Genomic DNA, 115,343 nt, shown 5'->3' on the forward strand with positions numbered 1-115,343 from the left:
GCGATATGCGCTGCACGGGTCGATTCCTCCTCGTACTGATGTGCCGGGCTTTCTGCAATTAGGCCCGCGCGGTGTTGACGACCTGTTGACGACGGATAGGCATCGAGGGTTCGAACCGTGTCGCATATAAAACAAAAGGGCCCGGAACGCCCTCGCGACGTTCCGGGCCCTTTACGGACAGTCACTTCTTGTCGTCGTCGTCCTCGTCCTCGTCGTCCTGCGCCGCGTGCCGCTGCGCCTGCGCGGCCTGGGCCGCCTGCGCCGCCTGCTGGGCAGCCTGAGCGGCCTGCTGGTTCTGCGACGCCTGCTGCGCGGCCTGAGCGGTCTGCTGCTGGGCCTGGGCGGCGGCCTGCGCCTGCGCGGCCTGCACCGCGCGCTGCGCCTGGGCGGGGATCGCGGCCGGGGCGACCTCGCCCTCGTCCTCGTCGTCGTAGTCGGCCTCTTCCGCGATCTCGCCGACGACCTGCGGCTGGTCCACCCAGAGCGCGCGCAGCTGACCCTGCATGAACGAGGTCAGCCGCGACCGGTACTCCCGGTCGAACTGCTCCAGCGCCTCGATCTGGTCCTGCAGCGACTCCCGCTTCGCGCCGAGGCTGCCGACCACGTCGTCGAACCGGCGCTGTGCCTGCTGGCGGGTGTGCTCCGCGTTCTGCTCCGCGTGCTGCTCGATCGTCTTCGCCTGGGCGCGGGCGTCCGCGACGATCTTCTCGGCCACGCGGTGTGCCTCGTCGACGCGGTTCTGCGAGTCGCGGGTGAGGCGCTCGGCCGCGGCCCGCGCCTCCGCGACCGCCTTCTCGGCCTCGCGGCGCAGGTTCTCCGCGTGCCGCTCGGCCGCCTCGGCGATCTGTTGCGCCGCGGCGGCCGCCTCGGCGCGGATCTTCTCCGCCTGGGCCTGGGCACCCGTGATGTGGGCCTCGGCCGTGCGCTGGGCCATGGTCAGGACCTGGAGCGCCTGGCCGGGCATGGGGGGACCGCCGGCCGGGCCGCCGAGGGCCTGTGCCGCCAGGGCGGGCATGATCTCGGGGTGTTCCGAGGTCGTGCTGTCCGGCATTGCGTTGCCGTTGAACATCACCTTGACACGATCCTTCATCCGATTGTCAGCCACGATTTTCTCCGTACGTGCGGGCTCATACGCGCGGCTTCGTGCCGACGAGACGCCGGTGAGACGGGCTTTGAACCGCGGCATGTTACCAAGCCGCCGACATCGAATGCGAGGGTCGTTCCGGCGGTATTCCCGCCATGATCGTTCAACCCACGCCGGCCTGCGGAAACGCTCCGGCCGAATAGCGTCGCCGGGTCACGCGTACCGGTAGATCAAAACCCCTTTCGAAAGCGGATGTCCCCCTTCCGGCGTGGTCGCCTTCCGCCGCTCCCGCGGCCGCGGATCCGAGGCGGCTCACCATCCGCGAAAAACCGCCCCGGGGGCATCCCGCCGGAGGGATGGGAACGACGGGATTAGGGCGGACAGTCACAGTGGTGCGACGCTGCGTGGATGAGGCGGGTGGTCGCGGTGCTGGTCATGGTGGTGTCGCTGCTGGCAGTACCGGCGGCGGCGCAGGCGCGCTCGGTGGAGACGCTCCCGGGCACGGCGTGGTGGACGGATCCGGTCAGCGGGGAGCGGCTGGTCGCGGCGGACGCGTCCGTGGGGGAGCGCGATCTGCGGCGGCTGGCCGCGTCCGCGGACACCGTGCTGCGCGAGCCGGGCGTGCGGCGCCAGCGGCTCGCGGGCGGCGACCCGATCTTCCCGGCCGGCGGCTACCGCTGCACGATCGGGTTCAACGTGCGCAGCACCGCGCTGCCGTACCGGTACTACTTCATCACGTCCGGCCACTGCGTCGGCCCGGTCGGGTCCACGGTGAGCAGCGCCGGCACGGTGATCGGGACCGTGGTGCAGCGGCTGAACCCGCGCGATCTCGCGCTGGTGCAGTACACCCCGCCGGCCGGCGTCGTGGTACCGCCGCACCCGAGCGCGGTCAACCGCTACAACGGCACGCTGCAGCCGATCACCGGGTTCGCCACCGCGTTCGCCGGCCAGGCGGTGCAGCGGGCCGGCAGCACGACCGGCCTGCGCAGCGGCACGGTGACCGCGGTCAACGTCACGGTCAACTACGCCGAGGGCACGGTCTACGGCCTCACCCGGACGACCGTGTGCGCGGAGCCCGGTGACAGCGGCGGCCCGTTCTTCGCCGCCACCACCGGGCTCGGCACGTTCAGCGGCGGCTCCGGCAATTGCACGGCCGGCGGCGTCACGTACTTCGCGCCGATCCTGCCGTACCTGTCGGTGTGGCAGGTCGGCGCCTACTGACCGGTCTTCATCAGCCGCTTCGCTCGGTCGGCCACCGCGTCCGCGTCGTTCGCCAGGTCCGGGTGGTCGGCCGGCTGCGGCACGCACAGCCACAGCGCCTTCGGCAGCACCTCGACCTCGAGGCGGCGGCCGGGCGCGATCAGGTCGCCGTCCAGCTGCCGCTGCTCGGTGCGGCGCGACTCGATCGTGACCCGGGCGCCCCGGAACACCTCCAGCGCCGGCACCCGGTCGTGCCGCCGCGCGACCGCCCAGGCCATCGCGGCCCACTGGCGCAGCGTGCGTGGCGACAGCACGGCCACGTCCAGCTTCCCGTCCGCCGGGTCGGCCGCCTCCAGCAGCCGCACGCCGCCCTGGAGCCGGCCCACGTTCGCGATCAGCACGGTCTTCGCGCGCCGGTGGAGCGGCCGGCCGCCGTCGATCGTGACGGTGACCCGCATCGGCCGGTCCCGCAGGTGTTTGGCCGCGCCGATGATGTACGCCGGCCAGCCGATCCGCTTCTTCGTCGTCTCCGACGTGGAGTCCAGCATCTTCGCGTCGAAACCGAGCCCGGCCATCACCGCGAAGCAGGCGTCCTCGCAGCGGCCCACGTCCAGCCGCCGGAGCCCGCCCTCGATCGCGGTGCCGAGCCCGGCCGCCAGGTCGGTGGACAGGCCCAGGTTCGCCGCGAGCAGGTTGCCGGTGCCGGCCGGGAGGATCGCCAGCGCCACGTCGGTACCGGCCAGCGCGGTGATGCAGGCCATCACGGTGCCGTCGCCACCGGCCGCGAACACCACCTCGGCCCCCTCCTCGATCGCCTGCGTGGCCTGGCCGCGCCCTGGGTCCTCGGGCGTGGTCTCGTACCAGACCGGCGCCGGCCAGCCGGCCTTGGCCAGCGTCTCCGTCACGGTCTGCCGGAATCCGTCGAGGTCCGGCACCTTGGCCGGGTTGACCACGACCGCGCAGGCCGCGGGCACGTTGAGTTCGGTGGGCACGTGTTCCTCCAGCTCGGGGGCGCCGCTCAGATACCCCGTGGGCGACCCTCGCACACCCGGGTGTCTCCCGAAGCGTGAACGGGCATTGCCCAATCCCGAGTAGTCCTATAGGAATATCAGGGTGACCGCCGTTCTGGAGACCACGGCGCCGCCGTCCACCGGCGTGCCCGTGACCACGAAACCCGCCCGCCGCCGCCACGTCGCGCTGCGGGTCCTCGCCGTCGTCGTCCTGCTCGTGCTCTGGGAGCTGACCGCCCGGTTCATGCAGAACCCGACGTTCATCCCGTCGCCCGCCGCGGTCTGGCGCCAGCTGATCGTGACCTCGACCGACGGCTACAGCGGCCACCTGCTGACCGAGCACCTCGGCGTGAGCCTGCGCCGCATCCTGATCGGCTCGCTGATCGGCGTCGCCGCCGGTCTCGTGGCCGGCGTGGTGATGGGCACGGTGCCGTGGGTGCGGGTGGTGACCGAGCCGGTGGTCACGTTCGTCCGCGCACTGCCGCCGCTGGCGTACTTCAGCCTGTTCATCATCTGGTTCGGCATCGACGAGACGCCGAAGCTGTGGCTGCTGTCGATCGCGGCGCTGCCCCCGGTCGCGGTCGCCACCGCGGCGGCCGTGCACGCGGCGCCGACCGGGCTGGTCGAGGCCGCGCGGGCGCTCGGCGCGGGCCGCGGCGACGTGGTCCGCGACGTGGTGCTCCCGCATGCGCTCCCGGAGATCTTCACCGGCATCCGGCTCGCGGTCGGCATCGCGTACTCGTCCGTGGTCGCGGCCGAGACGATCAACGGCGTGCCCGGGATCGGCGGCATGGTGCGCGACGCGCAGCGTTACTCACAGACCGACGTGGTGGTGCTCGGGCTCTTCGCGATCGGGCTTTCCGGCCTGCTCATCGACGCGTTGCTGCGGCAGGCCGAGGACCGGCTGGTCCCCTGGCGCGGGCGCATCTGATCAAAAATCGACAACCAGCAGAGGGTACGGATGTGAGCAGCTTCAAACGTGTCGCGGCGACAGCGGTGGCGGTCCTGATGGCGACCGGCGCATGCGGTGACGGTGCCGCCAGCCAGGGCCGTGGTGGCGGCGGCGACGGCGCCGCGGACCGGACCATCCGGATCGCCTACCAGGCGTTCCCCTCCGGCGACCTGATCGTGAAGAACCAGGGGCTGTTGGAGAAGGCACTGCCCGGCTACGAGATCACCTGGACCAAGTTCGACTCCGGGGCCAGCATCAACACCGCGTTCGTGGCCGGCAGCGTGGACATCGCCGCGATCGGCTCCAGCCCGGTCGCGCGCGGGCTCTCCGCGCCGCTGAACATCCCGTACCAGGTGGCGTTCGTTCTCGACGTGGCCGGCGACAACGAGGCGCTCGTGGCGCGCAACGAGTCCGGCGTGACGGACGTCGCGGGCCTGCGCGGCAAGAAGGTGGCCACGTCGTTCGCGTCGACGTCGCACTACAGCCTGCTCGCCGCGCTGGACCGGGCCGGGCTGAAGGAGTCCGACCTGACCATCGTGGACCTGGAGCCGCAGGACATCCTGGCCGCGTGGACGCGCGGCGACCTGGACGCGGCGTACACCTGGCTGCCCACGCTGGACGCGCTGAAGAAGGACGGCACGGTGCTCATCTCCAGCCGGGAGCTGGCCACCGCCGGCAAGCCCACGCTGGACCTGGGCGTGGTGTCGACCGCGTTCATCGAGGCGCACCCGGACGCGGTCGACGCCTGGCGCAAGGCCGAGGCGCAGGCGCTGGACCTGATCGCCACCGACCCGGCCGCGGCCGCGACCGCGGTCGGCGCGGAACTCAACATCACGCCCGAGGACGCGCGCAACCAGCTCAGCCAGGGTGTCTTCCTCACGCCCGCGGACCTGGCCACGCCGGAGTGGCTCGGCACCGAGGGCGCGCCGGGCAGGATCGCGGACAACCTGGTCGCGGCCGCGCAGTTCCTCCACGACCAGCAGAAGATCGACTCGGTCCCCGACCTGGCGACCGTACAGAAGGCCGTCTACGTGAAGGGACTTCCCGGTGCCCTCTCCTGACGCGATCGCCGACATGTCGATGCAGTCGGCGCCACCGGCAATCAACCCATCAACCTGTCCACACGTCGTCCGTGACGCGGACGCCGCGCGGCGTGGCCGTCGTGGCTGACCCGGCCGGCAGCACGGCGAGCGCGCGGCCCGCCGCGGACCCGGCGCCCGCGGCCGTGGAGATCGACGAGGTCACGCACGTCTACGGGCACGGCGCGGCCGCGGTCACCGCGGTCGGGCCGGTCAGCCTGCGCGTGCCACCCGGGGAGTTCCTGGTGCTGGTCGGCGCGTCCGGGTGCGGCAAGAGCACGCTGCTGCGCCTCATCGCGGGCTTCGAGGAACCGAGCACCGGCACGGTCCGCGCGGCCGGTCAGCCGCCCCGGCCCGGGCGCGGCGCCGGGCTCGTCTTCCAGCAGCCGCGCCTGTTCCCGTGGCGCACCGTCGGCGGCAACGTCGACCTGGCGCTGCGCTACGCCGGCGTGCCGAAGGAGGAACGCGCCGTCCGCATACCGCGCCTGCTGGCCGACGTCGGCCTGCACGACGTGGAACGCCGCCGCGTCTGGCAGATCTCCGGCGGCCAGCAGCAGCGCGTCGCGATCGCCCGCGCGCTCGCCGTGGAGAACCCGCTCCTGCTGCTGGACGAGCCGTTCGCGGCGCTGGACGCGCTCACCCGCGAACGGCTCCAGGAGGACCTGCGCCGAGTCAGCGCGGCCACCGGCCGGACCAGCGTCTTCGTCACGCACAGCGTGGACGAGGCGGTGTTCCTCGGCAGCCGCGTCGTGGTGCTCACCGAACGCCCCGGCCGGATCGCCCTCGACCTGCCCATCCCGTTGCCGCGCGGCGACGTGAAGCCGGAGGACCTGCGCGCACTGCCGGAATACGCGGCCCTGCGCGCCGAGATCGGCCACGCGGTCCGCGCGGCCGCCTGACCCGGCGCAATCCGCGTCATCCGCCTGGCCCGGCCGGTTCGCGTCACCTGCTCGGCCCGGCACGCCACCGCCCGGCCGGCGGCGATCCGGGTCACCTGTTCGACCCGGCTGCGTCACCTATCCGGTCCGGCGCGGTCCGCGCCACCCGTTCGACCCGGCGCGTCGCGCGTCACCGCCCGACCGGCGGCGGTGCGTGCCGCTGCCGGAGGAAGCAGTCCCACGTCGTACCGTCGAGAGGAACCGGTCATGACAGCGACCACTGTGGAGCTTCGCCTCGACCCGCTCGGGCCGCGTTTCGGCGCGGACGTGCTCGGGCTCGATCTGGCCACGGCGAGCGACGAGGAGATCGTCGCGGTCCGGGCCGCGCTGGTCGAGCGGAAGGTGCTGTTCTTCCGCAACCAGGCATTGGACGTGGACGGGCAGGTGCGGCTCGGCAACCGGCTCGGCGAGCTGACCGCGTCGCATCCGGTGATCGGGCCGCTCAGCGAGCAGCACCAGGAGATCTACGCGATCGACAGCGCGGACAACGGATTCGCGGACGTCTGGCACACGGACGTCACGTTCGTGCGCCGGCCCCCGATGGGTTCGATCCTGCGCGCGGTCACGCTGCCGCCCAGCGGCGGCGACACCAGCTGGGCCGACTCGCAGCTCGCCTACGAGTCGCTGCACCCGGGCGTACAGCGGCTGGTGGACGGGCTGACCGCGGTGCACGACGGCAACCGCGAGTTCGGCTACTACCTGGCGCAGCGCCGCAACGGCCGCGGCAACGAGTGGGACGGCGAGATCGTCACCCGGCTCGACCCGGTCGAGCACCCGGTGGTGCGCGTGCACCCGGAGACCGGCCGCAAGGGCATCTTCGTCAACCCGGGCTTCACGTCGCACGTCGTGGGCGTGTCGGACGCGGAGTCGCGCGCGATCCTGGACCTGCTCTACGCGCACCTGACCAAGCCGGAGCACGTCGTCCGGCACCGCTGGCAGCCCGGCGACGTGGCGATGTGGGACAACCGCAGCACCTCGCACTACGCCAACCGCGACTACGGTGACACCCGCCGCGTCATGCACCGCATCACGCTCCGCGGCGACGTCCCGGACGGCCCCGCCGCGATCTGACCGCCGGAACCGCGAGCGTCGGCCGCCCGCGGGGAGGCGCCCGGCGAGGCGCCCGAGCGCCCTGGTCGGCCGGTCAGGGCGCTCCGGCGACGTCGCAGCGAGCGTGCCGGATCGGCGGTCCAATGCGTGATCGACCGGTCAGTGGCCGGCGGTCAGGAACGGCAGCACGGCGGCCTCGAACGCGGCCGGGGCGGTGCTGTGGACGCGGTGGCCGGCCGGGATCGTGACCAGCCGGCCGTCCGGCAGCGCCCGCACCAGCGCGTCCAGGCCACCGGCGGCGACGTGGCTGCGCGGTCCGCCGCCGATCACCAGTGTGGGTGCGGCGATCGACGGGAGCCGGGCCCACCAGCCCGGGTCCGGCTCGCGCAGCTGCCGGACCGCCTCGGTGAGCGCGCGCCGGTCGAAGCGGCCGCGGCGCACCACCAGGCCCAGCATCGGCAGGATCATCCGCCACGCGGGCAGGCTCTGCGCCCGCGACGTCGCCGACGGCACGGGCGGGTCCTCCAGCACCAGCCGCGTCACCCGCTCCGGCGCGGCCTGAGCGACCAGCGACGCGGTGTGCGCGCCGAGCGAGTGCCCGACCAGCGGCGCCCCGCCGAGACCCAGCGCGTCCATCGCGCCGAGCACGTCGTCGCGGAAACCGGTCAGCGGGTAGTCGCGGGTCCGGCTGCTGCCACCGTGCCCCCGTAGATCCAGCGCGATCGGGCGCAGCCCCGCCGCGGCCAGTGCCCGGGTGAACGCGTCCCAGCTCGCCGCGCCCCGGCTGCCGCCGCCGTGCAGCAGTACCACCGGCGGCGCACCCGCGGCGCCGGCCGTACGGTAGGCGATCGTCACGCCGCCGCCGGCGTCCACCGTGCCCCCGCCGATCATCATCCCCGCAGCGTACGGGCTCAGCGGCCGCGCGGGGCGACCAGGCCGCTCTCGTACGCGACCACCACGGCCTGGGCGCGGCTGGCCAGGCGGAGCTTGCCCATCAGGCGTTTCACGTGCGTCTTCACCGTGGCCTCGCTGAGCACCAGGCGTTCCGCGATCTGTGCGTTGGACAGGCCGTTCGCGACCAGCCGCAGCACCTCGGTCTCGCGCGCGGTCAGGCTGTCCAGGGCCGGTACGGTCGCGGCCGGGGTGCGGTGCCGGTCCGCGTACGCCTCGATCAGCCGCTGCGTGATCCGTGGTGCCATCAGCAGGTCACCGGCGACGATCGTGTGCACGGCCGCGATGATCCGCTGCGGTGGCGTGTCCTTCAGCAGGAAGCCGGACGCACCCGCGCTGAGCGCGGCGTACACGTACTCGTCCAGGTCGAACGTGGTCAGCGCGACCACGTGCGGCCGGTGCTCGCCGGCCAGGATCGCGCGGGTGGCCGCGATGCCGTCGACGTGCGGCATGCGGATGTCCATCAGCACCACGTCCGGCCGGACGTGTTCCGCGATCGCGATCGCCTCCGCGCCGTCGCACGCCTCACCGGCCACCTCGATCCCGGGCGCGGCGTTGAACAGCGCGATCAGGCCGGCGCGGATCAGCGCCTGGTCGTCGGCCACCACGAGCCGGACGGTCATGAAGAGGTCTCCTCGATCGGAAGTCGTAACCGGACCCGGAAACCGCCGCCGGTGTGCCGGCCCGCGGTGAGCACGCCGCCGTAGAGCGCGGCGCGTTCCCGCATGCCGCGGATGCCGTGCGAGTCCGGCGACGGCGGCGGGTCGTGCGTCTTCGTACCGTCGTCGGTGATCGTCACGGTGAGCGTCAGCTCGCCGTAGTCGACGTCGACCCGGGCGGTCGCGGGACCGGCGTGCTGCAGCACGTTGGTCAGCGACTCCTGCACCACCCGGTACGCGCACAGGTCCGGCCCGGCCGCGAGCGCCCGGACCCGGCCGGTGACGTGCACGTCCACCGCCAGCCCGGCCGAGCGGGTGCGCGCCACCAGGTCGTCCAGGTCGGCCAGGCCCGGCTGCGGCTGGAACGGCTCCGCGCCGTGGTGGATGCGCAGCACGTCCAGCAGCCGGCGCATCTCGGACAGCGCCTCGCGCCCGGCGTCGCCGACCGTGGAGAGCGCGGTGCGGGCGGTGGCCGGGTCGGAGTCCAGCACGTACTCCGCCACGCCGGCCTGCAGCGAGATCACCGACATGTGGTGGGTGACGATGTCGTGCATCTCCCGTGCGATCCGCACCCGCTCCTCGACCACCGCCTCCGCGGTCTTCGCGGCCGCCCGTTCCACCCGCAGCGCCCACCGCTGGGTGCCGTCGCCGACCGTCCAGGCGATCACCATCACCAGCGCGTACTGCAGCAACTCCGGGACGGTCAGCGGCACCGGGTACGTGTGGTAGGCCACCACCAGCGTGAGCAGCGTGGCCGCGAACGTCAGCGCGGCCGTCCACCGGGACCGCAGCGTCGCGACCGTGAACTGACCGATCACCAGGCCCAGCCCCGAGTTCGGCCACGCGCCGAAGCCGCACAGGCCGTAGAGCACGAGCGCGCCGACGATGACCATGGTCGCGCCGACCGGCGCCCACTGCCGCAGCGCGACCGGCGCCACCGACAGGAACGCCAGCGTCGACGCCAGCCAGTGCGGCGTGTCGTTACTGTAGGTGATGAGCGAGGTGATGGTGAGTCCGGTCAGCGCAGCCGCCAGCAGCACGTCGGTCAGCACCGGGTCGAACAGTCTCCGCACGTCACGACGCTATCGCGATCGGATCACCCGGCGCGTCTTCCGCGCGACGGACCGTCGTGTACCCCGAGAGGGGTATGTGCATTTGCCGCTCTCGGGTGACGACGCGTGCACCCAATCTTCGTAGGTTCGGGTGATGCGCGTGGCTATCTCGGACGGCCTCGATAACCTCTACCGCGAGCACGGCACGGCGCTGATGGTCACGCTCACCCGGGTGACCGGCGATGCCCATCTGGCCGCTGATCTGCTGCAGGAGACAGTGATCCGGGCCTGGCAGCATCCCGACGCCCGCAACGAGGCCGGCACATGGAACCGGGCCTGGCTGGTCACCGTGGCCCGCCGGATCGCGATCGACCACCTCCGTGCGGCCCGGATCCGGGTGGTCATGGTCGGCGACGAGCACCTGGAGACGCGAGCCGCCCGCGTCGAGGACGAGTCGCGGCGCACGCTCGACCGCATGGAGGTGCGGGCCGCGATCGCATCGCTCTCCGACAATTCCCGCAAGATCATCGTGGGTACGTACTTCGAGGGCCGCACCGTGGCGGAACTGGCCGGGACGCTCGGCATCCCGGAGGGCACGGTCAAGTCGCGCACGTTCTACGCGCTGAAGTCGCTGCGCGCGGCGCTGATCACGCGTGGTTACCTGACCGGCTGAGGCCTGTTTTGCGTCGTGACCACCGGGGCATGAAGGGTCATGGCACACCCTGATCCGTACCCGCCGATCGACCCTACCGAGCCCGTCCCGGACGACCCCGGCGAGCTGCTGCCCGACACCCCGGACACGCTGCCACCGCCCCCGATCGAGCCCACGCCGGACGACCCGGGCGGCGACCCCGGCGCCGTCCCGGAACCGGCCTGACCCGCCGATCGGTACCGCCCTGTCCCGCCGGTCACCCCATTCCGAACCGCCGGCCAGCCCCGATTGACCGCCCGGCCAGCCCTGGCTGACCGCCCGGCCAGCCCTGGCTGACCGCCCGGCCAGCCCTGGCTGACCGCCCGGTCGGCACTGACTGATTGCCCGGTCAGCGCTGGCTGATCGCCCGGTCGACCGCGGCTGATCGCTCGCTCAGGAAAGGCAGCACCGCGGCGGTGAACGCCGCCGGTGCGTCGCGGTGGATGTGGTGACCGGCCGGGATCCGCAGCACGCGCGCGTCCGGGATCAGCGACGCGGCCTCGTGCGCGAGCGCGGAATCCAGGTGACTGCCCGGCCCGCCGTCCAGGATCAGCGTCGGCGCGGTGATCCCCGGCAGCGCCGCCCACCAGCCCGGGTCCGGCGCGTTCAGCTGCGCCACCACGGTCTCCCGGGCCGCCCAGTCATAGGGCGGCTCGGCGTCCGGCCGCCGCAACGGCCCGAGCCGCAACGCCCCCGGCTTCGGCATCGGCGCCTCCTCCAGCACCAGCCGGGTCACCCGCTCCGGCCGGTGCGCGGCCGCCAGCAGCGCCACCGTCCCGCCACTGGAGTGCCCGACCAGCGCGGCCCGCGCCACCCCGGCCGCGTCCAGCAGCCCGAACACGTCGTCCCGCATCGCGATCAGGTCATAGACCCCCGGCCGGTCACTCTCCCCGAACCCGCGCACGTCCACCGCGAACACCCGGTGCCGCGCCGCGATCGCGGTGGCCACACCGTCCCACGTGGAACGGTCCGCACCACCGCCGTGCACCAGCACCACGACCGCCCCGTCCACCGGCCCGCTCACCGCACACGCCAGCCCCACACCCCCGACCCGGTACCTCACAGCCCCGCCTCCACCAGCCGCCGATCCATCTCGGACACCGGCATCCCCGGCGCCGCAGCCGCCGCCCGCACGACGCGAGCGTCCGGGTCGTCCAGCAGCCGCAGCAGCGCCGCCGTTGGCAGCCGCGGGTGATCGGCGACGCACCGGCGAACCATCGGATCCGGATCGGCCGCGAGCCGCGCGGCGATCTCCGCGGGCAGATCCGGGTCGCGTACTGCCAGCACGCGCATGCGCGCGTCCGCGTCCGCGGCGAACCGGCGGAGTGTCGCGGCCGGGAACGGGAAGTCGTCGGCCGGGCGCCAGCGGCTGTGTTTCCGCGGCCGGTAGTCGCGTTCCAGCCGTTCCGCGGTCGCCAGGTCGACCAGGTGCGGTGCGCGCCGTGCCGCGGCGAGACGCACGGTGTTGTCCCCGTCGTCCAGCAGGCGCCGCACCACGTCCGCCGGCAGTCCGGTCGCGCGGGCGGCGGAGCGGCGGAAGCACGGGTACGGCGAGGCCACGTGCGGCAGCGGATCCGCGGTCACCCACGGCAGGTGCAGGTGCTCCAGTTCCAGGACCGCCCGTTCGCGATCCAGTAGCCGGTCGATCTCCGCATCGTTCAGGCCGTTCGCGAGCAGGTCGCCGTGCTCCTCCTGAAGGGCGTCGTGGATACGCCGGCGTATCGGCCCGGGTGTGTCCGGCCGCGCGAAGACGGCCAGCGTCACCCGGGCGGACACGTCACCGGCGAGCCGGTCGCGGATCTCCGCGGGTAGTGCCGGGTGCATCGCCACCTCGCGCCGCACGGCGGGATCCGGGTCGGCGGCGAGCCGCGCGGCGAGGTCCGGGTCGGCCGCGAGCCGCGCGGCGAGGTCCAGGTCGGTGGTGAGCCGCGCGGCCGGGGGCGGCGTCAGTGCTGCGGGGTGGCTCGTGCCGGTCCGGGTGGCCGGGTCGGGCGGCGGCGCGGGTGCGAGGTCAGGTGAGGCGCCGGCGTGGGCCGAGCCGGCCGCCTCCCGTACCGCCGGGTCCGGGTCTTCACGCAGCAGGGCGCGCGTGCCCGGGGCGGCGTGGGTGGCCAGGGCGAGGCGGATGGTGGGATCGGGGTGCGCGGCGAGGCGGCGCTGGGCGGGCGGTGGCAGGTGGCGGTTGAGCGCGAGCGAGTGCAGCAGCCAGTAGCGGCCGGAGGCGAGAATCGCCTCGATCAGCGCGTCCGTGAGGTCGGCGCGCTTCGCGACGTGGCCGCGACCCGAGTGACGGGACAGCAGTCGGTGGATCATCGGCCCCGGGAGGGCGGGGTTCGTCTCGAGGCCGTCCAGCACCGCGTCCATACGCCGAGTGTAGGGGTGGAAAAAGCGGTTGCGGGGGTGGGCTCGCGGCGGTTAGGAAGGGGGCCGGACCACGGACCGGAAGGAGGCGCGATGTCTCGCATCGACGAACCGCTCGTGCCCTCCGGGCGCACGGGCACGCACTCGCATGAGGAGAGCCGTGACGCTCACGATTCGCCCGATCACCGGGCTTGACGAACTCGACCTGTTCAACGGCCTGCCCTACCGGCTGAACGACCAGATCGCGAAGGACCTTCGGAGGGCCGGCGGCACGCCCGCTGGCTGTGGGTTGCGCTGCGTGACGCTAGGCTGACTGCCCGCGTGGCGTTCTGGCCCCCGGCCCGGTGATCCGGAGCCGATGGTCATCGACGTCTTCGACGTCGACCGGTGCCGCGAGCACGGGTGCCGGGAACGCGAGGGCCGCAACGGCCACCGCGAGAACGGCCGGTGCCGCGGCCGGGCGGCGGGAGTGTCGGAAGGTGGTCACGGCGCGCAGGCTCCAATGTGGTGGGATGGCAGGACGGCGACGCCGGCCCAGGGGAGGGGCCGGCGTCGATCCGTGCGGGTGCCGGCCCGCTTGACCCGGGCCGGCGCCGTCAACGGCCTGGACCAGGCCAGCGTGAGCGTGAGCACCGCGGCGTAGGAGCCGGCCGCGCGCGACTCGGGCACGCCGAGGCTCAGCGCGGCACCGCAGGTGGAGCTGCCGAGACTGCTCCCCGCGTCGGCGCTGCACAGCGACCTGGCCGGGCGCCGGGACGCGGACGACCCGGGGGCCGGCGCGACCGTGCGGACGTTCGAGGTGGAGGCCGGCTGGGGCGGCGGCTGGCACCGGGCCGGCCGGCTCGCGTTCGCGGCCGTGCCGCCGGGGTAGGGCTGACCCGGCTGAGCTGGCGCGACCAGCACGGCAACAACGGCACCGTGGCGTTCGACGGGGACGGCGCCGGTTCCCTCGGCACGCACCAGACGGCCGGCGAGGGCGCGGTCGGCTACCGCCGAACGTGAGGTGCCGGCCACCAAGGCGTGACGTGTGCCGCTGGGAGGATCCGGCACGGTACGGGGGCGCGGCGCGGGCCGGCCGGCGCCTACCGTGACGGGGTGAGCAGCTGGTTCGAGGGGCCGCCGCGGCTGGTACCGCACCGGTGGCACGGGGACGCGACCATGACGGAGCCGGACCACGGCACCGAGCTGGCCTGGCCGGCCGAGGGTCCGCCGGATCCACGGGACGTGGTGGTGATGGGCCCGCGCACGCGCGCCCACTACTCCAGCGAGGTGCGATCGCGGGGTGGGTGCATGCGGCTCCGGGTCGCCTCCGGACGTGCGGCGGGCCTCCTCGGTCTCGGAGTGCAGGCGATCACGGACCGCGTCGTACCGTTGCAAGATTTTGATCTTGATTTTGCTGATCTGATGCGGAGGGCGGCCGGCGCGGGAACCGTGCGGTCACGCTGCCGCCCACGGTGACCGGCGGCGGCCTACGGGCGCGGTGCGACCCGCACCCATCCGCGGCCCCGTGCGCCGCGCGGGCGGGTCCCGGCGAGGCAGCGTTCGCACAGGTGTCGCACGTCGTCCGCGTCGGTGAGCACGTCCGAGGAGCGATAATCCCACGGTACGTGCGGGAAGCGGCGCAGGCCGGCCTTGGCCAGCGGCACGCCGCACAGTGTCTGATTGGTGCCGGGCAGCCAGGCGTGCGCGTCACCGGCCGGCTGCCGCACGCCGTCGTCGCCCGGCACCTGCCCGGAGGCGGCCACCGCATATCGAGCCATGACCGGCGGATACCCGGACTGCGCCCGGCTACGCGTGCCCGATCGGGGCTCCGGCCGCGCCGAACCGCCGGACCGGGTCGTGGCCGGACGCCGGGTCCGTGACGATCCCGGCGAGCGCGGCCGGCCCCGGCACCGGGAGCCGTGACGCGGCGCCCACCTTCTCGGGGCCCGCCGGGACGGCGCCGTTTCCTCGCCGCCTCGTCCGTGTCGCCGTGGTCAGGTCCGCGTCACCGATCTGACCGGCTCCGCCGCCCACGGAGACCGCGCCGCGGGCAGTGGAGTCCGCGGTCGCTGGGTGGCCGGCCGACGTGACCGGCGAACGGAGCCGCGAACGCGGGCCCGGTTCAGCGCGCCCGGGCCGGGACCGGTGACCGTAGCAGCCGGACGCCGGTCCACACGCTCCACACCAGATAGCTCGGCACCAGCACCGCGATCCCGAGGACGGCCAGGCTCTGCATCGACGGCGGCAGCCCGCCCCGGCTCAGGCCCACGCCGAAGCAGATCAGCATCAGCGTGAGCGCGCCACCGGCCATCAGGCCGGCGGCGCTGAGCCCGGCGGGCACGCGGCCGGCTCGCAGGTCGGCGACGGATGTGCCGATCAGCCACCCCGCAGGCCCCAGCGCGCACAGCACGGCCGCCACCACCAGTACACCGGCGAGCGGCCCACCCGCGCCGGCGAGCGCGACCAGGATGCCCGCCAGCACCGCGCCGAAGCCGCAGCCGGTCACGGTCAGTGCGGTGCGCAGTGGCCCGCGGCCACTCGCCGCCGCCCGGAGCGCCACGGCCGGCGCGATGCCGAGCGGGCCGAGCAGGAACAGCGCCTCCGCGCTGTCCTCGCCGATGATCGTGGCCAGCAGCGGCGCGCCGGCGACCAGCGCAGTCGTGACCAGCATCGCCGCACCGGCCAGTGCCGGCGCCAGGCGCGACGGCCGGCCGGTCAGCGAGCGCCGCAGCGCCGGCAGTTTGATCAGGACGTCGGCCGCGTACCACCACCGGCGGGCGCCGCGCACGTCGTGGAGCAGGCCGAGCGTCTCCTCGCGCCAGCGGTCGCGGTGCGCGGGCGGCAACAGCCGGGCACCGGCCCGGATCAGGGTGTCGATCATCGGGCGAGACCTCCGAGCGGCGGGTGCGGGAACGGGACGGCGGGGCGGCGGTGGGTGGCGCGGCGGCGCTCGGACTCGGCCAGGAGCGCGCGGGCCGGCTCGACGCTGGCCGGGGTGAGCCGGTAGTAGCGGCGGCGCGGCCGGCCCTCGGCGTGCTCGCCGTCCTCCCAGCGGCTTCCCACCCAGCCGGCGCCCTCGAGCCGGGCCAGGATGGGGTAGATGGTGCCGGGCGGCAGGCCGGTGGCGTCGACGATCTGCAGCCCGTAGAGCTCCGCCTCGGGGTCGGCGAGCAGCGTCTGCAGCACCAGCCGGGTCTGCAAGGTGGCGCGGAACGGTGGCATGTCTCGTACTCTACATAGGGTGTCAACCGCGGGACGGCGGCGACCTGCTCGTCAAGGTGGTCAACGCGCAGTCCTCGGACGCCGTCACCCGGATCGACCTGGGCGGCCTGCGGGTGCGTGACCGGGCGCAGATGACCGTGATCACCGGCGACCCGGGCGAGCAGAACACCCGGTCGGCCGAGCCGATCCAGCCGGTGACCACCACCGTCCGCGGGATCTCGTCCGACTTCACGAGGACGTTCCCGGCCAACTCCGTGACGTTCCTTCGTCTGAAGACCAAGTGAGGGCCCCGCAGATGACCAGCCGACGCAACCTGCTGCTGGGCGTGACCGGTGCCGGTGTGCTCACCGGTCTCGGCTCCGCCGCACCCGCGACCGCGCGGGACGACCGCACCGACGCGGAGATCTACGGCGTACCCACGGCTGATCCACTGATCTCCCAGCGGGCCGACCCGTTCATCACGCCGCGGATCAACGGCACGTACTACTTCACCGGCTCGGTCCCGGAGTACGACCGGCTGATCGTCCGCAAGTCGGCCACGCTCGCCGGGCTGGGCACGGCGGCCGAGTCCGTGGTCTGGCGGCGGCCCGCGACCGGCCCGATGGGCGGCCACATCTGGGCGCCGGAGCTGCACCGGATCGACGGGACGTGGTACATCTACTTCGCGGCCGGTGACGCCGACGACGTGTTCCGGATCCGCACGTACGTGCTGGAGTTCCCGCTCGCCGACCCGGCCGACCCGGCCGGCTGGACGCTGCGCGGACGGCTCGCCACCGAGTGGGACAGCTTCACACTGGACGCCACCACGTTCGCGCACCGCGGCCGCCGGTACCTGGTCTGGGCGCAGTCCGAGCCGGAGATCGCGGTCAACTCCAGCCTCTACATCGCGCCGATGGCGAACCCGTGGACGCTCGGCGGCAAGCCGACCCGGATCGCCACGCCCACCCGGGACTGGCAGATCCAGGGCTTCCGGGTCAACGAGGGGCCGGCCGTGCTGATCCGCAACGGCCGCGTCTTCGTCACGTTCTCCGCGTCCGCCACCGACGCGCGCTACGCGACGGGTCTGCTCACCGCGTCCGCGTCCGCCGATCTGACGCGGCACGCGTCCTGGACCAAGACCCCCGGCCCGGTCCTCACGACCGACGAGCAGACCCGGCGGTACGGGCCCGGGCACAACTCGTTCACCGTGGCCGAGGACGGCGTCACCGACGTACTGGTCTACCACGCCCGCGACTACCGGGACATCACCGGCGACCCGCTCTACGACCCGAACCGGCACACCCGCGTCCAGAAGCTCTACTGGCACCCGGACGGCACCCCGCTGTTCGGCATCCCGGTCGGCTCCGGCGGCCCGATCGTGCGGGTCTCCCCGGCGGGCATGCGGCGCGCGTTCATCCGCCACGACCCGGCGGCCGGCGCGGTCACGGTCCCGGACGGCCCGCGCGACCTGGAGCACACCCAGTTCCGCTTCCTGCCCGCCGCGGACGGCACCGAGACGATCCAGTGCGTCAGCCACCCCGGCCGGTACCTGCGGGTGGACGGCGGCACGGTCACCGCCGGCGAGCCCGCCCGGTTCCGCCGCCAACGGCGTGCCGGTGGCGGCATCACCCTCCAGCTCGCCACCGAACCGGACCTGTATCTGCGGCACGAGCGGGGCACGCTGGTCGCCGGTACCCGGCCCGGCGCGTTCACGCTGAGCTGAGCACACGGGCGCAGGGAGCGGTTACGGCCGGTCCCTGCGGCCGCGCACCGTAGCATCGGCGCGCGGCACTCGCATGTGGACGCCCATCGAATACTTGCCCTTGCGAAATAATCTGACGTACATCACTGTCCCGGTGATCGATATGTCAAGGTCACTTTCGCTCACACGCTGAGCGTCACGGGGACAAACGGGGATCCATCAACGCATCGTGCCTGGCCGGAGGTCTGTCCGGCGGGGTTGCTGCGCCGTGCCGTCCGTGCCGATCGGCTTCCACATTCACCCCTGGGAGTCTGGCAATGAGACCTGGAAGGACACGCATCTCGGTGGCGGCGGCGGTGCTGCTGACCGCGGGCATGCTGCCCGTGCACGCGGCCCCGGCGGCCGCACGCCCGATCGCGCAGCCGGCCGCGGAACCGGCGCCGCCGTCCGCGGCCGCACCGGACTGCACCGGCGCGGCACCGGACGAGGCGTCCGCGATGGCAGCGGCCCGCGCCTGCGGCACACCGATCGAGAACATGGCCGCCCGCACCGAGGACCGGGACGTGCGCGCGCTGCCCGGTGGCGGCTGGGAGGCGCGCCTCTACGCCGGACCGATGCGCATGCGCGGCGCGTCCGGCTCGCTGATCGACATCGATCTGACCATGCGGGCCAATCCGGACGGCTCGGTCGCGCCGGTCGCGCACCCGGCCGGGCTGCGGATCGCGGGCCCGGCCGGCAGCGGCACGCACGAGCTGTTCAGCGTCGCGGCCGGCGCCGGCCGGGCTGCGGTCGACTGGGCCGGCGTGCTGCCGGCGCCGGTGCTGGACGGCAACACCGCCACCTACCCCGAGGTGCGGCCCGGCGTGGACCTGGTCGTCGAGGCCAGCCGCACCGGCGCCCGGCAGTACCTGGTGGTCAAGAACAGGGCCGCCGCGAGCCAGGTGTCCACGGTGGAGCTACCGGTGCGGGGCGACGGCGTGACGGTCGCCCCGGACGGCGCGGGCGGGCTGGACTTCACGGACGCGAAGGGCACGCCGGTCGCGACGTCGGCCGCGCCGGAGATGTGGGACTCCTCGGTCGACCCGGCCACCGGTAGCGCGCGTAAGCGGGCCCGGATCCCGGTCACGCACGCGAAGGCGGGTGCGCGGGCGACCGAGGTGACGCTCAAGCCGGAGAAGGCGTTCTTCGACGACCCGGCCACCGTCTACCCGGTGATCGTCGACCCGTCGATCAACCCGTTGAAGGGCGGCTTCGACACGTACGTCCGCGGTGATCTGTCCTCGGACCGCAGCGGCGAGAACGACCTCCAGGTCGGCCGGCTGACCGGCGACAACGCGATCGGCCGCGCGTTCGTGCACTGGGGAACGTCCGCGCTGCGCGGCAAGCAGATCACGTCCGCGACCGTGTACTTCTGGAACTGGTACTCGACCACGTGCTCGGCGAAGTCGTGGGAGATCTGGTCGACCGGCGCGGCGAGCACCGCGACCCGGTGGGGCAATCAGCCGGCCTGGCAGACCAGGGAGGCGACGTCCACCGCCACCAAGGGCTACACCAGCTCCTGCGACGACGGCTGGACCACGATCTCCGGCACGTCGTTCTTCCAGCGGGCCGCGACCGCGAACCAGAGCACCGCGTACATGGGCATCCGGGCCACCAGCGAGACGGACACGCTGGCGTTCAAGCAGTTCCGGTCCGCGCAGGCCGAGGAGGCCGCCGAGGTCCCGTACGCGGTGGTGAACTACAACAGCTATCCGAACGCGCTGGCCGCGACCACGCTGCAGCCGGGCGACGCCACCGAGACCGGCACCACCACGCCGCAGATGAAGGGCGTGTTCAGCGACGCGGACGGCGGCACCGGGAGGGTCGACTTCGAGATCTACGACCGTACCGGTGCGACGTCGATCGTCTCCGGTTCCGGCGCCACGGTCGCGAACGGCGCCGAGTCGGCGTGGACCGTGCCCGGCGGCGAGCTGGACGCGAACACCACCTACCGGTGGCGCGCCCGCGGCCACGACGGCAGCCTCGGCGGGCCCTGGTCCGAGTGGCGGTTCATGACCACCTCGGACGGCTCACCCACCGGTGACCAGCGCCGCTTCTCGTTCCAGGACCACGACCTGGCCGACCGGCTGCAGCTGCGGGTCAACGTGGCCAACGGCAACCTGCTGCTGAAGAACACCGACCTGAAGATCCACGGCACCGGTACCGACCTGATCGTCGACCGGTACTACAACTCCCGCTCAACCGCCACGTCCACGCTCGGCAAGGGCTGGGTGCTCGGCACCGGTCAGGACGTCAAGCTCACGTTCTCCAAGACCGACCACGCCACCGCGGACGTCACGCTGCACGCGCCGACCGGCTTCACCGCGCGGTTCATCAATTCCGCGTCGAACTCCTGGCGCACACCGTCCAGCCTGGACGCGAAGCTGACCCGCAACACCGGCACCGGCGAGTTCCGGCTCAAGTTCGACAAGAGCGAGGGCAGTTTCTCCTTCGCGGACTCGACCGGCCGGCTGCTGCGCAGCGTGGACAAGAACGACAACACCATCACCTTCGGGTACGACACGGCCGGCAACGTCACCACGATGACCGACACCCAGGACCGGGTGGTCACGCTGGCGTACGCGAACGGCCGGCTCGTCACGGTCACCGACCCGTCCGGGCGGCGCACCTCCTACGGCTACGACTCGGCGCAGAACCTGCAGACCGTGACGGACGCGGCCGGTGGCATCACCCGGTTCGACTACACCGGCGACCGGCTCACGAGGATCACCACGCCGGGCGGGCGGGTCACCGACCTCGGGTACGAGCCGGAGACGTCCCGGATGCTCGACTTCTTCGAGCAGGCCAACCCGGGCGGCACGCCGGACAAGGCCCGCTACACGTTCACCTACTCGGCCGGCAAGACCGAGGTGCTGGACCCGAACGGCACCGGCACCACCACGCACACCTACGAGTCCCGCGACCGGGTCACGAAGGTCAAGGACGCGCTCGGGCACGAGCAGTCGAAGAAGTACAACGCGAACGACAACGTCGAGACGCAGACGGACGCGCTGACCAACGCCACCACGTTCGGCTGGGACCCGAACACCAACAACCTGACCACGGTCGGCATCGCGACCGGCGCGAAGTCCACGCTGTCCTACGACGACACCGCGCACCCGAACTCGGTCACCTCGTCGACGGACGCCCAGGGCAACACCATGGGCTACTCCTACGACTCGAAGGGCAACAAGACCGCCACGGAGAGCGCGCAGTACCCCGGCCGAAAAATCGACGAAAAAGAATACAACGACGACGGCACGGTGAAGTGGAGCGACGACGCGCAGGACGTACGCACGTCGTTCACCTACGACGCCAAGGGCAACCTCACCAAGGTCGACAACCCGGCGCCGCTCGGTGACATCACGGTCGTACCGGACGGGCTGTCCCGGATGGTCGAGCAGACCGACGGCAAGGGGCAGCGGACGCGTTACGAGTACGACAAGCTCGACCGGATCGACAAGGTGACCTACGCCAACAACGCGGTCGTGGACTACGTCTACGACAACGACGGCAACCTGGTCACGCTCACCGACCCGAGCGGCACGACCTGGTTCACCTACGACGGGTTCGGCCGGGTCGAGACCAAGACCACCGCCACCGGCGGCTTCTTCTACGAGTACGACCGGAACGGCAACCTGACCGGGTTCACCGACGACGGCGGGCGGGTCGGTTACACGTACGACAAGGCCAACCTGCTCTCCTCGATGCAGGAACCCGGCGCGTCCGGGCCGATCACGTTCACCTACGACGAGAACAACCGGCGCCGGTTCATGTACCTGCCGACCACGCCGCGCGTCACCGTGGAGATGAAGTACGACAAGTCCGGCCGGCAGACGTCGATCACCTCGACCGATGACAGCTCCGGCGCGAAGATCACGTCGTTCACCTACAGCTACGCGAAGTCCGGCGCGGACAGCGGGCTGCGGCAGTCGGTCACCGACCTCACCGGCACCACCGGCTACGCGTACGACAAGCTCAACCGGCTCACCTCGGCCACCGGCCCCGGGTGGACGCGCAGCTACGGCTACGACGAGAACTTCAACCGCACGTCGAAGACCGAGGACGGCAGCACCACGTCCTACGACTACAACGACGCGCAGCAGCTCACGTCCGGTGGCTCGACCACGTACACGCACGACGCCAACGGCAACCTGACCGGCAGCTCGTCCGGCTGGTCGCTGAGCTACAGCCCGGTCGGCAACCAGACCACCGCGGTCACCGCGCCGGGCAAGGCACAGCACGCACCGCTCACCTACGGCGGCCAGGACCAGACCGAACGCCGCCGCGCCGGCAGCGTCCTCTACGACACGTCCGCGCTCGGCGTCGCCTCGGCCACGTCCACGCTCCCGGCCGGCAGCTTCAACACGGCCACCGCGAACCCGGACGACATGGAGCCGGCACCCGGCACCACCCACCACTACACCCGCGACAACACCGGCAACCTGATCAGCCTGCGCGCCGGCAACACCCGCTACTACTACCTGGTCGACGGGCTCGGCTCGGTCTCCGCCCTGATCAACGGCAACGCGCAGAAGGTCAACTCGTACACCTACGACCCGTACGGCAAGCCGCTGACCGTGTCGCAGCAGATCGCGAACCCCTGGCGGTACGCGGGCGGCTTCCACGACGGCCCGACCGGCCTGACCAAGTTCGGCGCCCGCTACTACGACCCGGGCCTCGGCCGTTTCACCCAGCGTGACCCGAGCGGAAAGGACCTGCCCTACACGTACGTCGGCGGCAACCCGGCCAACTACACCGACCCGACCGGCAACGGCCTAGCGGACATCATCGGCGACATCGGCTGGTTCAAGGACCTCGGCGAACTCGGCGCGAACGTGGCCAAGGGCGACGGCAACGCGCTGGTCGCCCAGGCCGTCTCGATGTTCTTCGCACTCGCCACCGAGGTCGCCTGCAACATCGTCCTCGGCTTCGCCGCCCCGGTCACCGCCGGAGCCTCCATGGTGATCGGCCAGATCGGCTGCATCGCGCTCTCCACCCTGGTCGGCGACGCGATGGGCAACGCCGCCGAACAGAAGCTCGGCTGACCCTCGATCACGTTTGACCGCGCGGCGACCCGGGAACGGGTCGCCGCGCACCCCCTTCCGCGAAAGGACCCCCGCCGTGGCCTACTCGAAGAGCACGATGCGCCTGCTCGTCACGCTCGCCGTCATCCTCGACGTCATCCTGGTCGGTATCACCATCGCGTTCTTCGCCATGGGCAGCCCCGGCGCCCCCCAGATGGCCCTGGCCACCGCCCTCCTCATCCTCGTCCCCCTGATCATCGTCCCCCTGGCCCGCCGCCGCGGCCGCCTCTGACCCCACCCCACGGACGCGGGCCGACATGGCAAACGTCCCGGCGGCCGGCCGCGGCGCCCGTGCCGGCAACCCGTGCGGACGCACTCACCGTCGCCACGTCGGCGGCGGCCCACGCCACTGCCGAAACCGCCGCCGCGCTGCACCTGCGCGTCGAAACCGTCTCGCCGGATCCATACTGGAGCGATCAAGGCCGAAGAGCTCGCCGGGGTGCAGCGGACCCTGGCGGCGACGGCACCGGCCCGGGGCGACGAGGCGATCCAGCTCGGCCTGGTGGCAATCCGAGGCCGCCGACCACGCCGCCTGCCGCTCCGACTCGCTCGACATGACCCGAGGTCGTCGTCGTACGTGACGGCTGCGTCGGAGTCGCCGTTGCCGCACCGCGCGGCGAGCCGGCCGGCCGCTGTGCGGGTAGGCTGACGGTGACCTACCCGGCGCTCGGGGGAGTCCGCGCTGACGCGCGCTCGCCGAGGGGGTCGCCATGTCACGTACGGTCATCGGCCGGCCGATCTGGGACATGCTCGGTGCACGGATGCCACGCGGCGTCCTCGGGCTGAGCGACCCCGACCTGCACCTGATCGACGGCCGCTGGGTGATGTACATCGGCGGCTTCTCCAGCGGCTTCCGCAACCGGCTCTACCGTGCCCGGCTGCCGGCCGGCGGCGTGCCGGAGCGGGGTCGCTGGCTGCTCGACCGGCACCCGATCGTCGCCGGCCCGCCCGCGGGCGCGTGGGACGCCGGCGGCATGCACACCCCGAGTTACGTGCCACCCCACGGCGGCCGGGGTGCGCGCATCTACTACGCGGGCCGGTCGAACGCACGCCACTACGGCACGGGCAGCACGTACGCGATCGGCCTGCTGACCCGGGACCCGCGTGGACGCGGCATCCGGCGCCGGTGCTGCGCGGCTGGCCGGGGCGGGACAGCGTGCTCGAACCGCTGGCCGTCCCGGTCGACGGCGGCTATCGCATGTGGTTCCTCGCCACCCCGCACGAGGTCGGTCCCGGCGAGCAGCCCGACTTCGAACTGCACGTGACCGACAGTGCGGACGGCATCCGGTGGGACCCCGCGCGCCGCTTCGCCACCGCGGCGGAGGGCTACTTCGACAACGCGATCTACCGGACACCGTACGGGTGGGAGATGATGCTCGCGCGCGGCACCAACCTGCACGGCACCGTCCCGTACCCCGGCCAGGGCCTGTGGATCATGCGCGCCGCGACGCCGTCGCCGGACCGCGCGGCCTGGTCACCCCCGGAGCGCGTGCTCGACACCGCCGCGCCCGGCACGCCGTCGTGGCTGGGCCGCGGCGTCTGCGGTCCGTCGGTCGTGCCGCTGCCCGGCGGCCGGCGAATCGTGTTCCTCACCGGCACCCACGCCACCGCCTCCTGGCCGGCCGCCGCACGGCGCCGGTGGGTACACGCCCGGCGGCTCCCCGTCCCGGCACCGTACTTCCTGGCCACCGGCACCGTCACGGTGACGTGAACGGCCCGGCGCCGCATCATCGTCCGGCCCGCGGCGCCTCCGACTCACAGCCCGACCAGCAGCGTCGCCCGCTCGTCATGCGCGACGATGACCGTGACGCGTCATCCGCGCCGATCATCATCGCGTTCGCCGGCCGCCGTGTCCGTGGCCGGGAAGTTCTTCTTCGCCCAGGCACCGGTGGCCCGCGTACTGGTGAAGTTGACCCCGCCGCCGATCACACCGCCCACCAGGGGCGCGAGCTTGGTCAGGTTCACCACGCCCGTGGCGCCCGCCTTGGTGATCAGCCGGAAGCCGACCGCCTGATTGATCTGGATCAGAACGCGGCCGGGGACCTGCTTGACGGCGCTGAGCGCGGACTTCGTACCGATCTGGACACCCGCCTGCGACAGCGCCTCGGTCGCTGAAGAACCGATCAACGACATGAGTACGACGGACCGCACTTCCTCGGAGCGGATGTCGTACCCCCGCAGGTGCGCGATCGCGCCGGCGAGCCGCGCCTGAGTGAGCCGCTCATCCGCGATCTGCGCCGACCCCTTCCACGGGCCCATCTCGTCGACGCCGACGCTGGAGAGTTTGTCGGTGATCTCCATCGCCTTGCTGCCCAGGCGCTGCAACGATGACAAGTGTTCCGCATCCGGACCGCCGTCGGCCGATCCCTCGAACTCGTCGCTCACCCGGATGAGACTATGGGCCGCATCGGGTGCCCGGCGTCGGTGACAACGGTGCATCCCAGTCGCCGATCCGCCTGCACCGGATCCACCATCAATCCAGTACGCCGGGGACTCCGCTGTCAGCGGCGCCGCCGAGGGGCGTGTCCTCACGGGGACTTGAGGCGCCGGCGTTCGACGATGCTGGTCGCGGTGACCACGCTCAGCGGGGGTACGTCCTTGGCGACGACGGCGCCCGCGCCGACCACCGAGCCGCGGCCGATCGTCACGCCCGGGGTGACCGTGACCGCGGCACCGATCCACACGTCATCCTCGATCACGATGGGCGCGCGGGTGATGAAATCGTAGCGTTCGTCCAGTTCGACCGGGTGGCCGGCGGTGCTGAGCGTCACCCGGGGGCCGATCATGACCCGGTCACCGATCGTGATGCCACCGTAGTCGAGGAAGAAGCACCCCTGATTGATGAACACCCGCTCCCCGAACGCCGCCCCCAGCCCGTAGTCACAGTGGAACGGCGGCAGGATCGACAGCGACTCCGGCACCGCCCCGCCGAAGATCTGCGCGAGCACCTCCCGCCGTGCATCGACCGCGTCGAACGGCAGCGCGTTGAGCCGCGCCGACAGTTCCATGGCGACCCGCACCCGCTCCGCGAACGCCCGCGACTCCGCCGTCCGGTTCCGTACCCGTCGCTCATTCCGCACGGCCCGATGATGGCACTCAGGCGCGCATTGCCTGCGCCGCCGTGGAGGATGTCGTCGCGAGGCTGGGGCGGGCCGGTACGAAGAGCGTGGTCACGCCCAGCGCGTCGTTCATCGCGGCCAGATCGCGCTCGTGCTGCCAGTCGGCCGAGTTCCGGACGCCGCGGACGATCACCCCGATGTCCCGCCGCCGGCAGTAGTCCGCGGTCAGCCCGTCCCACGCGTGCACCGACACGTTCCCCCACTCCGCCGGCATCACCTCGCGGATCGCCGCCGCCCGGGCGACCGCCGTCCGCGCCGGCCGCTTGCCGCCGTTGACCGCGACCAGCACCGTGACGTGCGTGAACAGTCGCCGGGACCGTTCCACGACGTCGAGGTGACCCGCGGTGAACGGATCGAACGTGCCGGGATAGACCGCGCGGTGCGCCACCGCCCCAGCCTAGAGCCTGTATCGACGTGGGGGCCTCGCCGCAGCCCGGCATCCCACGTCGATACAGGCTCCAGCTGTGAACCCGTGCACTCCCTCTTGACCGGTGCGGGCCTCGCCGGGGCCATCACATCCCGGACCTGGGGGCGGCCGCGCGCGAGATCCGCCGGGTGCTGAAACCGGGCGCGCCGGTGCTGATCCGCTCCGCGTTCGCCGGCCGGTACGGGGGGATCCACCTGTTCCGCTGGTTCCCGGAGGCGATCGCGGTGTTCGACCGCTGTCCGGGCATCCCCGCCGTCGAGACGGCGTTCGCGACCGCCGGATTCACCACCACGGCCTGCGTACCGGTGCCGCAGGTCTCCGCCCGCTCGGTGGCCGAGGCCGCCGCCACGCTCCGGCGCGAGGCGCACACGCCACTGCAACTGATCACCGACGAGGCGTACGCGGCCGGCGTCGCCCGGCTGGCCGAGCCCGCGCGCACCGGGTCCGGACCGGTCGTCGACGTGTTCGATCTGCTGGTGCCGCGGTGAGCCGATCCAGTCGCGGTCCAGTCGGTGCTGGCACGGTGGGCCGCAGCGGTCACCGCCGGTGGGAAGGCGGCCGGCCGCGCCGAAGGAGGAGTTCCGTGAAACTGTCCACTCTGGCCGCGGCCGCCACGCTCGCCACCGTCGCACTCACCTCGATCCCGTCGCCGGCCGCCGCGTTCGGCCAGGAGACGTTCGGCTGCCGGGTGTCGCCGGGGCCGGTCGTCCCGTTCACCCCGGTGTGCACGAACCTGCACCTCTACCGGAACGTGCAGGTCGGCTTCCTCGTGGACAACCTCAGCGGAAGCTACACGTTCTCCTGGAACGTCACCGGCCCGTACTCCTCGGTGGTCAGTGGTTGCACCGCGACGTCGGCGAGCTGCGCGGTCGCGGTCAGCGCGGTCAGCGACATGGAGATCGTGGCCTGGGTGACGTACAGCCAGAACGGCCAGACCGCCTCGAAACGCGCGTCCGCCACGATCAACGCCGTGTGCGCGGAGTTCTGCTGACCTTCCCCGGAGGCGGCGGCGTCGCCAGGCCGCCGCCTCACCTACCGCTCCCGGCGGACCAGCAGGTAGCCGTGCCACGGCTCCACGTCCTCGGCCGGGACGCCGCCCTCGAACACCTCCGCGAACCCGGCGGCGGCGCACCGGTCCCGCCTCTCCGCGGCCGGCAGCCAGTACCGGTCGAAGTCCACGCCGAGCCTGGCGACGCGACTGCCCGGCAGGTTCCGGTGCCCGCTACCGTCCCCGTGCTCGAACGCGGCCACCAGATATCCGCCGGGCCGTACCACGCGCGCGAGTTCGGCGAACGCCCGCGGCCGCGACTCCGGCGCCAGGAAGAGCAGCGAGAACCAGCACACCACACCGGCCAGTGACTCCTCGGCCCCCGCGTCCATCCCGTACCTTCTCCGGCCGTTCAGCCGTACCAGCGAGCCGCGAGCGCGATCAGCGCGCGCAGCGTGTCCATGCGGTCGTCATCGTCGATCATGACCGCGACCGCCGTGCCCGACGCCGGCCACACGAACGAGAAAGAGCTGAAGCCCACGTTCTGCCCGGTGTGCCCGAAATACCCGTCACCGACCTCGGCGCCGACCCCGAACCCGCCCGGCACCTGCGGTGTCACCATCTGCGCCGCCAGCTCCACCGGCAGCAGCGCGGACTCACCGCGCACGGCCCGGTCGATCTCCAGCTCCAGCCGTACCAGATCCGCCGGTGTGCTCCACAGCCCCGCCGCCGCCAGCTCCGGCTGCGTGTGCCAGCCACCCGGCACCGGCACGCCACCGCGGTGCCCGGTCGCCGCGCCGCGATCCCAGTGATCGTACGGAAATCTCTGGCCATAGCCGCTGTCGGCCATGCCGGCCGGCTCCAGGACCAGCCGCGCCATCAGCGCGGCGAACGGCGTCCCGGTCACGTCCGCGAGAAGCTGCTCGACAACGGAGTAGTGACTCCCCGAATAGCGAAACGTCGCGCCCGGCACCAGCTCCCGCCGCACCGGCGGCGTGTTCGCCGGCGGCTCACCCCGCAGAACCTCCAGCAGCGACGGTACGGGTTCACCCGCCGCATACCCCGGATACCAGTTCTCGGTCAGCCCCGCCGTGTGCGCCAGCAGCTGCCGCACGGTCACCGTGCCACGCCCCGGCAGCCGCCAGGTCGTCAGATAGTCGCCGACGTCGGCATCGAGCTCGATGACCCCATCGGCAACCAGTCGCAGCGCACCTAACGCCGCGACGTGCTTACTGATCGAACACGCCGGAAACAGCAGCTCCGGCCCATCCGTCCAGACGACCCCGTCCCGCCGGCCCACCGCCACCGCGACACCGGCCGCCCGTCCACCACCCGCGGCCACACTTCGCCACTCCTCCGCGAACCCCACCCGCCGAGTATGCCGCGACCGCTCAAGGTCATCCCCTGGACTGAACCTGAAGAGCGGTCCGCGCCGAGTCTATGAAGGCGACATACCCGTCCCGGAGAGCCTGATAGGCGCGCTCATAATCCTGTCGCACCCCGTCGTCATCCGCATCGATCAGCAATCCCAGCCGCCTCTGCGTCTCCAATACCGCCAGCCGCACCTGCTCGGCTGCCACCGCGACGTCGGCGGGCCCGTCCAGCAGGACCTCGCGCGTCGCCCGCGTGACCGCACCGGCCGGACCGCCCATCCGCTCATGCATATCGCTCAGCCGCCGCCGCCGCACCTCACGATCTGGCGTCCCGTCCACGTCCGGGAACTGCCAGCACACCTCCATGAAGCCGTGCACACATGCCATGACCTCGCGATAGGCAGCCCGGCGGCGTTCCCGTTGCTGAGCGAGCGCGGCCGAGACACCGGCCGATCGTGTCTGGGCGAGCGCCGCACGTGAGGCGCCGAGCGCGCCGATGAGGCTCGCTCCCAGCGCGGTGACTCCGGTGATGGCACCGACCCACAACTCGTTCGCCATGCGCGCAGTATGGCAACGCACAGCAATTCAGAGGACGCCCTGGTGACGCGCGAGATGCCGGTCCAGGACCGACAGATAACCGTCGGCGTCATGACCGGCGAGCAGGCGGGCCAGGTCCTCGTGCTCGTCCAGCGCCTCGTCCGGCTTCAGGCCACCGACCGTGAAGACCTGGTGGAACAGCCGCAGCTGCCGATCGCGCAGCAAATCGTAGAAATGCGCCGCGATACGGTTGCCCGACAGCGTGATCACCGCCCCGTGAAAATCACAGTCCGCCACCACGTACGCGTTCAGATCGTCCGAATCGAGCGCCTCCCGCTGGTAGCCGAGCGGCGTGCGCAGCGCCGCCGCGATCCGCCCCGGATCGATGCGGTCCGCGACCACACGGGCGGCGGCGGTGCGTTCCAGCGCCGCCCGCATCTGCAGCACATCCCGCGCCTCACCCGGCGGAATCGCCGTCACCACCGCACCCTGCCGGCTGGAGAGGGTCAGCAGCCGCTCCGCCTCCAAACGAAGAAACGCCTCGTGAACAGGCGTGCGACTGAGTTCCAACTCAGCGCAGATCTGCCCCTCGCTGAGCCGCGCGCCACCGGCCAGCTCACCCCGGATGATGCGCTCCTTCATATACGCGTACGCGCGCTCGGCCGCCGTCATCCCGCCACCATATCGCGACTGATGACAATCAAAATCAAGATCATTCAACGGTACGGGAAGTGCCGCACGATCCGATCGAGGTAGCTCGCAGACCCGTTGTCACATTCAGGCCGTCGACGGCAACGTGCCAACCGCGGCCCGGCCCGCGATCCCACGGCCGGCCTTCGCGGCTCGACCCGGCGCGAACGTGGCGCCGATGACGGCACGTCAGCGGCTCGCGTTGCCCCGCTCGGCGGGAACGTGGCCGATGCCGCTCAAAGTAGTTGACTTTGGAGTGCACGCGACGAAGGCACACCGTCCCACCTGCGAGGACGGTCCCGTGCCCCTGGCATGCCAGGCAGGCGAAGGTGAACCGACCGCCCTGACTGCCGTGTCGCGATATTCCGGGCACCACGTGCCCCGGCTTGCTGACCTTGTGCACGCAGGAGTGGCCCGGATGCCGGCTCGTCCACCGGCCGGCCGGCTCGCCCGCCGGCCGGCCGGCTCGCCCGCCGGCCGGTCGGGCGAGGCGGCCGGGCCGTTCCCGCTTCACGGTGTCGCCGGCACCGCCGCAGGTCAGCGTCGCGCCACCCCCGAGCGTGGCGCGCAGCCCACCCACCCCGTCCGGCCGGGTGTAGCCGGCCGGACGGCGCTGTTGCACCTCGTCACCCCACGGCCGCGGCCCATCCGTGCACCGGCCTCGACCCCGAGCTGGACCAGCGGCGATCCGGCGCGGCCGGCCGCGGCCGGCACCGGCATCCACTCGCCCTTCTCCGACGCGTCGAGCGCGTCGAGCGCGCCCAGCCCGTCGAAGTGGAGTACGGCCACGCCCTCGTGCGGCTTCGTGACGGCGTGCGCGTGGCAGTGCCGGAAGGAGCATCCGACCTGAACCCGGGTTGAGGTCAAGGCCTGTCGAAGGCCGCGATCACGGCCGCGCGGGCGGCCTCGTCGTCGATGGTCGCGGTGCCGTCACCGTCCTGGTCGCCGTACGCGCCGAACTGTGCGTGGTTCATGCCCTCGACCTCGACGAACGTCGCGTCGGCCGGCAGCAGGCGGGCCGCGTCCCGGATGTCCTGCGGCGTGCTGAACCCGTCGCGGGAGCCGCCGACACTGAGCACCGGCAGTGTCGTACCGGAGATGTCGTCGTTGCAGTACGACCCGAGCAGCACCAGCCCGGCGACCCGGTCCGGCTCGTCCGCCGCGTACGTGCAGGCGCGCACACCGCCGAGCGAGTGCCCGCCGACCGTCCACCGGGTTACCTCCGGCGCGAGCGCGGTGAACTCGGCCAGCGTGCGCCGCTCCAGGATCGCGAAGCGCAGCGGCGGGCGTACGATCACCACGGTCGTACCGGCCGTGACCAGCGGCGCGAGCGTCCACGCGTACGCCTCCGCCTCGACCCGCGCGCCGGGCACGAACACCAGGCCGTCGCCGGTCGACGCCACGGCCGGCCGCATGATCAGCGCATCCCCGGTGTCCTCCACCCCGGACGCCACCTCGGCGAGCCGGGCCGGGTCCGCCCGCAGCGGCGTGCCCAGCCGCACCCCGGCCACCACCAGCAGGACCACGACCAGCGCCGCGATCGCGCCGAGCGTCCACCACAGCACGCGGCGGCGCCGCCGTACCGGTGGGGCCTGGTGTGCCTGTTCTTCCCCAGCGTTCATGATCAACCCAATCCTGCGACTCGCGGCCCGGCCGGGACGATCATGTCATTCGCGCACGTCCGCGGGCCCGGTCGCGATCGGCAGCCCGGCCTCGATCCAGGCCTCCACGCCGCCGGCGAGATCGGTGGCCCGGTGCAGACCGACCGCCCGCAGGCTCGCCGCGGCCAGGCTCGAGCTGTAGCCCTGCCGGCACACCACCACGACCGGCACGTCATACCCGGTCGCCTCCGGGATCCGGTTCTCCGACGCGGGGTCCAGCCGCCATTCCAGCACGGTCCGGTCGATGACGATCGCACCCGGTAGATCCCCCTGCCGGGCCCGCTGCCGGTCCGTCCGCGTGTCGATCAACAGCGCCTCGCCGGCGGAGACCGCGTCACGGACCTCCCGCGGCGTCAGCCGCCGCACGCCGCGCCGCGCCCGCGCCAGCAGCTCGTCCACCCCAACCGAGACCGTCGTCATGCCATGATCATGCCCGCCTGCCACGTTTCCGCACGCCGGAAAGCCTCCACGCGCCGGCAGGATGCCTGCCTCGCGTCACGGTGTGCCGCCGGGACCGAAGCCGGCGTGCCGGGATTGCCCCGGTGAGGAGCACTACCGTGTCCGGAATGGACTGCTACACCTGCCGGCACAACGAGGCATTCGGCACGCTGCCGCCGCGCGAGCTGATCGCCGCGGACCGGCACTGGCGGGTCGCCCACGCCTTCGACGCGGCGCTGCCCGGCTGGCTGATCCTCGTCCCGCTCCGGCACGCCGAGTCGATCGCCGACCTGACCGACGACGAAGCGGCCGCCCTCGGCACCTGGCAGGTCCGGCTCTCCCGCGCGCTGCACGCCGTCACCGGATGCACCAAGACCTACGTGGTGCAGTTCGCCGAGAAGGAGGGTTTCGCGCACGTCCACTTCCACGTGGTCCCGCGCATGCCCGACCTACCGGCGGATCACCGCGGCCCCCGCGTCTTCGCCTACCTCAACGCCCCCGGCGACCACCGCGTCACCGCACCGGCCCAGGACCTCCTCGCCGCGGCCCTGCGTGCCCACCTGACACCGGCCGATCCGGATCCGGCCACGCCGGGCTGACGCCAGGGACTACGGGACCGGCCGGGCGAGCTCGGCCTCGCCGCGGAGGATGCAGAACTCGTTGCCCTCCGGGTCGGCCAGCACCACCCACCCGGTGCCGTTCGCGTTCCGGCGGTCCGCGACCACGGTCGCGCCCAACCCGGTCAACCGGGCCAGCTCCTCGTCCCGCGTGCCCGTCACCGGCCGCAGGTCCAGGTGCAACCGGTTCTTCCCCCGCTTGCCGTCCGGCACCTCGATGAACAGCAACCGGTGCCCGCCGTCCGCGGAGAAGATCATGCACTCCTCGTGCCCCGGCTCGTTCGGATCGTCCGGGTCCTCGCGGTAGTCCAGGACCGCCTGCCACCACCGCGACAGCGCGTAGGCGTCGATGCAGTCCACCGTGGTGTGCGAGACGTAGGAGGTCATCGCCGCATGGTCGCAGACACCCGCCCCGGCGCGCGCGGAATATCGACCGCGCACGCCGGGGCGTCGAGAACGCGAGAACCGGTCAGAAGCGCGATCGGCGCCGCGACGACCGGCCCCCCGAAGTACCCATGGTGCGCCATGCGAGGAACGCGCCGCCGGCCACCACCAGTGCGATCAGTCCGAACACGAGGTTCTGGTTGGTCTGGATCGTCTGGGTCGCGGCGACCTCGTTGAGCGCCTGGTTGTTCGCCTTCGCCGTGGACGGCGACGCGGACGGGTTCGGCGCGGTGGGCAGCGCCTCGAAGTCGACCAGGTCGCTGGACTCGAGCAGCGTCAGGTGCGTGGCCACGAACTGGTTGGCCTGCTGGGCCAGCCGCCGTACCGTGTCGTTGCGGGTGCTGGCCCGGATCGTCGCGATCGCCGGGAAGATCGAGCCGTGGGCCGCGCGGAGCCGGTCGACGTAGATCTGGTCGAACTCCTCGCCCTCGGCCTCCTCCATCTCGTCGAGCCAGCCCTGCTGATTCTTGTTCGGCTTGTTCGGCAGCTTGATGTCGAGCTTCTCGGCGGCGTCCCGGGCGAGCTGGTCGAGCACCTTGTGCTGCTCCGCGATGTCCTTGCCGATCTCCTTGATCCGCGGATTGTCCGACTTCTCCTGCGCCATCTCGCCGGCCGGGATCTCCCACAGGCCGGCCAGCCGCACCTTGACCACCAGGTCGATGTCCGCGTCGGTGACCTCACCGCTGCCGGTGTCCGGTATCAGCTCGCCGGGCGGCACCGGGACGCCGGGTTCCGCGGCCTGGGCCACGGCCGACTGCATGATCACCAGGCCGGCCGACACGATCAACGAGCCGCATACACGCCGCCACCACAACACGGGTCCTCCTCAATGCCGAGACACCGACATACCGAACACAGCGAACACTTCGACCACACCGACACACCCTGGTGGCGATGAGTACGCACAGGATCCGCACAGGGATCAACGTCGCGAGAAAAAACAAGAGGCTTTAGGCCCTAAGGTCGGTACGTGCGGAGAATCGTGCAACGGACGCTCGGCGGACCCGAGGTGCTGGAGTGGGTGCCGGCGGACCGGCCGGAGCCGGGACCGGCCGAGATCCAGGTCGAGGTGCGGGCGGCCGGCGTCAACCCGGTCGACTGGAAGGTGCGGGCCGGCGGTGGCTACCTGGGCACGCCGCCGTTCACGGTGGGCTGGGAGGCGGCCGGTGTGGTGACCGCGCTCGGTCCCGGAGTCACCCGTTTCGTACCCGGTGATGAGGTTTTCGGGCTTTTTCGGTTCCCGCGGGAAGCGGCCGCGTACGCGGAGTACGTCACCGGCCCGGCCCGGCACTTCGCGCACCGGCCGAGAGCGATGACCATGGCAGAGTCGGCCGGTCTCGCGCTGGCCGGTCTGACCGCGTGGCAGGTGCTGGCCGACACCGCGCGGATCCGGGCGGGTCAACGCGTCCTGATCCCGGCCGCGGCCGGCGGGTTCGGTCACCTGGCCGTGCAGATCGCCAAGGCCCGCGGCGCCCACGTGATCGGCACCGCACGGGCGGACAAGCACGCGCTGGTGCGGGAGTTCGGCGCCGACGAGGTGATCGACTACCGGGACATCGACGTCGGCGACGCCGTGCGTGACGTCGACCTGGCCGTCGGTGTCGTCGCCGGTCAGGTGCCGTCGCTGGTCAGGACGCTGCGGCCGGGCGGCATGCTGCTCACGCTGAACGGCGCGGACACCGCCGCGTCGGTCGCCGCGGGCGGCCGTTTCCTGCTGGCCGAGCCGGACCGGGCCGGCCTCGAGGAGCTGGCCCGACTGGCCGGCGAGGGCCGCCTGCGGGTGCACGTCGACCGGGTGCTGCCGATGTCCGCGGCGGCCGAGGCGCACCGGGCCGGGGAGACCGGCCGTACCGTGGGAAAGATCGTCCTGGCGCCGTGAGGCGTCACGATTGGGGTCCGGGCGGGTCCGGCCAGTACAGTTCCCGGACGTGAGTGGAGCAGGTCTGGATCCGGAACGGCTGGCGGTGTGCCTGGAGGTCATCGCGGAGGCGGAGGCGCTGCCGCCGGAGCACCCGGACGCGGTGGCGGTGCGGCGGGCGACCGCCGGATTGTTCAAGACGGTAAAGCTGGCGCGGCGCAAGGAGCGGCGGGACGCGGTGCTGGCCGCGGACCGGGCGGTGACCGAGGCGACCGCGACCGGCGCGCCCGGCCGGATCGACGACGAGACCGCGGGGCTGCCGCTGCAGACCCGGACGCGGGGCCGCACCGCGGGCGTCCTGAAGCAGCCGCGCGGCTGCTACGTGTGCAAGCAGCGGTACACCGAGGTCGACTCGTGGTACCACCAGCTCTGCCCGACGTGCGCCGAGCTGAACCACAGCCGCCGGGACGCGCGCACCGACCTGACCGGCCGGAACGCGCTGCTCACCGGCGGACGCGCCAAGATCGGCATGTACATCGCGCTGCGCCTGCTGCGGGACGGCGCGCACACCACGATCACCACCCGCTTCCCGCACGACGCGGTGCGCCGCTTCGCCGCGATGCCGGACAGCGGTGACTGGCTGCACCGGCTGCGCGTGGTCGGCATCGACCTGCGGGACCCGGCCCAGGTGGTCGCGCTGGCCGATTCGGTCGCGGCCCGCGGCCCGCTGGACATTTTGATCAACAACGCGGCCCAGACGGTACGGCGTCCGCCCGGCAGCTACGCGGCGATCACGGCGGCGGAGTCCGAGGCGCTGCCCGCGGGCCCGCTGCCGGAGATCGAGTTCCTCGGCGGCCGGTCCGCGGCGGGTGAACTGACCGGCAGCGTGCCCACGGTGAGCGCGCACAACGTGACCGCGCTCGCGCTGACCGCCGGCTCCACGCTGATCGACGCGGGCGGCCTGGTGCCGGACACCGCGCCGACGAACAGCTGGAGCGACCGGGTGCACGAGGTGCCCGCGATGGAGCTGCTCGAGGTGCAGCTGTGCAACGTGACGGCGCCGTTCATCCTGGTCAGCCGCCTGCGGGCGGCGATGACCCAATCGAAACACCCGCGCCGGTACGTGGTGAACGTGTCCGCGATGGAAGGCGTCTTCACGCGCGGTTACAAGGGCGCCGGGCACCCGCACACGAACATGGCGAAAGCGTCGCTGAACATGCTGACCCGCACCAGCGCCGACGACCTGTTCACCGACGGCATCCTGATGACCAGCGTGGACACCGGCTGGATCACGGACGAGCGACCGCACCCGACCAAGATGCGGCTGCACGAGGAGGGTTTTCACGCGCCCCTGGACCTGGTCGACGGCGCGGCCCGGGTCTACGACCCGATCGTGCGTGGCGAGCAGGGCGAAGACGTGTACGGGTGTTTCCTGAAGGACTACGCTCCGGCTGCGTGGTAGCCGGGAGAATCGCGGATATTCTCATGTGTCCGGCTTGGCGCGGATAGTCGCCGGCGCGCGGGGTAGGCGTCCGTGTGCTCTCCGCCAATGCGGTGCGATGCGTGCGACGGTGTGTGTGGGACGGGAGGTGACCGCGATGGTGGAGACGCTGCAACCGGGTGATCACGTGTGCTGGACGATCGGCACCGACGACGAGCAGCTGCGCGTCACCGCGCGGTTCATCACGGACGGCCTCGCCCGTCGTCACCGGATCGTGTACTTCACGCACAGCCTGTTACCGCAGGCCGTGGCCGCCGGCCTGGACGCGCGCGGCGTGCCGGTCGCCGAGGCAGTCGCCGCCGGCCAGCTGCGGATCACCTCGTCGTCCGGCGGATACCTGGCGACCGGCCGGTTCGACGCGGCCGCGATGCCGGCCGCCTGGGCAGCCGAGCAGGCGGTGGCCCGGGCCGCGGGCTGGGCCGGGCTGCGCGCGATCGGCGACATGGCGTGGGCCGCGTCCCGCCTCCCCGGATCCGAGGACCTGGCCGGGTACGAGGCACGCGTCAACCGCGTCTTCGCCGAGGGATACGCGATGGCGCTCTGCCTGTACGACCGCCGCCTTTTCACGGCCGCGGAACTCGCGCCGATCACGGCGGCGCACCCGTGCACGAAGGGCCCCGGCACCCACGAGGCGGGGTGGGAGCCCGGCCTGCGCATGCGGTTCGCGGCCACGCCGCCCCGCCTGACGCTGCGCGGCGAGATCGACGCGTCGAACCGGCACGCGGTCGCCGCGATGCTGGACACGCTGGCCGACGAGGCCGCCGCGGCCGGCACCACGGCCGAGGTCGACGTGTCCGAGGCCGCGGTCTACGACGTCGCCACGATAACCCGGCTGGTCCGGGACGGGCGGCGCACGTACCGTCTGATCGGCGAGTCCCCGCAGCTGACCAAGCTGATCAGGCTGCTGGCCGTGCGACCCGCCTACGCGGGGGGACCGGCGTGACCACAACCGGCCTCTGCCACGAGGCACTCCTCTACGACAGCGACACCGCCTACTGCGACGCCGTGCTCCCGTTCCTCCGCGACGGCCTGGCCGACGGCGACGCGCTGGTCGCGGCCGTACCCGGCGACAACATGGCACTGCTGCGCGACGCGCTCGGCGCCGACGCCGCCGACGTCACGTTCATCGACCGCGACGAGTGGTACCGGCGCCCCGCCGTCACCATCGCCGGCTGGCGCGAGCAGCTCGCACACGCCCAGGCCCGCGGCCACGGCCGTGCCCGCATCGTCGGCGAGGTCGCATTCGGCCACGCCGACCGCCACGTCGCCTGGACCCGGTACGAGTCCGTGGTCAACGCGCTCTTCGCCGACGCACCCGCCTGGATCATCTGCCCCTACGACCTCCGCACCCTTCCCGGCCAGGTCGTCGCGGACGCACACCGCACCCACCCGGTGATCCGCGACCCGCACCGCCGCGACAGCTCCCGCTACCGCCCACCCGCCGCCCTCCTGCCCGAACTCCCCGAGCCCCTGCCGCCGGTCCCCGGCGCCCCACTCGCCGACCTGCCCCTGCACGACGTCACCGAACTCGGCGCCGTCCGCCGCACCGTCCGCGCGATCGCCTCCGGCTGGCCCGACGACCCCCTCGACGACCTCCTGCTGGTCACCACCGAAATCGCCGTCAACGGCCTTCGCCACGGCAGCGGCGACCGCCGCCTCCGCCTCTGGCGCACCGCCGACACCGTCATCTGCGAGGTCTCCGACGACGGCCCCGGCCCCCGCGACCCGCTGGTCGGCTACGGCCCTCCGCCCGACGGCAGCCCCGGCGGCCGCGGCCTCTGGCTCGTCCGCCAACTCTGCGACGCCATGGCCATCTCCACCACCACCGGCACCCGGGTCCGCATCTCCGTGACAGCTCCCTGACCACCCCGTCACGCCTCGCCTCCGCACAAGCCCACGTCGGTACGCCGGCGTGAGTCCTTGTCCCGGGTCAGTCGGCGAGCGCGTCCTCGGCGGCCATCTGCTGGCCGCCGAGCGTGAGACCGTCGAGGTCGAGGTTCAGGGCGATCCGTGCCGGGTCGGTCGAGCGGGGCAGCGAGACGATGTTCTTCTGCGGCAGCCGGCGAAGGACGACCTGTGCCGGCCGGCGAGTGCCGCGACATGTCGCGGCGCCGGACCCCGGTGGTCAAGAAACATCTCCGAGGGGTGGCGGGCCGGCGGCGGCCACGCCGGCCGCGACCTTCGTCTCGGTGTCGTGGTGGGTGGCGCCGTTAGCGACGCCATCCCGCAGCAGACCGAGCGAGCTGCGGGAGGCCGATGCCGTCCCGGACGTCCACGATCCAGAGGGCCCGGCGGCGATTGCAACGCAGTGATGCCGAACCCGCGGAGGCGAACTTCTCAGCCGATCACGGGGTGTCAAAAGACGCATTCGACCTGTGTCCCATGCCACCAGGCAGTCAGGGCGAGATCAGGCGACGTGGGCTGCGGTTTCCGGATCCTCCCAGCGGTGTGCGGCGGTGCCGGTCCGGGCGGGCGGCCCGGCGATGCGGGCGGCACCGAGCGCGATCCCGAGCTGAAACCGATTCTCGGCACCGAATCGGTCCATCAGGCCGCGCATCAGGTTGGTCACCGACCGGGCGCTGATCTGCAACGCGGTCGCGGCGGAGGCGTCCGTGTGCCCACGCGCCAACAGGCCGATCAGCGCCCGCTCCCGCTCGGTCAGCCGCGCTCCCGGTGCGTCGACCTGCCGCTGCGCCGCCGCCCAGACATGCGTCAACGTGCTGGCGTCCGTCGTCGCGCCGGCGCCGTCCGAGGTGGAGGTGCCAGCCGCGGCCCTCACGCCGGCTGCGGTTCCTGCGCCGGCCTGACCTGCGCTGGCGGGGGTGCCTGCGCTGGCGGGGGTGCCTGCGCTGGTTGGGGTGCCTGCTCTGGTTGCGGTGCCTGCTCCGGTGCCCGCGTTGGCTGCGGTGCCCGCGTTGGCTGCGGTGCCCGCGTTGGCTGCGGTGCCTGAGCCGGCCGCCGCGCCCGCCCGGGTCGCCGCCCCTGGTCCGGCGACGGTGCCCGCGTAGGCCGTGGTGCCCGCGGTGGCGCAGGCTCCGGCTTCGGCCGGTGTGCCGGCACCGGTCATCGCTACGGCGCCGGAGTCGACCGGTGCCGGAATTTCCGTTGCCGATGCCGGAGTTGCCGGTGCCGGTGATGCGGGCGGAAGGTGTGGCCGACGGCCCGGGCCGGGGCGGACCCGCTGGCCCCGCCGGTTCCGGCGGGCGTGCAACGTGGTGGTCACCTGGGCCGGTGAGGGCACCAGCCAGACAGCGGCGCGCGTCGGCGCGGTGCTCTGCGCCGTTGTGCTCCGCCCCGCGGTGCGGGCTACCCCGGCGGCCCGGAGCTCGGCCAGCCCTCGGTCGACGCGCCACACCGGGATGCCGAGTCCGCGCGCGAGCCCGCCGGCGGTGTGCGGCCCGAGCATGACGATGGTCCGGAATATCAGGTCGGCGTCGCTGGACAGCCCTCACCGCACCAGCGACGGAATGGTCGCCGGTGCGGGCAAGCCGTCGTTGTCCGCCGGTGCTCCAGTCATGTGTACCCCCGTGACCGGCCCGGTCGTCACCCCTGCCCGGTGACGATGAATGGAATGTGGATGTTCGGCGCGTGCGATGCCAAACATCGCCATTATCTCGCTCACCGTCGATGTCCGGCGTCCCGTGGAGGTAACGCCGGACATCGACGATCGGTTGTGGCCTTCTTCGATCAGGGCAGCAGCCGCACGTGGTAGGCGTGGTCCGTGCCCGGCCCGCCGGAGCACGTCCACTGGACGCCGACACCGCCGTCCGCCAGACTCGCGCCGCTGATCCCCACGCACTTGTCACTGTGCGCCGCACGCAGTCTCACCTGGACGTCTGCTCCCGCGCCACCCAGATACTCCAGGCGGAACTGCTGGTTGCCGGTGCCCAGGCAGTCCCAGATCTGCAGCAGCGATCCGTCACCGCGCCCGTAGCTGTCGACGTCCAGGCACCGCCCGCTGTTCTCGAACCGCACCTCGTAGTAGGGGCCACCGCCGGCCGGCACGAACGTCACCCGCTGGTTTCCGGCCGTGGCCGTGCACGTCCACTGATGGATCTTGGAACCGCTGGTGGTGCCGACGTTGGACACGTCCAGGCACTTGCCGCTGTGCGACGCGACCACCTGGTACCACCGCCCCGGTTCGGGCGTCACCGATCCGGTGACCGCGCCGATCGATCCGGTCCAGGCCGGTGTGCCGAGGTCCGGAGGGACCGCCGAGGTGCCGCCGGTACCGGAGATGAACAGGTGCACCTTGGCCGCGCCGGTCGCCTCGTAGAGCGCGGCCAGGTCGGCCCGTCCGTCGCCGTTGAGGTCGCCGGGCACCAGCTCCGCCTTGGGCGCGGCGAACGCGGTGCCGGCGGGTGCGCCGTCCCACCACACCGTGGGCGCTCCGACCCCGAGGAACGTGGCGGCCGCGGGGAAGATGAAGAACCGCGTCGCGGCGCCGTAGTCGTACATCTGGATGATGTCGGTGCGCCCGTCACCGGTGAAGTCGGCGGCGACCGGCGTGCCCCGGCCCCACTCCCAGTTGCCCGCGCCGCTGTCCCACACCTGGGTGGCGCTGGAGAACGCGGCGCCGGTGGAGGAGTGCATCCAGAGCCGGGTCAGGCCGTACGTGCTGTTGTCGTAGTTGTAGAAGAAGGCGACCTCGCCCTTGCCGTCGCCGTTGAAGTCGCCGCCGACCACCTTCATCCGGCCCGGCTCCGCATACCCCACCGGGTTGCGGTACCACTCCGCGGGCGCGGCGATCGAGACCGTGGTGCCGCTGCCGGTGTTCCGCAGCACGTTCAGGCTGAACTCGGCCGGGCCCAGCCGCAGCATCGTGACCAGGTCCAGCCGTCCGTCACCGTCCGCGTCCGTGGCCACCGGCTGGATGTTCGTCAGCTTCCACACGCTGCCGGGCGCGCTCTCCCACAGCGGGGTGCCGGCCGCGTCGTACCGATGCGAGTCGGACCGCAGCAGGAACAGCTTGAGCGTGTTGTTCGGGTCGTCGCGGAACAGCGCGATGTCGGCCAGCCCGTCGCCGGTGAAGTCACCGCGGACCTGCTTGATCCGGTACGCGTCGAACCCGCCGTTGATCCCGGTGTCCCAGCCCAGGTACGGCTGCGGGTACAGCCCACCGCCGGACTTGCTGAGCAGGCTCCACGCGGCGGTGCGCCCGTAGCCGAGGTCCAGTGTGGTGGATATGTCGGCGAGTCCGTCGCCGTTGACGTCGCCCGGCGTGTCCGCCGGTGTCGCGGTGCCGGCCTGGGCGCGCAGGTCCCAGGCGGTGCAGATGCACGGTGTGTCGTGGGTGGACGGATTGCCGGCCCGGTCCACCGCCTGGACGTACAGCGTGCGCGCGGTGGTCCAGAGCACCATCGGGATGGCGGCACGCCCGGCGCCGTCGGCGGCCACCCAGCCGGTCATCTTGTCCTGCTGGAAGCCGTACCGGTATCCGCTCAGGTCGGTGTCCACGGTGCCCTGCGGGCCGAAGCCGGGGGCGATCCGCAGCGTGCCGACCTGGCCCACCGGCAGGTTCGGCTCACCGTCCGGGAAGTCGTCCGACTCGATCTGGGGCGTGCCGGGGGTGACGGTGTCCACCGTGAAGTAGCAGGCCGTTGTCCAGGCGCTGGCAAGGTGGCCGTCGTCGGCGCGTGCGGCGTAGGAGAACACCCGCGCGGGCTGGTCGGTGGGGAGCTTGCCGGCCGGCACCGGCGGCCAGGCCACCACGCTGCCGGAGGTGACCGACGGCGTGTCCGACGAGTGCACGACCGTGGTGCCCTCACGGACCTCGAGCCGGCCGTACACGTTGTCGTTGTGCGGGTCGGAGATCCGGGTGGTGAACGTCGGCACGGCGGTGTTCAGCGGCGTCGGGTTCGCCTGGGTGCCACACCCGGTGGGCGGCACGGTGCTCGTCGACTCGGGCACGCGAGGCGGAGCGTTCCAATTCACGGCCAGGCGGGCACCGCCGGTGACGAACTTCTTCCACTGGTTGGCGTCGCCCTCGTTCGGAGCGCGCAGGCCGAGCGTCAGCTGCCCGCCCGCGTCGGCTGCGCCCTGCACCACGCCGGCCACGTTGCCCCACTCCATCAGCGCGTTGCCCTGCCCGCAGCTCGCGTTGGCCCGGCCGGTGGCCTGCGCCAGCCAGGTGTGCCAGGTGCCGCCGCCGGACGAGCTGTTCCACGTGATCGACTGGCTGCGGTTGATGTCCGCGGTCCGGTAGAGGTCGGTCGGCGTGAAACTGCACGACGCGGAGTGGTCCAGCTCGGCCTGGAACGTCGCGCCGGTGATCACCCGGCCCTGCCAGCCACCGAAGCCGAACAGGAAGAACGACCGGTAGGTGACGATCGGGCTCTCCCAGTTGGAGTAGCCGACCTTCGCGCCGTTGGTCCGGTCGTAGCTCCAGTACGACTGGCTCGGATAGGTCTTGTTGATGTGGGTCCAGTCGTTGGACCAGACGGTCTCCGCGGCCGGGTCGATGTAGATCGGCAGGCGGGCCAGCGGGTCCGTGAGGATGTCCCGGTCCGGGACGACGGTGAGCTCGCCGCCGGACAGCCGCGCGGACATTGGGGAGTGCCGCTGCGGCGCGGGCGACTCGCCGGACCGGGCCTGGTGCTGCCGTGCCGCGGGGCCGGGTGGTGCGGGCGTGTCCCACATCATCGGTGCGTCCGCGGTGAACAGCGCCGCGCCGTCGGCATCGCGGGCGATCAGCGCGCCGTCGCCGGTCAGCTCGGCCTCGACGCCGTCCGTGACCATGCCGAACCGCAGCTCGCGAAGCGCCGGCTGGGCCGCGGCCTCGCGCGTCTTGACCACCAGCACCTCACGATAGCCGGCGACGGTTGCGGTGACCTGCAGGTCCACGCCGGGCAGCACGTCGGGGTAGGTGGCGGTGTCGCCGGCCAGCCGGGGCACGGGCAGTGGAGCCGGCCAGGCGAGCCCGATCCGGCCGCCCTCGGCGGCGAGCGTGACGAGCGGCCCGTCGCCGCCGCCGGAGAGGCGCAGGTCGACGGGCACGGCGACCGGGGTGACGGCGCCGTCCGGCCGCATGTGCAGCGTGGTGTCGATCGGCACCCAGCCCCCGTCCTTACGGACCCGCTGCGGCGTCGCGAACAGCTCGGTGGTGAAGCTGCCGTCCGGGTTGGCGAACGTCTGCCCGGTCTCGGTGCGGGCGCCGAGCACCTCCACCCGGTCACCCGTGCGGCGCGCGGTGGCCGTCTCGTTGCTCGCCGCCGCACCGGTGCCGGCTGGGGCTCCGGTGTCACCGGCTGTGGCCGGTGCCGCGACCAGCACTCCGGCCAGGACGGCGACGACGGCCAGGGACGCCCGGACGGGGCGGCGTGGCCACGGCCGCCCGGGCGGCGGGCAATGGCGCGGGCTCCGGGCCCTGAGCGATGCGGACACGATCGACCTCCCCCGTTACGTGTCCAGATGAGGCGCGGAGCGTATGCGCTCGGCGTACACCGGGACAACGATCTGCGGAAGTCCGCACTCCCGCGCCGGAAATATCCGTCCTAATTGCACTGCCGGTCGTGCGGAAGTCCGCATTTCATTGCCTGCGTTCGATGCGGGCGCGAGCATGTGCCCCTACTCGTTCATCGCGGCACTGCTCGATCCCACGGGGGGACGTCATGAGAGTCAGGTGGACCGGCACCGCGGACCGACGGCGGCGATGGGCCGCGGCCGCGACACGACTGGCCGTCCTGCTGCCGGGCGTGCTCGTGGCGTCGCTGCTGTCCGTGCCCGCGCGCGCCGCGGCGGCGGCGCCCGCGGAGCAGCCGTGGCAGGTGACCGCCGAGCGGTCGACACCCGGCCGGGACGCCGCTTACCAGCCCGCCGCCGCGGACCCGGCCGACCGGGCCGCCGTGCGGGGCACCCGCGCGGTCACCTGGCCCGGCCCCGGCGCGGCCACGGTCACGCCGCCGACCACCACCGCACGCGCGACCGGCACCGACGGCCGGGCGCGCGCCGGCACGCTCCCGCTCTGGGTCGGTGCGCCCCGCGACGTCACCGCGAAGGCGGCGACGTCCGCCCCCAGCCGCGTCCGGGTGCAGTTGCTCGACACCCGGTCCACGCGCGACCGGCTGCTGCTGCGTGCGGCCCGTGCCGACGCCGCCACCGTCGCCGGCCGGGTCTCGATCACCGTGGACTACGCGGCGTTCCGGCATGCCTACGGCGGTGACTGGGCGTCCCGGCTCCGCGTGCTGCGGCTGCCCGAGTGCGCGCTGACCACGCCGGACCGGCCGGCCTGCACCGGCACGCCGCTGGCCACCAGCAACGACGTCGCCACCGGCACACTCACCGCGGACGTGGTGGTCCCGGCCGCGTCCACCACTTCCGCGGCCGGCACGCTGTTCGCGGTCACGGCCGGCCCGTCCGGCGGCGCCGGGTCGTTCGCGGCCACGTCGCTGTCCGAGTCGGCCACCTGGAGCGCCGGCGGCTCGACCGGCGACTTCTCGTGGAACTATCCGCTACGCGTGCCCCCGGCGCCCGGCGGGCTGGAGCCGGACCTGTCGCTGAGCTACTCCTCGGCCAGCGTCGACGGCCGGCACTCGGCCGTCAACACCCAGCCGGCCTGGACCGGCGAGGGCTTCGACCTGTGGCCCGGCTACATCGAGCGGCGCTACAAGCCGTGCGCCGACGACATGAGCGGCGGCGCCAACACCACGAAGACCGGCGACCAGTGCTGGGCCACCGACAACGCCACCATGTCGCTGAACGGCTCCGGCGGCGAGCTGATCCGCGACGACGCGACCGGCGTCTGGCGGCCGAAGGCGGACACCGGAGCCCGGGTGGAGAAGCTGACCGGCGCGGTCAACGGCGACAACGACGGCGAGTTCTGGAAGGTCACCACCACCGACGGCACGCAGTACTACTTCGGGCTGAACCGGTTGCCCGGCTGGACCGGCGGCAACCCGGAGACGAACTCCGGCTGGACCGTGCCGGTCTACGGCAACCACGCCGGTGAGCCCTGCCGCGGCAGCTCGTTCGACGCGTCCTTCTGTGACCAGGCCTGGCGGTGGAATCTCGACTACGTCGTCGACCGGCACGGCGACACCATGTCGTACTTCTACACGCCGGAGCGGAACAAGTACGCCCGCAACATCACCGCGACCAAGGTCAGCGGCTACGTGCGCGGCGGCGTGCTCGACCGCGTGGAGTACGGGCAGCGCGACGGCGCCGTCTTCACCACCCCGGCGGTCGGGAAGGTGCTGTTCACGTCCGCGGAGCGGTGCCTGCCCGGCACCGCCTGCACCAAGACCGAGAAGCAGCACTACCCGGACGTCCCCTACGACCAGGAGTGCACCGGCACCAGCTGCGCGGACAAGTGGAGCCCCACGTTCTGGACCAGCAAGCGACTCGCGAAGATCACCACGCAGGTGCGGTCCGGCGACGGCTACGCCGACGTCGACTCGTGGACGCTGCGGCACACCTACCCCGACCCCGGTGACGGCACCCGGGCCGGCCTCTGGCTGGACGGCATCACGCACACCGGTCACGTCGGCGGCCAGGCGAGCCTGCCCGAGGTCACGTTCAGCGGCGTGCAGAAACCCAACCGGGTCGACGGCATCGACGGCATCCCCGCGATGAACTGGTGGCGGATCTCCGGCATCCACTCCGAGACCGGCGGCGAGACCACGGTCAGCTACTCCGGGCCGGACTGCGCCGCACCCGGTGACCTGCCCGCGCCGGCCACCAACACCCGTCGCTGCTTGCCGGTCCGCTGGCAGCCCGAGGGCCTCACCGAACGCCTCGACTGGTTCCACAAGTACGTCGTCACCGAGGTCGCCGAACACGACCGCACCTCCGGTCTCCGGCCGGTCGTCACCCGCTACGAGTACGTCGGCGGCGCCGCCTGGCGGTACGCCGAGTCCGACGGCCTCACCCAGGAGAAATACAAGACGTGGGCCCAATTCAGGGGGTACGGCCGGGTGATCACCCGTGTCGGCCACCCCGACGACGGGCCGGTCACCAAGCAGGAGACGCTCTACCTGCGCGGCATGCACGGCGACCGGACCGCCACCGGCGGCACCAAGTCCGTGCAGGTCACCGCATCCGAGGGTGGCCCGATCGACGACCAGGAGCCGCTCGCCGGGTTCACCCGGGAGACCGTCTCCTACATCGGCGACACCGACCAGGTGCTGTCCCGCACGATCAACGACCCGTGGCTGTCCGCCCCGACCGCGACCGCCGTGCGGTCCTGGGCCACCACCCGGGCCTACGTGCAGGGCACCGCGGCGGTCCACGGCCAGGTCACGCTCGGCGACGGCAGCATCCGCAAGACCCGCGCCGACAACACGCTGACCACGGTCAACGGCCGTCCCGGCGTGCTCACCGCGGCCGACGACCTCGGCGACGTCGCCACCCCTGCCGACGACAAGTGCATCCGGTACGAGTTCGCCGACAACGCCGGGCGGCACCTGCTGGGCGTCACCACCCGGGTCGTCACGTACGCGAAGAGCTGCGCAGCGAACCCCGGCCCGGCCGACGCGATGACCGACACCCGCAATTACTACGACGGCAGCGACACGCTCGGAGCGGTCGACCGGGGCAACCTCACCCGCACCGAGAAGATGGTCGACGTCTCCGCCGGTGCGCCGGTCTACGAGACGACGAACCGGGCCGCCTACGACTCCCACGGCCGGGTGATCGAGTCGTTCGACGGCGACGGGACCCGCACGCTAACCGCCTACACGCCGGCCAGCGGCGGCCCGGTCACCCAGGTGGTGACCACCAACGCGCTCGGGCACACCGTCACGACCGAGACCGCGCCCGCGTGGGGCAGCAGCACCGCGACGATCGACGCGAACGGGCACCGCACCGACTCCGAGTTCGACCCGCTCGGCCGCGTCGTCAAGGTCTGGCAGCCCGGCCGTACCCGCGGCACCGACAGCCCCGACGTCGAGTTCGCGTACCTGATCCGCACCGACGGGCCCAACGTCATCACCACGAAGTCGCTCAAGCACGACGGCACCTACCTGACGTCGTACCAGCTGCTCGACGGCCAGGCCAGGGAACGGCAGACGCAGTCGCCCGCACCCGGCGGCGGCCGCGTCGTCACCGACACGATCTACAACTCGCGCGGCGAGGTGGTGGCCCGCAACGGCCCCTACTACAACGACGCGCCGCCCGGCTTCTCCGTGCTGATCCCGGACGTGGCGCAGCTGCCGATGCGCACCGAGGTGCTCTACGACGGCGCCGGCCGCCCCACCACCGAGATCGTCAAGGTGCAGGGCGTCGAGCAGTGGCGGAGCACGACCACGTACGGCGGCGACCGGGTGCACGTGCTCCCACCGGCCGGTGGCACACCTACCACCACGTTCACCGACGCCCGCGGCCAGACCACGGAGCTGCGGCAGTACCACGCCCGCCCGGCCAGCGGCGTCGTGCCGACCGGCAGCTACGACGCCACGACCTACACCTACACCCGCCGCGGCGAGCCGGACACGGTCACCGACCCGGCCGGCAACACCTGGCGGTACACGTACAACACGCGCGGCCAGAAGATCAAGGACGAGGACCCGGACCGCGGCATCACGCTGTACGACTACGACAACCAGATCGGCGAACTGCGCTCGGTCACCGACGCCCGCGGCAAGAAGGTCTACTACGAGTACGACCCGATCGGCCGCAGGACCGCGACCCGGGACGGTTCCGCCACCGGTCCGAAGCTCGCCGACTGGACCTACGACACCCTGGCCAAGGGCCACCTCACGTCGTCCACCCGCTACGTCGCCAGCGCGGCCTACACCCAGGCCGTCACCGGCTACGACGAGGCGTACCGCCCGCTCGGCACCCGCGTCACCATCCCGTCCACCGAGGGCACGCTGGCCGGCACCTACGAGTACAGCGCCACCTACCACGGTGACGGATCACCCGCGACCAGCACCGCACCCGCAGTCGGCGGCCTGCCCGCCGAGACCCTCACCTACGGCTACGACTCCGCGTTCAGCCTCCCGGACCGGCTCACCTCGAACCTGGGTAGCTACGTCACCGCGTCCACCTACACGCCGTACGGCGAACCGTGGCAGGTGACCACGTCCACCGACCCGTTCGGCGCCACCAACCGGGTCACCACCTCGTTCGAGTACCAGACCGGCACCCGCCGCCTCGGCCGCACCGTGGTCGAACGCGACGCCTCCCCGGCCCGCCTCTCCAACGCGCTCTACACCTGGGACCCGGCCGGAAACCTCACCAAGATCTCCGACCAGGCCACCGGCATCGCCACCGACACCCAGTGCTTCCGGTACGACATCCTGCGCCGCCTCACCGACGCCTGGACCCCGGCCTCCGGCAACTGCACGACCGCCCCGTCCGCGTCCGCGCTCGGCGGTCCGGCCCCCTACTACCAGTCCTGGACCCACGACAAGACCGGCAACCGCCTCACCCAGACCAGCCACGCCACCGCCGGCAACACCGTCGCCACCTCAACCTACCCCGCGGCCGGCACCGCCCAGCCGCACACGCTGCGCTCCGTCACCACCACCGGCCCCGGCGGCAGCCGCCAGGACCTGTACACCTACGACACCGCCGGCAACACCCTCACCCGCAACATCGCCGGCACCACCCAGAACCTCGAGTGGGACACCGAGGGCCGCCTCGCCACGGTCACCGAGGCCGGAAAGACGACCAGTTTCGTCTACGACGCCAACGGCGTCCGCCTGCTCCGCCGCGACGACACCGGCACCACGCTCTACCTCGGCCCCGACGAGCTGTTCATGGCCGCCGGTGGTGCCGCCGTCACCTGCACCCGTTACTACAGCCACCAGGGCCGTACGGTCGCCGTTCGCACCTCCGGCGGCGGCACCCACACCCTCTACTGGCTCGCCGCCGACCACCACGGCACCAATGCCATGGCGATCAAGGCAAGCGATCTCTCGATTCAGCGCCGCTACTCCACGCCGTACGGCGAGCAGCGCGGCACCGCCCCCGCCTCCTGGCCCGGCGAGAAGGGTTTCGTCGGCGGCACGAAGGACGCCGCCACCGGCCTGACCCATCTCGGCGCCCGCGAGTACGACCCGGTCACCGGCCGCTTCATCAGCGTCGATCCGATCATCGATCCGGCCGACCCCCAGCAGATGAACGGCTACTCCTACGCCAACAACGCGCCGACCTCGTCGAGCGACCCCGACGGCCTGCGCCCGATGACCGATGAGGAGTGGTACGGCCCACCCACCGTCTCCAGCTCGCCACCACCGCAGACGACCCCCGCCAAGTCCCAGCCGTCCCCGAAGCCCAAGAAGTGCGGCACCTTCGACCTGATCTGCAAGGGCAAGAAGACCGCCAAGGCCGTCGGCAACTTCGTCGCCGAACACAAGGCCACCATCATCACGGTCGCCGTCAGCGTCGCCGCCGGCATCGGCTGCGGCATCGTCACCGCCGGCGCCGCCGCAGTGGCCTGCGCCGTCGCCGTAGGCGCCGTCATCGGCGCCGCCGAATACCACTTCACCACCCCACCCGACAAACGCAGCGTGGGCGGCTACTTCGGCGCCGCCGCCATCGGCGCCGCCTCCGCCGTCGTCGGCGCCGGCATCGGCAAAGCCGTCGGCGCCGCCGTCAAGGCCGGTGCCAAAGCCGTCGGCCAGGGCGCCAAGACAGCAGCCCAGCAATCCGGAAAGGCCGCATCCACCGAAGCCAAAGCCGCAGCCAAGAGCGCCACAAATGAGGCTAAGAAACCGGTCAAGGCCGCCGGCCGCAAACCCAGTGACTGCAATAGTTTTGTGCCGGACGCTGGTGTGCTGATGGCGGACGGTTCGGCGAAATCGATCGAGGATGTCGAACTCGGAGACCTGGTGGTGGCCACCGATCCGGAAACCGGTGTGACGCAAGCCGAAGCGGTGGCTGCTCTCATTACGGGGGTCGGCGAGAAGCGACTGGTCAGAATCTCGGTCGATGTGGACGGCGGCGACGGAACTGAGGTCGCTGAGATCACCGCAACCGATGGCCATCCCTTCTGGCTTCCGGAGTTGAGCAGGTGGGTGACGGCCGGGAACCTTGAGCGAGGCCAGTGGCTGCGGACGGCTTCAGGTTCCTTCGTCCAGATCGTCTCGATTGAGCTGTGGACGGAGCGACGGTCCACCGTTCATAACCTCACGGTCGCTGACGTGCACACGTATTATGTGCTCGCCGGAAATAGCCCCGTGCTCGTACACAACTGCGGCGAGGTCCGGCAGGATATAATCGACGAGACCGTAGAGCACGGCGAGCGTTTCGTGAACCGCACCTCGAAGAAGTTCTCCGCTAGTTTTATAAGCCGCCATAAGATTACGATGAAGGATGCCATGGCCACCGGTCGTGCCTTCCTGGGAGATGGTGCTCGGGAAGTTGCGCCGGGAGTGTTTCGTAACGGCAGAAGGGGGTTCCGGATGGATCCCGCCTCAGTTCAGGGGAAAGGGCACTGGCCAAATATACCCCACGTGCACTTTGAGCTGTTTGACGATGTTGGTAAGCCAATCGCAAATAACCATGTACCGCTGATGAGTTGACTTTTATGGAGGAAATCCCGGTTGATCGGTACGGCCTCATAGAAGCTGGCGAGAATGAGGGCTTTTTTATCAGGGTTCAATCTGACGAAGAATCTACCGGGGGCTATCATGTAGTTCTTGTCGATAACCTTGCCAATCCTTCCGCTGGTGGTGACTATTGGGCGGCTGACTTGGATGACGTCGCCAAGCTGTTCCGGTTGTCAGAGTGGCGGATTGCATGGTTTCCGGTGAGGGGGGAACCTGACCGCTGATCGGTTGGCTTCGTGCCCCTTAGGGCTTCGGCATCGGGTCGGGCTGCCGAAACCCTCGTGGTGCGCGTTGCTTTTATCGCAGGCGCTCGTGCGTTGACTCGCGCGCTTTGACGTGCGGTGGTCGGGGCGGCAGGCTAGCCAGGTGATCACTGATGTGGACGTCGCCCTGGTGGGTGGTGGGGGAGCGGCCTCGCTGCTGTTGGCGGCGCTCGGGCGGGCCGGGGTGGACGGGCTGCGGGTGGCGATCGTCGATCCGGTGCACAAGCGGGGGCAGGATCGGACGTGGGCGTTCTGGGGGGAGCCGGGGACGTTTCTCGATCCGTTGCTCAGCGCGAGCTGGGATGAGGTCGACGTGGTCACACCGGCGCGGCGACGGGTCCTGAGGCTGGCGCCGTTGCGGTACGCGATGTTGCGGTCCGCGCCGCTGTACGAGCTGGCGGGTGATGCGGAGAAGCGCCTGGATGCGGTCCGGGTCACCGCGCCCGCGGGGGCGGTGGAGGACGACGGGGAGCGCGTCACGGTCACGAGCCCGGACGGTGTGCCGCTGGTACGGGCCGCGTGGGTGCTCGACTCGCGGCCGCGGAAGCCGGAGCGGCCGGGGCTGACCACGTGGCTGCAGCACTTCCGGGGGTGGTGGCTGGAGTCGGACAGGCCCACGTTCGAGCCGGGGCGGGCCGTGCTCATGGACTTTCGGACGCCGCAGCCGGAGCGGGGGATCTCGTTCGGCTATGTGCTGCCGGTCAGCGACCGGTTCGCGCTGATCGAGTACACCGAGTTCTCGCCGGCGACGCTGAGCGGTGCGGCCTACGACGCGGCGCTGCGTACGTACGCGGGGCTGCTCGGTCTGGACCTGGGCGCACTGCGGGTGCGGGAGGTCGAGGAAGGCGTGATCCCGATGACGGACGGGCCGTTCGTGCCCCGTCCGTCGCCGCGCGTGGTGCGGCTCGGGACGGCGGGCGGGGCGACGCGGCCGTCGACCGGGTACACCTTCTCGGCGATGGCGCGGCAGGCAGACGACATCGCGCGGGCGCTGGCGGACGGGCGTCCGCCGGTGCCCGCGCCGCCGTATCCGGCGCGGCATCTGTGGATGGATGCGGTGCAGTTGCGGGCGCTGGACCGAGGTCTGACCGATGGCGTGGCGTTCTTCGACCGGCTCTTCGACCGGAACCCGGCCGACCGTGTGCTCCGCTTCCTCGACGGCACCACGACCTGGCGGGAGGACCTGATGCTGATGGCCTCCAGCCCGACACTGCCGATGACCCGCGCGGCCTTCGAACACGCCATGCACCGCGTGCGCCGCTTCTGAAGCCCTGCGACAACCGTGATCAGCCGCCCCGCACTGCTGCCCCACCCGTCCCAGCCCGTCGAGCCGGGCCCGCCGGCGAGAACACAGCGTGCCGGTTCAGCGCCCCGCCGTGTTACGGATCAGCCGCAGCCGCATCTCCAGCTCGTCGGAGACCATCGAAGCCAGATGTTCCAGCGCCCGCAGCTGCCGCGCCGTGGCCGTACGCGGGCGGCTGTCGATCGCGTTGACCGTGCCGAGCCGGTAACCGTCGTGGGTGCGGATCGGGGCCGCGACGTAGAATCGCAGGCCGAGCTCTCCCCGGACCAGCGGATGTTCCAGCGTCCGCGGGTCCCGGGCCGCGTTCGTCACCACATACGTGTCGTCCTGCGCGATGACCGACGCGCACAGCCCCGGTTCGCGCCCCAGCGACCGGACCCCGGTCAGCCCCTGGCAGGCCGCGAGCCACACCCGGTCCTGTTCCACCAGTGACACCGTGGCGATCGGGGTGTCGAAGATCGCGCCGGCCAGGAACGCGATCCGGTCGTAGGCATCCTCCACCGGCTGGTCGACGAGCACATAACGGCGGACGGCATCGAGCCGGCGCATCTCGGCGGGATCAACGGCGGTGTCCAGGTATTCGTACGAGTTCACGGATCTCCCAACGCCCGAACGGACCGAACGTGAGAGGTCCGCGCGAGATTCACGCGTTCGGGAGACCACGGCTGCGCAGTCCCACAATCGACGGACAGCAACGCCTTGGTACGGCAGACGCGACTGGAGGCTCGACATGACCGGAAACGTGCGCGGCCATTGCGGCGGCTACTTTCCCTTGCTCGCCCAGGCCCGGGCCGACGCCGTCGAGCAGATCCTCGCTCCCCGGCTCTGTCGCCCCCGTTCCCGCCGAGGCGCTGGCCGCGTATGGCCGCCGCGGCACGCCGACCGCAGGTGCCGAACCGGCCTACGCGGCCGGCCGGGTGCACGACCCGCCCAACGCTTCCGGACAAGTCTTCGCCGCTGGTGATCACACAGAGCTGAGCGGCCTCGTTCGCTGTCGGCGCCCCGGTGTGATCACGGCCGGCACCGTCCACCGGGACGGTGAGCGGGTGTTCCGCGACGTCCGCGACGCCACCCGGGCCGTGGCGGTCGAACTCGACGACGACTACGCCCGCCTGGTCATCGAGGTCGCCGACCCGCCCGCGACCGCCGACCTGATCGAGCGCGGACGCCGTCGGCCGACGTCTCGGAGAGAAGACGCACGCCGAACGCGGGCCTAATCGTGCGCGCCGCGACCGACCAGGCCGTTCTGCCAGGCCCAGATCGCGATCTCGGTACGGTTGCGGAGCGCGAGCTTCGTCTGCAGGCTGGCCAGGTGCGTCTTCACCGTGGACAGTGAGATGCGCAGGTCACCGGCGATCTCGGCATTGGTCCGGCCGCGGGCGACCGCGAGGACGACGTCCAGCTCGCGGGCGGTGACCGGCAGGTCCGGCGGCCCGGCGATCCGGGCGGCGTCGCGGGTGAAGTGGCGCAGCAGGCGGACGGTGACCGAGGGGGAGACGACGGCCTCGCCGTTGACGGCGGCGCGGACGGCCTCGGGCAGCCAGCGCGCGCCGGCGTCCTTGAGCAGGAAACCGCAGGCACCGGCGAGCAGCGCGGCGTAGACGGACTCGTCCACGTCGTAGGTGGTCACCACGACCACCCGTAGCGGGTCGGCGACCTGCGGCCCGGCCAGCAGCTCGGTGGCGCGCACGCCGTCCAGCACGGGCATGCGGATGTCCATCAGCGTCACGTCCGGGCGCAGGAGACGGGCCAGCCGAACCGCGGACTCACCGTCGGCCGCCTCGCTGATCACCTCGATGTCCGGCTCCGCGTCGAGGATGAGCCGCAGTCCGGTGCGGACCAGGCTCTGGTCGTCGGCCACCAGGACCCGGATCGGCATCGGTCTCCCCATATCGGCCGAAAGTACTACGTGCGCGCAAGCATCGTAGACGGGCGATGAATCGGGTGCTGGGATCGAGCGGGTCAGATCCCTGCCACGAAAGGACTGCCTGTGCGCAGACCGACCGCCGGCGCGGCAATCGTCCTCACCACGGCGCTCGTGCTCACCGGGACCGGTGTCCCGGCGAACGCGGCCGGCCCGTTCGACGCCTTCGCCGATCAGGAGGTGACCTGGGGGGAGTGCGCGTTCGAGCAGCTGGAGGGCGTGGTTCCCGCGGAGTGCGCGCTGATCACGGTGCCCCGCGACTGGGCCGCGCCGGGCAACGGGCGCACGCTTCAGCTCTCGATCAGCCGGGTCGCCGCGAGCGGTGACAAGCTCGGCTCGATGCTGCTCAACCCCGGTGGTCCCGGCGGCCAGGGCACGTCGCTGCCCGGCGCGATCGCCGCGATCCAGCCACAGCTGCACGAACGGTACGCGCTGATCGGCATGGACCCGCGCGGCACCGGCCAGGAGGGCGGCTTCGACCCGGAGACCTGTGAGGTGCCGCTCGACCGGATCTCGCAGCGCACCGACCTGGACGCCCGGGACCGTTCCGCGGAGAGCATCACCGAGCACCAGAAGACGCCGCGCGCGATCGCCGAGGCCTGCCAGAGCGAGGCGCTCGCGCCGTTCATCACCACCTGGCAGACCGCGCACGACATGGAGCTGATCCGGCTCCTGCTCGGCGAGCCGAAGCTGGACTACCTCGGCTACTCGTACGGCACCTGGCTCGGCGCGAAGTACGCGTCGCTGTTCCCGGCCAGCACCGGCAAGATGGTGCTGGATTCCAGCGTCGACTTCCAGGGCCGGCTGCAGGCCGCGTTCGAGGCGTGGCCACCGATCAACCAGCGCCTGTTCGACGACACGTTCCTGCCCTGGGTGACCCGGCAGTTCCCGGCCGAGGTCGGCGCGACGCCCGAGGAGGCGGCCGCGAACTGGGAGCGCGGCCGGGCCTGGTTCGCCGCCAACGGCGTGAGCCCGGACGACTACGACGCCGCGTTCGTCGGCCTCGGTTCGCCGTTCGCCTGGGTCCTGGCCGCGGCCGTGCTGGTGATGGCGGTCGCCGGTGCCGACGGCGAGACCCCGGCGCTGACCGGCTCGGACCTCGCGCCGCAGCTGGACGCGGTGTCCCGGGAGCGGTTCGGCGTGCCGCTGAGCGCGCTCACCCCGGAGGCGGCCGCGAAGGCGCTCGCCGACGACCCGGCGGACTACGCGCTGGTGCCGACCACCCGGTTCGCGGTCGCCTGCAACGACCAGCCGACCCGCTCGGCCACCTGGTACAAGCGGCTCAGTGACCAGCAGGGTCCGCAGTTCCCGCTGTTCGGCTGGCAGTACGGCATCAGCGAGACGTGCGGCTTCTGGTCCGACGCCCCACGTCAGCGGCTGCCGCAGCTGCCCGCGCAGGTGACCGGCCGGATCCTGGTCGTGCAGAGCGAGTTCGACCCGCAGACCGGCTACGAGCAGGCCCGGTCCGCGGTCCGCGCCGCCCCCGGCGTCAGCATGATCTCGGTCGACGACGCGCCGTTCCACGGCCAGTACGCGCTCGACGGCAACCCGTGCGTGGACGGCATGGTCAACGTGTTCCTGCTGCACAACTCGCGCCCCGGCTCGGTCACCTGCCCCGGCATCCCGCTGCCGGGCGAGACCGAGGTCCACCCGGTGGCCGGCCCGGTCCGCACCCCGCCGGCGGCCCGCACCGCGACGACGGCCGAGGCGGCACCGCTGCCCGAGCTGCGCGCCGCGATCCAGGAAATGATCAGCGAGGCGAACACGCCGAACTGACTTCGACCGGCAGCGCGGGCTCCCGCAACCCGGGGACCCGCGCTGCCGCGCCCAAAACGCGCCCGGAAATCTGGCGGCCGGAAATCTGGCGGCCGGAAATCTGGCGGCCGGAAATCTGGCGGCCGGGACCCGGCGCCCGAGACCCGGCGCCCGAAACCGGCACCCGGAAGCCTTGCTCATGAAGCGCTTGCTCAGGAAGCGGCAGCCTTGCCGGGCCCGCTGCCGCCGCGGGTCTGGGACCGGGGCCGCCGCCGGCCGCCGCCGGCCGCCGCTGGGTGTGCGGATGGGCCGGCGCGGTCAGCACCTCCCGGTCGCGCCCTCCTCGACCACCCGCCCGCGGTGCAGTACCGCCACCCGGTGCGCGATCGACAGCGCGGCCTCCATGCCGATCATCGACGGCACCAGCATGGTGCCGAAGACCAGCACCCTGGGCAGCAGGTTCGGCAGCACGTGCCGCCACAGCAACCGGTGGGGCCGGGCACCGAGCGCGACCGCGGCGACCACGAACGTGCGCTGCCGCAGCGCGATCGTCTGCGCACGCACCACCCGGGCGATCGGCGGCCAGCCGAAGGAGCCGACCACCAGCACTACCAGAAGCAGCCGGGGGATCCCCGGCGGCGCCACCGCGCTGAGCGTGACAATGAAAATCAGAGCCGGAAAACCGAAGACCACATCCGTGGTACGGGAGGCGAGCGCGTCTCACCAGCCGCCGGCGAAGCCCGCCGTGGCGCCGAGCGCGACCCCGGCCAGCGTGGCGCCCACGCCGACCAGCAGCGTGGCGCCCACGCCGACCAGCAGCGTGGCGCCCACGCCGACCAGCAGCGAGGTGCGCGCGCCGGGCAGCACGATCGCGAACAGGTCCCGGCCGGTCATCGGCTCGACGCCGAACCAGTGCTCCGTGCCGATGCCGCCACCGGCACCGAGCGGCACGCCGCCGCCGAAGACCGCGTCCAGGTCGTAACGCATGGAAGCGGAAAGTGTGTGCACGGTCACGTCTCGCCGCCATCACATGATGATCTTCTCTGTTGCCGGGCGGATAACTCTGGATTAATGTGGCTCGACCCGCCGGGCGTGCGGGCCGGAACCTGGGGAGATGAAGCATGAAGTCGTTCGGGAACTCGCGCCGGGTCGCCACGCTGGCGACCGCCGCCGCGCTGGTCGTCGGCGGGCTCGCCGGCTGCGCCAAGGAGGACACCGGTGGCACCACCGAGGGCGGCGTCGCGCTGGTCAAGGCCGGTGCGCTGACCACCTGCACGCACCTGCCGTACGCGCCGTTCCAGGCCAAGGACGACACCGGCAAGGTCGTCGGCTTCGACGTCGCGCTGGTCGACCTGGTCGCGAAGAAGCTCGGCGTGACCCAGGAGATCGTCGACACGCCGTTCGAGGGCATCAAGTCCGGTTCCGACCTCAACGCCGGCAAGTGCGACATCGCGGCGGCCGGCATGACCATCACCGACGAGCGCAAGCAGGTGCTGGACTTCTCCGACCCGTACTTCGACGCCACCCAGGCGCTCGCCGTGCTCACCGGCACCACGGTCAAGACGCTGGACGAGCTGGCCGGCAAGCGGGTCGGCGTGCAGGGCGGCACCACCGGCGAGGACTACATCAAGACCCAGGTCGCGGAGAAGAGCCTGGACATCGAGGTCGTCTCGTACAAGGACCTGGCCGCGCAGCAGCAGGCGCTGGCCACCAAGCAGGTCGACGCGGCCGTCAACGACCTGCCGGTCTGGAACGAGTACATCAAGAACAACCCGGGCAAGGTCGAGGTCGCGGCCGGCTTCGACACCGGCGAGCAGTACGGCTTCGCGGTCAAGAAGGGCAACGCCGAGCTGCTCAAGGCCGTGAACGAGTCGCTGGCCGCGGCGCGCACCGACGGCACCTACGACCAGATCTACGCGACCTGGATCGGCGCCAAGCCGGCCGCCTGACCACCTTCATGAAGCTCACTCGACGCCGGCGGCAACGGCTCGTCCGTACCGCCGGCTATCTGGTTTTCGCGCTGGTCATCCTCGCCGTGGTGGCCGCCGCGGACTGGGCGACCCTGTCGGACGCGTTCTTCCGGCTCGACATCGCGCAGGGCATGTTCCCCGAGGCCATCACGGTCGCGCTGCGCAACACCATCCTCTACACACTGCTCGCATTCGCGTTCGGCCTGGTGCTGGGCCTGATCCTGGCGCTGATGCGGCTGTCGTCGATCCTGCCGTACCGCTGGTTCGCGACCGCCTACATCGAGCTGTTCCGTGGCCTGCCCGCGCTGCTGGTGCTGTTCATGGTCGGCTACGGCGTACCGCTGGCGTTCCCGGACCGGGAGATCCCGGGCGGCGTCTACGGCTCGGTCACGCTCGGCCTCGGCCTGACCGCGGCCGCGTACATGGCGGAGACGCTGCGCGCCGGCATCCAGGCCGTCCCGAAGGGGCAGCTCGAGGCCGCGCGCACGCTCGGCATGTCGCACGCCCGGGCGATGATCTCGATCATCCTGCCGCAGGCGTTCCGGATCGTCATCCCGCCGCTGACCAACGAGATCATCCTGCTGACCAAGGACACCTCGCTGGTGTACGTGCTCGGCGTGACCTCCACGACGATCGAGCTGACCAAGTTCGCCGGTGACGCGCTCAACACCCGCGTCAACCCGACGCCGCTGGTCGTGGCGGGCCTGCTCTACCTGCTGATCACGCTGCCGCTGTCGCAGCTGGTCCGCGGGCTGGAGCGGCGTGCCGCGAGGGAGAGGTGACGGCCATGTCCACGATCGACATCCTCGGCCTGCACAAGTCGTTCGGCAAGCTGCCCGTCCTGCAGGGCATCGACCTCGCGGTCGAGCCCGGCGAGGTCGTCTGCGTGATCGGCCCGTCCGGCTCCGGCAAGTCCACGCTGCTGCGCTGCGTGAACCTGCTGGAGACACCGACGTCCGGCACCATCCACGTCGGCGGGGTCGAGGTCACCGACCCGGACTGCGACATCGACGCGGTCCGGCGCCGGATCGGCATGGTGTTCCAGCAGTTCAACCTGTTCGGGCACCTGACCGTCCGGGAGAACGTGACGATCGCCCAGCGCCGCGTGCTGAAGCGCTCCCGCGCCGAGGCGAACCGGATCGCCACGCTCAACCTCGAGCGGGTCGGCCTGGCGGAGAAGGCCGGCGCCTACCCCGCCCAGCTCTCCGGCGGCCAGCAGCAGCGCGTGGCGATCGCCCGCGCACTGGCGATGGACCCGCAGCTGATGCTCTTCGACGAGCCCACCTCCGCGCTCGACCCGGAGCTCGTCGGCGAGGTCCTCGCGGTCATGCGCGGCCTGGCCGCCGAGGGCATGACCATGCTGGTGGTCACGCACGAGATGGCGTTCGCCCGCGAGGTCGCCTCCCGGGTGGTCTTCATGGACGGCGGCGTGGTCGTCGAGCAGGGCCCGCCCGCGGAGGTCTTCGGCAACCCCCGCGAGGAGCGCACGAAGACGTTCCTGCACCGCGTGCTGGAACCGACCCGGGTCAGCGAGACCGAGATCGGCGCCCACAAGCCGGTCTGACCCCGTCGATCCCTGGTGCGGCCCCTCCCGGCCGCACCGGGGCCTTCGGCCAGCCACCGAACAGGCCATCCGCGGCGCCCGCCCGATGATCGCCCGATCCGAGAAGCGGCCCCGGCGGCCGTCCACGAGCAGCCGCTGTCGCGGCGGGCTCCTCCGCCGTTCAGGTCGCGGTGAAGAGCACCGCCCGCCCGGCGTCGGCGGCGTGCCGGAAGAACTCCCGGACGTCGGCGAAGTTGTCCCACGTGTAGGCGAAGTCCGCGTCATCGAGAGCGCCCCGGTATCCCGCGTCATCGATCGCGTCGAACCGCCGGCGCAGCCAAGCCCGGTGCACCCCCAGCACGGCGACCATCGTATGAGGCGCTGGTCTTCATCAGCGGTATCTGGCCCATGGTTCGCGAGCGTCATATCCGTTCGGGCAGCCGTGACGCTGCGCGCCCGATGGCATCGGGCCCGGAGCGCCGGGGCCGTGACCCGGTCCGACCGCGCCGCCTGGATCCGAGCAGCCCGCCACTGTCCGCGGAGACGCTACCGGCCGTCGGCGCGACCGTCGGCAGCGTGGGCGGCTTGCTCCTCGTGCCGGCCGCGTCGTACTGGGTGGCCGACTACCCGGATGCCGAGGCCGAGCTGCTCTCCGCCTACCTCGGGTTCCGCCGCGCGGACGCGCCGCAGGTCTGCTCCGTCGACCGCCCGCGGCCCCTGGGCGGCCGCCGGTCAGACCTGAGGGCGATCGGCCGGGCCGCCCGCCGGGTGGCGTTCCGGACCTCCCGGTACCACGTCGGCCCGGCCCGCGACCTGGTCGCCGCCGGTGGTGAGGAGCTGATGTGGCGGTCCCGTTGCTGCTGACGGACGACGGGCGGGTGCTGGGCCGGACCGCACCGGCCGGCGCTGCACGACCGGCGGGACTCACCAGGGACCGGCTGCCCCGACACGCATGCGGTCAGCCGGAGCGCAGCGTCTCCGCCGGGGACGTGCCGTACTCGTCCCGGTACGCCGCCGCGAAGCGGCCGAGATGGGTGAAACCCCACCGCCGCGCGATCGCCCCCACCGTCGCGCCCTGGGCCGGATCCGCCGCCTGCAACTCGCGGTGCGCCCGTTCCAGCCTGATCCGCCGCAGATACGCCATCGGCGTGGTGTCCAGGTGCCGCCGGAACGCCGCCTGCAACCCGCGCGGCCCGGTCCGCGCCGCCGCCGCCACGTCGGCCAGCGTCGTCGCCTCCGCCGCGTGTTCCTCCAGGTAGGCGATCGCCCGCCGGACCGCCCCCGGTCCGGTCTCCCCGGGCCCGGGCAGGTAGCAGGCCGTCGTGGCCGTGCTCGGGAACGTTGCGACCGTCGCCGCCGCGGCCAGGTCGACGATGGCCGCGTGCGCCGGTGCGCTGGGCAGCGCCGTGTCCGGGTTGAGTGCCACCCGGTGCAGGTACGTGAGCGTCTCCCGCCAGTACCGGGCCAGCGGCGCGGAGATCGGCAGCATCGAGCGGAACGCGAAGTCGGCCGGTGCCGTCCCCCAGCGAGCCGCGGCCGCGTGGGCGACCGTGGTCAGCGGCAACCGCAGGATCCGTACGTCGAAGTCGACCAGGCGTCCCTGGAAGCGCTGGCCGGGCGGCACCAGCACCAGGTCGCCGGCGGTGACGTGGACCTGTTCGCCGCCGGAGCGGACCGTGAGGTCGCCGTGCAGGACGTACGTGGCGTGCACGTACCCGACCGGCGCGGTGGCGAGGTCGAGCGTGGTGGAGTAGCGCATGCGGTCGAGCCCGATGACGCCGCTGTCGACCGAGTGGACCTGGTAGCTGAAGTCGGTCAGCCCGGGCGGTACGCGCGCGGCGAAGTCGAAGTAGACGCGGCGCATCGCGGCGTGCGCCTCCTCCACGTTCGACGTGGCGTACGCGCTACGCCGCAGCGGCACCTCACCAGGGGCCAATCCGGGTACCTCCAGAGCCGAGGGGGGAATCTGAAGGTTCCAACGACCGAGGCGGTGTGGGGTGGTCCGGAACGCGCAATTTGCACGTTCCGGACCACCGAAACTCACTTGGTCGACGAGTACAGGGTGGCCACCTCGGCGGCCGAGAGTGCCCGATCGTAGACGCGCACCTGGTCGATCGCACCGCGCCAGAAGTCGACCGGCCCACCGTTGTACCGGGCCCGGCCGATGGTCAGCGGCCCGCTGGAGGCGTCGCCGTGGCAGGCGTTGATGCTGCCGGTCCGCTGCCCGTCGACGTAGAGCGTGATGGTGCCCTCGGCCACGTCCCGGACGCCGGTCAGGTGGTACCAGCGCCCGGTCTCCGGCACGTCCGGGGCCAGCGCGCGCCCGCCGGCGAACGAGAACGCGAACCGGTTGTCCGCGCTGGAGAACTGCAGGAAGAACGCGCTGCGGTGGGTACCGTCCTGGCCGACCGCGGTCGCCCAGCCGCCGAGGCTGTCCAGCCGGACCCAGGCGGACGCGGTGTAGCTGCCGGTGGTGTCCAGCACCGGCCCGGCCGTCTCCGCGTACTGCCCGGCGCCGTCGAGCTGCAGCGCCTGACCGGAGTGCCCGTCCGTCCACGCGGGGTCGCCGGCCGGCGAGCCGTCATGATCGCCGACCGCGTCGGTGACGTCGCCGTCGAGCGGCCAGTGGCCCACGCCGGCCGGCCCGGGCGTCCCGGGTGCGGGAGCGCCGGCCCCGCTGCCGTCCACCGACGCGATGATCCGCTCGTTGATCTCCGCGACCGCGGCGAAGTCCATCTTCTCGACCGCCCGGTCGTACGTGTAGAAGCCGTTGACCTCGTGTTCCACGTCGGTGATCTGGGTATAGACGGACCCGGAGAGACCGCACCGCTCCGCCGCGCGCAGCAGATCGGCCTGGTTCTCCACGTACCGCCGGGTGAGGGTTTCGCTGTCCGGCGTCATCTCGTAGGCGTGCCCGTCCGGGTACCACATGTGCCCGGGCACCTCGAGGCCGAAGCCGCCGTGCTCGCCGTCGGCGGCGACCCGGTTCGCGTCCGGCTGGGGGGCGGCCGGCCCGACGTAGTCGTGCCAGTCGATCATGTCGCCGCGCCCGGAGTCGCCCTTGGACGCGCAGCAGTTCACGCCGCTGTGCGCATTGACGATCCGGGTCGGGTCCTGCGCCTTGACCGCGTCCGCGATCCGGCCGGTGGCCGCACGGTCCCACTCGCCCCAGCCCTCGTTGAACGGCACCCAGGTGACGATCGAGGTCCACGACCTCTTCTCGTCGACGATCTCGTGCAGCTGGCGCTCGAACTCGGCCTGCGCCTCGACCGGAGGAGTACCACCGGTCCGCATCGACGGCATGTCCTGCCACACCATCAGGCCGAGCCGGTCAGCCCAGTAGTACCAGCGGTCCGGCTCGACCTTGATGTGCTTGCGGATCGTGTTGAAGCCGAGCCGCTTGGTCTGTGCGATGTCGAACCGGAGCGCCTCGTCGGTCGGCGCGGTGTAGATGCCGTCCGGCCAGTAGCCCTGGTCGAGCGTGGACAGGTTGAACAGGATCTTCCCGTTCAGCGTCTGATACAGCTTCCCGTCCGCGCCGACGGTCTTGCCGACCTCGCGCATCCCGAAATACGAACCCACGTCGTCGATCACGGTACGGCCGCGGAGCACCCGCACGGACAGGTCGTACAGGAACGGTGAGTCAGGAGACCAGAGCTTCGCCTTCGGCACGGGGACGCGCAGTTCACCGCCGGCGGCCCCGCTCGCGCGCCCGACCACCCGGTTGCCCTGCCTCGCAACCGCCTCGACGGTCAGCCCGGCCGGTGCCGTGATCCGCGGGGTCAGCCTCAGCACGCCGGCGCCGACGTCCGGGGTCATCAGCAGCTGGTCCACGGCGCCGCGCCGCACCGGCTCCATCCACACGCTCTGCCAGATGCCGGACGCGCCGACGTAGAAGATGCCCGCGTCCGGCGTGTTGCGCTGCTTGCCGACCGGCTGCCAGGTCGCGTCCGTGAGGTCCTCGACGCCGACGATGATCTCCTGCGGGCCGCGCCCGGTGAGCGCGTCCGTGACGTCCGCGCTGAACGCGTCGTACCCGCCGCGGTGCGTGGCGACCGGGACGCCGTTGACCCAGACGGTCGCGTCGTAGTCCACCGCGCCGAAGTGCAGCCGCAGCCGCTGGTCGCCGCCGACCCGCCAGCCGGCCGGCACGGTGAACGTGCGCCGGTAGAACATCCGGTCCTCGGAGCGCTGGATGCCGGAGAGCGCGGACTCGATCGGGTACGGCACGAGCACCCGCTCGGCCAGCGTGGTCCCGGTCGGCGGTGCCTGCCCGGCGGTGGCGGCGGCGAACTCCCACACGCCGTTCAGGCTCTGCCAGCGGGCGCGGGTGAGCTGCGGCCGCGGGTATTCCGGGAGCGCGTGGTGCGGGCCGACGTCGTCCGTCCACGGTGTCGCGATCGGCGGGGTGCCCGGCTGCCACCGGGCGGGTGGGGGAGCGGCGACCGCGGGTGAGCCGGTGACCGCGACCAGGGCGGCGACCAGCGCGGTGAATGCCTTCATCCGTACGCTTTCCCTTCTCACGGGGGGCGTCGTGCGATCCGGCGTGCAACAGGCCGGAAACACTCAGAAACAATCAAGCATGACGATGGATCGTGTGGCAACAGGTGTCGGTCCATTTCGTAATTGTTGTTTTGTGTGCGGACCGCGATGGTGCGGAAATCCCGCGTCCACGACGCCCCGCCGCCGGTGCACATGACCACGGCATCCCGGGCGTCGCCGCGGGGGACCGGCGGCCGCCGGTCGTGGTGAGTGCGGACGCACGGCGCCGCACCGCTGGGGCCGCGCCGCCGGCGGGAGCGGTGCCGGTGGCGGGAGCGGTGCCGGTGGCGGGAGCGGTGCCGGTGGCGGGAGTGGCGCCACGACCGGGCGCCGCCCCGCCGCCGTAGGCTCTCAGGCGCCGGTGACCAGGCGCCGGCTGCCCAGTGTCACCCGGTCCGCGATCTCCTCCACCGGCACCGACGACCGGCGGAAGAAGCCCTGGGTGTAGAGCGCGGCGTAACCCTGGGCGAGCGCGATCTGCTCCTCGATCAGGTGCAGCGAGTCCTGCATCGGCCGGTCGCCGGTCGCGGTGACCAGCTCGATCCAGCCGCTCATCAGCGCCCTCGTGGCGGCCGTGCGCGCCGGGTCGTCCACGCCGGACACCTCGGTCGAGAAGATCATCAGAAATCCCGCGCCGGTACGGACGGTGAAGCGCAGATACGCCGCACCCGCCGCCGCGAATCGGCTCACCGGGTCCGTCCCGGCCGCGTCCGCCGCCGCCGCGACCTCGGCCGCCAGATCCCGCGCCGCCGTGGCCGCGACCGCGGAGAGCAGATGCTCCCGGTCCGGGAAGTGCCGGTACGGCGCGGCCGTGCTCACCCCGAGCCGCCGCGCGACCCGGGCCACCGAGAACGCGCCCGGCCCGCCCTCGGCCAGTTCCTCAAGGCTCGCCCGCACCAGCGCGGCCCGCAGGTCACCGTGGTGATAGCCGCGCGCCATGCCTCGTACCCCCACTTGCCCTTGGTGTTAAGGGTCTCTTACATTAGCAGTGTAAGAGGTCTCTTACATTGAGCGGGAGGCACGCAGCGTGACGATCCGGCTGGGTTACCAGATCCCGAGTTTCAGCTATCCCGGCGTGGCGCCCGGCGGCATCTTCGGCACGGTCGCGCGGCAGGCCCGCGACGCCGAGGCCGCCGGGTTCGACACCGTGCTGGTGATGGACCACATGTATCAGCTGCCGGCGATCGCACCGGTCGAGGAGCCGATGCTGGAGGCGTACGCGACGCTGGCCGCCCTGGCCCGCGAGACGCGCACCGTGCAGCTGTCCACGCTGGTCACCGGCAACACGTACCGTAATCCCGCCCTGCTCGCGAAGACCGTCACGACGCTCGACGTGATCTCCGGTGGGCGTGCGGTGCTCGGCCTCGGCGCCGGCTGGTTCGCGCGCGAGCACGAGGACTACGGCTTCGCGTTCGGCACCTGGACCGACCGGTTCGCCCGGCTGGACGAGGCACTGCAGATAATCGGCCCGATGCTGCGCGGCGAGCGGCCCACGGTGGACGGCGCGTGGTACCGCACCCGGGACGCGATCAACAACCCGCGGCTGCGCCCGACCGTACCGATCATGCTGGGAGGCAGCGGCGAGCAGCGGACGTTCCGGCTCTCCGCCCGCTACGCCGACCACCACAACATCAACTGCTACCGCCCGGACCTGTCGCACAAACTGTCCGTCCTCCGCCGGCGCTGCGCGGAGATCGGCCGCGACCCGGACACGCTCACGACCAGCTTCCTCACCCGCGCCGTGGTCACCGAGACCGCCGCGGAGGCGAGCCGGATCATGGCGGAGCTGCCGGAGACGTGGGCGCCGATCACGATCGCCGGTACGCCGGACCACCTCGCGTCCGTGCTGCACGACGAGGTGCTGGCACACGGCGTCGACGGCGTGATCATCAGCCTGATCCGGAACGGGCACGAACCGGGCGTTGTGACCTCCGCGGGCGAGGCGTTGCGCCCGTTGATCTCCAGGACGTAACGCCGTTCCGCATTTCCCCAGGTGAGAGCGCGTTAGGGTGACTTCGCCGACGATCGTCGGCATGAGATCGAGGAGGCTCTCATGAACCGTCGCGTGCTGATGGCGGGCGTCGCCACCGCACCCGTCATCGCCGGACTGGCCGCCGCGGGGGCGGCCGGTGCGGCACCGAAAGCGAACGAGAGGGCGACCGTCCGCTCCGGCGGCACCTTCAAGGTCGCCATTCCGGCCGGCCCGCTCTGGAACAACGACCAGGCACAACGAGTCGGCCCGTGGATCGCGGCCGCACACGGCGGCACGTTCACCGGCCAGTGGTGGACCGTGGTCGGCGGCGCGATGAGCGTGGTCGAGGTCGAACTGCCGGTCCACCGGGACGGCATCGACGAGTACACGATGGACGTACCGGCCGGCCCACTGTGGAACAACGACGACGCGCGCGCCAAGTGCCCGCACGTCTGCGCCAGCTACGGCGGCGAGTGGACCGGCAACTGGCGCACGGTCGTCTGGGGCAAACTCAGCGTCGCCGAGTGCCGCTTCCGCGTGTGATGACCTGCGGACCGGCCCGTCTCATCGCCGGAACGGGCCGGTCACGCAGTACGTGATGCCGCCGGACGCCGAGCCGGACGTGCCGCGCTGCGACGAGAAGTAGAGCCGGTCCCCGGCCGGGGTGAACGCGGGCCCGGTCAGCTCCGACGCGCTCTGGCCGCTCACCCGCAGGAACACCGAGATCTTGTCGTCCGGTGTGATCAGGCAGATGTCCATGCTGCCGCCGTCCTCGGCCACGAACAGGTCCCCGGACGGCGTACCGGTCACGTTGTCCACCCCGGTCAGCGGCGCCGTACCCGGGCTGACCAGGTTGTCGTCGTAGGCCAGTTCGTACGTGCCCGCGGCCGGGTTCACCTGCCACACCCGGTTGTCGCCCTTGGTGGTGAACCACACCGTGCCGTTCGCGTAGTGGCAGCCCTCGCCGCCGTTGAACGACTTCGCGCCGCTGACCTGACGGCGGGTCGGCGTCGGCGAGCCGTCCGGGTCCGGCACGGTCTGCCAGCTGAACGTGCCGGAGGTGGCCGAACCGGCCACGAGAACCTGGAGCGTGCCCGCGGACAGATCACCCCACACCGACGGTACGAATCGGTAGAACCGCCCGTCCGTCTCGTCCTCGGTCAGGTAGACGACCCGGCGGTCCGGGTCCGCGGCCGCGGCCTCGTGCTTGAACCGCCCCATCGCGGGCCGGACCACGGCCGTGCCACCCAGCGGGTACGTCTCCCAGACCCGGCCGAGCGACACCTCCTCGCAGGACAACCAGGTTTTCCACGGCGTCTTGCCGCCCGCGCAGTTCATGTTCGTCCCGGACAGGATCCGCGACGCGCCGGTCACCGTGCCGTTCGCGTCGAAGACGATCCGCGACGCGCCACCGCCCGCGGACGCGCTCACCTCCGAGTTCGACACGTAGATCCAGCCGCTGCCGTCCGGGATCACCGCCCCGCCGTCCGGTGCGTCGTGCCAGACGTAGGAGGTGCCCGGCACGGTCTGCCGCGACCGGGCGATCACCCGGCTGCTGAATCCGGCCGGCAACGCGATGCCGTTCGCGTCCGGCGCCTGCAACGGCCCGTACGGCCCGGCCGCGTTCTGCGCCGGCGCGGCATAGGCCGCCGGCCACGCGGTGAACGGCAGCGCCAGCCCACCCGCGCCCGCCACGGTCGCACGCAACAAAGATCGTCGATCCATGTCGAGGACCTTAGCGTTCCGTGGTTATCCAAAAGCAGAGCGTAGCGTGAACGCCATCCGGCGCCCCCGCGAACGGGCGACCCTTCCGGACGTGACAGCTCCCGAGGCGGCCTCGCCGTCACCCCGGAACCGGTCCGTCCGCAGTGACCGTGCCGGTCCGGTCTCGCCCGGCATCGCACGCGTGCCGACTCCGGCTGGGACGCCGGCTCCCGCTACGGCGGCGGCGCCGGCTCGGGTCCCGCCGTGGCTTGAAGGAGCCGAAGTCCTCGGCCGGCGCCGGAACCCGAACGTGAAGCGCGCAATTCCGCGATCCTCGTGCCGCCGATCGCGGAGCGCCCGTGCGCGGCGTCGCCGACCAGGATGATCCGGCCGGCCCGGCGGCGCCCGCGGGATCACCGGAAATCAGCCTGGCGGCGGAAACACCCATGGCTCGCCCCCGATCACGTCTCCCGCGGGGTGAGGCACCGGCGTCCCTCACCCCGGATACCGGTCAGTCCGGGAAACCCGGGATATCGGGCAGCCCGGGAATGTCCGGGATGGGCAGGCCCGGCCCGTCGTCGTCGTTCCCACCGCCGCCGTTGTTGCCACCGCCGCCGTTGGCCGGTGGGCGGGCCGGGGCGTTGCCGTTGCTGATGCGAAGCACGACCACGCCGCCCTCGACCGTGCTGTCGCCCGGCTCGGTGCGGGCCACACGGCCGGCCGCGCAGGTGGAGTCGACTCGCTCGGAGGAGACCTGGACCTGGAAGCCGCGCGCCTTCAGCCGGGTGATCGCATCATCCTCGGAATTGCAGGTCACGGACGGGATCGACACCAGCTTGCCGGTGATCATCTTTTCGCTGGGTGGGGTGAACTCCTTGGCCTCCTTGCCCTTCATCGCGTCGGCCAGCGTGTTGATCACGGCGGGGTTGACCGCCTCGGAGTGCGGGTCGCCCCAGGCGTCGCCGCCGCCCTGCATGGACGTGTTGTGGTTGTCCGGGTCGGCGACGATGCCGGCCACCGTGAGCTGCACCGTGCTGACCACGAACGCGGCCGTGCGGTAGCCGTCCGTGGTGCCGGACTTGCCGATCACCGGCTTGCCGATCCGGTCGCGCGCGCCCGGGTCGGTGCTGCCCGCGCACCGCGACGTCTCGGACCGGTCGCCGACCGGGCAGCGGGCCGCGTCCGCGACCGCGCGCGCCACGTCCTTGTCGATCGCCTGACCGCAGCGCGGGTCGCCGGCGGCCAGCTTCTGCTTGTCCTGCCAGATCTCCGCGACCGGGATCGGCTCGCAGTAGCGGCCGTCCGCGGCGATCGTCGCGTACGCGTTCGCCAGGTCCAGCGACGTGGTGTCGGACACGCCGAGCGTGAACGCGCCCCAGGTGGACGCGTTAGCCGCGTACCCGGCGTCCTTCTCGGTGCGGAACTTGATGCCGAGGCGTTTCGCGGCGTCGACCACCTTGTCCGCCCCGACCCGTTCCTCCAGCGGCACGAAGTACGTGTTCACCGACCGCCCGAACCCGGACCACATGTTGAACGTGCCGGTCAGCGACGAGGAGAAGTTCGCCGGGCAGTAGACCGGGCGGCCGCGGCACGGCCCGGTGTCGTTCGGCTCGACCGGGAAGTTCGAGACGTAGTACGACCGCGGCGACGCGATGTCGTACGTCAGCGGATAGCCCTTCTCCAGCGCCGCGACCAGCGTGAACAGCTTGAACGTCGACCCGCCCTGGAACCCGCCCACGTCCGGGCTGCCGGTGATGATCGGGTTCGTGGTGTTCGGGTACGTCCCGCGCACGCCGGACCGCCGCTTCGCCGGGTCGCTGTTCGGCTCGTTGCCCTTGTCGTCGTTCTTGTAGACCCGGTTGACCGCGAGCGCGCGCACGTGCCCGGTGCCGGGCTGCACGGCCGCGACCATCAGCGCGTTGCGGTTGCCGTCCGCCGCGTACTTACCCACGTTCGCCCGGGCCGACTTCTGGATGTTCGGGTCGAGCGAGGTCACGATGCGGTAGCCGCCGCTCTTGAGCCGCCGCTCCCGGTCGTACGGCGTGGCGCCGAACGTCTCCTGGTCCATCCACCAGCGGTAGAAGTAGTCGCAGAAGAAGCCCCAGTCGTTCTTGCCGGTGTTCACGCAGCCGCCCGGCGTGCGCTTGCCGTTGACCTTGATCTCGGTCTGCTTGGCCTTCTCGCCCTCCTCGGCCGTGATGAAGCCGAGCTCGACCATGCCGGGGATGACGTAGTTGTTGCGCCGGTCCAGCGCGAGCTTCCTGCCCTCCTCGGTGGTCGGGTCGTACGCGGAGGGCGCCTTGACCATGCCGGCCAGCAGCGCGGCCTCCTCGATCGTGAGGTCCTTGGGCTGCTTGGAGAAGTAGACCTGGCTGGCCGCCCAGACGCCGTACGACCCGGCGCCGAACGGTGCCATGTTCAGGTAGTTGGTGATGATGTCCTCTTTGGACATCTCCTCCTCGACCTGCATCGCGTACCGCACCTCGCGCGCCTTGCGGGCGGTGGTGTCCTCGGTCGCCGCGACCACGTCGGCCGGGTGGGTGGCCGAGTAGGAGATCGCCATCCGTACGTACTGCATGGTCAGCGTGGAGGCGCCCTGGGTGGCGGCCTCGCTGTTCTTGTTGTTCAGGAACGCGCGCAGGATGCCCTTGTAGTCGACGCCGTGGTGGGAGAAGAACGTGCGGTCCTCGGCGGCGACGATCGCGTCGCGCATGACCTGCGGCATCTCGCGGTACTCGATGTCCTTGCGGTTCTCGTCATAGATCATGGCGAGTTGCGTCTTGTTGTCCGACGCGTACAGATACGTGTTCTGTGGGGTGCGCTGCACCGTGATCTCGGTGGGCAGGCTGTCGAACGCCTCGATGCCGGACTTCGTGGCGAGGCCGGATATCGCTGCCACCGGGAAAGCGGCCGCGGCCACGACCACACCGGCCAGCAGGCCGCAGATGATCAGCGAGAATGCGCTGGTCAGCGGCGAGTGGTCCCGGTGACCGGCGCGGAACAGGCCGGTCAGCCGGGTCAGGGGCGGAGCCATCGGTCTCCTTCGACAGGCGGTAGTGACCGGAATTCTCCCTCCTCAGACGTGCTGCCGCCCACCCCGGTCGCCTGATGACGGGAAATTCCTCGATCCGGTTTGAACCGCCGGCCCCGGCCCGGCCGTTACTGACGGCGACATACCAGCGGAGCCAGACCGGGAGCCTCCATCGTGTACGAGCAGCCACCCACCGACCGTGACCTGCGCCGGGAACGCCTGGGTACCCGGATCGCGCTGATCAGCGCGACGCTGACGGTCGCGGCCGTGGTGGTGACCGGCGTGATCGTGGCCCGCGACGCGCCCGGCCTCATCGAGATCACCGACGGTGAGCCGGAGACCGGCCGGCTGGCCGTGCCCGGCGACGCGGTCGCGCAGGGCCTGGCCGCGCCGCCGTTCAGCTACACGTTCCACGGCTACACCGCCGGTGGGCTGAAGGTCTCCGAGCCGATGCTGGTCACGCCCGGCTACCAGGAGGCGTGGATCCGCCGGCCGTACGAGCTGATCGAGCTGACGGACGACGACGGCGAGGTGATCGACTCCCGGCCCGGCTACGACGCGCTGCTGACCGTCTACCGGCCCGGCGTCTACGACCCGGCGCGCTACCTGGATCAGGAGAAGATCACGGTGCGCGGCCGGGACGGCTTCTGGACCGAGAACGTGCCCTACCAGCGCGAGTTCGTCGACGAGCAGCCGCGCCCCGGTGTGGCCTGGCAGTACGCGGACGACGCGTGGGCGGTGATCTCCATGATCGCGGCCGAGCCGTACCCCCGGGGCGATCTTCTCGCGGTGGCGGAGGGCCTGACCATGACCGCGCCCTACCCGGCCACCACGCCGATCGACCTGGTCACCGTGCCGGACGGGTTCACGCTCACGTCCGGCGGCACGGTCGACGACTGGCCGCTCAGCGTGAGCGAGCAGATGGGCAGTATCCGGCTGACCGCACAGCGGCCGGAGTACCGCGGGCTCACCATGCCGGTCGACGTGCTGGAGAGCGGCGTACCCACGATCGCGGTCCGGCTGGTCGACGCGCGCTGGTCGCCGCACGCCGCCGCCACCACGCCCGGCTCGCCCGCGACCTGCGTGGACGGCAACACCTGCGTGAAGCTCACCGCGGACGGCCGGTGGCTGGTCGAGGGCCACGCGCCGCCCGTCGCCGAGGTCGGCCCGGAGCTGCTGGAGCGGGTCGTCGACGACACCGTGCTGGCGAACGTGCCGGACCACGGCAGCTGGTTCCCGCTCATCGGGGCCGCCGCACCGTAACCACGGGCCGCGGTTTCAAACATCAAAGTCTGCTGGGAGTACGACACAAGCCCGCTGAATGCTCCGGAACTGCTCACCTCGGACGCTTGTCATGCGCACGGTTCGTCCGGCGTGGACAGCAGCCGGCGCAGCTCGTCCAGATCCGCGACGAGCAGTACCGGGGCTATCCCCTCCAGGCGTTCGGCCAGGCGCAGGCGATCGGCAGGGGAGGACGCGACCGCGATCAGCAACGGGCTCGGGTCGTGCTGGGCATGCTTATCTCTTGGTGACAAGTTGCTTACGTACCGTCTTGATCGTCCATTCTGCTAGATCATAGTGTCCCTTCGGGCCTCCGGCGTCATCCCACCGGAGCCTGGGCATGGAAGGTCACCGTCCACGGATCATCCGAACGGCCGGGCGAGACTTCCGCCGCCCTCCGCATGACTCGCTCAACCCCCGAGTCGTACCGAGGAGAGGCAGCATCGATGTTCGATCGTCCACACCTGCTTAGAGCCGCGGCGGCCACCGCCGTCGCGGCCGCGAGCCTCCTGGTGTCCGTCGTGGGCACGCAGCCCGCGCAGGCCGCCGCCAAGGAGGACAAGATCCCCGCGGCGCTGGACCAGCAGTTCGCGGCGAAGGCCGAGGCCGACTACTGGATCCGGTTCACCGCAAAGGCCGACCTGGGCAAGGCCGCGGCGACCAAGGACTGGAACGCGCGCGGCACCGCGGTCGCCGCGGAACTGAAGAAGACCGCGAACGCCGCGCAGGAGAAGGTCCGCGCGGAACTGACCTCGGCCGGCACCAGCTTCCAGTCGTTCTGGGCCACCAACGCGATCAAGGTGACCGGCGGGTCCACCATGACCGCCCAGAAGATCGCCGCGCTGCCCGAGGTGGAGGGGCTCTACCCGAGCGTCGCCTACGAGATCCCGGAGACGAAGGCGGGCGAGGACGAGAAGACCGTCAACGCCCTGGAGTGGGGCATCGCCAGCATCAACGCCGACGACGTCTGGTCGCAGTACGGCGTGACCGGCGAGAACATCGTCATCGCCAACATCGACACCGGCGTGCAGTTCGACCACCCCGCGCTGGTCGGCAAGTACCGCGGCAACAACGGCGACGGCACGTTCGACCACAACTACAACTTCTTCGACGCGGCCAACGCCTGTGCCGGTGACGCGCCGTGCGACACCGACGGCCACGGCACGCACACGATGGGCACGATGGCCGGTGCCGACGGCGCCAACCAGGTCGGCGTCGCGCCCGGCGTCAAGTGGATCGCGGCCAACGGCTGCTGCCCGTCCGACGCCGCGCTGGTCACCTCCGGCCAGTGGCTGCTGGAGCCGACCGACCTCAACGGCCAGAACCCGGACGCCAGCAAGCGACCCAACATCATCAACAACTCCTGGGGTACGCGGCTGCCGTCCAACGAGCCGTTCATGGAGGACATCACGAACGCCTGGACCGCGTCCGGCATCTTCGGCGTCTGGTCCAACGGCAACATCGGCCTGTCCGGCTGCAACACCAGCGGCTCGCCGGGCAGCCTGGTCAGCAACTACTCGGCCGGTGCCTACGACGTGAACAACGCGATCGCGGGCTTCTCCTCGCGCGGCGCCGGGCAGAACGGCGAGATCAAGCCGAACATCTCCGCGCCGGGCGTGAACGTGCGCTCCAGCGTCCCCGGCAACGGCTACGAGAGCATCTCCGGCACGTCGATGGCCGCGCCGCACCTGGCCGGTGCGATCGCGCTGCTCTGGTCGGCCGCGCCCGCGCTGGTCGGTGACGTCGCCGGCACCCGCGCGCTGCTCGACGGCAGCGCGATCGACGTCAACAACACCAGCTGCGGCGGTACGGCCGCGGACAACAACGTCTGGGGCGAGGGCCGCCTGGACGCGCTCGCGCTGCTGAACGCGGCGCCGATCGGTGACACCGGCACGCTGGCCGGCACGGTCACCGGCCCGGGCGGCGCCCCGGTCGCCGGTGCCACGGTCGCGGTCACCGGTGCGGTCGAGCGCACGCTCACCACGGCCGCGGACGGCACGTTCAGCGTGCTGCTGCCGGCCGGGGACTACACGGTCACGATCGCCGGCTTCGGGTTCGGCACGGTCACCCGGACCGTCACCGTCAGCAACAACGCCACCACCACGCTCGACGTGGCGCTGGCCGAGGTGCCGAAGGTGAAGATCACCGGTACGATCACGGACGGCTCCGGCCACGGCTGGCCGCTGTACGCCAAGGTCAGCGTGGCGGGCCCGGCCGGCGTCTCGGACTACACCGACCCGACCGACGGTTACTACGAGTTCGACCTGCCCGCCGACGCGACCTACCAGCTGACCGTCGACCCGGTCTACCCCGGCTACCAGACCGTCAGCGAGGACGTTACGGTCGGCGTCTCGGACGTCACCTGGGACAAGGCCGTGCCGGTCGACGTCGCGGCCTGCACCACCGCGCCCGGCTACGGCTGGGTCTCGGACGGCGAGTACGAGACGTTCGACAGCGCGTCCACGCCCGCGGGCTGGACCGTGACCGACGCGGCCGGCCGCGGCCAGGTCTGGAAGTTCACCGACGACGGCAACCGGGGCAACAAGACCGGCGGCACCGGCGGTTTCGCCATCGTCGACAGCGACGAGTACGGCGCCGGTGGCGCACAGGACACCTCGCTGGTCAGCCCGGTGGTCAACCTGTCCGCGGTGACCGCGCCGGTGATCCGGTTCAACCAGGACTTCAACTGGCTCGGCTCGGACAGGGCCGACGTCGACCTGAGCATCGACGGTGGCGCCACCTGGACGAACGTGCTCCGGCAGACCACGGACGCGCTCGGCCCGCGCACCACCGAGATCCCGATCCCGACCGCGGCCGGTGAGCCGGACGTCCAGGTCCGGTTCCGCTACTACGACGCCAGCTACGAGTGGTGGTGGGCGGTCGACAACGTGCTGATCGGCACCACGTTCGCGTGCAAGCCGGTCACCAGCGGCCTGGTCGTCGGCCACGTCGAGGACAAGAACACCGGCGGGTACGTCAACGGCGCCACCGTCACCGGCGGCGGCACCTCGGCCGTCACCGTCGCGACGCCGGACGACCCGGGCCTGGAGGACGGCTTCTTCTGGCTGGTCTCCACCGCCACCGGGAAGATCGACTACACCGCGGCCTCGCCGAACTACGCGTCCCAGACCAAGTCCGTCACGGTGAAGGCGAACAAGGTCGTCACCACGTCGTTCCAGCTCGCGGCCGGCCAGATCACGGTCACCCCGGCCGCGGTCACCGGCACGGTCCGCATGCCGGACGGCACGGTCAGCAAGAAGATCACCGTCAAGAACAACGGCGGGCTGCCGGTCGAGCTGGAGTTCAGCGAGCGGCCCGGCGGCTTCGAACTGCTCCGCGCGGACGGCACCAAGGTCACCGACAAGCAGCTGCTGGCCGCGGCCGGTGCACCGCTGCAGCGGCTGACCGCGCAGGCCTCGTTCGCCAGCCGGTCCTCGATGGGCACCACCGCGGCACCGGCCGCGGCGGCGCCGAGCGCGGCACCGTGGACCGGGATCGGCAACTACCCGGCCAACGTGATGGACAACCGGGTCGTGTCGCTGGACGGCAAGACCTACTCCATCGCCGGCGGCAACGGCAGCGCGTCCAGCGCGAAGAACTACGTCTACGACCCGGTGGCGCAGGCCTGGTCCGGGATCGCGGACCTGCCCGAGGCGCGGAACGCGGTGACGGCCGGCGTGATCGACGGCAAGATCTACGTCACCGGTGGCTGGGGCGCGTCCGGCCCGTCGCCGACCACCTGGGCCTACGACCCGGGCGCGAACACCTGGGCCAAGCTGGCCGACAACCCGGCGCCGCGCGCCGCGGCCGGTCAGGCGGTGCTGGACGGCAAGCTCTACGCGATCGGCGGCTGCACCACGGCCGCCTGCACCCCGATGTCCAACTCGGTGACCGCCTACGACCCGGGCACGAACACCTGGTCGACCGCGGCCGCGTACCCGAAGTCGGTGGCGTTCAGCTCGTGCGGCGCGATCGCGGACGCGATCTACTGCACCGGCGGCAACGACGGCTCCGCCTCGCAGAAGGCGTCCTACACCTTCGACGGTACGGCGTGGACCGCGATCGCGGACGCACCGGCCGACAGCTGGGCGTCGTCGTACGCGGTGGCCAACGGCAAGCTGCTGGTCGTCGGCGGCTCGCAGGGCGGCGCGATCACCAACGCGGGCTTCGCCTACGACCCGGACGCCGGCACCTGGTCGGCACTGCCGAACGCGAACGTCGCCCGCTACCGTGGCGGCGCGGCCTGCGGCTTCTACAAGGTCGGCGGCTCGTCCGGGCAGTTCAACGCGCTGCCGGAGAGCGAGGTGCTGCCCGGCTTCGACGAGTGCTCGACCAGCACGGACGTCTCCTGGCTCGCGCTGGACAAGACGACCGCGACGCTCGCGCCCGGCAAGTCGGTGACGGTCACGGCCACGCTCACCGGGAACGTCGAGCAGCCCGGCACGTACACCGCGGGCATCGGGATCAAGGAGAACACGCCGTACACCGTGGCGCCGGTGCCGGTCACGCTCACCGTCCAGCCGCCCAAGACCTGGGGCAAGCTGCTCGGCACCGTGACCGGGATCAACTGCCAGGGCGTCAGCGCACCGCTGGCCGGCGCCACCGTCCAGGTCGACTCGTGGGCGCAGTCGTTCACGTTCACCACGGACGCGACCGGTAAGTACGCGTACTGGCTGGACAACCGCAACAACCCGCTCACGCTGATCGTCGCGAAGGACGGCTGGAAGCCCCAGACGAAGACCGCGAAGATCAACACGAGTTCGCCGACCACGGTCGACTGGGCCCTGCGCCCGACCACCTGCTGACACTCGGTCCCCTCACGGGCCCGTCCCCTGCCGCGCGGCGGGGGGCGGGCCCTTCCCTGTGGCGCTCGTCACGTCACGCTTTCGGGCCGGCCTGGGACGCATAGACGCAGGTGGCTCGCGTCGACGTCCCCAAAAAGGTGACCTTTCGGCTTAAGAGAACGGAAAACCTCATAGCGGGCAGGCGTGCTAACGTTCCGGCCACCAGCACTTGGGAACGCTCCCAGTCACCCCAAAGCACCTCATATAGGGATCGCCATGACTTCTGTCATCGTGGCCGCCACGCCCTTCCACGGACACGTCACCCCGCTTCTCACCACCGCCACCGATCTGGCCGCCCGCGGCCACGACGTGCTGTTCCTGACCGGCGCGCGATACGCCGGCCGGGTCCGCGCGGCCGGACTGCGGTTCGCCGCGCTCGACCCGGAGGCCGACTTCGACGACCGGGACATGGACGCCTCGTTCCCCGGCTTCGCGGACGTGCCGCCCGGACCGGGACAGCACGCGTTCTTCTGGCAGCGCGTCTTCGCTGACGCGGCCGGGGCACAGCACCGGCAGCTGACCGCGCTGCTCACCGAGTTCCCCGCGGACGTACTGGTGCACGACACGATCTTTCTCGGCGCGCTGCCGTTCTCGCTCGCCGACCATCCCGGCCGGCCGGTCACCGTCTGCCTGGGCGTGCTGCCACCCATGCTGACCAGCGCGGACGCGCCGCCCTTCGGGCTCGGTGCGCCGTACACCGCGGACCGCGACCGGATCGGCGCGCTCAACACCGAGCTGCGCGAGGCGTACGCGGACATGCAGCGCGACATCGAGAAGACGTTTGCCGGCCTCGGTGTGCCGCTGCCCGGCTTCATCTTCGACTGCGCGGTCACCGCGCCCGACCACTACCTCCAGCTCACCGTCCCGGCGTTCGAGTACCCGCGCGCGGACGCGCCCGCGTCGTTCCGGTGCGCCGGTGCGCTGCCGCCGTCGGCCGGTGGCGCCTACGATCCGCCGGACTGGTGGCCGCAGCTGGGTGCCGGACGGCCGGTGGTCGTGGTCACCCAGGGCACGCTCGCCAACGACGACCTGACCGAACTGATCGTCCCGGCGATGCGCGGACTGGACGGACTGGACGCGCTGGTCGTGGCCGCCACCGCGCGCCCGGACGGCCCGGCCGAGGTGCACCGGCTGCTGCCGGACCGGCCGGGCAACGCCCGGGTGGAGGGCTACATCCCGTTCGACCTGCTGCTGCCGTACGCGGACGTGCTGGTCACCAACGGTGGGTACGGCGGCGTGCACACCGCGCTGCACCACGGCGTACCGCTGGTGGTGGCCGGCGACACCGAGGACAAGGCCGAGGTCGCCGCGCGCGTCGCCTGGTCCGGCGTCGGCGTGGACCTGCGCACCGGCCGGCCCGCACCGGAGCGGGTGCGGGACGCGGTCCGCACCGTGCTGAGCGACGCGGCGTACCGGCAGCACGCGCGGGCCATGCGCGACGAGTTCGCCCGGCACGACCCGCTCCAGGCGCTCGCGGCGGTGGTCGGCGGGGCGGCCCGGTGACCGACGCGCTGCTCGCCGAGCGGCTGCTCGCGCTGATCGCGGCGGAACAGACCAAGGTCGGCTTCCCCGGCTGGTCCGCGCCGCTGCCGGCCGTGCTCACCGCGTTCTTCGCCTACGAGCTGAACAACTACGGCGACCCGGGCACCGACCCGGTGTTCGCCTGGCATACCAAGGACCTGGAGCGCGAGCTGGTCGGCGAGCTGGCCGACGTGTTCGGCGCCGCACCGGACCAGCGCTGGGGCTACGTCACCGCAGGCGGCGGCGAGGGCGTGCTGGCCGGGCTGTGGGAGGCCCGCCGCCGCCACCCCGGCGCCCGTGTCTACCACTCCACGGCCGCGCACGCGAGTGTGGCCCGCGCGGCCGACCTGCTGCGGATGGAGGCGGTCGCGGTACCGGCCGGCGCCCGCGGCGAGATGGACTACCCGGCGCTGGAACGGCTCGTGCGCGGCCGGCCCGCGATCGTGCTGGCCACCGTCGGCACCACGCTGACCGAGGCGGTCGACGACGTGCCGCGGATCCGGGCCGCGCTGCACCGGGCCGGCGCCACCGGCGGCTACGTGCACGCGGACGCGGCGCTGGCCGGGCTGCCGCTCGCGCTGGCCAGCGCGGGGCCGCCACCGTTCGGGCTGGCCGGCGCCGGAGCGGACAGCGTGTCGATCAGCGGGCACAAGTTCCTCGGCGTGCCGTTCCCGTGCGGCGTCTACCTGGCCCGCCGCGGACCCGGCGTCGCCGCGGACACCGGCGACCTGATGTGCGGCGCGCCGGACGCGCTCAGCAGCTCGCGCAGCGGGCACGCCGCACTGATCCTCTGGTACCTGCTGCGCCGGCACGGCCGGGACGGGCTGCGCGAGCTGGCCGACCGCGGCCGGTCCACGGCCGAGTACGCCGAGCGTGCGCTCACGGCCGCCGGCTGGCCGGCCTGGCGCGCGCATCCGCAGGCCCGGACCGTCGTGTTCGCCACGCCGCCGCACCCGGTACCGCTCGACTGGCCGATGCCGTCGGTCGGCGGCCTCAGCCACATCGTGTGCACACCGGGCGTCACCCGTGCCCGGATCGACCTCTTCGTCACAGCGGTCGCCGAGGCCGCGCACGCACAACCCAGGAGCGAACTGGTATGTCAACCGAACTGAGCGCCAGCGTGATCATCCCGACCTACAACCGGGCCGCGCTGCTCGGGTACACGCTGGAGTCGCTGGCCCGGCAGGACCTGCCGGCCGGCCGGTTCGAGGTGATCGTGGCCGACGACGGCTCCACCGACGACACCCCGGCCGTGGTCGACGCGTACCGTGACCGGCTGGACCTGAGCCACCACGTCCAGCCGGACGAGGGCTACCGGGTGTCCGCCGCGCGCAACCTCGGGCTGTCGCACGCCCGCGGCGACGTCAGCGTGTTCCTCGACTCCGGCGTGCTGGCGCATCCGGGCCTGGTCCGCGCGCACGTCGAGCGGCACGGCCGGGGCGGGGGCGAGGTGGCCGTGATCGGGTACGTCTGGGGCTTCAACCTGGACAACGAGGACGCCGCCACGATCATCGGGCTGATCGACCCGTCCGACGCGGCGGCCGCGATCGCCACGCTCGCCGCGGACGGGCGCTGGCCGGACATGCGCGAGGAGTTCTACCGGCGCCACCACGACGACATCGCGGGCCTGCCCGCGCCGTGGACCGTGTTCTGGAGCTGCAACGTCTCGGTCCGTACCGCGCTGGCCCGCGCGGCGGGCGGGTTCGACGAGCACTTCCGCAGCTGGGGCGGCGAGGACGTGGACTTCGGCATCCGGCTGCACCTGGCCGGTGCCCGGTTCGAGATCAGCCGCGAGGCCGCCGCGCTGCACCACCCGCACGAGAAGGTGTTCGCCGACAACCTGGCCACGCTGATCCCGAACTACCTGCACATCGTGGCGAAGTACCCGACGCCGCTGATCCGGCTGCTGCCCGCGGTGCCGACCATCAGCCCGTTCAACCTCAACGACGTCGCCGCGTTCCTCGACCTGCCGCGCTGCGCCGACGTGCTGGCCGGGCGATGACCGCGGCGCTCCGGGTGAGCACCGCGGCGCTGCGGGTCGTGCCGCTCGCCGGTGCCGGGACGGTGGCCGGGCTGACCGCGACCGCGCTCGTCGCCGGCGTGCTCCCGGTGCTGTTCGCGGTGGCCGGCAGCCAGGTCCTCGGCGCCTCGGCCGGGCCGGTGCGAGGCCCGCGGCTGCTGGTCTGGTTCGTGGTCGCGACCGGCGCGCTGCTGCTCCGCGAGGTGCTGGCGCAGCTGCAGACGGCGCTGGCCGAGCTGGCCGCGCGCCGGATCGACGGCGCGGTGACCGCGCGGATGATGAATGCCGCGCTCGCCGGCCCCGGCCTCACGCCGCTGACCCGGCCGGCCACCGTGGACGCGCTCCGGATCGCCGCGCGCGAACTGGAGGAGGGTGTGCGCAGTCCCGGGCAGGCGGGCGCGGCCGCGGTCGTGCTGCTCGCCCGGGTGGTGGAGTGGGCCGGCTACTGCCTCTGCGTCGCGGTCGCGTTCGCCTGGTGGGCCGGCCCCGTGCTGGCCGGTGTGGTCCTGTTGTTCCGGCACGCCCAGCGGTACGGCCTGCGTCGCTACGCCGCGGCCCGGGACGCGCTGGCCGGCCCGGAACGGGAGATCGACTACCTGCGGCGGCTGTCCGTCGCGCCGGACGCCGGCAAGGAGATCCGGGTCTTCGGGCTCGGCGGCTGGCTGCACGAGCGGCTCGGCGCCGCCTACCACGCCTGGCTGACCCCGCTCTGGGCGGCACGCCGGGCCGCCTACCTGGCACCGTTCTACCGGGTCACCGCGGTCGGCGTACCCGCCGTGGCCCTGGTCCTGGCCGCGCTCGGCGCGACCGGCGGGCACCTGCCCGCCACCGCGTTCTTCCTGACGGTGCTCGCCACGCTCGGCGCGGTCCGGCTCGGCGAGTTCTACCCGGAGGTGGACCTGCAGCTCACGGTCGGGATGCGCGCGTACGACGCGGTCGGCCGCTTCGTCCGGCAGGCCGGCGACCCCGCACCGGCCGGGTCCGGCCCGGCGCCCGGCGTGCGGGACGCGATCCGGTTCGACGGCGTGAGCTTCGCCTACCCCGGCCGGGACCGGCCGGTGCTGAACCGGCTCGACCTCACGCTGCCGGCCGGGCGGTGCACCGCGATCGTCGGCGTGAACGGCGCGGGCAAGTCCACGCTGATCAAACTGCTGTCCCGGCTGCACGACCCGGACAGCGGCCGGATCCTGGTCGACGGCATGGACCTGGCCGGCATCGACGTCGCGGCCTGGCGGCGCCGGATCGCGGTCACGTTCCAGGACTTCGCCCGGTACGAGACGTCCGCGGCGGACAACATCGGGCTCGGCGCCGCGGATTTCCTCGACGACCGGGCCGGGATCCGGGCCGCGGCCGAGGCGGCCGGGATCGCCGCCGACCTGGACCGGCTGCCCGCGGGGCTGGACACGCCGCTCGCGCCGCACCTGACCGGCGGGACCGGCCTGTCCGGCGGCCAGTGGCAGCGGATCGCGCTGGCCCGGGCCGTGTTCGCGCTCCGGCACGGCGCCCGTGTGCTGGTCCTCGACGAGCCCACGGCCAGCCTGGACGTCCGCACCGAGGCCCGGTTCTTCGACGAGTTCGCCACGCTGACCCGGGGCGCGACCACCGTGCTGGTGTCGCACCGGTTCGCCACCGTCCGGCACGCCGACCACATCGTGGTCCTGGCCGAGGGCCGGGTCGCCGAACGCGGCACCCACGACGAGCTGATCGCGCGCGGCGGCCACTACGCGCGGATGTACGGCCTGCAGGCCGCCCGCTTCGACGACCGGCAGGTACCCGCATGATCTCCACGGCCGTCCTGCTGCTGCGCAACGCGTGGCGTGCCGACCCGCGCCGCATCCTGACCGCGGCCGGTTTCGCGCTCGGCGGCGCGCTGGCCGGCCCGCTGATCGCGGCCGCGCTCGCCACGATGACCGGCGCGGTGCTCACCGGCCGCCCCGCGGTCGCGGCCGCGGCCGGTGCCGCCGTGGCCGTGCTGGCCGTGGCCGCGCTGACGTGCAGTCACTTCGGCCACGTCTTCTGGTTCGAACTGTCCGAACTGGCCGAGCTCGACTTCGACCGGGACCTGGCCGCGCTCTCCAACGGCTCGGACGGCATCGCGCACCACGAGCGCGCGGAGCTGGCCGACCGGTTCACGCTGTTGCAGCGGGAGAGCCGGCAGTTCCACACCGGGCTGGGCGCGGTGCTCGGCCTCGGCGGGCTGCTGCTGGCCGTGCCGGTCACCGCGGTGCTGCTCGCCCGGGTCAGCCCGCTGCTGCTGTTCCTGCCGCTGGCGGTGCTGCCGCCGCTGGCCGCGGCCCGGCTGGCCGAGCGGGTGCTGGACCGGTCCCGGACCGCGGCGGCCGAGCCGATCCGGGTGGCGCGGCACCTGTTCGGGCTGGTCACCTCCGTGCAGTACGCCGGTGAACTGCGCGTCGCCGGCGCGGGCGGGCACCTGCTGGACCGGCACGCGGCGCTGTGGCGCACCGCCACCGGCCGGCTCACCGCGGGCCAGGTGCGCGCCGCCGGCATCCGCGCGGCCGGTCAGGCACTGTTCGCGCTGGCGTACGGCGCGGCCGTGCTGGTCGCGGTCGACCGGGCCGCCGGCGCCGGGACCGTGGTGCTCGTGGTCGCGCTGGCCGTGCAGGTCAACGCGCAGGTCACCAGCGCGGTGGCGCTGGTGCGGGACCTGCAGCGGATCGACACCGCGTACCGGCACGCGGACGAGGTGCGGGCCGCGGTCGCGGGCACCGGCGGTACCGGCGACGGCGAGGTGCCGGACCGGCTGCGGGCCGGCATCACCCTCGACGGCGTCTCGTTCCGGCGGCCGGGCGCGGACCGGCCGGTGCTCTCCGACGTGCACCTGACGCTGCCGGCCGGTGCCACGGTCGCGGTGATCGGCGAGAACGGGGCCGGCAAGTCGACGCTGATCAAGCTGTTGTGCGGCCTGTACCGGCCGACCACCGGCCGGATCCTGATCGACGGCGTGGACCTGCGGGACATCCCGGCGGCCCGCTGGCGGGAGCGGCTGTCGGCCGGTTTCCAGGACCACGTCCGCTTCGAGTTCCCGGTCCGGGAGGCAGTGGGCGTGGGCGACCTGCCGCGGCTCGGCGACGAGCCGGCGGTACGCGACGCGCTGTCCCGGGCCGGGGCCGAGGCGCTGGTGGACGCGCTCCCGCGTGGCCTGGACTCGCCGCTGGGCACCGCCCACGCCGACGGCACCGGGCTGTCCGGCGGGCAGTGGCAGCGGCTGGCGCTCGGGCGGGCGTTCATGCGGCGTACCCCGCTGCTGCTGGTCCTGGACGAGCCCGCGTCCGCGCTTGACCCGGACGCCGAGCACCGGCTGTTCGACCGGTACGCGGCACAGGCCTCGGCGGTCGCGGCGCGGGCCGGTGCGATCACCGTGTTCGTCTCGCACCGGTTCTCCACCGTGCGCACCGCCGACCTGATCGTGGTGCTGCGCGACGGCCGGGTCGCCGAGGCCGGTGATCACGACAGCCTGCTGGCCGCGGGCGGCGCGTACGCGGCGCTCTACGCCGTGCAGGCCGCCGCGTACCGCTGAGGCCTCAGTGCGAGGCGTAGCGGAAGCCGACGCCGCGCACCGAGAGGATGCGGGCCGAGGTACCCAGCCCGGCCAGCTTGCGACGGACGCGGCGGACCACGGAGTGCAGGTCGGAGCCGCGGCCGAGGTGCTCGTTGCCCCAGACCTCAAGGTGCAGCTGCTTGTACGTCCACACCTGGCCGGGCGAGCCGACCAGACAGTTCAGGAAGTCGTGCTCCAGCGGCGTGAGGCCGACCTCGCGGTCCTGCCAGCGCAGCACGCGCCGGTCCGAGTCGACGCGCAGCGCCGGTGGCTCACCGGCGGTGGGCCGGACCGGGGCGGCCGGCACCGGCGCGGCCGCGGCCAGCGTCGTGATCATGGTCGACTCGGGCGAGCCGACGATGTCCAGGAACCGCCGGGCCTGGTCGACGCTGGAGACGATCAGGAAGGCCTCGGTGTCGCCGAGCAGCCGGGCCAGGCGGCGACGGTCGTCCGGCGTGGCCGCGATTCCGATGGTCAATGATGTGACCGGGATCTCCGACATGCCGCACCTCCGGAATTCCCCGGAAACCGGGAGCAACGCTGTGATGGCGATCAATTGGCATGGACCCTAATCCCGGATTGTCACGTGCCGGTTAAGAAACTCCTGGTCTGGCGCCTGTTGTTGTCGTGTGTCCGACACGCAGCGACGAATTGGAATGCTTCGATTTTCACATGCACAAAATAGCAGCCAATGCGTATTGGATCGCCGCAGAAGGGGTATGTGACCGGTCACCGCGGGGCCGCCACGGCCCGCGGCATGCCGTACCGGAACGTACGTGAGGAGCTGCCATGACTACCGCCGCGAGCCCGGCCACCGTCGCCACCTGTCTGCGGGTCGGCGCCGGATTCTCCCAGGGGGACCGGAACTGGATCGCCGAGCAGTTCGCCACGCTGGACGCGCGCCTCGCCTCGTTCGACGTCGACGCCACCGAGCTGGAGGTGTCGGTCAAGGACCGCGAGGCGAAGGGCCAGAAGGTCACGCTGGAGTGCTGGATCGCCGGCCGCCCGAAGATCGTCACCACCTCGGCCGAGGAGGACCTGCACGCCGCGCTGAACGACGTGCGTGACGACCTGCGCCGCAAGCTCAACGACCAGAAGTCCCGCCAGGAGCCGCGGAACAACCGCCACCTGCGCGAGGGACGGCCGGAGATCGAGGAGCCGGAGCTGATCCCGGCCGAGGGCCTGCCGGCCCGCGACTGACACCCCGCGGTACGGACCAGAGGGCTCCGGCGCACGCTCGCCGGGGCCCTCCGCCGGACGCCGCCCGCCGCATGGCACCGTCTCCCTCGAGACCTCCGACGGCCGGGGGCGACCGAGGAGTTCCGCGACGATGACCACGACCACACCGGGCGCGCACCGATCCGCGGACGACGAACCGTGGACGGCCACGCCGGTGCGCGTCACCGGCGGCCTGCTGCGCGGGCGCCGGGAGCGCGGCCTGACCGTGCTGCGCGGCGTCCGGTACGCGACCGCGGCCCGCTTCGCCGCACCGGAGCCCGAGGCGCCGTGGGACGGCGAGCGGGACGCGCTCGCCGACGTGGGCGTGCCACCGCAGCCCGCGTCCCGGCCCACGTCCCCGCTCGGCGTGATCACGGTCGGCACGCTGACCGAGGACTGCCTGCGGCTCACCGTCGCCACCCCGGCCGCGGACGACCGCCGCCGCCCGGTGCTGGTTTTTCTGCACGGCGGCGGCTACCGCTCCGGCAGCGCCGCCTGGGGCCGGTACGACGTACGCCGGCTGGCCCGCGAGGGCGACACCGTGGTGGTCGGCGTCGGCAGCCGGACCGGCGCGCTCGGCTGGCTGCGCCTGCCCGGCCTCGCACCCGGCAACCTCGGGCTCGCCGACCAGGTGACCGCGCTGCGCTGGATCCGGGACAACATCGCGGGCCTGGGCGGCGACCCGGACCGCATCACGCTGGCCGGCCACTCGTCCGGCGCGCACGCGGTCGTCTGCCTGATCGGCACGCCGGCCGCGCGCGGGCTGTTCCACCGCGCGATCGTGCAGAGCCCGCCGCTCGGCCTCGGGCTGGGCTCACCGGCCGCGTCCGCGCGCGCGTCCGCCGCGTTCCTGCGCCGGCTCGGTACCGACCCGCGCGCCGCGAGCGTCGCGGACATCGTGGCCGCGCAGGAACGCGCCGAACGTGACCTGGCCGTGCGCACGGTCGGCGGGCTGGTGCCGGCGTTCATGCCGGTCGCGGGCGCGGACCCGCTGCCCGCACCGGACGCCTGGCGTGCCGAGGCGCTGGCGAACGCCGAGAACCTCCAGATCATCGCGGGTACGGCGGAACGCGAGCTCGCCTACTTCTTCCGCAACACGCCGCTGGCCACCGTGCCGGGCCTGGAACGGACGTCGACCGCCCGCGTCTTCGCCCGCCCCACGCAGCGGTTCGCCGAGCTGATGGCCGCGGGCGGCGCTCGCGTGCACACGTACCGGATCGGCGCGCCCGGCCCCGCACTACCGCTGCGCGGCGCACACTGCGGCGAGCTGCCGTGGCTGCTCGGCACGGAGCCGGACTGGGCCGGCGCGCCGATCCTGAACGGCCGCTCCTGGCCCGAGATCGACGCGGACGGTGCCCCGATGCGCGCCGCCTGGCTGCGCTTCACCGCCACCGGCGACCCGGGCTGGCCCGCCGGCCCGGCCCACCCGTACCGCTTCTGATCCCGCGGCCGGGCTCAGGGTCCGGGCGGTCGCCGCCCGCCGCCGGTCAGGAGGCCTCGGCGGGTGCGGCGGTGGTGCGCCAGCGGGCCAGGTTCGCGCGTGCGGAGGCGGTGCCCGGGTGCTCGGGACCGAGCACCGCCTCGCAGTCCGCCAGCAGGGCCGCGAACGCGGCCGCCGCACCGGCGGAGTCCCCGGCCAGCCCGCGGGCGTACGCGAGGTTGCTCCGGCACGTCCACGTGTTCGCGTGGTGTGCGCCGAGCACCTGCGCCGACGCCGCGAGCAGCACCTCGTACGCCGCGATCGCGCCGTCCGCGTCACCGGACTCGCCCAGCCAGCGGGCCGCGTTCCCGCGCGCCAGCAGCGCCCGCGGGTGGTCCGCGCCGAGCAGCCGGCCGGTGTCCGCGGCCAGCCGGGCACCGGCCGCGGCCGCGCCCGCCGGGTCGCCGGACGTGCCCCGGCTGTGGCACGCGCGTGCCCGCACCGGGTGCAGCGCCACCGCGTCCCCGGCCGCGCCGAGCAGTGCGTCCACGCCGGCCCGCAGCCGTGCCGCGTAGCCGGGATCGCGCTCCTGGTCCGGCCACGCCTCCAGCGTCGCCTCCGCCGCGGCCGTGGCCGCGTCCGCCAGTTCGGCCGCGGACAGGTCGTCCAGCAGCAGCCGGCGGACCAGCGGATGCAGCGTCACCGTGGTCTCGTCCGCGACGACCAGGCCGAGCCGGTGCAGCGCGGCCAGCCCGGCGCGGACGTCGGCCGCGTCCAGCCCGCCGGCCGCGGCCGCGTGCGTGCCCAGCCAGTCCCGGGCCGTCGCGGTGAGCAGCACCGGCACCGGGATGCCGGCCGGGTCCAGCACCGCGGACAGCGCCAGCAGTGGCGTGGCCAGCCCGGCCGGTTCGGCGCGGTCCGCGGCCTCGACCGCGAGCGCCAGCGACGCCGCGACCGCCCGCTCCGGGTCGCGGTGCACGCCGGTGCCGCGCGCGGCCAGCCGGCGCCGGTACCACGAACAGGGCAGCGTCTCCTCGGCCATGACCGCACCGGCCAGCGCGACCGCGAGCGGCAGCCCGCCGAGGTCCGCCGCGACGCCGTCCGGGTCGTCGGCCAGGTCCGGGCGCCGGGCCAGCCGGGCGTGCAGGAAGTCGCGCGCCTCGGTGCGGGTGAACGCGGGCAGTGACACGTCCCGGCCCTGCACGGCCGCGGCCGGCAGCCGGGTGGTGATCACGGTGCGCCCGCCCGGCGGGGGCAGCAGCCCTTCCAGGTCGGCCACGTCCGTGACGTCGTCCAGCACCACCAGCCAGCGGCGGCCCTCGCCGGCGAGCGCGTCCGGCAGCGGCCGGCCCAGTTCGGCGGCGGCCCGGCCGTACCCGCTGATGATCTGCTCCTGGGAACCGGCCGGGATCCAGAGCAGCAGGTCGATCTCGCGCCCCCGCCACAGCTCCTCGGCAAGGTGCACGGCCGCCTGAGTCTTGCCGGCGCCGCCCGGCCCGGTCAGCACCCAGCGGCCCGGCCGCGCCGCGATGCCGCGCACCGACGCGCGCGGCTGATGGCCGTCGGCCGGGCGGGGCACCGCGCCGATCCGGCACCGGTCCGCGTCACGGACGGCGCCGCGCTGCCGCGGGAACGCCCGTTCGTACAGCTCACGCCAGGCCGTCATGGTCAGCTCCTGCGCCGCTAGCGGCCGTTGCCGGCTGGCTGCGTAGCCGGCGCACCCGTCGATGAACGCCTCGACCGTGGCCCAGCGCATCCCGCCGGAGCCGCCGGTGACCGCGGCGAGCGCTGATCGGCTGACCCGGTGCCCCCGGCGATGCGCGTGATCCTTCAGGCTGTCGGCCTTCGGGAGTCCGGCACTGGTGTGCAGGCGGCGAAGCCGCTGCCGCAACATGTCCACCGGGCGCTCGTCGGGCACCGCTCGTCCTCCTCGCCACGATCGGTTGCCGCACGTCACACAGTTCGCGCGGTCAGGCGAACACGGACGGTAGTCTCGGCTGGATTCCCGCGACGGACAGCGCGTCCGGGGGTCGCCCGATCAGGCGTCGGAGTGATCACTCAGGATCGTGGTCCGGTCGGCGGCGAGGCCGCGCGTGCACCGCGGCCCGCCGCCAGTCGGAGGTCGAACAGCCCCTTCCGGCGGAGTACGCCGCCCCGTGGCGCCCGCTCCGCCGTTTCGACCACTCAGGGCAGGTTAGTCAAATTTGCGACGGGACCGGAACGGGTCGTTGATCCATCCCGGCTGTCCGGACGGCCCAGGCCGCTTTCCACCGTCCGGTTGACCCTGCCCCGAGGACACGGTTTCTACTGGCCCGATGTTGAAGGAATGGCGCCGGGACCGGGCGCTGCGGCGGGTCCGGCCCGGGAGCGGCCGCCCGCTGAAACGGTTCCGCTGGTGGCAGCCGCTGTCCCGGTCGCTGCTGTACCTGACGCTGCCGGATGCCGTCTACGCGGTCGACGTGCGGCACTGGCGGTCCGACGACGACGGCTACGCCAAGGTCTACCTCTACCGGGACGGCCTGCAGCTCGCCGAGTCGCGGGTGCCCGCGATCCTCCCGGTCCCCGGCGGCGTGATCGAGGTGGACGTGTCCGGCTTCGGGCTCCGGCGCTGCCACTACGTCACCGACGCGGGTGCCGAGTTCCAGCTGGTCCCGGACCCGCGCTCGGCCGAGGGCCGCCGGGCGCGATTCGCGCGGCGGCACCCGGTGCTCAGCCGCGGCCTCGGCGCGATCTCGCTGGTCCTGCTGATCGTGTCGCTCGGCCTCACGCTGCCGCAGCTGGCCGAGCCGATCCTGCGCGTGCCGCCGCTGGAGGACCGGTTCGGGACGTACACCTCGCCGATCGACCTACCGGTGTGGCTCAACGTCGCGCTCGGCGTGGCGGTCGTGCTGGCCAGCACCGAACGAGCGCTCCGTCTCCGGTACAGCTGGCTGGACGCGGCCGCGAACTGACGCCGTCCTCAGCTTCGCGCGAGGAAATCCTCAGGTCCACGCGGCAACGGCCGAAGCGGCGGTCCCCGGGTTCGTCGGAAGAACGTCATGAGGAGACCGTCCATGCGCAGAGCCGCATCCGCCGCCATCGCCGCCGTGCTCGCCGGAGGGCTGCTGACCGTGCCGGCCTCCGCCGCCCAGGCACGCAAGGGCGGTGACCGTACGCCGCCCCGGCTGACCGTCACGTCGTACGCGATGGAGAACAGCACGCTCACGGTGTCGGTCAGCGCGTCCGACTCCTCCGGCGTGCGGGGCGTGTCGCTGCTGGTCCGCGGCAAGGTCGTCGCGACCGACACCACCGCGCCGTACCAGCTGACCGCCGACCTGTCCGCCTACAGCGGCGGCGAGGTCCGGTGGAAGGTCCGCGCAGTCGACCGCCGCGGCAACGACCGCACCAGCGAGGACCGCAAGTCCCGGGTCAAGCCGCGCCCGGAGCGCCCGCGGCCGCGCCCGACCCCGTCGGTGTCTCCGTCGGTGTCTCCGTCCGTGTCTCCGTCCGTGTCGCCGGCCCCGACCGAGACGGTCGAGCCGGCCCCGACCGAGACGGACTGACCCCGCCGCACCGGACGGCCGGCACCGCAGCCACGCGCGGCTGCGGTGCCGGTCCTGCCACGGGCGGCCGGGCCGGCCTCGCCTCGGACGGCCGGCTCGCCTTGCCTCAGGCGGATGGACCGGCTGCCGATAGAGCCGGGGTGAGCGCCATATCGGGCACCCCCTCCCTCCCGGTCGCCGGCACCGGCGCCGGCCCGGATCTCGCCGGCCTGCTGCGGGACGGCGGCCTGCACACCGTCTTCCAGCCGTTCATCGATCTGGACTCCGGTGCCGTCACCGCCTACGAGTCGTTGCTGCGCGGCCCCGTGGCGACCCGGTGGGCCTCGCCGATGGCGCTGCTCGACGCCGCGCGGTCCACCGGCCGCCTCGCCGACCTGGAACACGCCTCGCTGCGCGCGTCGCTGGCCGGTGCGGCCGCGTCGTCGGACGGCCAGGCCGTGACGCTGTTCGTCAACCTCGAGCCGCGCACGCTCACCGACCACCTGGACGTCGTCCTGGACGCGCTCGCCGCCCGCGCCGAGCACGTCCAGGTGGTCGTCGAGATCACCGAGCGGGCGCTGGCCGCCGACCTCGCCGGTGTGCTGGCCGGCGCGGAACGGCTGCGCGCCGCCGGATGCGCCGTCGCGCTGGACGACGTCGGCGCGGAACCGGCGTCGCTCGCCTTCATCCCGCTGCTGCGCCCCGAGGTGGTCAAGCTGGACCTGCGCCTGCTGCGCACGGTCAAGGACCCGGCCACGGTGACCGTGGCCGGTGCGGTTCAGGCGTACGCGGAGCAGAGCGGTGCCGAGGTCGTCGCCGAGGGCATCGAGACGCCGGAGGACCTGACCCGCGCGCTGGTGCTCGGCGCCACGCTGGGTCAGGGATGGCTGTGGGGCCGCGGCGACCGCGGCATGTCGCGGACCACGTTCGCGCCGGAGCGGTTCACCGCCCGCTCGATCGGGCCGGCGTTGCGGGCCACCCCGTACGAGCTGATCGGTTACCGGCGGCGGGTCCGGCGCGCGCCCAAGCATCTGCTCATCCCGCTGTCGAAGACGCTGGAGACGACGGCCCGGCAGGCCGCGGTGCCGCCGATCGTGCTGGCCGCGTTCGAGCACGCCCGGTTCTTCCGCCCGTCGACGATGCGTGACTTCACCGGGCTCGCGGCCACGCTGCCGTTCGTCGCCGCGTTCGGTGTGGACATGCCGGCCCGTCCGGCGCCCGGCGTGCGCGGTGTCGCGCTGTCGCCGGCGGACCCGCTGTCCAGCGAGTGGACCGTGGTGGTGCTGGGCGCGCACACCTGCGGCGCCCTGATGGCCCGCGACCTCGGTGACGACGGCCCGGACGGCGACCGCGAGTTCGAGTTCGTGGTCAGCTACGACCGCGCGCTGGTCACCGCGGCAGCGCACTCGCTGGCCGGGCGCCTCACCGCGGACTGAGTGCCGCGCGCTCCGGCGTACCCGGCAGAATGGTGGGCCGGAGTGCGGTAGGGATCGGCCGGAGGCGGCATGAGCAGCTTGGAAGTGGTGCGGCAGCTGCTGCACCAGTCACATCGTGCCCGGCCGGAGGACCTGCCGGGGATGGTGATGGCCGCCGCCGTCCAGCTGGACGCCACCGCCCTGATCATCTACCTGGTCGATCACCAGCAGCGGCACCTCACTCCGCTGCTGGGCCCCGGCACACCGGCCCGTGAGCCGCTGCTGGTCGACGGGACGCTGGCCGGCCGCGCGTACAGCTACACGGACACCATCACGGTGGACGGCGACGACCGGGTAAGGGCCTGGGTGCCGGTGCTGGACGGCGCCGAGCGCCTCGGCGTACTCGAGGTGGTCGCGGACGCGCCGCTGACCGCGCAGGCGGTCGAGGACTGCAAGGCGGTCGCCTCGCTGCTCGGCGAGATCGTCGAGACCCGGAGCCTTTACACCGACACCGTCGAGCGGGTACGCCGCCGCGAGCCGATGCGGCTGCCGGCCGAGATCCTGCGCGCCCAGCTGCCGCCGCTGACGTTCGCCACCGACCGGCTGGTGGTCAGCGGCATCCTGGAGCCCTGCTACGACGTGGCCGGGGACGCGTTCGACTACGCGGTCAACGGCGACATCGCGCACCTGGCGCTGTTCGACGCGGCCGGGCACGGCTCGTCCGGCGGGACCCGCGCGGTCATGCTGGCCACGATGGCGCTCGGCGCGTACCGCAACGCCCGCCGTTCCGGCCTGGACCTGATCGGCACCTACCATCACATCGACGGCGCGGTCCGCGCCTACGACCGGGCCGGGATGATCACTGCGGTGCTCGCCGAGCTGGATCAGCGGACCGGCGTGCTGAAGGTCATCTCCGCGGGTCATCCGAGCGGCATCGTGCTGCGCGGCGGCAAGGTCGTCAAGGTGCTGCCGACACCGACCGCGCTGCCGGTACCGCTCGGTGACCTGCGCGCCCCGGTCGTGGTCGAGGAGATGCTGGAGCCCGGCGACCAGCTGCTGCTCTACACGGACGGCATCACCGAGGCCAGGTCCCGCGACGGCGACCTGTTCGGCGTGGACCGGCTGATCGACTTCGCGGTCAAGGCGGTCGCGGACCGGCTGCCGCCGCCGGAGACCGCGCGCCGCCTGGTCCACGCGATCCTCGCCCACCAGGACGACACGCTCCAGGACGACGCCACCGTCCTGCTGGCCGAGTGGCGCGACACCCCGCCGACCGACCTGCAACCCTGACCCGGCCGGCTCAGGCCGTACCGCGCCGCACCAGGTGGGTGGGGAGGACGACCGGCACCCGGTCCTGCCCGTCGATCACCCCGAGCAGCATGCGGGTCATCTCGCCGCCCAGCGCCTGGATCGGCTGGTGCACCGTGGTCAGTGGCGGATCGGTGCGGGTCGCGATGCCCAGGTCGTCGAAGCCCACCACCGCCACCTCGGCCGGTACGGCCCGGCCGGCCGAGGCGAGCGCACGCAGCGCCCCGGCGGCCATGTTGTCGCTGGCCGCGAAGACGGCGTCGAGATCCGGGTGCCGCTCCAGCAGCGCGGTCATCGCCGCCGCGCCGCCGGCCTCGGTGAAGTCCCCCTCCGCGGTACCGTGCGGGGTGAGCCCGGCCATGATCAGGGCTTCCCGGTAGCCGCGGTGCCGGGCCTCGGCCACCTCGGTGCCGCGCTCGCCGGTGATGGTGACGATCCGGGTGCGGCCGAGCCCGATCAGGTGCTCGGTGGCCAGCCGGGCCCCGCCGGCGTTGTCCGCGTCGACGTACCACCGGGGCCGGAAGTGCGCCGGCAGGCCGCCGTAGACGGCCGGTAGGCCGGCCTGCTGCACGATCCGGGTCAGCGGGTCGTCGCCGTGCAGCGCCATCAGCATGATGCCGTCGACGCCCCGGGTGCGCAGCAGGTACGTCAGCCGGGCCCGCCCGCGGCCCGCGCTGGCCAGGCACAGCAGCAGGTGCAGGTCGGTCTCCTCGAGCGCCGCGGACACGCCCACGATGACCTGGGCGAAGAACGGGTCGGCGAACAGCTGCGGATCGTCGTGCGAGACCGCGAGCGCGACGATCCCGGTTCGGCGGGTGGCCAGCGCGCGGGCGGTGCGGTCCGGAAGGTAGCCGAGCTCCTCGACGGCCCGCTCGACCGCGGCCCGGGTGGCGCGGCTGACGTGCGGCGCGTTGTTGATCGCCCGGGACGCCGCTGACCGGGACACACCGGCCCGCGCCGCCACCTCGTCGAGGGTGGGCTGCCGCCGGAGCGCCTCTGCCGCCATGTCGATGCCCGGCCCTTCCCACCCGCCGTGAGCGAACGCCGATCGATCATATCGACCCGGACGGGCGCCCGGCGATCCCGGAAGCGCTTCCGGCCCGGCGCCGCATCGGTTCGTACCATCGATGGGTTGCTCCTTGCCCCGGACGGTTTTAGATTGATGAATATAACTGGAAGCGCTTCCAGTAAACCTGCCTCGGGAGAAGTGACAATGACACGTCTGATCCGTCCTTGGACGCTGGCCGCCGCGCTGGCGCTCACCATCCCCGCGGTCCTGCTCGGCGCGCCCGCCGCGCACGCCGACCCGATCAGCCAGACCAGCGGCTTCTACGTCAACCCGAACTCCAGCCCGGCGTCCTGGGTGGCCGCCAACCCCGGCGACGGGCGTGCCGCGGCGATCCGCACCCAGATCGCGCAGCGGCCGATGGCCAGCTGGTTCGGCAACTGGAGCGGCGACATCGCGGGCGCGGTCGGCGGCTACGTCGCGGCCGCGGACGCGGTCGACAAGCTGCCGCTGCTGGTCGCCTACAACATCCCTGGCCGGGACGCGTGCGGCGGCCACTCCGGCGGCGGCGCGGGCAGCGTCGCAGCGTACGACGCGTGGATCTCGTCCTTCGCGTCCGCGATCGGCAACCGCCCCGCCGTCGTGGTCGTCGAGCCCGACTCGCTCGGCGACTTCAGCTGCATGAACCAGTCGCAGATCAACGACCGGGTGGGCATGCTGTCCCGCGCCGTCGCGCAGTTCCGGTCCAAGGCGCCGAACACCTGGGCCTACCTGGACGCCGGCAACCCCGGCTGGGTCAACGCCCAGACCATGGCGCAGCGCCTGAACACCGCGGGCATCGGCAACGCGCGCGGCTTCGCGCTCAACGTGTCGAACTACTTCACCACCGGCGAGAACACCAACTACGGCGGCCAGGTCGCCGCGGCGTTGCGCAACTACGGCCACACCAAGCCGTTCGTGATCGACACCAGCCGCAACGGCAACGGCGCCAACGGTCAGTGGTGCAACCCGGCCGGCCGCCGGATCGGCACCCCGACCCAGCTCGGCGGCGGTGCCGAGATGCTGCTCTGGCTCAAGACGCCGGGCGAGTCCGACGGCAACTGCGGCGTCGGCGGCGGCTCCTCGGCCGGCCAGTTCCTGCCCGAGGTCGCCTACAAGATGATCTACGGCTACTGAGACCGGAAGCGGGTTTTCCCGCTTCCGGCGGCGCGGGTTCCGCACGCTCCCGCGGGCCCCGGTCCGATGCCACTCAGCTTAAGTTGATTATGGGCTCTGACCTGGCTCTTCACGCCGGCCAGGGACTCGCGGCCCTCATCGGGTCCGTTTCAAGATCAAAATATGCTGAGTGGCATGGGGTGCCGGTCGTCGCTGGCGTTCCTCCCGCCGGTCTGGCCGCAAGCCCGCCACCGCCATCGCTCTGCTCTGCTTACCTGACCGCCCGCCCTGCCCAAATACCGACATTTCCCTTGCGCCCCCTTCGCCGCCAGGCAACCAGTCGAAATGCCTCACCACCAGCGCACGGTCCAAACTTCGAAGGCGCACGGCATGCCCCGGAGACCCGGCCCGCGCGGAGACCCGACCCGGTCTGGAGGTGCGATCCGGTCTGGAGGTGCGATCCGGCCCGGAGGTGCGACCCGGTTTGGCGCGGGCACGCCGGCACCGCACGGGCGCCGGGCGCCACGCGGACGCGCGAAGCGCGGCGTCGGGTCGCGCGGCACGCCCGACGCGGCGCTGCGCAGTGGCGACACGCCGTGGCTGCCCCGGAGCGCGTGCGAAGCCCGCGTCCGAAATATCGCCATGTCTGGCGCCGCCTTCCAGTGTCCGTGCCCACGGGAATCCCGCCCGTTCACCTGAGTGATCAATCAGTGGAGCAAAAAGGAGGTCAACTTCGATATTTGATCTCCTTTTCGCACCACTGATTGATCACTCAGGGCCGGCGGCGCCGCCTCCGCCCCGGGCCGGCCGAGAGCCGCCGGGCACCTCGCCCCCGATATCACGATATTTCGGGCGCGGCGGTACGGCGGCGGCCGGCCCGGTGGTGCGGTACGAGATCCGTATGCCGCCGGCGACTCCTTCGATCCGTACAAATCGGCCACCCGGAGTGCGCGCATGCATCATCGGCATCGGTCCGGGACCTGTCGCACGCGAAGCACGCGATCGGCGGGGCGGTACGGGTGTGCACTCCCGGTATCGGAGCGGGACCGGCTGGGAGGAGCGCCGGCGACGACCGGCGCCCAATACCGCTTAGCTCAAGTCGATCATGGACTCTGACCTGAGTTCTTCACGAAGCGCCCCACCGCGTCCGCCCCCTGCCCGCCGAACCGGACAGGACGGCATCTGCGCCGGGCAGGAATCGCGGCCCCACCGGGCCCGCTTCAAGATCAAAACAAGCTGAGTGGCGTTGGGCCCCGGTCGTCGCCGGCGCTCCTCCCTGCCGGTTTCGCGGCGCACGAGCACACCCCGTGCGCCCCCGCTCCTGCGCCGTTAGTAAATGACTGATCATTTATTAACTGATACAGTCGCCGGGAGAGGGGGGGCGACATGGCCCGGCCGCGCACCACCAGTGACACCGACATCCTCGCCGCCACCGGGCGCGCCATCGGCGCCCACGGTCCCGGCGGCCTCACCCTGGCGCACGTCGGCGCCGAGGCCGGTGTCTCCCCGGCCACGCTGTCCCAGCGATTCGGTTCCAAGCGCGGCCTGCTGCTGGCGTTCGCTGCGCACGAGGCCGCCCACGCCGCCGCGCCCTACCGCCGGGCTCTGGCCGCGCATGCTTCACCGCTGGCCGCGTTGCGCGCCGTCGCCGAGGAGTACGCCGCCGCCATGTCCACCCCCGAGGAGATGGCCAACCACCTCGGCATGCTCCAGCTCGACCTGTCCGACCCGGAGTTCCGTGCCCACGCGGCCGCACACGCGCACGCGGTGGACGCCGCGCTGCGCGACCTGCTCGCCGCCGCCGTCACCGCCGCCGAGCTGCCGCCCCGCACCGACGTGGCCCGCCTGTCCCGCGCCATCAAGATCACCATCGACGGCTCGCTGCTGCGGTGGGCCCTCACCGGCGACGGCGATCCCGCCGCCCAGCTCCACGACGACCTCGACCACCTGCTCCGGAGAACCGCATGACCTTCACCGCCACCGTCTTCATCGGCACCAGCCTCGACGGCTACATCGCCCGTCCCGACGGCGACATCACCTGGCTCACCTCCCGCGGCGAGCGCGCCGGCGATCTGGGTTTCACCGCGTTCCTCGACTCGGTCGACGCCGTCGTGCTGGGCCGCAACACGTACCGGACGGCGGTCTCCTTCGGCCCGGAGAACTGGCCCTACGGCAACCGTCACGTCGGTGTCCTCAGCACCACCCTGGCCGCCGACGCCGACCCGCGCGTCACGGTCTACCGCACCCTGCCCGACCTCATCGCCGACCTGGACAGCCGCGGCGTCCGCCACGTCTACCCCGACGGCGGCCGCCTCATCCAGAGCCTCCTGCGCGCCGGCCGCATCGACGCCTTCATCCTCAGCATCGCCCCCGTCCTGATCGGCGCCGGCCATCCCCTCTTCGGTCACCTCCCGCAGGACGTCCCCCTGCACCTGACATCCGCCACCGACGCCGGCGGCGGCTTCGCGCAACTGCACTACACCGTGCAGAGGTAGCCGCTGTCCCGACGCCGGTCACGCCATTGCCACGAAGAGTGATCCCCACCGACGAAAGGTGCAGAAAGTAGTCACGCTTCAACTCTTTGTAGGAATGCGGCATCATCGAACGCAGTGAGTCGATGGCCGAGAGGCGGAACCGTGGACATCCAGCACGCGAGCCCCATCATGCTGCGCCGCCGCCTCCGCACCGCATTGCGAACCCTGCGCGACGAGCGCCAGCTGTCACAGCGGGACGTCGCCGCGGCACTCGACTGGGCACCGTCAAAATTGCACCGACTGGAGTCCGGCGAGACCGGCATAACCGTCGTCGACCTACGGTCACTGCTCGCGTACTACAACGTGACCGACCCCGCACAGATACAGAACCTCATTCAGATCGCCCGGTACGCACGCCGCCAGCTGTACGGCGGATACAGCGACATTCTGTCCGCTCCGCTGCTCACCTGGCTCCAATACGAGGGTGCCGCCTCAACCATCAGATCCTTCGAGCCGGTGCTGGTTCCCGGGCTGCTTCAGACCGAGGAATACACCACCGCGCTGATGCGGCTCCACCCCGTCCCGTCGGACACCGAGGAGGTCCTCGCCAGGCGGGTTTAAGCGCGACTGGACCGGCAGGCAACCCTGACCAGGGAAGACGCTCCGAAAGCCTCTTCATCCTCGACGAGGCGGTGCTCCAACGGCATGTCGGCGGCCGGAACGCAATGGCGAGTCAGCTTCGTAAGCTGCTCTCCGTTGCGGACCTCGGCAATGTCGAGATCAGGGTGATCCCGTTCCGGAACGGAGAGCGTCTCGGACTCTGGGGGAGTCTGATGATTCTTGAGTTCGCGGCACCGGAAGACGAAGAGATCGCCTTCGTGGAATACCAGATGGGTGACTCGATCATCGATGGAGGTGCCCATCTGGTCGCGCCCTACCTGAAGAAGTTCTGGTCGCTGGAGACGATCAGTGCCTCGGTTGAGGAAAGCGTCGCCCTGGTCGAGGACTCACTCAGGAAGCTCTCGTGACGAAGATTTCCACCTGCCCGCCGGCGTAGCGAAGCCAGTCCACGCGGCGGGCGAGACGGTGAGCCGAGGCCCGGCCGCATCCTTGGAGTCCCTGATCAGAACCGTGTGGTTCGTGGTGAATGCAACCTCCACGCAGTTGCTCGTCGAGCTTCGCGTGCTCTTACGCCACGGCGTGGACAGATGCGGGGACACTGAGATCTCCGAGCCGTCTGCACGGGCGGGCGAGCTTCGGACCGAAGGGGGTACCGGTTGCAGCCGGGCCCCCTTCACCCCGGGGCCGGGCGGGGCGAACGGGCGCCGGACTCACGCCGGTGACGGCAGGCCCAGGCCGGTCAGGACGATGTCCGCCAGGCGGCGGGCGCGGGCGGACCGGTACTCGGGGGTGCCGGTGTCCGGGTGGAGGCCGGCGCCGGCGCCCGCGGCGATGACCAGCAGCACGTCGGCCGCGGTAACGTCCGAGTGGAGCACGCCGGCCGTGCGGGCGCGGCCGACCAGCATCGCGAGGTCCTGGCGGAACGCGGCGATCCGGCCGGCGTGGCCCGGCAGCGCCGCGGTCGCCGCCCGGATCGCGGCGGTGCGCACGGCGCCGTCCGATTGCGCCTGGAACGCGTGCTCCACGTACGCCCGCAGCGCCCGTGCCGGGTCCGGGTCTGCGATCGCCCGGCGCACCGAGGCGTCGCACGCCCGTGACTGCTCCGCGACCACCGCGTCCATCAGGTCCCGCCGCGCCGGGAAGTGCCGGTAGAGCGTCGCCGCGGACACGCCCGCGTCCCGCGCCACGTCGCGCACCAGCACCGCGTCGCCACCCGGCCCGAACAGCCGCCGCGCCGCCGTCAGGATCCGCCGCCGGTTGGCCACCGCATCCCGCCGCATCCGCACCGGCGCCGCGTCCCGCACGGACGTGGCGTCCCGCCGTACCCGCGAAGGTCTGTGGTTGTCGTGGTTCCGAGACGGCTTCGGGGTGCCGTCTCTCAGTTCGCCGCGATCCATGGCCGCCGCACCTCCCCGCTTCCTACGGTTGCCGCGATCGTTCCGACGACAACGAAAGCACACACCATGAAGGCACTGCTGTTCACCGCCCACGGCGGCCCCGAGGTCCTCACCGTCGGCGACATCCCGGCGCCGCACGCCGGCCCCGGCCAGGTCCGGATCGCGGTCCGCGCGGCCGGAGTCTCGCCGGCGGACGACGCGGTCCGCTCCGGTGCGTTCAAGAACATTCCGCTGCCGTACGTGGTGGGCCTCGACGCCGCCGGCACGGTCGACGAGATCGGCCCGGGCGTCGACGGCGTGCGGCTGGGCGACGAGGTCTACGGCATCCGCCCGGCCGGTGCCACCACCGCGGAGCACGCGGTCCTCGACCTGTGGGCCGCCAAGCCCGCCGCCTGGACCTGGCCGCAGGCCGGTGGCGCGGCCGCCGCCGTCGCCACCGCCACCCACGCGCTGACCGAGCTGCGCGTCCGCGCGAACACCACGCTGCTGCTCGACGGCGCGAGCGGGGGAGTGGGCGCGGTCGCGGTCCAGCTCGCCGTGGCCCGCGGCGCCCGCGTGATCGGCACCGCGAGCCCGGCGAACCATGCGTTCCTCCGTGACCTCGGCGCCGAGCCGGTCGCCTACGGCCCCGGCCTGGCCGGGCGCATCGGTACGCGGGTGGACGCCGCACTCGACGTCGGCGGCCACGGCGAGGTCCGCGCGCTGGTCGCGCTCACCGGCGGCCCGGCCACGGTGCGCACGCTGGTCGCCCGCAACGCCGTGCACGGCGTGGAACTGCTGCGCGTCGACCCGGCGGGCGTGCCCGCCGCCCTGGCCGCGGCAGGCCGGCTGGCCGAGGCCGGCCGTCTGGCGATCCCGGTCGCCGCCGAGTACGCGCTCACCGAGGGCCCGGCCGCGCACGCCCGGATCGCGACCGGCCACGCGCGCGGCAAGGTGGTCATCACCGTGTGCGGCGCCGGGAAATCGCCCAAACGGCAGAAGCACTCAGAAAAAGCGCCCGAGTGCCGATAGTGCGGGCATGTCGACCGGCCGGGGGTGGGCGGGCTGGCGGGGCGCCACAGTGCTCGCCGTCCTCGTCGCCGTGGCCGGGATCGTGCTCGCGCTGGCGGCCGGCGGGATCGTCGCGGCCGGGCAGCGGGACGCGGCCGAGGAGCAGCTGCGCGAGCGGACGAACACGATCGCGACCCGGCTCGCGGCCGAAGCCCGGCGCTACACGGACGCGGTGTCGCTGGTAGCGGCGTCGTTGAGCAACCGGTCCGTGGTGACCGCGCCGGTGTTCGGTACCGCGGTCGCGCCGGTCGAGCGCATGCTGCTGCCCGGCGCGACCACGGTCGCGTTCCTGGCCCCGGTCGCCCGCGGCGACGTGGTGGAGGCGCAGCGGCGGTGGCGGGCGCGCGGCGCGATCGGGCTGAGCCTGCGCCCGGTCGACGTGGCCGCGCCGGAGCACGTGTTCTTCATCTTCGACGCGCCGCTGGACGGCGGTGACGATCAGATGGCCGGTGCGGACGTGTCCACCGCGGACGAGGCGGTGGCGGCGCTGCGCGGCGCGCGGGACGGCCGGCGGCTGACCGTGTCCGACGCGTACTGGCTGCTGCGCGACGCGGACGTGCCGGTCGAGGCGCGGCAGTTGTCGTTCGTGGTGACCGCGCCGGTCTTCATCACGCCGGAGCCGGGCGCGCGCGAGTTCGCCGGCTGGGTGCTGATGGGCTTGCGCGGCCTGGACTTCCTCACCGGCGCGCTGGACACCGGCACGCCGGAGCTGGTCGACGTCACGCTGAGCGCGACCGTGCGCGGCGCCCGCGCGGACGTGGCCACGCTGCGCGGCACCGCGTCCGGCACCCGCGACCTGACCGGCAGCATGCCGATCCGGGTCGGCAACCGCGCCTGGACGCTGCGGTTCGCGGTGCCGGCCGGTGCGCTGCAGTCCGCCCGGGCTGCGGTGCCGGTGGTGCTGTCCACGGCCGGCTCCGCGGTGGCGGTGTGCGTCGCCGCGCTGATCTGGGTGCTCGCCACCGGCCGGGCCCGGGCCCGCGCGCGGGTGGACGCCGCGACGCGGGAGTTGCGCGCGTCCGCGCGGGCCGTCGAGGCGGAGCGTGCGTACCTCGTACAGGTGCTGGATCTGCTGGATCTGACCGTGGTGACGTGTGACGCGGCCGGCCGGGTGGTGCACATGAACCGGACCGGCCGGTCGCGGTTCAGCGGCCCGCACGAGGCGCTGCACGTCCGGGACACGATCGAAGGGATGGGCCTGACCCGGCCCGACGGTACGCCGCTGACCGTGGAGGACGCGCCGCTGCTGCGGGCGCTGCGGGACGAACCGGTGCACGCGGAGGAGATGGTCCGGCAGATGCCGGACGGGTCGGTGCGCCGGCTGCTCACCCACGCGCGCGCCCTGCGCGACCCGGACGGGGTGATCGTCGGCGCGGTCTCCTGCGCCTACGACGTGACGCCGCTCCGCGAGCGGGAGGCGGAGCTGGCCGCGTTCGCCGGGATCGTCGCGCACGATCTGAAGAATCCACTGGCCATGGTCATCGGGTACGTGGACCTGCTGCTCGACGACCTGTCCGTCAACGCGGAGCTGACCGAGGAGCACCTGCGCACGCTCGGCCGGGTGCTGTCGACCGGCCGCCGCATGCGCCGCCTGATCGACGACCTGCTCGGCATGGCGCACGCCCGGGACGGCGCGCTCCGCCCGGCGGACGTGGACCTGCGCGCGCTGGCCGGTGAGGTGGTGGCGGAGCGCCTGGCCACGGCCGGTGACCCGGCGCCGCGGGTGTACGTCGGCCCGCTAGCGCCGGTGCACGGCGACGCCGGGATGCTGCGCCAGGTCGTCGACAACCTGATCGGCAATGCGATCAAGTACACGCCGCCGGGCCGCGCCGCCCGGGTCGACGTGACCACGACCGTGCTGCCGGACGGCCGGGTACGCCTGGAGGTCGCGGATCGTGGCATCGGCATCCCGCCCGGTCACCACGCTCAGGTGTTCAACGACTTCCACCGCGCCCACCCGGCCGACGGCTACGCCGGCACCGGCCTCGGCCTGTCCATCTGCCGCCGGATCGTGGAGCGCCACGGCGGCAGGATCCACGTGGAGGACAACCCGGGCGGCGGCGCCCGCTTCTGCGTGACGCTCCCGGCGGCCACCGGCCCGGTGCCCTCACCCCAGCTCCCGGTGGATGCGCCGGTCTAGTTCGTGTTTCGCGGCCGGCGAGATGCGGCGCCGGCGCTTCCGTGCGGACTGGACGCCGGTGTGCCGTACTGCCGAATCCGTCCACCGTGCCGCGCCGCGAATCCGCTTGATCGCCGCGCTTCCCGCCCGTACCGGTGGATGGTCGTCTCGTCAGGTGAGAACCCGCACCTCAGCGGCCGGCAGGCCCTTCTGCCACCAGTGGCCGTAGCGGGCGTAGACCGCCGGGTCGCGGCCTGCCAGGAATGCGCGCAGGGACCGCGCCTCGCCGGTCAGGCCGTGCCAGGCCGCCTCGCCGAGCGGGTGGAACGCGGTGATCTCGACGCCGTCGCTCGTGGCCCGCCACACGCCGGCGACCTGGCCGTCGACCAGCACGGCCGGAAGGACGTCGCCGTTCCGGCGGAAGATCACCGGGCGGTACGCCGGCGGCACCACGCGGCTGCGGTCGGCGTAGGCGAGCAGGATGCTGTCCCACATCGGCAGCAGGCGGGGTGGCGCGACCGTGTCCTCCTCCGGGAGGACGCCGCCCGGCACGTCCAGCAACCGGCCGTCGAGCCGCACCAGCCGGTCGCCGAGCCCGGTCACGGCGTGCCGGATCGCTGACTGAGTCAACAGGCTGAACTGCCCGATGTCCTGGAGCGTCGCGGGCCCGAACGCTTGCAGATAACGGATGACGAGGTCCTGCGCCGCCTCGTCCGGTGACCGCGAGCCCTGAGCGGCGACATAGGTGGCGGGCGGCGGGCCGTACGCCCACGGGCCGCCGGTGGGCACGTGCCGCAGCGGGGCGAACGTGCGCAGCGCCCACCACACCCACCGCCCGGGTACGCCGGACCGCTCCGCCAGCATCGTCTCGATGTCCGCGCCGGTGCGTGGTGTCGCGGCGAACTCGGTCAGCGCGGGCAGCAGCCCATCACCGTCCACATCGGACAGCCCGGTGCTCCGGTATCGCTGGTCGTAGAGCCGGCCGTCGCGCAGCCGGTGCGCCATCGCACCGTGCAGGACCGGCCAGTCGTCCGCGTGCACCGCGTGCAGCGTCATCCGGACCAGCGTGGCCCGGACCACCGTGCCGTCCGCGAACGCGGCGTCCAGTGTGGCCGGGTCGAAGCCGGACAGCCGGTTCCACAGCGCCAGGTACGGCGACGCGGGTGACTGGGCCTGGAGCGCGACCACGCGGCGGGCGCCGTCCGGCGTGGACAGCGGCTCGCGTGCGAGCAGCAGCTGGCGGGCGAGTGTGGCGCGGTTGAGCCGGGTCGTCGAGGTCATCGGTGACAGTGTTCCGAAACGCGGGACCGGATGCGGGGAGAAATCGGTTTCGCCACGTGATCGATCGTTCATCGTGGCCGGTGGTGCCGGGGTGGATGCGTGGTGTGGCACACGCATGGTGATCAAGACCTTGCGGGACCGTACGACCATGGTTAGCCTAGCCTAAGTTCCGGAGGAATCGACGGATGTGATCCGCCGTCGGGGCATCTTCCTCCTCGTCTGCGAGGTGCTGGATCCACCAGTGGCAGCCGGTACGGGGCCTTACCGCCGCGTACGGGCCGATGACGTGTGCCCGCCGAACGCATCGACCGGCGTGCGCGCCGAATGCATCACGACAGGAGACGAAGTGCAGCGCATCGTGCTCAACGGAAAGATTCACCGCGCCACCGTCACCCAGGCCGATCTGCATTATGTGGGATCGCTGACCATCGACGCCGACCTGATGAAGGCGGCCGACATCGTCGAGGGTGAGCGCGTCCAGGTCGTCGACATCACCAACGGCGCGCGCCTGGAGACCTACGCCATCACCGGCCCGGCCGGCAGCGGCGTGATCGGCGTCAACGGTGCCGCCGCGCATCTCGTCCACCCCGGTGACCTGGTCATCGTCATCACCTACGCGATGCTCACCGAGGCCGAGCTCGCCGGTCACACGCCCCGCGTCGTGCACGTCGGCGAGGGCAACCGGATCGTGGCGCTCGGCGCGTCACCGTCCGAGCCGGTGCCCGGCCGGCCCGAGCTGACCGACGGCGCCCTCGCCGCCCGGTAGACATTTCCCGGACATTGGAGAAATCGCGATGACGAATCCGTTCGACGACGAGAACGGCGTATTCCTGGTGCTCGTGAACGACGAGGGTCAGCATTCGCTCTGGCCCGAGTTCGCCGAGGTTCCGGCCGGTTGGCAGACCGTGTTCGGCCCGTCCGCCCGGGACGCCGCCCTGGCCTACGTGGAGCAGCACTGGACCGACATGCGCCCGCGCAGCCTGCGGGAGGCGATGGACCGCGCCGACTGACCGAACCGGCAAAACGGACGATCCCCGAGCAGAGAGCGGTTGCGGTGAGTAACGAGAACAACGGTTCGCGGCTGCCCTTGACCCAGGCCCAACTGGGCGTCTGGTACGCCCTTCAGCTCCACCCCGGCACCACCGCCTACGACATCGGCGGCTACGCCGAGATCCGCGGCCCGCTCGATCCGGGCCTGCTCGAGGCCGCCTGCGCCACCGTCGCTGGGGAAGCGGAATCGCTGCGCGCCCGCTTCGACGTCCTCGACGGAGCGGTCAGTCAGACCATCGTGCCCGGCCGGCGGCCACCGACCGCGCGCGTCGACCTCAGCGGCGCACCCGACCCGGCCGCCGCGGCCCGCGCCTGGCTCGCCACGTCGTTCACCGTGCCGCGCGACCCGGCGCGGGACCCGCTGGCCGAGTTCACGCTGCTGCGGCTCGGCCCGGACCTGCACTGGTGGTGCCCGCGCGCGCACCACCTGGTGCTCGACGGCTACAGCTTGCCGCTGGTCTGCGCGCGGATCGCGGACGTCTACCGGGCCCGCTCGCAGGGGGCGCCGGACGGCGACAGCCCGTTCCGCCCGTACCGGCTGCTCATCGAGGCGGACGCGGCCTACCGGGAGTCCGCCGGCCGGCGCACCGACCGCGAGTTCTGGGCGGAGCGGACCGGCACCGGCTGGACTGTGCCGACGCTCAGCGGGCGAGGGCCGCAGCCGCCCGGCCCGTTCCACCGCAGCAGCATCGAGGTGCCGTTCGCCGCCGCCGGCACCGCCTCCTGGGGCGAGACCGCGCTCGCCGCGTTCGCCGCCTACCTGTCCCGGCTCACCGGCTCACCCGAGGTCAGTATCGGCATCCCGTTCACCGCGCGGGCCGGCGCGCTGCTGCGCGTCCCCGGCGACGCCGCGAACGTGCTGCCGTTGCGGGTGACCGTGCCGCCGGGCGCGGACGCCGCCGCGCTGACCGCTCAGACCGCCGCCGCGCTCGGGTCGGCCCGCCGGCATCAGCGCTACCGCGGCGAGGACCTGGCCCGCACCGGCCCGATCCACGGCCCCAGCGTGAACCTCAAGTATTTCGACTACCGGCTGGACTTCGGCACCGCGGTCGCGGAACTGCGCAGCGTCGCCGCCGGGCCGGTCGACGACCTGACGCTCTCCGTCCGCCGCTCGGGCACCGGGCTCCTGCTCGACCTGGACGCGAACGCCGGCGCCTACAGCCCCGCGGACACCGACGGATACCTGCGCGGCTTCGGCGAGTTCCTCGCCGCCTTCGACGGCCCTCTGCACAAGATCAATCTCGCGGGTACGTCGTCCGCGCGCGTCGCCGGGGGACAGTTGACCGGGCGCGCGCTGCCACCCGAGCCGCGCCCGTCGTTCGCCGCCGCGTTCGCCACGCAGGCCGCGGCGACTCCGGACCCGGTCGCGCTGCACGACCGGGACCGGTCGTGGACGTTCGCCGCGCTGGACACGGCGGCGGAACACCTCGCGACCGCGCTGCGCGCCGCGGGCGCCGGGCCGGAGCGCCTGATCGCACTGGCCCTGCCGCGCGGCGCCGACGTAGTGATCGCGATGCTCGCCGTCGCCCGCACCGGCGCTGCCTGGCTCCCGCTCGACCTGAGCCAGCCCGCCGACCGCCTCGATTTCATGCTCCGCGACGCGGCCCCGTTCGCGCTGCTCGTCGCGGACCCGGCCACCCCGCCCGTGCCCCCACCGCCCGGCACCGCCGTCCTCGCCGTCTCCGCACCGCCGCCGGGTCCGGCTTCCGTGCCGGTTACCACTTCCGTGCCGGTTACCACTTCCGTGCCGGATGTGGCTTCCGCGCCGGTTGCCGGCGCTGCCTCAGCGCCGAGTGTCCCTTCCGTGCCGCCTGCCGTTTCCGTGCCGCCTGCCTTTTCCGTGTCGCCTGCCTTTTCCGTGTCGTTTGCCGGTGCCGCCTCGGCGCCGGGTGCCGCCTCCGCGTCCGGTGCGGGTTCCGCGTCGCCGTCCGGTGCCGCCTCCGTGCCGTCGTCCGTCGCGGCGCCGGCCGCCGGCTCGGGCTCGGGGGCGTCGGCGGTCGGCGACGCACGGCTCGCGTATGCGATCTACACCTCCGGGTCGACCGGGCGGCCGAAGGCCGTGCAGGTCAGCCAGGGCGCGCTCGCGTCGCTGCTGGCCGGCCACCGGGACGGCATCATGGCCCGCGTGCCGGCCGGGCGCCGGCTGCGGATCGCGCACACCGCGCCGCTGTCGTTCGACGCCGCGCTCGACCCGCTGCTGTGGATGGTCGCCGGCCACGAGCTGGTCCTGGTGCCCGAGGACGTCTACCGCGACCCGGCCGCCCTGGTCCGGCTGGTCCGCGACCAGCGGATCGACTACGTCGACACCACACCCGGCCACCTGACCCTGCTGCTCGACGCCGGGCTGCTCGACCCGGCCGCGCACCGCCCCTCCGTGCTCGTCTTCGGCGGCGAGGCCGCGCCGCCCGCGCTCTGGTCCCGGCTGCGGGCGCTGACTGACGCACCGGTCAGCATCAACGCCTACGGCCCGACCGAGTACACGGTGGACGCGCTGCACGCGGCCGTCGAGGATGCCGCGCAGCCGGTGCTCGGCACGCCGGTCGCGGGTGCGCGGGCGCTCGTGCTGGACGACGCGCTGCGACTGGTGCCCGAAGGCGGCGTCGGCGAACTGTACGTCGGCGGTCCCGGCCTGGCCCGCGGCTACGCCGGCCGAGCCGGTCTGACCGCCGCCCGTTTCGTCGCCGACCCGTGCGGCCGGCCCGGCGCCCGCCTGTTCCGCACCGGTGACCGCGTCCGGCTGCGCATCGGCGGCGCCCTCGAATACCTCGGACGCGCGGACGACCAGGTCAAGATCCGCGGCTTCCGCGTCGAGCCGGGCGAGACCGAGGCCGTGCTCGCCGCGCACCCCCGCGTCGCGCACGCGGTCGTCGTGCCCCGCGAATCCGCGGCCGGCCCGATCCTCGTCGCTTACGTGGTCCCGGCCACCGCCTCCGGTGCGCGGGACGCGGCGGCCAGTGCCGCCTCGGGTGCGCCGGAAGCGACAGCCGACACCTCCCGGACGCCGGGGCCGGCCGCCGGCGAGGCATCGGACGTGCCGGACGCGGAAGCGGGAACCGGCCCGGGCACCGCCGTCACCCCGCTCGGGCAGCCAGGCGCGGACCTCGCCGCCGTGCTGAACGCCTATCTGCGCGAACGGGTGCCGGACTATCTCGTCCCCGCCGCGATCGTGCCGCTGCGAGCGCTGCCGACGACCGTGAACGGCAAGCTCGACGTCCGCGCCTTGCCGGAGCCCGAGACGACGGCCACCGGCCGCGCGCCGCACGGCCGGGTCGAGGAGACGCTGGCCGGGATCGTCACCGAGCTGCTGGGCGTACCCGAGGTCGGCGTGGACGACGACTTCTTCGCGCTCGGCGGGCACTCGCTGACCGCGGCCCGGCTGCTGACCCTGGTCCGGGAGCGTCTCGGCGCGGAATTGGACCTCCGTGCCGTGTTCACCGGCCGGACCCTCGCCGCGCTCGCCCGTACCGTTGAGAACGCCCGGCGCAGCGCACGACCGACGCTGACCGGCGGATCAGGAGACGACCGCACGCCGCTGTCCCCGGCACAGCGCCGGTTCTGGTTCGCCGGCCGGCTGGACGGTGACAGCGCGCTCTACAACATCCCGCTCGTGGCGGAGCTGGACGGCCGCGTGGACCCGGATGTGCTGCGGGCCGCACTGCGCGACCTGGCCCTCCGGCACGAGACGCTGCGGACCGTCGTCGCGGAGGACGCGGACGGACCCTGGCAGCGCGTGCTCGCCGATCCCGGTGATCTGCTCACCGTGCACGACGCCGGGCCGGTGGTCGCGCCGCTGATCGACCGGGCGGTCAGTGAGCCGTTCGACCTCGCGCACCGGCCACCGCTGCGCGCGGTGCTGCTGCGCGGGCCGAAGACGGACACGCTGGTCCTGGTCCTGCACCATGTGGCCGGTGATCAGGCCGCCACCGGTGTCCTGCTGACCGACCTCGCGGCTTTCTACGCGGCACACGCCGAGGGCGGCACGCCCGCGGTCGCACCGCTCTCCATGAGCTACCGCGACTACACCCGCTGGCACGCCGCACTTCTCGCCCACCGGGCCGGCACGCCGGGGCAGGTGGACGAGGGCCGCGGCATCGGGGAGCGGCAGCTCCGCTTCTGGCGGCGCACGCTGGACGGGCTTCCCGCCGAGGTGCCGATCGCCCGGGACCGGCCGCGCCCGGCCGAGCCGCACAGCGCCGGTGCCGTGCACCGGGCCACGCTGGACGCGGGTGCGCATGCCAGGCTGCGTGACCTGGCCCGGGACGGCGGGGTCACCACGTTCGCGGCGCTGCACGCGGCGACCGCGATCGTGCTCGACGCCTTCGGCGCCGGGGAGGACCTGCCCATCGGTACGCCGGTGGCCGCGCGTCCCGACCCCGCGCTGGACGCGGTCGTCGGCTGTTTCCTGAACACGGTCGTGTTGCGCACCGACCTGTCCGGCGACCCCACGGTGCGGGCGCTGCTCGACCGCGTGCAGCGCGCCGACGCGGCCGCGTTCGACCACGCGGATCTGCCGTTCGAGCGGGTCGCGGAGGCGCTCAACCCGCCGCGCGAGCCCGGCCGGCATCCGCTCTTCCAAATCATGATCATCCACGAGTACGCGCAGGACGAGACGCTCCGGCTCGGCGGCGTCTCCGGCCGGGCGCGGCTGGCGGACACCGGCACGGCCAAGTTCGACCTGACCGTCAAGTTCACCGAGCGCACGGACGGCCTCGACCTCCGGATCGAGTACGCCACCGCGCTGTTCGACGCCGCCCGGATCGAAGCGCTGACTCAGTCCCTGCTGACCGTCCTGACCGGACTGCCTGATCACTCGGACAGCCGGTTGTCCCGCCTGCCGGTGCTGCCGGACACGGCCTGGGACGTGGCCCGCGGACCGGACGCCGAGGTCCCGGACACCACGCTCCCCGCGCTGTTCAGCTCCGCCGTGGCCGCCCACCCGGACCGGACCGCGATCGTCGACGACGCCACCGGCCGCACGCTCAGCTACGCCGGCCTGGACGCGGAGGCCACCCGCGTCGCGGCCGGCCTGCGCGCCCGGGGCGCCGGGCCCGGCACGATCGTCGCGGTCGAGATCCCGCGCTCGATCGAGCTGATCGTCGCGCTCTACGCGATCCACAAGGCCGGTGCCGCCTACCTGCCGCTCGACCCGGACCACCCGGCCGAGCGCACCGCGCTGATGCTCGACGACGCCCGCCCGGTCGTCCACCTGCACGCCGACACGGTCCGCACGCTGGCCGCCGCACCCGGCGAGGGCAGCGCCGCCAGACCCGGCGACGGCCGAGCGCCCACGCCCGGGGACGCGGCCTACGTCATCTACACGTCGGGGTCGACCGGGCGGCCGAAGGGTGTGGTCGTGCCGCACCGGGCGATCGTCAACCGGCTGCTGTGGATGCAGCACGCCTACCCGCTGGCCAGCGGCGACGTGGTGCTGCAGAAGACGCCGGCCGGGTTCGACGTGTCGGTCTGGGAGTTCTTCTGGCCGCTGCTCGCCGGCGCCACGCTCGTGCTGGCCGCGCCCGGTGGTCACCGCGACCCCGGCTACCTGGTCGACACGATCACCCGGCACCGGGTCAGTACGCTCCACTTCGTACCGTCGATGCTCGGTGCGTTTCTGACCGACCCCCGGGTGCGCGAGTGCGAGGGCGTGCGCCGCGTCTTCTGCAGCGGTGAGGCGCTGCCGGCCGCGCTGGTCGCGCGCTTCCGGGCGACGCTCCCGGCCGAGCTGCACAACCTCTACGGTCCGACCGAGGCCGCGGTCGACGTGACCGCGTGGCGCACCGGCGACGCGGACACCCGCACGCCCGCGCCGATCGGCCGTCCGGTGTGGAACACCGGCGCGCACGTCCTGGACCGCCGGCTCCGCCCCGCGCCGGCCGGCGTGCCGGGCGAGCTCTACCTGAGCGGCATCCAGCTCGCCACCGGCTACCTCGGCCGGGCCGGGCTGACCGCGACCCGTTTCGTCGCCCACCCGCGAGTCCCCGGCGAACGTCTCTACCGCACCGGTGACCTGGCCCGGCGCCGCCCGGACGGCGCGGTCGACTACCTCGGCCGGGCGGACGACCAGGTCAAGGTGCGCGGCGTACGGATCGAGCTCGGCGAGGTGGAGGCCGCGCTGCAACGCCACCCCGGCGTCCGCGCGGCCGCCGCCACCTCCCGGACCGACCGCTCCGGCAACGCCCGCCTGCTCGGCTTCGTCGTTCCCACGCCCGGCACCGCCCTGGACCCGGACGCGGTCCGCGGCTGGCTCGGCACCGTGGTCCCGGACGCACTGGTCCCGTCCACGATCCGCGTCCTGGACGCGCTGCCGCTCACGCCGAGCGGCAAACTCGACCGCCGCGCGCTCCCGGCCGGCCCACCGGCGCCGTCCGGCGCCGGGGCAGCCGGAGCCGCGCCCGACCGTGCGATCAGTCAGCAGCCCGCCCCGGCGGCAGCCGCCGGGACGGCAGCCGGCCGTGCGGGTGCCGATCCGGTGGGCGTCATGAGCCACGTCTTCGCGGAGGTGCTGGACCGGGCCGACGTGCTGCCGGACACCGGGTTCTTCGCCGCGGGTGGCGACAGCATCCTCGCGATCCAGCTGGTGAACCGCGCCCGCGCGGCCGGCCTGCGGATCCAGGTCAAGGACGTGTTCGCGCACCAGAGCCCGGCCGCGCTCGCCGCGGTCGCCGAGCCGCTGGTCGCGGCCGTTACCGCGCCCGCGGTAACGGCGGAGACCGCGGCCGAGGGACCGGTCGAGCTGACGCCGATCATGCACCGGCTGCGGGAGCGCGGCGAACTCGGCGGCGCCGTGCAGACCGCGACCGCGACGCTGCCGGCCGGCACGGACCTGGCCGCGCTGACCGCAGCGGTGCAGACGCTGCTCGACCGGCACCCGATGCTGCGGGCCCGGCTGACGATCAGCGCGCACGGCCACTGGTCACTGACGATCCCGGCGCGGGACGAGACGCCACCCGCCGCTCGTCTCGTGCGGTCCGCCCCGGACGCCGCGGCGGCCGGCGCCGTGCCCCGCGCACTGATCGAGGAATCAGTGGCGACGCTTGACCCGCGCGCGGCCCGGAACTCCAGCTGGTGCCTGATCCCGGCCACCGACGGCGGCGCACCGCTGGTCGTCGCGGTGATCCATCACCTGGCGGTCGACACGGTCTCCTGGGGCATCCTCTGGGCGGACCTGCGTGCCGCCCTGGCCGGAACGCCGCTGCCGATCGCCGGCCCGCTGCCGTTCCGCGCCTGGTCCGCGCGCCTGCGTGACCTCGCGTCCAGCCCCGGGGTACTCGGCCAGTACGGCTACTGGCTCGGCACGTCGGCCGCCGGCACCCCGGTCCTGCCCCCGGCGGCCACGGCCGGGAACACCGGCCGCGCCACGCTGTCGGTCGAGGCGGACGTGTTCGCGCCGCTGTGGGACTGGGCCGTCGACCGGTACGGCTTCACCGGCGAGGACTTGCTGCTGGCCGCGGTGGTGCACGCCGCGACGGCGACGGCGGCGGACGGCACGGGCCGGGACGTGACCGTCGCGGTCGAACGGCACGGGCGCGACGACGAGGCCACGTTCGGCACGGTCGGCTGGTTCACCACGCTGCACCCGGTGCGCTTCGCGGGCGTCGCCGGCGCGGATCCGGTGGCGACGCTGAAGGCGGTCAAGGAGACGCTGCGCGCGGTTCCCGGCGGCGGGCTCGGCTACGGCCTGCTGCGCCACCTCAATCCGCAGACCGCGCCGGGCCTCGCGGCACTGCCCGAGCCGGAGTTGCTGGTCAACTACCTCGGCAATCTGCCGGACGGGCTGGACCCGGCGCTGCTCGGCGACGCCGGCCCGCACGGCCGGGGCGCGGAGCTGGTCGCCTGGACCGTCGGGGGCCGCGCACTGCACGCGGTGCTGCTCGGCGACGCGGCGTACGACCTGGACCGGTTCCGGGACGCGCTCGGCTCGGCCTTCGTGGCGCTGAGCCGGGCGGTCGCGGACGCGCCGGGCGGCCGTACCCCCTCGGATCTGCTGTTCGACGGTCTGACCCAGGACGACGTGGACGGTCTGGACGCGGACCAGCCGGGCTGGCTGGACGTGGTGCCGGCCGGTCCGTTGCAGGAGGGCCTGGTCGCGCTGGCGCACACCGCGGGCACGCGGCTGGACGTCTACACGGTGCAGCTGCGGCTCCGGTTCCGCACGGTGCCGGACGCGGGCCGGATGCGGGCCGCGATCGAGGCGGTGTTCGCCCGCCACGTGGGGTTACGGCTGGGGCTGCGGCCGGTCGAGTCCGGCCGGGTGGTCGCGGTGGTGCATCCACCCGCCCCGGTGCCGCTGCACGAGCATCGCGACCGCGAGGTGGACGGCCTGGCCCGGGAGCGGCGGCAGGAGCGCTTCGACCTCGCCGAGCCGCCGCTGTTCCGGTTCGACCTGGTGACCGGCCCGGACGGCACCGGCACCCTGATCATCACCGGCCACCACGCCGCCTGGGACGGCTGGTCCGCGCCGCTGCTGGTCAACGACCTGCTGGCGCTCTACAGCGGCCGGCTCGCGGCCCCGGACGGCTCCGCGGCCCACCTCGCCTACCTACGCGACCTCGCGAACCGCGACGAGTCCGCCGACCGGGCGGCGTGGCGCACCCTGCTGGCCGGGCTGGACGGGCCCACGCTGCTGCTCCCGGACGCGCCGCCGGCCGGGGGCACGCTTCCCGCCGAGGTGCGCACGACGCTGCCCGGCGACCTCGGTGACGCGCTGCGGCGCCGGGCCGGGGCGCGCGGGCTCACGCTCAACACGCTGCTGCAGGGCGCGTGGGGCCTGCTGCTGGCGCGGCGCACGGGCCGGTCCGACACCACGTTCGGCATCACGGTGTCCGGCCGGCCACCGGAGATCGACGGGCTGGACCGGGCGATCGGGCTGTTCGTCAACACGGTCCCGGCGCGGTGCGAGACGCGGGCCGGGGACTCGGTCGGCGACGTGCTCGCCCGGCTGCAGGAGCGGCAGGCCGCGACCGCGGCGCACCACCGGCTCGGGCTGGCCGCGATCCAGCGGGCCGCCGGCCTGGGGACGCTCTTCGACACGCTGCTGGTGTTCGAGAACTATCCGCTGGACGAGGCCGCGCTGCTCGGCCCGGCCGGTGGCGGTGACGCGGGCCTGGTCGCGATCGAGGCGGACGACGCCACCCACTACCCGGTGACGCTGACGGTCTTCCCGGGCGACGAGATCGGCCTCGCGCTCGGCTACCGCCCGGACCTGTGCGACGCGGACACCGCGCACGCGCTCCTGGCCGAGCTGCGGGGCCTGCTGGACCTGTTCGCCGCCGGCCTGTCCGCGCCGATCACCCGGGCCGGCCTGCACCCGGCCACCGGCGGCACGGCGGACCGGCCGGCCACCGTGCCGGAGCACGCACCGGCCGCCGGCCCGGACGACCGGCCCGCCGACGGCGACGACCCGGCCGGGCGGCTGGCGGCGATCTTCGCCGACATCCTGGAGATCCCGCACGCGGAGCCCGGCGACAGCTTCCTCGCGCTCGGCGGCGACAGCATCCTCGCCATCCAGCTCGTCGCGCGCGCCCGCGCCGCCGGTCTGCACTTCACCGCCGCGGACGTCTTCACCCACCGGACGGCCGCCGCGCTGGCGACGGCCGCGGCCGCGCCGCGCCGCGCGCCGCGCACCCCGGCGAAGGACGCGTTCCGCACCCCGCACCTGACCCCGATCATGCATTGGCTGCGCGACCTCGGCGGCCCCACCGGCAGCTACAGCCAGCGCGTGCTGCTGCGCCTGCCGGCCGGCCTGACCGAGGAGCGCCTGACCCGGGTGGTCCAGCGGGTGCTGGACCGGCACCCGATGCTCCGCGCCCGCGTCGACGCCGACTGGCGGATCACCGCGGCGCCGCCCGGCGCGGTCCGGGCCGCGGACGTCCTCACCGTCGCCACCGGCGACC

97 protein-coding genes and 3 pseudogenes (2 of these 100 cut by a window edge) are annotated in these 115,343 nt (G+C 72.8%); 57 read left to right on the forward strand and 43 right to left on the reverse strand.

The features are described from left to right. Positions 1–16 carry the beginning of a MarR family winged helix-turn-helix transcriptional regulator gene (locus J2S42_RS38020; RefSeq protein ID WP_307247304.1) on the reverse strand. It extends 464 nt beyond the left edge of the window, so the window shows 16 of its 480 coding nt (coding positions 1–16); the start codon lies at positions 14–16; its stop codon lies off the left edge, out of view. Positions 17–181: 165 nt separating this feature from the next. After that, positions 182–1,105, reverse strand: coding sequence for a FliH/SctL family protein (locus J2S42_RS38025; RefSeq protein ID WP_307247306.1), 924 nt, complete (start codon positions 1,103–1,105; stop codon positions 182–184). 387 nt (positions 1,106–1,492) lie between these two features. Between J2S42_RS38025 and J2S42_RS38030 the strand changes: the two genes are divergently transcribed. Beyond that, positions 1,493–2,305: a S1 family peptidase gene (locus tag J2S42_RS38030; RefSeq protein ID WP_307247308.1), complete on the forward strand. Its 813-nt coding sequence runs from the start codon at positions 1,493–1,495 to the stop codon at positions 2,303–2,305. Here the strand turns inward: J2S42_RS38030 and J2S42_RS38035 are convergent. Then, on the reverse strand, positions 2,299–3,276 hold the full coding sequence (locus J2S42_RS38035) for a diacylglycerol/lipid kinase family protein (protein ID WP_307247310.1): 978 nt from the start codon (positions 3,274–3,276) through the stop codon (positions 2,299–2,301). The genes J2S42_RS38030 and J2S42_RS38035 overlap by 7 nt on opposite strands. A gap of 121 nt (positions 3,277–3,397) precedes the next feature. On the opposite strand from J2S42_RS38035, the gene J2S42_RS38040 reads away from it, so the two are divergent. The 4 genes from J2S42_RS38040 (at position 3,398) to J2S42_RS38055 (ending at position 7,334) form a co-directional block, all read left to right on the forward strand. Continuing rightward, a complete protein-coding gene (locus J2S42_RS38040) occupies positions 3,398–4,225 on the forward strand; it encodes an ABC transporter permease (RefSeq protein ID WP_307247312.1) in 828 nt (275 codons plus the stop codon). A 32-nt stretch (positions 4,226–4,257) separates the two neighbouring features. After that, positions 4,258–5,307, forward strand: coding sequence for a taurine ABC transporter substrate-binding protein (locus J2S42_RS38045; protein ID WP_307247314.1), 1,050 nt, complete (start codon positions 4,258–4,260; stop codon positions 5,305–5,307). Positions 5,308–5,399: 92 nt separating this feature from the next. Then, positions 5,400–6,224, forward strand: a complete 825-nt coding sequence (locus tag J2S42_RS38050; protein WP_307247316.1) for an ABC transporter ATP-binding protein — start codon at positions 5,400–5,402, stop codon at positions 6,222–6,224. 246 nt (positions 6,225–6,470) lie between these two features. Continuing rightward, positions 6,471–7,334, forward strand: coding sequence for a TauD/TfdA dioxygenase family protein (locus tag J2S42_RS38055; RefSeq protein ID WP_307247318.1), 864 nt, complete (start codon positions 6,471–6,473; stop codon positions 7,332–7,334). A 138-nt stretch (positions 7,335–7,472) separates the two neighbouring features. Here the strand turns inward: J2S42_RS38055 and J2S42_RS38060 are convergent, their stop codons facing one another. Genes J2S42_RS38060 through J2S42_RS38070 form a run of 3 tightly spaced genes read right to left on the reverse strand, consistent with a single transcriptional unit; the run spans position 7,473 to position 9,996 of the window. Beyond that, positions 7,473–8,207 carry an alpha/beta fold hydrolase gene (locus J2S42_RS38060; RefSeq protein ID WP_307247320.1) on the reverse strand — a complete coding sequence of 245 codons (735 nt, stop codon included), beginning with the start codon at positions 8,205–8,207 and terminating at the stop codon, positions 7,473–7,475. 17 nt (positions 8,208–8,224) lie between these two features. Further along, positions 8,225–8,887 (reverse strand): response regulator, encoded by a 663-nt coding sequence (locus J2S42_RS38065; protein WP_307247321.1) that lies wholly within the window; start codon positions 8,885–8,887, stop codon positions 8,225–8,227. After that, positions 8,884–9,996, reverse strand: a complete 1,113-nt coding sequence (locus J2S42_RS38070; RefSeq protein WP_307247323.1) for a sensor histidine kinase — start codon at positions 9,994–9,996, stop codon at positions 8,884–8,886. Before J2S42_RS38070 ends, J2S42_RS38065 begins: the two co-directional genes overlap by 4 nt. Before the next feature lie 139 nt (positions 9,997–10,135). On the opposite strand from J2S42_RS38070, the gene J2S42_RS38075 reads away from it, so the two are divergent. Together J2S42_RS38075 and J2S42_RS38080 are read left to right on the forward strand one after the other, a co-directional pair. After that, positions 10,136–10,648 (forward strand): sigma-70 family RNA polymerase sigma factor, encoded by a 513-nt coding sequence (locus J2S42_RS38075; RefSeq protein WP_307247325.1) that lies wholly within the window; start codon positions 10,136–10,138, stop codon positions 10,646–10,648. Positions 10,649–10,687: 39 nt separating this feature from the next. Next, the gene (locus J2S42_RS38080) at positions 10,688–10,852 is read left to right on the forward strand and encodes a hypothetical protein (protein WP_307247327.1); all 165 of its coding nucleotides are present in this window, start codon (positions 10,688–10,690) and stop codon (positions 10,850–10,852) included. Between the two features lie 163 nt (positions 10,853–11,015). Here J2S42_RS38080 and J2S42_RS38085 read toward each other — a convergent pair whose 3' ends face one another. Both J2S42_RS38085 and J2S42_RS38090 read right to left on the reverse strand, forming a co-directional pair. Further along, positions 11,016–11,678 carry an alpha/beta fold hydrolase gene (locus J2S42_RS38085; RefSeq protein ID WP_307247329.1) on the reverse strand — a complete coding sequence of 221 codons (663 nt, stop codon included), beginning with the start codon at positions 11,676–11,678 and terminating at the stop codon, positions 11,016–11,018. A gap of 47 nt (positions 11,679–11,725) precedes the next feature. Then, a complete protein-coding gene (locus J2S42_RS38090; RefSeq protein ID WP_307247331.1) occupies positions 11,726–13,030 on the reverse strand; it encodes a hypothetical protein in 1,305 nt (434 codons plus the stop codon). Between the two features lie 157 nt (positions 13,031–13,187). On the opposite strand from J2S42_RS38090, the gene J2S42_RS38095 reads away from it, so the two are divergent. The 4 genes from J2S42_RS38095 (at position 13,188) to J2S42_RS38105 (ending at position 14,485) form a co-directional block, all read left to right on the forward strand. After that, on the forward strand, positions 13,188–13,340 hold the full coding sequence (locus tag J2S42_RS38095; protein ID WP_307247333.1) for a hypothetical protein: 153 nt from the start codon (positions 13,188–13,190) through the stop codon (positions 13,338–13,340). A 381-nt stretch (positions 13,341–13,721) separates the two neighbouring features. Beyond that, positions 13,722–13,898 (forward strand): hypothetical protein, encoded by a 177-nt coding sequence (locus tag J2S42_RS38100; RefSeq protein ID WP_307247335.1) that lies wholly within the window; start codon positions 13,722–13,724, stop codon positions 13,896–13,898. A 47-nt stretch (positions 13,899–13,945) separates the two neighbouring features. Next, positions 13,946–14,029 (forward strand): hypothetical protein, encoded by an 84-nt coding sequence (locus J2S42_RS42080; protein ID WP_370879467.1) that lies wholly within the window; start codon positions 13,946–13,948, stop codon positions 14,027–14,029. 93 nt (positions 14,030–14,122) lie between these two features. Beyond that, a complete protein-coding gene (locus tag J2S42_RS38105) occupies positions 14,123–14,485 on the forward strand; it encodes a hypothetical protein (protein WP_307247337.1) in 363 nt (120 codons plus the stop codon). Between the two features lie 11 nt (positions 14,486–14,496). On the opposite strand, the gene J2S42_RS38110 is transcribed toward J2S42_RS38105, so the two are convergent. From J2S42_RS38110 to J2S42_RS38125, 4 genes are all read right to left on the reverse strand, one after another. Further along, positions 14,497–14,787 (reverse strand): hypothetical protein, encoded by a 291-nt coding sequence (locus J2S42_RS38110; RefSeq protein ID WP_307247339.1) that lies wholly within the window; start codon positions 14,785–14,787, stop codon positions 14,497–14,499. A gap of 28 nt (positions 14,788–14,815) precedes the next feature. Next, complete coding sequence (locus tag J2S42_RS38115) at positions 14,816–14,944, reverse strand: hypothetical protein (RefSeq protein ID WP_307247341.1); 129 nt, start codon at positions 14,942–14,944, stop codon at positions 14,816–14,818. Between the two features lie 187 nt (positions 14,945–15,131). Beyond that, positions 15,132–15,890, reverse strand: a complete 759-nt coding sequence (locus J2S42_RS38120) for a hypothetical protein (RefSeq protein ID WP_307247343.1) — start codon at positions 15,888–15,890, stop codon at positions 15,132–15,134. Next, positions 15,887–16,231 (reverse strand): PadR family transcriptional regulator, encoded by a 345-nt coding sequence (locus J2S42_RS38125; RefSeq protein WP_307247346.1) that lies wholly within the window; start codon positions 16,229–16,231, stop codon positions 15,887–15,889. The genes J2S42_RS38120 and J2S42_RS38125 overlap by 4 nt, the downstream gene beginning before the upstream one ends. Between J2S42_RS38125 and J2S42_RS38130 the strand changes: the two genes are divergently transcribed. The 5 genes from J2S42_RS38130 to J2S42_RS38150 all read left to right on the forward strand — a co-directional run bounded on the left by J2S42_RS38130 (position 16,225) and on the right by J2S42_RS38150 (position 24,749). After that, positions 16,225–16,515 (forward strand): hypothetical protein, encoded by a 291-nt coding sequence (locus tag J2S42_RS38130; protein WP_307247348.1) that lies wholly within the window; start codon positions 16,225–16,227, stop codon positions 16,513–16,515. The genes J2S42_RS38125 and J2S42_RS38130 overlap by 7 nt on opposite strands. An 11-nt stretch (positions 16,516–16,526) precedes the next feature. Continuing rightward, complete coding sequence (locus J2S42_RS38135; protein WP_307247350.1) at positions 16,527–17,933, forward strand: glycoside hydrolase family 43 protein; 1,407 nt, start codon at positions 16,527–16,529, stop codon at positions 17,931–17,933. Between the two features lie 323 nt (positions 17,934–18,256). Further along, entirely contained in the window at positions 18,257–22,999 is a 4,743-nt protein-coding gene (locus J2S42_RS38140) for an RHS repeat-associated core domain-containing protein (protein WP_307247353.1), read from the forward strand. Positions 23,000–23,075: 76 nt separating this feature from the next. Next, a complete protein-coding gene (locus J2S42_RS38145) occupies positions 23,076–23,270 on the forward strand; it encodes a hypothetical protein (RefSeq protein WP_307247355.1) in 195 nt (64 codons plus the stop codon). Between the two features lie 894 nt (positions 23,271–24,164). Beyond that, positions 24,165–24,749: a hypothetical protein gene (locus tag J2S42_RS38150; protein ID WP_307247356.1), complete on the forward strand. Its 585-nt coding sequence runs from the start codon at positions 24,165–24,167 to the stop codon at positions 24,747–24,749. A gap of 101 nt (positions 24,750–24,850) precedes the next feature. Here the strand turns inward: J2S42_RS38150 and J2S42_RS38155 are convergent, their stop codons facing one another. The 3 genes from J2S42_RS38155 to coaD all read right to left on the reverse strand — a co-directional run bounded on the left by J2S42_RS38155 (position 24,851) and on the right by coaD (position 26,545). Then, complete coding sequence (locus tag J2S42_RS38155) at positions 24,851–25,423, reverse strand: hypothetical protein (RefSeq protein WP_307247358.1); 573 nt, start codon at positions 25,421–25,423, stop codon at positions 24,851–24,853. Between the two features lie 143 nt (positions 25,424–25,566). Continuing rightward, positions 25,567–26,118, reverse strand: a complete 552-nt coding sequence (locus J2S42_RS38160) for a sugar O-acetyltransferase (RefSeq protein WP_307247360.1) — start codon at positions 26,116–26,118, stop codon at positions 25,567–25,569. A gap of 16 nt (positions 26,119–26,134) precedes the next feature. Next, complete coding sequence (coaD, locus tag J2S42_RS38165; RefSeq protein WP_307247362.1) at positions 26,135–26,545, reverse strand: pantetheine-phosphate adenylyltransferase; 411 nt, start codon at positions 26,543–26,545, stop codon at positions 26,135–26,137. Positions 26,546–26,667: 122 nt separating this feature from the next. Between coaD and J2S42_RS38170 the strand changes: the two are divergent. Together J2S42_RS38170 and J2S42_RS38175 are read left to right on the forward strand one after the other, a co-directional pair. Then, positions 26,668–27,072: pseudogene (locus J2S42_RS38170) on the forward strand (methyltransferase domain-containing protein); the annotation flags it as partial. A 95-nt stretch (positions 27,073–27,167) separates the two neighbouring features. Beyond that, entirely contained in the window at positions 27,168–27,575 is a 408-nt protein-coding gene (locus J2S42_RS38175) for a hypothetical protein (protein WP_307247363.1), read from the forward strand. A gap of 41 nt (positions 27,576–27,616) precedes the next feature. Here the strand turns inward: J2S42_RS38175 and J2S42_RS38180 are convergent. The 7 genes and pseudogenes from J2S42_RS38180 to J2S42_RS38210 form a co-directional block, all read right to left on the reverse strand. Then, positions 27,617–27,952: pseudogene (locus J2S42_RS38180) on the reverse strand (methyltransferase domain-containing protein); the annotation flags it as partial. Between the two features lie 32 nt (positions 27,953–27,984). After that, complete coding sequence (locus tag J2S42_RS38185) at positions 27,985–28,941, reverse strand: serine hydrolase domain-containing protein (RefSeq protein ID WP_307247365.1); 957 nt, start codon at positions 28,939–28,941, stop codon at positions 27,985–27,987. 28 nt (positions 28,942–28,969) lie between these two features. Then, positions 28,970–29,503, reverse strand: coding sequence for a hypothetical protein (locus J2S42_RS38190; RefSeq protein WP_307247367.1), 534 nt, complete (start codon positions 29,501–29,503; stop codon positions 28,970–28,972). A 27-nt stretch (positions 29,504–29,530) separates the two neighbouring features. Next, positions 29,531–30,154, reverse strand: coding sequence for a GntR family transcriptional regulator (locus J2S42_RS38195; RefSeq protein WP_307247369.1), 624 nt, complete (start codon positions 30,152–30,154; stop codon positions 29,531–29,533). 555 nt (positions 30,155–30,709) lie between these two features. Next, complete coding sequence (locus J2S42_RS38200) at positions 30,710–30,961, reverse strand: hypothetical protein (protein WP_307247371.1); 252 nt, start codon at positions 30,959–30,961, stop codon at positions 30,710–30,712. A gap of 74 nt (positions 30,962–31,035) precedes the next feature. After that, positions 31,036–31,794, reverse strand: coding sequence for an alpha/beta fold hydrolase (locus tag J2S42_RS38205; protein WP_307247373.1), 759 nt, complete (start codon positions 31,792–31,794; stop codon positions 31,036–31,038). Positions 31,795–31,839: 45 nt separating this feature from the next. Further along, positions 31,840–32,253: a rhodanese-like domain-containing protein gene (locus J2S42_RS38210; RefSeq protein WP_307247375.1), complete on the reverse strand. Its 414-nt coding sequence runs from the start codon at positions 32,251–32,253 to the stop codon at positions 31,840–31,842. A 146-nt stretch (positions 32,254–32,399) separates the two neighbouring features. Between J2S42_RS38210 and J2S42_RS38215 the strand changes: the two genes are divergently transcribed. Continuing rightward, on the forward strand, positions 32,400–32,870 hold the full coding sequence (locus J2S42_RS38215; RefSeq protein ID WP_307249261.1) for an HIT family protein: 471 nt from the start codon (positions 32,400–32,402) through the stop codon (positions 32,868–32,870). 9 nt (positions 32,871–32,879) lie between these two features. Here the strand turns inward: J2S42_RS38215 and J2S42_RS38220 are convergent, their stop codons facing one another. Together J2S42_RS38220 and J2S42_RS38225 are read right to left on the reverse strand one after the other, a co-directional pair. Continuing rightward, on the reverse strand, positions 32,880–33,275 hold the full coding sequence (locus tag J2S42_RS38220) for a VOC family protein (protein ID WP_307247377.1): 396 nt from the start codon (positions 33,273–33,275) through the stop codon (positions 32,880–32,882). An 82-nt stretch (positions 33,276–33,357) separates the two neighbouring features. Further along, complete coding sequence (locus J2S42_RS38225; RefSeq protein ID WP_307249263.1) at positions 33,358–34,113, reverse strand: DUF4142 domain-containing protein; 756 nt, start codon at positions 34,111–34,113, stop codon at positions 33,358–33,360. 189 nt (positions 34,114–34,302) lie between these two features. On the opposite strand from J2S42_RS38225, the gene J2S42_RS38230 reads away from it, so the two are divergent. The 4 genes from J2S42_RS38230 to J2S42_RS38245 all read left to right on the forward strand — a co-directional run bounded on the left by J2S42_RS38230 (position 34,303) and on the right by J2S42_RS38245 (position 38,554). Then, complete coding sequence (locus J2S42_RS38230; protein ID WP_307247379.1) at positions 34,303–35,211, forward strand: NADP-dependent oxidoreductase; 909 nt, start codon at positions 34,303–34,305, stop codon at positions 35,209–35,211. Positions 35,212–35,260: 49 nt separating this feature from the next. Further along, positions 35,261–36,652 carry an SDR family NAD(P)-dependent oxidoreductase gene (locus tag J2S42_RS38235; RefSeq protein ID WP_307247382.1) on the forward strand — a complete coding sequence of 464 codons (1,392 nt, stop codon included), beginning with the start codon at positions 35,261–35,263 and terminating at the stop codon, positions 36,650–36,652. Between the two features lie 115 nt (positions 36,653–36,767). Next, positions 36,768–37,634 carry an MEDS domain-containing protein gene (locus tag J2S42_RS38240; RefSeq protein ID WP_307247384.1) on the forward strand — a complete coding sequence of 289 codons (867 nt, stop codon included), beginning with the start codon at positions 36,768–36,770 and terminating at the stop codon, positions 37,632–37,634. After that, the gene (locus J2S42_RS38245) at positions 37,631–38,554 is read left to right on the forward strand and encodes an anti-sigma factor RsbA family regulatory protein (protein ID WP_307247386.1); all 924 of its coding nucleotides are present in this window, start codon (positions 37,631–37,633) and stop codon (positions 38,552–38,554) included. The genes J2S42_RS38240 and J2S42_RS38245 overlap by 4 nt, the downstream gene beginning before the upstream one ends. A 544-nt stretch (positions 38,555–39,098) precedes the next feature. Here the strand turns inward: J2S42_RS38245 and J2S42_RS38250 are convergent. Together J2S42_RS38250 and J2S42_RS38255 are read right to left on the reverse strand one after the other, a co-directional pair. Next, the gene (locus J2S42_RS38250) at positions 39,099–39,758 is read right to left on the reverse strand and encodes a helix-turn-helix domain-containing protein (RefSeq protein WP_307247388.1); all 660 of its coding nucleotides are present in this window, start codon (positions 39,756–39,758) and stop codon (positions 39,099–39,101) included. A 620-nt stretch (positions 39,759–40,378) separates the two neighbouring features. After that, positions 40,379–44,074: an RICIN domain-containing protein gene (locus J2S42_RS38255; protein ID WP_307247390.1), complete on the reverse strand. Its 3,696-nt coding sequence runs from the start codon at positions 44,072–44,074 to the stop codon at positions 40,379–40,381. Between the two features lie 227 nt (positions 44,075–44,301). On the opposite strand from J2S42_RS38255, the gene J2S42_RS38260 reads away from it, so the two are divergent. The 3 genes from J2S42_RS38260 to J2S42_RS38270 all read left to right on the forward strand — a co-directional run bounded on the left by J2S42_RS38260 (position 44,302) and on the right by J2S42_RS38270 (position 52,713). Next, entirely contained in the window at positions 44,302–51,156 is a 6,855-nt protein-coding gene (locus J2S42_RS38260) for an RHS repeat-associated core domain-containing protein (protein WP_307247392.1), read from the forward strand. A 5-nt stretch (positions 51,157–51,161) separates the two neighbouring features. Then, complete coding sequence (locus tag J2S42_RS38265) at positions 51,162–51,407, forward strand: hypothetical protein (RefSeq protein ID WP_307247393.1); 246 nt, start codon at positions 51,162–51,164, stop codon at positions 51,405–51,407. A 112-nt stretch (positions 51,408–51,519) separates the two neighbouring features. Further along, positions 51,520–52,713 (forward strand): lycopene cyclase family protein, encoded by a 1,194-nt coding sequence (locus tag J2S42_RS38270; protein ID WP_370879345.1) that lies wholly within the window; start codon positions 51,520–51,522, stop codon positions 52,711–52,713. 96 nt (positions 52,714–52,809) lie between these two features. On the opposite strand, the gene J2S42_RS38275 is transcribed toward J2S42_RS38270, so the two are convergent. Further along, positions 52,810–53,343, reverse strand: coding sequence for a GAF domain-containing protein (locus J2S42_RS38275; protein ID WP_307247398.1), 534 nt, complete (start codon positions 53,341–53,343; stop codon positions 52,810–52,812). 413 nt (positions 53,344–53,756) lie between these two features. On the opposite strand from J2S42_RS38275, the gene J2S42_RS38280 reads away from it, so the two are divergent. Then, positions 53,757–53,966, forward strand: a complete 210-nt coding sequence (locus J2S42_RS38280; protein ID WP_307247401.1) for a hypothetical protein — start codon at positions 53,757–53,759, stop codon at positions 53,964–53,966. Here J2S42_RS38280 and J2S42_RS38285 read toward each other — a convergent pair. After that, on the reverse strand, positions 53,963–54,628 hold the full coding sequence (locus tag J2S42_RS38285) for a response regulator (RefSeq protein ID WP_307247402.1): 666 nt from the start codon (positions 54,626–54,628) through the stop codon (positions 53,963–53,965). The genes J2S42_RS38280 and J2S42_RS38285 overlap by 4 nt on opposite strands. Positions 54,629–54,739: 111 nt before the next feature. On the opposite strand from J2S42_RS38285, the gene J2S42_RS38290 reads away from it, so the two are divergent. After that, complete coding sequence (locus J2S42_RS38290) at positions 54,740–56,449, forward strand: alpha/beta fold hydrolase (protein WP_307247403.1); 1,710 nt, start codon at positions 54,740–54,742, stop codon at positions 56,447–56,449. Between the two features lie 297 nt (positions 56,450–56,746). Here J2S42_RS38290 and J2S42_RS38295 read toward each other — a convergent pair. Together J2S42_RS38295 and J2S42_RS38300 are read right to left on the reverse strand one after the other, a co-directional pair. Continuing rightward, a pseudogene (locus J2S42_RS38295) lies at positions 56,747–57,136 on the reverse strand (ABC transporter permease subunit); the annotation flags it as partial. A gap of 12 nt (positions 57,137–57,148) precedes the next feature. Continuing rightward, the gene (locus tag J2S42_RS38300; protein WP_307247405.1) at positions 57,149–57,415 is read right to left on the reverse strand and encodes a hypothetical protein; all 267 of its coding nucleotides are present in this window, start codon (positions 57,413–57,415) and stop codon (positions 57,149–57,151) included. Between the two features lie 134 nt (positions 57,416–57,549). On the opposite strand from J2S42_RS38300, the gene J2S42_RS38305 reads away from it, so the two are divergent. Genes J2S42_RS38305 through J2S42_RS38315 form a run of 3 tightly spaced genes read left to right on the forward strand, consistent with a single transcriptional unit; the run spans position 57,550 to position 59,962 of the window. After that, positions 57,550–58,377: a basic amino acid ABC transporter substrate-binding protein gene (locus J2S42_RS38305; RefSeq protein WP_307247407.1), complete on the forward strand. Its 828-nt coding sequence runs from the start codon at positions 57,550–57,552 to the stop codon at positions 58,375–58,377. Positions 58,378–58,385: 8 nt separating this feature from the next. Continuing rightward, positions 58,386–59,180 carry an amino acid ABC transporter permease gene (locus J2S42_RS38310; RefSeq protein ID WP_307247408.1) on the forward strand — a complete coding sequence of 265 codons (795 nt, stop codon included), beginning with the start codon at positions 58,386–58,388 and terminating at the stop codon, positions 59,178–59,180. A 5-nt stretch (positions 59,181–59,185) separates the two neighbouring features. Next, a complete protein-coding gene (locus J2S42_RS38315) occupies positions 59,186–59,962 on the forward strand; it encodes an amino acid ABC transporter ATP-binding protein (protein ID WP_307247410.1) in 777 nt (258 codons plus the stop codon). 160 nt (positions 59,963–60,122) lie between these two features. Here the strand turns inward: J2S42_RS38315 and J2S42_RS38320 are convergent, their stop codons facing one another. Continuing rightward, on the reverse strand, positions 60,123–60,302 hold the full coding sequence (locus J2S42_RS38320; RefSeq protein WP_307247412.1) for a DUF1877 family protein: 180 nt from the start codon (positions 60,300–60,302) through the stop codon (positions 60,123–60,125). 98 nt (positions 60,303–60,400) lie between these two features. Between J2S42_RS38320 and J2S42_RS38325 the strand changes: the two genes are divergently transcribed. Continuing rightward, positions 60,401–60,805, forward strand: a complete 405-nt coding sequence (locus J2S42_RS38325) for a hypothetical protein (RefSeq protein ID WP_307247414.1) — start codon at positions 60,401–60,403, stop codon at positions 60,803–60,805. A gap of 94 nt (positions 60,806–60,899) precedes the next feature. On the opposite strand, the gene J2S42_RS38330 is transcribed toward J2S42_RS38325, so the two are convergent. From J2S42_RS38330 to J2S42_RS38340, 3 genes are all read right to left on the reverse strand, one after another. Continuing rightward, entirely contained in the window at positions 60,900–61,877 is a 978-nt protein-coding gene (locus J2S42_RS38330; RefSeq protein ID WP_307247416.1) for an AraC family transcriptional regulator, read from the reverse strand. A 104-nt stretch (positions 61,878–61,981) separates the two neighbouring features. Continuing rightward, the gene (locus tag J2S42_RS38335; RefSeq protein WP_307247418.1) at positions 61,982–64,444 is read right to left on the reverse strand and encodes a LamG-like jellyroll fold domain-containing protein; all 2,463 of its coding nucleotides are present in this window, start codon (positions 64,442–64,444) and stop codon (positions 61,982–61,984) included. 390 nt (positions 64,445–64,834) lie between these two features. Further along, entirely contained in the window at positions 64,835–65,422 is a 588-nt protein-coding gene (locus J2S42_RS38340; protein WP_307247420.1) for a TetR/AcrR family transcriptional regulator, read from the reverse strand. Between the two features lie 88 nt (positions 65,423–65,510). Between J2S42_RS38340 and J2S42_RS38345 the strand changes: the two genes are divergently transcribed. Both J2S42_RS38345 and J2S42_RS38350 read left to right on the forward strand, forming a co-directional pair. Further along, complete coding sequence (locus J2S42_RS38345; RefSeq protein ID WP_307247422.1) at positions 65,511–66,455, forward strand: LLM class F420-dependent oxidoreductase; 945 nt, start codon at positions 65,511–65,513, stop codon at positions 66,453–66,455. Positions 66,456–66,536: 81 nt separating this feature from the next. Further along, entirely contained in the window at positions 66,537–66,998 is a 462-nt protein-coding gene (locus J2S42_RS38350) for a mannan-binding lectin (RefSeq protein WP_307247424.1), read from the forward strand. A 21-nt stretch (positions 66,999–67,019) separates the two neighbouring features. Here J2S42_RS38350 and J2S42_RS38355 read toward each other — a convergent pair whose 3' ends face one another. Together J2S42_RS38355 and J2S42_RS38360 are read right to left on the reverse strand one after the other, a co-directional pair. Further along, positions 67,020–68,180 (reverse strand): alkaline phosphatase PhoX, encoded by a 1,161-nt coding sequence (locus J2S42_RS38355; protein ID WP_307247425.1) that lies wholly within the window; start codon positions 68,178–68,180, stop codon positions 67,020–67,022. A 490-nt stretch (positions 68,181–68,670) separates the two neighbouring features. Then, positions 68,671–71,193, reverse strand: coding sequence for a penicillin-binding protein (locus J2S42_RS38360; protein ID WP_307247427.1), 2,523 nt, complete (start codon positions 71,191–71,193; stop codon positions 68,671–68,673). A 171-nt stretch (positions 71,194–71,364) separates the two neighbouring features. Here J2S42_RS38360 and J2S42_RS38365 point away from each other — a divergent pair, with 171 nt between their 5' ends. Next, a complete protein-coding gene (locus J2S42_RS38365) occupies positions 71,365–72,453 on the forward strand; it encodes a hypothetical protein (RefSeq protein WP_307247429.1) in 1,089 nt (362 codons plus the stop codon). Positions 72,454–72,542: 89 nt separating this feature from the next. On the opposite strand, the gene J2S42_RS38370 is transcribed toward J2S42_RS38365, so the two are convergent. Further along, the gene (locus tag J2S42_RS38370) at positions 72,543–72,725 is read right to left on the reverse strand and encodes a hypothetical protein (protein WP_307247431.1); all 183 of its coding nucleotides are present in this window, start codon (positions 72,723–72,725) and stop codon (positions 72,543–72,545) included. Positions 72,726–72,917: 192 nt separating this feature from the next. Here J2S42_RS38370 and J2S42_RS38375 point away from each other — a divergent pair, with 192 nt between their 5' ends. From J2S42_RS38375 to J2S42_RS38400, 6 genes are all read left to right on the forward strand, one after another. After that, complete coding sequence (locus tag J2S42_RS38375) at positions 72,918–77,276, forward strand: S8 family serine peptidase (protein ID WP_307247433.1); 4,359 nt, start codon at positions 72,918–72,920, stop codon at positions 77,274–77,276. Between the two features lie 255 nt (positions 77,277–77,531). Next, complete coding sequence (locus J2S42_RS38380; protein WP_307247435.1) at positions 77,532–78,818, forward strand: glycosyltransferase; 1,287 nt, start codon at positions 77,532–77,534, stop codon at positions 78,816–78,818. After that, positions 78,815–79,948: an aminotransferase class V-fold PLP-dependent enzyme gene (locus J2S42_RS38385; protein ID WP_307247438.1), complete on the forward strand. Its 1,134-nt coding sequence runs from the start codon at positions 78,815–78,817 to the stop codon at positions 79,946–79,948. Before J2S42_RS38380 ends, J2S42_RS38385 begins: the two co-directional genes overlap by 4 nt. After that, positions 79,933–80,838 carry a glycosyltransferase gene (locus J2S42_RS38390; RefSeq protein ID WP_307247440.1) on the forward strand — a complete coding sequence of 302 codons (906 nt, stop codon included), beginning with the start codon at positions 79,933–79,935 and terminating at the stop codon, positions 80,836–80,838. The genes J2S42_RS38385 and J2S42_RS38390 overlap by 16 nt, the downstream gene beginning before the upstream one ends. Beyond that, entirely contained in the window at positions 80,835–82,637 is a 1,803-nt protein-coding gene (locus tag J2S42_RS38395; RefSeq protein WP_307247442.1) for an ABC transporter ATP-binding protein, read from the forward strand. The genes J2S42_RS38390 and J2S42_RS38395 overlap by 4 nt, the downstream gene beginning before the upstream one ends. Then, complete coding sequence (locus J2S42_RS38400) at positions 82,634–84,394, forward strand: ATP-binding cassette domain-containing protein (RefSeq protein WP_307247444.1); 1,761 nt, start codon at positions 82,634–82,636, stop codon at positions 84,392–84,394. Before J2S42_RS38395 ends, J2S42_RS38400 begins: the two co-directional genes overlap by 4 nt. Before the next feature lie 4 nt (positions 84,395–84,398). Here J2S42_RS38400 and J2S42_RS38405 read toward each other — a convergent pair whose 3' ends face one another. Further along, positions 84,399–84,917: a winged helix-turn-helix domain-containing protein gene (locus tag J2S42_RS38405; RefSeq protein ID WP_307247446.1), complete on the reverse strand. Its 519-nt coding sequence runs from the start codon at positions 84,915–84,917 to the stop codon at positions 84,399–84,401. A gap of 287 nt (positions 84,918–85,204) precedes the next feature. On the opposite strand from J2S42_RS38405, the gene J2S42_RS38410 reads away from it, so the two are divergent. Together J2S42_RS38410 and J2S42_RS38415 are read left to right on the forward strand one after the other, a co-directional pair. Next, positions 85,205–85,615: an HPF/RaiA family ribosome-associated protein gene (locus tag J2S42_RS38410; protein ID WP_307247447.1), complete on the forward strand. Its 411-nt coding sequence runs from the start codon at positions 85,205–85,207 to the stop codon at positions 85,613–85,615. 130 nt (positions 85,616–85,745) lie between these two features. Then, positions 85,746–87,074 carry a carboxylesterase family protein gene (locus J2S42_RS38415; protein ID WP_307247449.1) on the forward strand — a complete coding sequence of 443 codons (1,329 nt, stop codon included), beginning with the start codon at positions 85,746–85,748 and terminating at the stop codon, positions 87,072–87,074. Between the two features lie 46 nt (positions 87,075–87,120). On the opposite strand, the gene J2S42_RS38420 is transcribed toward J2S42_RS38415, so the two are convergent. Further along, positions 87,121–88,971 carry a tetratricopeptide repeat-containing protein gene (locus J2S42_RS38420; protein WP_307247451.1) on the reverse strand — a complete coding sequence of 617 codons (1,851 nt, stop codon included), beginning with the start codon at positions 88,969–88,971 and terminating at the stop codon, positions 87,121–87,123. 397 nt (positions 88,972–89,368) lie between these two features. Between J2S42_RS38420 and J2S42_RS38425 the strand changes: the two genes are divergently transcribed. The 4 genes from J2S42_RS38425 to J2S42_RS38440 all read left to right on the forward strand — a co-directional run bounded on the left by J2S42_RS38425 (position 89,369) and on the right by J2S42_RS38440 (position 93,279). Then, positions 89,369–90,004 carry a hypothetical protein gene (locus J2S42_RS38425; protein ID WP_307247453.1) on the forward strand — a complete coding sequence of 212 codons (636 nt, stop codon included), beginning with the start codon at positions 89,369–89,371 and terminating at the stop codon, positions 90,002–90,004. A 102-nt stretch (positions 90,005–90,106) separates the two neighbouring features. After that, positions 90,107–90,595: an Ig-like domain-containing protein gene (locus J2S42_RS38430; protein WP_307247455.1), complete on the forward strand. Its 489-nt coding sequence runs from the start codon at positions 90,107–90,109 to the stop codon at positions 90,593–90,595. A 140-nt stretch (positions 90,596–90,735) separates the two neighbouring features. After that, positions 90,736–92,010: a sensor domain-containing phosphodiesterase gene (locus tag J2S42_RS38435; protein ID WP_307247457.1), complete on the forward strand. Its 1,275-nt coding sequence runs from the start codon at positions 90,736–90,738 to the stop codon at positions 92,008–92,010. Positions 92,011–92,079: 69 nt separating this feature from the next. Next, entirely contained in the window at positions 92,080–93,279 is a 1,200-nt protein-coding gene (locus J2S42_RS38440; protein WP_307247459.1) for a PP2C family protein-serine/threonine phosphatase, read from the forward strand. A 10-nt stretch (positions 93,280–93,289) separates the two neighbouring features. Here J2S42_RS38440 and J2S42_RS38445 read toward each other — a convergent pair whose 3' ends face one another. After that, positions 93,290–94,303 (reverse strand): LacI family DNA-binding transcriptional regulator, encoded by a 1,014-nt coding sequence (locus J2S42_RS38445; RefSeq protein WP_307247461.1) that lies wholly within the window; start codon positions 94,301–94,303, stop codon positions 93,290–93,292. A 207-nt stretch (positions 94,304–94,510) separates the two neighbouring features. Here J2S42_RS38445 and J2S42_RS38450 point away from each other — a divergent pair, with 207 nt between their 5' ends. From J2S42_RS38450 to J2S42_RS38470, 5 genes are all read left to right on the forward strand, one after another. After that, positions 94,511–95,479, forward strand: a complete 969-nt coding sequence (locus tag J2S42_RS38450; protein ID WP_307247462.1) for a glycoside hydrolase family 6 protein — start codon at positions 94,511–94,513, stop codon at positions 95,477–95,479. A 1,365-nt stretch (positions 95,480–96,844) separates the two neighbouring features. Next, positions 96,845–97,426: a TetR/AcrR family transcriptional regulator gene (locus tag J2S42_RS38455; protein WP_307247465.1), complete on the forward strand. Its 582-nt coding sequence runs from the start codon at positions 96,845–96,847 to the stop codon at positions 97,424–97,426. Further along, complete coding sequence (locus J2S42_RS38460; protein ID WP_307247466.1) at positions 97,423–97,953, forward strand: dihydrofolate reductase family protein; 531 nt, start codon at positions 97,423–97,425, stop codon at positions 97,951–97,953. Before J2S42_RS38455 ends, J2S42_RS38460 begins: the two co-directional genes overlap by 4 nt. Positions 97,954–98,094: 141 nt before the next feature. Next, entirely contained in the window at positions 98,095–98,553 is a 459-nt protein-coding gene (locus tag J2S42_RS38465; RefSeq protein WP_307247468.1) for a Scr1 family TA system antitoxin-like transcriptional regulator, read from the forward strand. 56 nt (positions 98,554–98,609) lie between these two features. Then, the gene (locus J2S42_RS38470; protein WP_307249265.1) at positions 98,610–98,960 is read left to right on the forward strand and encodes a Scr1 family TA system antitoxin-like transcriptional regulator; all 351 of its coding nucleotides are present in this window, start codon (positions 98,610–98,612) and stop codon (positions 98,958–98,960) included. On the opposite strand, the gene J2S42_RS38475 is transcribed toward J2S42_RS38470, so the two are convergent. Both J2S42_RS38475 and J2S42_RS38480 read right to left on the reverse strand, forming a co-directional pair. Further along, a complete protein-coding gene (locus J2S42_RS38475; protein WP_370879347.1) occupies positions 98,940–99,230 on the reverse strand; it encodes a DUF397 domain-containing protein in 291 nt (96 codons plus the stop codon). The genes J2S42_RS38470 and J2S42_RS38475 overlap by 21 nt on opposite strands. Before the next feature lie 33 nt (positions 99,231–99,263). Further along, complete coding sequence (locus J2S42_RS38480) at positions 99,264–99,950, reverse strand: TetR/AcrR family transcriptional regulator (RefSeq protein ID WP_307247472.1); 687 nt, start codon at positions 99,948–99,950, stop codon at positions 99,264–99,266. Positions 99,951–100,016: 66 nt separating this feature from the next. On the opposite strand from J2S42_RS38480, the gene J2S42_RS38485 reads away from it, so the two are divergent. Beyond that, positions 100,017–100,961, forward strand: coding sequence for an NADP-dependent oxidoreductase (locus J2S42_RS38485; protein ID WP_307247474.1), 945 nt, complete (start codon positions 100,017–100,019; stop codon positions 100,959–100,961). 7 nt (positions 100,962–100,968) lie between these two features. Then, positions 100,969–103,140 (forward strand): ATP-binding protein, encoded by a 2,172-nt coding sequence (locus J2S42_RS38490; RefSeq protein ID WP_307247476.1) that lies wholly within the window; start codon positions 100,969–100,971, stop codon positions 103,138–103,140. A gap of 150 nt (positions 103,141–103,290) precedes the next feature. Here J2S42_RS38490 and J2S42_RS38495 read toward each other — a convergent pair whose 3' ends face one another. Next, positions 103,291–104,400, reverse strand: a complete 1,110-nt coding sequence (locus J2S42_RS38495) for a winged helix DNA-binding domain-containing protein (protein WP_307247478.1) — start codon at positions 104,398–104,400, stop codon at positions 103,291–103,293. Between the two features lie 346 nt (positions 104,401–104,746). Between J2S42_RS38495 and panD the strand changes: the two genes are divergently transcribed. The 3 genes in view from panD to J2S42_RS38510 are tightly spaced (at most 44 nt apart) and all read left to right on the forward strand, a layout consistent with a single transcriptional unit that may run on beyond the window. Continuing rightward, on the forward strand, positions 104,747–105,166 hold the full coding sequence (panD, locus tag J2S42_RS38500; protein WP_307247480.1) for an aspartate 1-decarboxylase: 420 nt from the start codon (positions 104,747–104,749) through the stop codon (positions 105,164–105,166). A gap of 28 nt (positions 105,167–105,194) precedes the next feature. Beyond that, a complete protein-coding gene (locus J2S42_RS38505; RefSeq protein ID WP_307247482.1) occupies positions 105,195–105,410 on the forward strand; it encodes an MbtH family protein in 216 nt (71 codons plus the stop codon). A gap of 44 nt (positions 105,411–105,454) precedes the next feature. After that, positions 105,455–115,343 carry the 5' portion of a non-ribosomal peptide synthetase gene (locus J2S42_RS38510; RefSeq protein ID WP_307247484.1) on the forward strand. It continues 1,001 nt past the right edge of the window, so only the first 9,889 of its 10,890 coding nucleotides appear in the window; its start codon is at positions 105,455–105,457; the stop codon falls past the right edge of the window.

The organism is Catenuloplanes indicus (genome assembly GCF_030813715.1).
Classification (GTDB): domain Bacteria; phylum Actinomycetota; class Actinomycetes; order Mycobacteriales; family Micromonosporaceae; genus Catenuloplanes; species Catenuloplanes indicus.

Excerpts from the sequence above, each read along its gene's own strand:
- J2S42_RS38490 (WP_307247476.1), top strand. The coding sequence starts at position 100,969 with ATGTCGACCGGCCGGGGGTGGGCGGGCTGGCGGGGCGCCACAGTGCTC.
- J2S42_RS38310 (WP_307247408.1), top strand. The coding sequence starts at position 58,386 with ATGAAGCTCACTCGACGCCGGCGGCAACGGCTCGTCCGTACCGCCGGC.
- J2S42_RS38350 (WP_307247424.1), top strand. The coding sequence starts at position 66,537 with ATGAACCGTCGCGTGCTGATGGCGGGCGTCGCCACCGCACCCGTCATC.
- J2S42_RS38215 (WP_307249261.1), top strand. The coding sequence starts at position 32,400 with ATGGACTGCTACACCTGCCGGCACAACGAGGCATTCGGCACGCTGCCG.
- J2S42_RS38505 (WP_307247482.1), top strand. The coding sequence starts at position 105,195 with ATGACGAATCCGTTCGACGACGAGAACGGCGTATTCCTGGTGCTCGTG.
- J2S42_RS38485 (WP_307247474.1), top strand. The coding sequence starts at position 100,017 with ATGAAGGCACTGCTGTTCACCGCCCACGGCGGCCCCGAGGTCCTCACC.
- J2S42_RS38125 (WP_307247346.1), bottom strand. The coding sequence starts at position 16,231 with ATGCCACCGTTCCGCGCCACCTTGCAGACCCGGCTGGTGCTGCAGACG.
- J2S42_RS38455 (WP_307247465.1), top strand. The coding sequence starts at position 96,845 with ATGGCCCGGCCGCGCACCACCAGTGACACCGACATCCTCGCCGCCACC.
- J2S42_RS38080 (WP_307247327.1), top strand. The coding sequence starts at position 10,688 with ATGGCACACCCTGATCCGTACCCGCCGATCGACCCTACCGAGCCCGTC.
- J2S42_RS38445 (WP_307247461.1), bottom strand. The coding sequence starts at position 94,303 with ATGGCGGCAGAGGCGCTCCGGCGGCAGCCCACCCTCGACGAGGTGGCG.
- J2S42_RS38405 (WP_307247446.1), bottom strand. The coding sequence starts at position 84,917 with ATGTCGGAGATCCCGGTCACATCATTGACCATCGGAATCGCGGCCACG.
- J2S42_RS38390 (WP_307247440.1), top strand. The coding sequence starts at position 79,933 with ATGTCAACCGAACTGAGCGCCAGCGTGATCATCCCGACCTACAACCGG.
- J2S42_RS38265 (WP_307247393.1), top strand. The coding sequence starts at position 51,162 with ATGGAGGAAATCCCGGTTGATCGGTACGGCCTCATAGAAGCTGGCGAG.
- J2S42_RS38415 (WP_307247449.1), top strand. The coding sequence starts at position 85,746 with ATGACCACGACCACACCGGGCGCGCACCGATCCGCGGACGACGAACCG.
- J2S42_RS38400 (WP_307247444.1), top strand. The coding sequence starts at position 82,634 with ATGATCTCCACGGCCGTCCTGCTGCTGCGCAACGCGTGGCGTGCCGAC.
- J2S42_RS38210 (WP_307247375.1), bottom strand. The coding sequence starts at position 32,253 with ATGACGACGGTCTCGGTTGGGGTGGACGAGCTGCTGGCGCGGGCGCGG.
- J2S42_RS38110 (WP_307247339.1), bottom strand. The coding sequence starts at position 14,787 with ATGGCTCGATATGCGGTGGCCGCCTCCGGGCAGGTGCCGGGCGACGAC.
- J2S42_RS38090 (WP_307247331.1), bottom strand. The coding sequence starts at position 13,030 with ATGGACGCGGTGCTGGACGGCCTCGAGACGAACCCCGCCCTCCCGGGG.
- J2S42_RS38440 (WP_307247459.1), top strand. The coding sequence starts at position 92,080 with ATGAGCAGCTTGGAAGTGGTGCGGCAGCTGCTGCACCAGTCACATCGT.
- J2S42_RS38395 (WP_307247442.1), top strand. The coding sequence starts at position 80,835 with ATGACCGCGGCGCTCCGGGTGAGCACCGCGGCGCTGCGGGTCGTGCCG.
- J2S42_RS38380 (WP_307247435.1), top strand. The coding sequence starts at position 77,532 with ATGACTTCTGTCATCGTGGCCGCCACGCCCTTCCACGGACACGTCACC.
- J2S42_RS38480 (WP_307247472.1), bottom strand. The coding sequence starts at position 99,950 with ATGGATCGCGGCGAACTGAGAGACGGCACCCCGAAGCCGTCTCGGAAC.
- J2S42_RS38120 (WP_307247343.1), bottom strand. The coding sequence starts at position 15,890 with ATGATCGACACCCTGATCCGGGCCGGTGCCCGGCTGTTGCCGCCCGCG.
- J2S42_RS38315 (WP_307247410.1), top strand. The coding sequence starts at position 59,186 with ATGTCCACGATCGACATCCTCGGCCTGCACAAGTCGTTCGGCAAGCTG.
- J2S42_RS38325 (WP_307247414.1), top strand. The coding sequence starts at position 60,401 with ATGGCATCGGGCCCGGAGCGCCGGGGCCGTGACCCGGTCCGACCGCGC.
- J2S42_RS38375 (WP_307247433.1), top strand. The coding sequence starts at position 72,918 with ATGTTCGATCGTCCACACCTGCTTAGAGCCGCGGCGGCCACCGCCGTC.
- J2S42_RS38205 (WP_307247373.1), bottom strand. The coding sequence starts at position 31,794 with ATGAACGCTGGGGAAGAACAGGCACACCAGGCCCCACCGGTACGGCGG.
- J2S42_RS38065 (WP_307247321.1), bottom strand. The coding sequence starts at position 8,887 with ATGACCGTCCGGCTCGTGGTGGCCGACGACCAGGCGCTGATCCGCGCC.
- J2S42_RS38030 (WP_307247308.1), top strand. The coding sequence starts at position 1,493 with ATGAGGCGGGTGGTCGCGGTGCTGGTCATGGTGGTGTCGCTGCTGGCA.
- J2S42_RS38190 (WP_307247367.1), bottom strand. The coding sequence starts at position 29,503 with ATGGCGAACGAGTTGTGGGTCGGTGCCATCACCGGAGTCACCGCGCTG.
- J2S42_RS38460 (WP_307247466.1), top strand. The coding sequence starts at position 97,423 with ATGACCTTCACCGCCACCGTCTTCATCGGCACCAGCCTCGACGGCTAC.
- J2S42_RS38430 (WP_307247455.1), top strand. The coding sequence starts at position 90,107 with ATGCGCAGAGCCGCATCCGCCGCCATCGCCGCCGTGCTCGCCGGAGGG.
- J2S42_RS38060 (WP_307247320.1), bottom strand. The coding sequence starts at position 8,207 with ATGATGATCGGCGGGGGCACGGTGGACGCCGGCGGCGGCGTGACGATC.
- J2S42_RS38195 (WP_307247369.1), bottom strand. The coding sequence starts at position 30,154 with ATGACGGCGGCCGAGCGCGCGTACGCGTATATGAAGGAGCGCATCATC.
- J2S42_RS38335 (WP_307247418.1), bottom strand. The coding sequence starts at position 64,444 with ATGAAGGCATTCACCGCGCTGGTCGCCGCCCTGGTCGCGGTCACCGGC.
- J2S42_RS38340 (WP_307247420.1), bottom strand. The coding sequence starts at position 65,422 with ATGGCGCGCGGCTATCACCACGGTGACCTGCGGGCCGCGCTGGTGCGG.
- J2S42_RS38450 (WP_307247462.1), top strand. The coding sequence starts at position 94,511 with ATGACACGTCTGATCCGTCCTTGGACGCTGGCCGCCGCGCTGGCGCTC.
- J2S42_RS38305 (WP_307247407.1), top strand. The coding sequence starts at position 57,550 with ATGAAGTCGTTCGGGAACTCGCGCCGGGTCGCCACGCTGGCGACCGCC.
- J2S42_RS38410 (WP_307247447.1), top strand. The coding sequence starts at position 85,205 with ATGACTACCGCCGCGAGCCCGGCCACCGTCGCCACCTGTCTGCGGGTC.
- J2S42_RS38135 (WP_307247350.1), top strand. The coding sequence starts at position 16,527 with ATGACCAGCCGACGCAACCTGCTGCTGGGCGTGACCGGTGCCGGTGTG.
- J2S42_RS38260 (WP_307247392.1), top strand. The coding sequence starts at position 44,302 with ATGAGAGTCAGGTGGACCGGCACCGCGGACCGACGGCGGCGATGGGCC.
- J2S42_RS38355 (WP_307247425.1), bottom strand. The coding sequence starts at position 68,180 with ATGGATCGACGATCTTTGTTGCGTGCGACCGTGGCGGGCGCGGGTGGG.
- J2S42_RS38055 (WP_307247318.1), top strand. The coding sequence starts at position 6,471 with ATGACAGCGACCACTGTGGAGCTTCGCCTCGACCCGCTCGGGCCGCGT.
- J2S42_RS38425 (WP_307247453.1), top strand. The coding sequence starts at position 89,369 with ATGTTGAAGGAATGGCGCCGGGACCGGGCGCTGCGGCGGGTCCGGCCC.
- J2S42_RS38495 (WP_307247478.1), bottom strand. The coding sequence starts at position 104,400 with ATGACCTCGACGACCCGGCTCAACCGCGCCACACTCGCCCGCCAGCTG.
- J2S42_RS38220 (WP_307247377.1), bottom strand. The coding sequence starts at position 33,275 with ATGACCTCCTACGTCTCGCACACCACGGTGGACTGCATCGACGCCTAC.
- J2S42_RS38360 (WP_307247427.1), bottom strand. The coding sequence starts at position 71,193 with ATGGCTCCGCCCCTGACCCGGCTGACCGGCCTGTTCCGCGCCGGTCAC.
- J2S42_RS38300 (WP_307247405.1), bottom strand. The coding sequence starts at position 57,415 with ATGCGTTACGACCTGGACGCGGTCTTCGGCGGCGGCGTGCCGCTCGGT.
- J2S42_RS38250 (WP_307247388.1), bottom strand. The coding sequence starts at position 39,758 with ATGACCGGTGCCGGCACACCGGCCGAAGCCGGAGCCTGCGCCACCGCG.
- J2S42_RS38285 (WP_307247402.1), bottom strand. The coding sequence starts at position 54,628 with ATGCCGATCCGGGTCCTGGTGGCCGACGACCAGAGCCTGGTCCGCACC.